The organism is Agrobacterium sp. K11 (genome assembly GCF_059429395.1).
The window spans coordinates 56,730-172,072 of sequence record NZ_JCAHRB010000008.1 but is presented as its reverse complement, the minus strand read 5'-3'; the positions used below and the strand labels follow the sequence as shown (position 1 = coordinate 172,072).

Annotated in this window: 99 protein-coding genes (1 of these 99 only partly in view); 39 read left to right on the top strand and 60 right to left on the bottom strand. The window is 58.5% G+C overall.

The genetic code is table 11. The features are described 5' to 3' along the window. Positions 1–62: 62 nt before the first annotated feature. Positions 63–941 carry a hypothetical protein gene (locus tag AC5SEO_RS15675; protein ID WP_112153120.1) on the top strand — a complete coding sequence of 293 codons (879 nt, stop codon included), beginning with the start codon at positions 63–65 and terminating at the stop codon, positions 939–941. Positions 942–949: 8 nt separating this feature from the next. Here AC5SEO_RS15675 and AC5SEO_RS15670 read toward each other — a convergent pair whose 3' ends face one another. Beyond that, complete coding sequence (locus AC5SEO_RS15670) at positions 950–1,987, bottom strand: LacI family DNA-binding transcriptional regulator (protein ID WP_060642868.1); 1,038 nt, start codon at positions 1,985–1,987, stop codon at positions 950–952. A gap of 139 nt (positions 1,988–2,126) precedes the next feature. Here AC5SEO_RS15670 and AC5SEO_RS15665 point away from each other — a divergent pair, with 139 nt between their 5' ends. The 6 genes from AC5SEO_RS15665 to AC5SEO_RS15640 all read left to right on the top strand — a co-directional run bounded on the left by AC5SEO_RS15665 (position 2,127) and on the right by AC5SEO_RS15640 (position 8,300). Then, complete coding sequence (locus AC5SEO_RS15665; RefSeq protein WP_060642867.1) at positions 2,127–3,161, top strand: Gfo/Idh/MocA family protein; 1,035 nt, start codon at positions 2,127–2,129, stop codon at positions 3,159–3,161. A gap of 12 nt (positions 3,162–3,173) precedes the next feature. Then, positions 3,174–4,076 carry a TIM barrel protein gene (locus tag AC5SEO_RS15660; protein ID WP_174069078.1) on the top strand — a complete coding sequence of 301 codons (903 nt, stop codon included), beginning with the start codon at positions 3,174–3,176 and terminating at the stop codon, positions 4,074–4,076. 68 nt (positions 4,077–4,144) lie between these two features. Continuing rightward, on the top strand, positions 4,145–5,377 hold the full coding sequence (locus tag AC5SEO_RS15655) for an ABC transporter substrate-binding protein (protein WP_025595104.1): 1,233 nt from the start codon (positions 4,145–4,147) through the stop codon (positions 5,375–5,377). A gap of 114 nt (positions 5,378–5,491) precedes the next feature. Continuing rightward, positions 5,492–6,394, top strand: coding sequence for a carbohydrate ABC transporter permease (locus AC5SEO_RS15650; protein WP_003518164.1), 903 nt, complete (start codon positions 5,492–5,494; stop codon positions 6,392–6,394). After that, the gene (locus tag AC5SEO_RS15645; RefSeq protein WP_003518166.1) at positions 6,391–7,218 is read left to right on the top strand and encodes a carbohydrate ABC transporter permease; all 828 of its coding nucleotides are present in this window, start codon (positions 6,391–6,393) and stop codon (positions 7,216–7,218) included. Before AC5SEO_RS15650 ends, AC5SEO_RS15645 begins: the two co-directional genes overlap by 4 nt. Further along, positions 7,215–8,300, top strand: a complete 1,086-nt coding sequence (locus AC5SEO_RS15640) for an ABC transporter ATP-binding protein (protein ID WP_025595105.1) — start codon at positions 7,215–7,217, stop codon at positions 8,298–8,300. Before AC5SEO_RS15645 ends, AC5SEO_RS15640 begins: the two co-directional genes overlap by 4 nt. A 70-nt stretch (positions 8,301–8,370) precedes the next feature. Here the strand turns inward: AC5SEO_RS15640 and AC5SEO_RS15635 are convergent, their stop codons facing one another. Then, positions 8,371–9,036 carry a transglutaminase-like cysteine peptidase gene (locus tag AC5SEO_RS15635; protein ID WP_013762255.1) on the bottom strand — a complete coding sequence of 222 codons (666 nt, stop codon included), beginning with the start codon at positions 9,034–9,036 and terminating at the stop codon, positions 8,371–8,373. A gap of 258 nt (positions 9,037–9,294) precedes the next feature. Between AC5SEO_RS15635 and AC5SEO_RS15630 the strand changes: the two genes are divergently transcribed. Together AC5SEO_RS15630 and AC5SEO_RS15625 are read left to right on the top strand one after the other, a co-directional pair. Continuing rightward, entirely contained in the window at positions 9,295–10,311 is a 1,017-nt protein-coding gene (locus AC5SEO_RS15630; protein ID WP_111828689.1) for a DUF1402 family protein, read from the top strand. Positions 10,312–10,612: 301 nt separating this feature from the next. Beyond that, positions 10,613–12,172 (top strand): TerC family protein, encoded by a 1,560-nt coding sequence (locus AC5SEO_RS15625; RefSeq protein ID WP_065658462.1) that lies wholly within the window; start codon positions 10,613–10,615, stop codon positions 12,170–12,172. Positions 12,173–12,285: 113 nt separating this feature from the next. Here the strand turns inward: AC5SEO_RS15625 and AC5SEO_RS15620 are convergent, their stop codons facing one another. The 7 genes from AC5SEO_RS15620 to AC5SEO_RS15590 all read right to left on the bottom strand — a co-directional run bounded on the left by AC5SEO_RS15620 (position 12,286) and on the right by AC5SEO_RS15590 (position 20,423). Beyond that, complete coding sequence (locus AC5SEO_RS15620; protein ID WP_013762253.1) at positions 12,286–12,912, bottom strand: dual specificity protein phosphatase family protein; 627 nt, start codon at positions 12,910–12,912, stop codon at positions 12,286–12,288. A gap of 49 nt (positions 12,913–12,961) precedes the next feature. Next, positions 12,962–13,879 (bottom strand): inositol monophosphatase family protein, encoded by a 918-nt coding sequence (locus AC5SEO_RS15615; RefSeq protein WP_029658839.1) that lies wholly within the window; start codon positions 13,877–13,879, stop codon positions 12,962–12,964. Positions 13,880–13,937: 58 nt separating this feature from the next. Beyond that, positions 13,938–15,026 (bottom strand): ABC transporter substrate-binding protein, encoded by a 1,089-nt coding sequence (locus AC5SEO_RS15610; protein ID WP_035202364.1) that lies wholly within the window; start codon positions 15,024–15,026, stop codon positions 13,938–13,940. Positions 15,027–15,099: 73 nt separating this feature from the next. Continuing rightward, entirely contained in the window at positions 15,100–16,200 is a 1,101-nt protein-coding gene (locus tag AC5SEO_RS15605) for an ABC transporter substrate-binding protein (protein ID WP_495363899.1), read from the bottom strand. A 64-nt stretch (positions 16,201–16,264) separates the two neighbouring features. Then, positions 16,265–17,392 (bottom strand): ABC transporter substrate-binding protein, encoded by a 1,128-nt coding sequence (locus AC5SEO_RS15600; RefSeq protein ID WP_025595111.1) that lies wholly within the window; start codon positions 17,390–17,392, stop codon positions 16,265–16,267. A 44-nt stretch (positions 17,393–17,436) separates the two neighbouring features. Beyond that, a complete protein-coding gene (locus tag AC5SEO_RS15595; RefSeq protein ID WP_003518184.1) occupies positions 17,437–18,570 on the bottom strand; it encodes an ABC transporter ATP-binding protein in 1,134 nt (377 codons plus the stop codon). Next, a complete protein-coding gene (locus AC5SEO_RS15590; RefSeq protein WP_003518186.1) occupies positions 18,570–20,423 on the bottom strand; it encodes an ABC transporter permease in 1,854 nt (617 codons plus the stop codon). Before AC5SEO_RS15590 ends, AC5SEO_RS15595 begins: the two co-directional genes overlap by 1 nt. A 517-nt stretch (positions 20,424–20,940) precedes the next feature. On the opposite strand from AC5SEO_RS15590, the gene AC5SEO_RS15585 reads away from it, so the two are divergent. After that, a complete protein-coding gene (locus AC5SEO_RS15585) occupies positions 20,941–21,927 on the top strand; it encodes a LacI family DNA-binding transcriptional regulator (RefSeq protein ID WP_003518188.1) in 987 nt (328 codons plus the stop codon). A gap of 48 nt (positions 21,928–21,975) precedes the next feature. Here the strand turns inward: AC5SEO_RS15585 and AC5SEO_RS15580 are convergent, their stop codons facing one another. From AC5SEO_RS15580 to AC5SEO_RS15565, 4 genes are all read right to left on the bottom strand, one after another. Next, on the bottom strand, positions 21,976–23,619 hold the full coding sequence (locus tag AC5SEO_RS15580; protein WP_035200110.1) for a Na/Pi cotransporter family protein: 1,644 nt from the start codon (positions 23,617–23,619) through the stop codon (positions 21,976–21,978). A 97-nt stretch (positions 23,620–23,716) separates the two neighbouring features. Then, on the bottom strand, positions 23,717–25,399 hold the full coding sequence (locus AC5SEO_RS15575; protein ID WP_112153122.1) for a metallophosphoesterase family protein: 1,683 nt from the start codon (positions 25,397–25,399) through the stop codon (positions 23,717–23,719). Beyond that, positions 25,393–26,001, bottom strand: a complete 609-nt coding sequence (locus AC5SEO_RS15570) for a dual specificity protein phosphatase family protein (protein ID WP_019566888.1) — start codon at positions 25,999–26,001, stop codon at positions 25,393–25,395. Before AC5SEO_RS15570 ends, AC5SEO_RS15575 begins: the two co-directional genes overlap by 7 nt. Before the next feature lie 53 nt (positions 26,002–26,054). Further along, the gene (locus AC5SEO_RS15565; RefSeq protein WP_019566887.1) at positions 26,055–26,894 is read right to left on the bottom strand and encodes an inositol monophosphatase family protein; all 840 of its coding nucleotides are present in this window, start codon (positions 26,892–26,894) and stop codon (positions 26,055–26,057) included. A gap of 215 nt (positions 26,895–27,109) precedes the next feature. Here AC5SEO_RS15565 and AC5SEO_RS15560 point away from each other — a divergent pair, with 215 nt between their 5' ends. Further along, entirely contained in the window at positions 27,110–27,406 is a 297-nt protein-coding gene (locus tag AC5SEO_RS15560; RefSeq protein ID WP_003518197.1) for a PRC-barrel domain-containing protein, read from the top strand. Between the two features lie 189 nt (positions 27,407–27,595). Then, on the top strand, positions 27,596–29,116 hold the full coding sequence (gene proP, locus AC5SEO_RS15555; RefSeq protein WP_025595114.1) for a glycine betaine/L-proline transporter ProP: 1,521 nt from the start codon (positions 27,596–27,598) through the stop codon (positions 29,114–29,116). A 64-nt stretch (positions 29,117–29,180) separates the two neighbouring features. Here proP and AC5SEO_RS15550 read toward each other — a convergent pair whose 3' ends face one another. The 9 genes from AC5SEO_RS15550 to AC5SEO_RS15510 all read right to left on the bottom strand — a co-directional run bounded on the left by AC5SEO_RS15550 (position 29,181) and on the right by AC5SEO_RS15510 (position 39,103). Next, complete coding sequence (locus AC5SEO_RS15550) at positions 29,181–29,906, bottom strand: SDR family oxidoreductase (protein WP_013762243.1); 726 nt, start codon at positions 29,904–29,906, stop codon at positions 29,181–29,183. A 55-nt stretch (positions 29,907–29,961) separates the two neighbouring features. Then, on the bottom strand, positions 29,962–31,572 hold the full coding sequence (locus tag AC5SEO_RS15545; protein WP_060642856.1) for an FGGY-family carbohydrate kinase: 1,611 nt from the start codon (positions 31,570–31,572) through the stop codon (positions 29,962–29,964). A gap of 25 nt (positions 31,573–31,597) precedes the next feature. Beyond that, positions 31,598–32,329 (bottom strand): SDR family oxidoreductase, encoded by a 732-nt coding sequence (locus AC5SEO_RS15540; RefSeq protein ID WP_013762241.1) that lies wholly within the window; start codon positions 32,327–32,329, stop codon positions 31,598–31,600. Between the two features lie 38 nt (positions 32,330–32,367). Further along, positions 32,368–33,345, bottom strand: coding sequence for an ABC transporter permease (locus tag AC5SEO_RS15535; RefSeq protein ID WP_003518202.1), 978 nt, complete (start codon positions 33,343–33,345; stop codon positions 32,368–32,370). Continuing rightward, positions 33,335–34,837: a sugar ABC transporter ATP-binding protein gene (locus AC5SEO_RS15530; RefSeq protein WP_112153125.1), complete on the bottom strand. Its 1,503-nt coding sequence runs from the start codon at positions 34,835–34,837 to the stop codon at positions 33,335–33,337. The genes AC5SEO_RS15535 and AC5SEO_RS15530 overlap by 11 nt, the downstream gene beginning before the upstream one ends. Before the next feature lie 71 nt (positions 34,838–34,908). Continuing rightward, positions 34,909–35,820: an ABC transporter substrate-binding protein gene (locus AC5SEO_RS15525; RefSeq protein WP_013762239.1), complete on the bottom strand. Its 912-nt coding sequence runs from the start codon at positions 35,818–35,820 to the stop codon at positions 34,909–34,911. A gap of 96 nt (positions 35,821–35,916) precedes the next feature. Beyond that, positions 35,917–36,801 (bottom strand): AraC family transcriptional regulator, encoded by an 885-nt coding sequence (locus tag AC5SEO_RS15520; protein ID WP_003518205.1) that lies wholly within the window; start codon positions 36,799–36,801, stop codon positions 35,917–35,919. 378 nt (positions 36,802–37,179) lie between these two features. Further along, positions 37,180–38,217 (bottom strand): NAD(P)-dependent alcohol dehydrogenase, encoded by a 1,038-nt coding sequence (locus AC5SEO_RS15515; protein WP_111800129.1) that lies wholly within the window; start codon positions 38,215–38,217, stop codon positions 37,180–37,182. A 295-nt stretch (positions 38,218–38,512) separates the two neighbouring features. Next, positions 38,513–39,103, bottom strand: coding sequence for a TetR/AcrR family transcriptional regulator (locus AC5SEO_RS15510; protein WP_003518207.1), 591 nt, complete (start codon positions 39,101–39,103; stop codon positions 38,513–38,515). A 121-nt stretch (positions 39,104–39,224) separates the two neighbouring features. Between AC5SEO_RS15510 and AC5SEO_RS15505 the strand changes: the two genes are divergently transcribed. Beyond that, entirely contained in the window at positions 39,225–40,451 is a 1,227-nt protein-coding gene (locus AC5SEO_RS15505) for an MFS transporter (protein ID WP_035200093.1), read from the top strand. A gap of 84 nt (positions 40,452–40,535) precedes the next feature. On the opposite strand, the gene AC5SEO_RS15500 is transcribed toward AC5SEO_RS15505, so the two are convergent. Genes AC5SEO_RS15500 through AC5SEO_RS15475 form a run of 6 tightly spaced genes read right to left on the bottom strand, consistent with a single transcriptional unit; the run spans position 40,536 to position 46,591 of the window. Next, positions 40,536–41,378 carry an amidohydrolase family protein gene (locus AC5SEO_RS15500; RefSeq protein ID WP_060642853.1) on the bottom strand — a complete coding sequence of 281 codons (843 nt, stop codon included), beginning with the start codon at positions 41,376–41,378 and terminating at the stop codon, positions 40,536–40,538. Between the two features lie 25 nt (positions 41,379–41,403). Beyond that, positions 41,404–42,393: an aldo/keto reductase gene (locus AC5SEO_RS15495; RefSeq protein ID WP_060642852.1), complete on the bottom strand. Its 990-nt coding sequence runs from the start codon at positions 42,391–42,393 to the stop codon at positions 41,404–41,406. Further along, positions 42,390–43,583 (bottom strand): mannonate dehydratase, encoded by a 1,194-nt coding sequence (uxuA, locus tag AC5SEO_RS15490; protein ID WP_060642851.1) that lies wholly within the window; start codon positions 43,581–43,583, stop codon positions 42,390–42,392. The genes AC5SEO_RS15495 and uxuA overlap by 4 nt, the downstream gene beginning before the upstream one ends. Before the next feature lie 3 nt (positions 43,584–43,586). Further along, positions 43,587–45,059 (bottom strand): mannitol dehydrogenase family protein, encoded by a 1,473-nt coding sequence (locus AC5SEO_RS15485; RefSeq protein WP_112391899.1) that lies wholly within the window; start codon positions 45,057–45,059, stop codon positions 43,587–43,589. A 19-nt stretch (positions 45,060–45,078) separates the two neighbouring features. Beyond that, positions 45,079–45,819 carry an SDR family NAD(P)-dependent oxidoreductase gene (locus AC5SEO_RS15480; protein ID WP_060642850.1) on the bottom strand — a complete coding sequence of 247 codons (741 nt, stop codon included), beginning with the start codon at positions 45,817–45,819 and terminating at the stop codon, positions 45,079–45,081. 22 nt (positions 45,820–45,841) lie between these two features. Continuing rightward, the gene (locus AC5SEO_RS15475) at positions 45,842–46,591 is read right to left on the bottom strand and encodes a GntR family transcriptional regulator (protein WP_019566872.1); all 750 of its coding nucleotides are present in this window, start codon (positions 46,589–46,591) and stop codon (positions 45,842–45,844) included. 151 nt (positions 46,592–46,742) lie between these two features. Here AC5SEO_RS15475 and AC5SEO_RS15470 point away from each other — a divergent pair, with 151 nt between their 5' ends. The 4 genes from AC5SEO_RS15470 (at position 46,743) to AC5SEO_RS15455 (ending at position 51,497) form a co-directional block, all read left to right on the top strand. Continuing rightward, positions 46,743–47,783: a sugar ABC transporter substrate-binding protein gene (locus AC5SEO_RS15470; RefSeq protein WP_173994317.1), complete on the top strand. Its 1,041-nt coding sequence runs from the start codon at positions 46,743–46,745 to the stop codon at positions 47,781–47,783. Between the two features lie 139 nt (positions 47,784–47,922). Next, positions 47,923–48,963, top strand: a complete 1,041-nt coding sequence (locus AC5SEO_RS15465) for an ABC transporter permease (RefSeq protein WP_060642848.1) — start codon at positions 47,923–47,925, stop codon at positions 48,961–48,963. 10 nt (positions 48,964–48,973) lie between these two features. After that, on the top strand, positions 48,974–49,951 hold the full coding sequence (locus AC5SEO_RS15460) for an ABC transporter permease (protein ID WP_112286193.1): 978 nt from the start codon (positions 48,974–48,976) through the stop codon (positions 49,949–49,951). A gap of 4 nt (positions 49,952–49,955) precedes the next feature. Continuing rightward, on the top strand, positions 49,956–51,497 hold the full coding sequence (locus AC5SEO_RS15455; RefSeq protein ID WP_038494827.1) for a sugar ABC transporter ATP-binding protein: 1,542 nt from the start codon (positions 49,956–49,958) through the stop codon (positions 51,495–51,497). A 55-nt stretch (positions 51,498–51,552) separates the two neighbouring features. Here the strand turns inward: AC5SEO_RS15455 and AC5SEO_RS15450 are convergent, their stop codons facing one another. Next, positions 51,553–52,539, bottom strand: coding sequence for a GlxA family transcriptional regulator (locus tag AC5SEO_RS15450; protein ID WP_495363893.1), 987 nt, complete (start codon positions 52,537–52,539; stop codon positions 51,553–51,555). Between the two features lie 140 nt (positions 52,540–52,679). Between AC5SEO_RS15450 and AC5SEO_RS15445 the strand changes: the two genes are divergently transcribed. The 6 genes from AC5SEO_RS15445 to AC5SEO_RS15420 all read left to right on the top strand — a co-directional run bounded on the left by AC5SEO_RS15445 (position 52,680) and on the right by AC5SEO_RS15420 (position 59,504). Continuing rightward, positions 52,680–53,930 carry a sarcosine oxidase subunit beta family protein gene (locus AC5SEO_RS15445; RefSeq protein ID WP_003518227.1) on the top strand — a complete coding sequence of 417 codons (1,251 nt, stop codon included), beginning with the start codon at positions 52,680–52,682 and terminating at the stop codon, positions 53,928–53,930. Positions 53,931–53,940: 10 nt separating this feature from the next. Beyond that, positions 53,941–54,231, top strand: a complete 291-nt coding sequence (locus AC5SEO_RS15440; RefSeq protein WP_003518230.1) for a sarcosine oxidase subunit delta — start codon at positions 53,941–53,943, stop codon at positions 54,229–54,231. Beyond that, entirely contained in the window at positions 54,228–57,152 is a 2,925-nt protein-coding gene (locus tag AC5SEO_RS15435; protein WP_174069076.1) for a sarcosine oxidase subunit alpha family protein, read from the top strand. Before AC5SEO_RS15440 ends, AC5SEO_RS15435 begins: the two co-directional genes overlap by 4 nt. Continuing rightward, positions 57,145–57,720 carry a sarcosine oxidase subunit gamma gene (locus AC5SEO_RS15430; protein ID WP_060642843.1) on the top strand — a complete coding sequence of 192 codons (576 nt, stop codon included), beginning with the start codon at positions 57,145–57,147 and terminating at the stop codon, positions 57,718–57,720. The genes AC5SEO_RS15435 and AC5SEO_RS15430 overlap by 8 nt, the downstream gene beginning before the upstream one ends. Before the next feature lie 236 nt (positions 57,721–57,956). After that, positions 57,957–58,781: a hypothetical protein gene (locus AC5SEO_RS15425; RefSeq protein ID WP_174069075.1), complete on the top strand. Its 825-nt coding sequence runs from the start codon at positions 57,957–57,959 to the stop codon at positions 58,779–58,781. Between the two features lie 204 nt (positions 58,782–58,985). After that, complete coding sequence (locus AC5SEO_RS15420) at positions 58,986–59,504, top strand: hypothetical protein (protein ID WP_013762224.1); 519 nt, start codon at positions 58,986–58,988, stop codon at positions 59,502–59,504. Positions 59,505–59,670: 166 nt separating this feature from the next. Here the strand turns inward: AC5SEO_RS15420 and nadE are convergent, their stop codons facing one another. The 9 genes from nadE to AC5SEO_RS15375 all read right to left on the bottom strand — a co-directional run bounded on the left by nadE (position 59,671) and on the right by AC5SEO_RS15375 (position 71,857). Next, positions 59,671–60,669, bottom strand: coding sequence for an NAD(+) synthase (nadE, locus tag AC5SEO_RS15415; RefSeq protein ID WP_076845334.1), 999 nt, complete (start codon positions 60,667–60,669; stop codon positions 59,671–59,673). Further along, positions 60,666–62,198 (bottom strand): class I adenylate-forming enzyme family protein, encoded by a 1,533-nt coding sequence (locus tag AC5SEO_RS15410; protein ID WP_174069073.1) that lies wholly within the window; start codon positions 62,196–62,198, stop codon positions 60,666–60,668. The genes nadE and AC5SEO_RS15410 overlap by 4 nt, the downstream gene beginning before the upstream one ends. A gap of 18 nt (positions 62,199–62,216) precedes the next feature. After that, positions 62,217–62,480, bottom strand: a complete 264-nt coding sequence (locus AC5SEO_RS15405; protein WP_003518245.1) for an acyl carrier protein — start codon at positions 62,478–62,480, stop codon at positions 62,217–62,219. Continuing rightward, a complete protein-coding gene (gene asnB, locus AC5SEO_RS15400; protein WP_174069072.1) occupies positions 62,477–64,429 on the bottom strand; it encodes an asparagine synthase (glutamine-hydrolyzing) in 1,953 nt (650 codons plus the stop codon). The genes AC5SEO_RS15405 and asnB overlap by 4 nt, the downstream gene beginning before the upstream one ends. Beyond that, on the bottom strand, positions 64,429–65,553 hold the full coding sequence (locus AC5SEO_RS15395; protein ID WP_174069070.1) for a hypothetical protein: 1,125 nt from the start codon (positions 65,551–65,553) through the stop codon (positions 64,429–64,431). Before AC5SEO_RS15395 ends, asnB begins: the two co-directional genes overlap by 1 nt. A gap of 245 nt (positions 65,554–65,798) precedes the next feature. Continuing rightward, entirely contained in the window at positions 65,799–68,588 is a 2,790-nt protein-coding gene (locus AC5SEO_RS15390) for a bifunctional aconitate hydratase 2/2-methylisocitrate dehydratase (protein ID WP_174069068.1), read from the bottom strand. Between the two features lie 339 nt (positions 68,589–68,927). After that, positions 68,928–69,485, bottom strand: coding sequence for a fasciclin domain-containing protein (locus AC5SEO_RS15385; protein WP_174069067.1), 558 nt, complete (start codon positions 69,483–69,485; stop codon positions 68,928–68,930). A 253-nt stretch (positions 69,486–69,738) separates the two neighbouring features. Next, the gene (locus AC5SEO_RS15380) at positions 69,739–70,995 is read right to left on the bottom strand and encodes a Zn-dependent hydrolase (protein WP_174069065.1); all 1,257 of its coding nucleotides are present in this window, start codon (positions 70,993–70,995) and stop codon (positions 69,739–69,741) included. A gap of 19 nt (positions 70,996–71,014) precedes the next feature. Beyond that, positions 71,015–71,857 (bottom strand): BtpA/SgcQ family protein, encoded by an 843-nt coding sequence (locus tag AC5SEO_RS15375; protein ID WP_174069064.1) that lies wholly within the window; start codon positions 71,855–71,857, stop codon positions 71,015–71,017. Between the two features lie 24 nt (positions 71,858–71,881). On the opposite strand from AC5SEO_RS15375, the gene AC5SEO_RS15370 reads away from it, so the two are divergent. Beyond that, a complete protein-coding gene (locus AC5SEO_RS15370) occupies positions 71,882–72,778 on the top strand; it encodes a ribokinase (RefSeq protein ID WP_013762216.1) in 897 nt (298 codons plus the stop codon). Between the two features lie 31 nt (positions 72,779–72,809). Here AC5SEO_RS15370 and AC5SEO_RS15365 read toward each other — a convergent pair whose 3' ends face one another. From AC5SEO_RS15365 to AC5SEO_RS15340, 6 genes are read right to left on the bottom strand one after another with little or no spacing between them, the layout of a single operon-like run. Further along, positions 72,810–73,580, bottom strand: coding sequence for a glutamine amidotransferase (locus AC5SEO_RS15365; RefSeq protein ID WP_026331026.1), 771 nt, complete (start codon positions 73,578–73,580; stop codon positions 72,810–72,812). 25 nt (positions 73,581–73,605) lie between these two features. Next, entirely contained in the window at positions 73,606–74,673 is a 1,068-nt protein-coding gene (locus tag AC5SEO_RS15360) for a phosphotriesterase family protein (protein WP_174069062.1), read from the bottom strand. 4 nt (positions 74,674–74,677) lie between these two features. After that, complete coding sequence (locus AC5SEO_RS15355) at positions 74,678–75,682, bottom strand: ABC transporter permease (RefSeq protein WP_003518264.1); 1,005 nt, start codon at positions 75,680–75,682, stop codon at positions 74,678–74,680. Next, entirely contained in the window at positions 75,679–76,488 is an 810-nt protein-coding gene (locus tag AC5SEO_RS15350; protein WP_013762213.1) for an ATP-binding cassette domain-containing protein, read from the bottom strand. Before AC5SEO_RS15350 ends, AC5SEO_RS15355 begins: the two co-directional genes overlap by 4 nt. After that, positions 76,485–77,438, bottom strand: a complete 954-nt coding sequence (locus tag AC5SEO_RS15345) for an ABC transporter substrate-binding protein (RefSeq protein ID WP_025595134.1) — start codon at positions 77,436–77,438, stop codon at positions 76,485–76,487. The genes AC5SEO_RS15350 and AC5SEO_RS15345 overlap by 4 nt, the downstream gene beginning before the upstream one ends. Positions 77,439–77,473: 35 nt before the next feature. Continuing rightward, positions 77,474–78,499, bottom strand: coding sequence for a LacI family DNA-binding transcriptional regulator (locus tag AC5SEO_RS15340; RefSeq protein WP_013762211.1), 1,026 nt, complete (start codon positions 78,497–78,499; stop codon positions 77,474–77,476). A gap of 528 nt (positions 78,500–79,027) precedes the next feature. On the opposite strand from AC5SEO_RS15340, the gene AC5SEO_RS15335 reads away from it, so the two are divergent. Further along, positions 79,028–79,315, top strand: a complete 288-nt coding sequence (locus AC5SEO_RS15335; RefSeq protein ID WP_013762209.1) for a hypothetical protein — start codon at positions 79,028–79,030, stop codon at positions 79,313–79,315. A gap of 111 nt (positions 79,316–79,426) precedes the next feature. On the opposite strand, the gene AC5SEO_RS15330 is transcribed toward AC5SEO_RS15335, so the two are convergent. The 11 genes from AC5SEO_RS15330 to AC5SEO_RS15280 form a co-directional block, all read right to left on the bottom strand. Next, the gene (locus AC5SEO_RS15330; protein ID WP_013762208.1) at positions 79,427–79,696 is read right to left on the bottom strand and encodes a DUF1488 family protein; all 270 of its coding nucleotides are present in this window, start codon (positions 79,694–79,696) and stop codon (positions 79,427–79,429) included. Further along, the gene (locus AC5SEO_RS15325; protein WP_025595135.1) at positions 79,693–79,986 is read right to left on the bottom strand and encodes a hypothetical protein; all 294 of its coding nucleotides are present in this window, start codon (positions 79,984–79,986) and stop codon (positions 79,693–79,695) included. Before AC5SEO_RS15325 ends, AC5SEO_RS15330 begins: the two co-directional genes overlap by 4 nt. A gap of 607 nt (positions 79,987–80,593) precedes the next feature. After that, a complete protein-coding gene (locus AC5SEO_RS15320) occupies positions 80,594–82,546 on the bottom strand; it encodes a putative bifunctional diguanylate cyclase/phosphodiesterase (protein WP_013762205.1) in 1,953 nt (650 codons plus the stop codon). 74 nt (positions 82,547–82,620) lie between these two features. Next, complete coding sequence (locus AC5SEO_RS15315; protein ID WP_025595136.1) at positions 82,621–84,318, bottom strand: acyltransferase; 1,698 nt, start codon at positions 84,316–84,318, stop codon at positions 82,621–82,623. Next, entirely contained in the window at positions 84,315–86,189 is a 1,875-nt protein-coding gene (locus AC5SEO_RS15310; RefSeq protein WP_025595137.1) for a DUF2264 domain-containing protein, read from the bottom strand. The genes AC5SEO_RS15315 and AC5SEO_RS15310 overlap by 4 nt, the downstream gene beginning before the upstream one ends. Before the next feature lie 69 nt (positions 86,190–86,258). Continuing rightward, on the bottom strand, positions 86,259–87,539 hold the full coding sequence (locus AC5SEO_RS15305; RefSeq protein ID WP_013762202.1) for an ABC transporter substrate-binding protein: 1,281 nt from the start codon (positions 87,537–87,539) through the stop codon (positions 86,259–86,261). Between the two features lie 47 nt (positions 87,540–87,586). After that, positions 87,587–88,291, bottom strand: coding sequence for a DUF624 domain-containing protein (locus AC5SEO_RS15300; protein ID WP_003518282.1), 705 nt, complete (start codon positions 88,289–88,291; stop codon positions 87,587–87,589). Positions 88,292–88,310: 19 nt separating this feature from the next. Next, positions 88,311–89,420, bottom strand: coding sequence for an ABC transporter ATP-binding protein (locus tag AC5SEO_RS15295; protein WP_013762201.1), 1,110 nt, complete (start codon positions 89,418–89,420; stop codon positions 88,311–88,313). A 13-nt stretch (positions 89,421–89,433) separates the two neighbouring features. Further along, positions 89,434–90,606, bottom strand: coding sequence for a glycoside hydrolase family 88 protein (locus tag AC5SEO_RS15290; protein ID WP_003518286.1), 1,173 nt, complete (start codon positions 90,604–90,606; stop codon positions 89,434–89,436). 4 nt (positions 90,607–90,610) lie between these two features. Beyond that, the gene (locus AC5SEO_RS15285; RefSeq protein WP_003518288.1) at positions 90,611–91,447 is read right to left on the bottom strand and encodes a carbohydrate ABC transporter permease; all 837 of its coding nucleotides are present in this window, start codon (positions 91,445–91,447) and stop codon (positions 90,611–90,613) included. Positions 91,448–91,450: 3 nt separating this feature from the next. Continuing rightward, positions 91,451–92,380 (bottom strand): carbohydrate ABC transporter permease, encoded by a 930-nt coding sequence (locus AC5SEO_RS15280; RefSeq protein WP_236759678.1) that lies wholly within the window; start codon positions 92,378–92,380, stop codon positions 91,451–91,453. Positions 92,381–92,626: 246 nt separating this feature from the next. Here AC5SEO_RS15280 and AC5SEO_RS15275 point away from each other — a divergent pair, with 246 nt between their 5' ends. After that, positions 92,627–94,414, top strand: a complete 1,788-nt coding sequence (locus AC5SEO_RS15275; protein ID WP_495363892.1) for a heparinase II/III domain-containing protein — start codon at positions 92,627–92,629, stop codon at positions 94,412–94,414. Between the two features lie 10 nt (positions 94,415–94,424). Then, entirely contained in the window at positions 94,425–95,222 is a 798-nt protein-coding gene (locus AC5SEO_RS15270; RefSeq protein ID WP_060642835.1) for a DUF7402 domain-containing protein, read from the top strand. Here AC5SEO_RS15270 and AC5SEO_RS15265 read toward each other — a convergent pair. Then, positions 95,219–95,971 (bottom strand): FadR/GntR family transcriptional regulator, encoded by a 753-nt coding sequence (locus tag AC5SEO_RS15265; RefSeq protein WP_025595140.1) that lies wholly within the window; start codon positions 95,969–95,971, stop codon positions 95,219–95,221. The two genes, AC5SEO_RS15270 and AC5SEO_RS15265, sit on opposite strands and share 4 nt — an antisense overlap. A 502-nt stretch (positions 95,972–96,473) precedes the next feature. On the opposite strand from AC5SEO_RS15265, the gene AC5SEO_RS15260 reads away from it, so the two are divergent. The 6 genes from AC5SEO_RS15260 (at position 96,474) to AC5SEO_RS15235 (ending at position 102,590) form a co-directional block, all read left to right on the top strand. Then, positions 96,474–97,307, top strand: coding sequence for a DUF3100 domain-containing protein (locus AC5SEO_RS15260; RefSeq protein ID WP_013762197.1), 834 nt, complete (start codon positions 96,474–96,476; stop codon positions 97,305–97,307). Further along, on the top strand, positions 97,304–97,822 hold the full coding sequence (locus AC5SEO_RS15255; RefSeq protein WP_003518302.1) for a hypothetical protein: 519 nt from the start codon (positions 97,304–97,306) through the stop codon (positions 97,820–97,822). Before AC5SEO_RS15260 ends, AC5SEO_RS15255 begins: the two co-directional genes overlap by 4 nt. Before the next feature lie 61 nt (positions 97,823–97,883). Continuing rightward, entirely contained in the window at positions 97,884–99,041 is a 1,158-nt protein-coding gene (locus tag AC5SEO_RS15250) for a M20 aminoacylase family protein (RefSeq protein ID WP_174069061.1), read from the top strand. A 62-nt stretch (positions 99,042–99,103) separates the two neighbouring features. Next, positions 99,104–100,015, top strand: coding sequence for a LysR family transcriptional regulator (locus AC5SEO_RS15245; protein WP_003518306.1), 912 nt, complete (start codon positions 99,104–99,106; stop codon positions 100,013–100,015). A 134-nt stretch (positions 100,016–100,149) separates the two neighbouring features. After that, positions 100,150–101,037 carry an NAD(P)-dependent oxidoreductase gene (locus AC5SEO_RS15240; protein ID WP_013762195.1) on the top strand — a complete coding sequence of 296 codons (888 nt, stop codon included), beginning with the start codon at positions 100,150–100,152 and terminating at the stop codon, positions 101,035–101,037. An 11-nt stretch (positions 101,038–101,048) separates the two neighbouring features. Next, entirely contained in the window at positions 101,049–102,590 is a 1,542-nt protein-coding gene (locus AC5SEO_RS15235) for an aldehyde dehydrogenase family protein (protein ID WP_003518309.1), read from the top strand. Between the two features lie 180 nt (positions 102,591–102,770). Here AC5SEO_RS15235 and AC5SEO_RS15230 read toward each other — a convergent pair whose 3' ends face one another. Both AC5SEO_RS15230 and AC5SEO_RS15225 read right to left on the bottom strand, forming a co-directional pair. After that, positions 102,771–103,469, bottom strand: coding sequence for a DUF2161 domain-containing phosphodiesterase (locus AC5SEO_RS15230; RefSeq protein ID WP_035200048.1), 699 nt, complete (start codon positions 103,467–103,469; stop codon positions 102,771–102,773). A 314-nt stretch (positions 103,470–103,783) separates the two neighbouring features. Beyond that, on the bottom strand, positions 103,784–105,727 hold the full coding sequence (locus AC5SEO_RS15225; RefSeq protein ID WP_025595143.1) for a methyl-accepting chemotaxis protein: 1,944 nt from the start codon (positions 105,725–105,727) through the stop codon (positions 103,784–103,786). A gap of 598 nt (positions 105,728–106,325) precedes the next feature. On the opposite strand from AC5SEO_RS15225, the gene AC5SEO_RS15220 reads away from it, so the two are divergent. The 4 genes from AC5SEO_RS15220 to AC5SEO_RS15205 are packed head-to-tail and all read left to right on the top strand — an operon-like array spanning position 106,326 to position 111,633. Beyond that, positions 106,326–107,921, top strand: coding sequence for a peptide ABC transporter substrate-binding protein (locus tag AC5SEO_RS15220; RefSeq protein WP_003518320.1), 1,596 nt, complete (start codon positions 106,326–106,328; stop codon positions 107,919–107,921). A gap of 53 nt (positions 107,922–107,974) precedes the next feature. Then, positions 107,975–108,898 (top strand): oligopeptide ABC transporter permease OppB, encoded by a 924-nt coding sequence (gene oppB, locus AC5SEO_RS15215; protein ID WP_174069060.1) that lies wholly within the window; start codon positions 107,975–107,977, stop codon positions 108,896–108,898. After that, positions 108,891–110,021 (top strand): ABC transporter permease, encoded by a 1,131-nt coding sequence (locus AC5SEO_RS15210; RefSeq protein ID WP_003518322.1) that lies wholly within the window; start codon positions 108,891–108,893, stop codon positions 110,019–110,021. The genes oppB and AC5SEO_RS15210 overlap by 8 nt, the downstream gene beginning before the upstream one ends. Position 110,022: 1 nt before the next feature. After that, positions 110,023–111,633, top strand: coding sequence for an ABC transporter ATP-binding protein (locus AC5SEO_RS15205; RefSeq protein ID WP_174069059.1), 1,611 nt, complete (start codon positions 110,023–110,025; stop codon positions 111,631–111,633). Between the two features lie 172 nt (positions 111,634–111,805). On the opposite strand, the gene AC5SEO_RS15200 is transcribed toward AC5SEO_RS15205, so the two are convergent. Beyond that, a complete protein-coding gene (locus tag AC5SEO_RS15200; RefSeq protein WP_174004130.1) occupies positions 111,806–112,642 on the bottom strand; it encodes a helix-turn-helix domain-containing protein in 837 nt (278 codons plus the stop codon). Between the two features lie 135 nt (positions 112,643–112,777). Here AC5SEO_RS15200 and AC5SEO_RS15195 point away from each other — a divergent pair, with 135 nt between their 5' ends. After that, positions 112,778–113,821, top strand: coding sequence for a fatty acid desaturase (locus AC5SEO_RS15195; protein ID WP_174069058.1), 1,044 nt, complete (start codon positions 112,778–112,780; stop codon positions 113,819–113,821). A gap of 20 nt (positions 113,822–113,841) precedes the next feature. After that, complete coding sequence (locus AC5SEO_RS15190; RefSeq protein ID WP_013762187.1) at positions 113,842–114,588, top strand: PhnD/SsuA/transferrin family substrate-binding protein; 747 nt, start codon at positions 113,842–113,844, stop codon at positions 114,586–114,588. A 23-nt stretch (positions 114,589–114,611) separates the two neighbouring features. Here AC5SEO_RS15190 and AC5SEO_RS15185 read toward each other — a convergent pair whose 3' ends face one another. Then, positions 114,612–115,343 carry the 3' portion of an HAL/PAL/TAL family ammonia-lyase gene (locus AC5SEO_RS15185; RefSeq protein ID WP_174069057.1) on the bottom strand. Its footprint extends 759 nt past the window's final position, so the window shows 732 of its 1,491 coding nt (coding positions 760–1,491); the start codon falls outside the window, past its right edge — the gene reads right to left on this strand; it ends in the stop codon at positions 114,612–114,614.

Here is a 115,343-nt window from a genome sequence, read left to right as displayed (position 1 = left end):
GACTTGCCCGTACCGGTATAAAAGTCCCCGATCCTGTTTAGGGGAGCCGTGGGGGGAATGGGATGAATTCAGAGCGTCGTGGCGTTCTCGCGCTTTTAGGTGGCCTTGTGCTGGGAAGACCGTCTGTCGGCAAGGCCGCGAGCAACGTTCCGGCAGTTGCCCAATCCCGCTCCGAATACAAACCCCGGCATGTCCTTTGTTTTCTTGGCCCGGAAAATGGTCTGGCAGCGCTGCGGCAGAGCGCTCGCGCCGCTATCGATAAATTTGCCGGCGATTTCAGTCTCGATGAGGATTATTCGCAGGATGAACCGGACGACAGGATGGAACGCTCCTTCAATGTCTGCTGGGATCGTGTCGAGCCGGACGCCTATCAGGAGAGTGACGAGGAGGCAGTCGCAGGCCACGGCTCGGTTCTTTATGTGCTTGGCCCGTCAATGGCCGCGGAAACAGCCGTGGCGACCTGCGGTAAAGCCCTGATGTTCGTGCACCACATGCTCGATAGTGGCGCAGTTGCCGTAAAGGGTGAAAGCGCCGGCGTTGCCCATGGCGTGCAGCGGTGGAAGGAACTCTTTGAGCAGTCGCGCCGTAACGCGGCCGCAAACGACGCCCTGGCATTCGCCAGAACCTGCCGTCTAGCCTTCGCGCGCCGGCCCATCGGCGGCGATGCCGACGGAATGGGGAGCGTCGGCTTTCATCTGGTCGGATTGCCTGACGTGGAGATACATTTCACCCGAAAAGACCAGCAGCAGCCCTCAACCAATAGCGAGCAGCTGAAGATCGCCGCGCTGATTGACGATATTGCCGATCAAATGACCCGCAACGGGGTTGAAGCGGCCGTGAAGGATCGTCGTGCCGACCTGTCCGATGACACGCGGTATGAGGAGGACGAATATAAATTCAATCCGTTCGGCGTTGCGACCATTCGAGACCACAAGCTTTGACGCCACGCCTATAATGATGCGGGGCCTGGGTCGCTCTCTCCGGCGACAAGCTGCATCGGCCAGACGCAGTAACGCGCCTGATTTGGGTAAAACGGCGCATAGGTCGGCATGGTAGACAGAAGCGTCTGCGCGACCATTACACCGAGATCGTGCAGGGACATGCGGAAACTGGTCAATCGCGGTTCGAGAAACTGGCCGCGTGGACCATCACGAAAACCGATGACCGCAAGATCCCGTCCCGGTTTCAGACCCACTTCCGCCAGACGGCGATAAAGGCCAAGGGCCATCAACTCATAGATCAGCACAAGCGCGGTTGGCCGGGGCCGCATCTGTAGCCACTCGCTGGCGGCGTGATATCCGCCCTGCTCGCTCGATTTCGCCCGGATGACCAGAGAGGGATCGTAAGCAATGCCGTTCTCCTCCAGTCCGCGCCGGTACCCGTCCATGAAAACATAACCGAGATTGACGTCGCTATCGGGTGCGGCAACCGCAATGGTGCGATGGCCGGCAGCGGCGAGCCGGTTGACGGCACTGCGCGCAACCTCCTCGAAATCGAGATCGATCCACGCATGATCGGCGCTGGAAGAGGTGCGGCCGAGCGTTACGAAAGGCAAGCGGGTCTGCTTTAAAAAATCGACACGCTTATCGACACGGCGGGTCGAGGAAATGATCATCGCATCCACCATGCGGCGCGCCACCATGCGCTTGAGATATTCGTCCGGGTCTTCCTCACCGGGACACGGCAGAACGATAAGATCGAGATTGTGAGCGGAAAACACGCTTTGCAAACCATCCGTCACTCCCATGAAGAAGTTGTCGGAGTTCTCCACCGTCTGCGCGTCGCTGCCGGTCATCAGGCCGATGACGTTAGTCGTCCCCTGCCTGAGGCTGCGGCCTGACTGGTTTGCGACATAGCCAAGTTTTTCCGCCGCCTCCAGAACACGCCGCCGCGTCTCCTCGTTAACGTCGGGCTTGCCGTTCAAGGCACGGGAAACGGTGCCTATCGATATCTCCAGATAATCGGCAAGCTGACGAATTCCTTTCATGCACTCCCCCTCCTGAGCCGGGTACCAAATATGGGTCCCCAATAACGGTATTGACATATCTAACATGATCATCCTAGTGTCGTAAACGTTTACGACGCTCTGCGCAAAGAGGAGTTTGCCCAGAGAGCGGGGAGAGAAGATGACATACAATGCCGTTTTATGCGGGTGCGGAGCTATGGCCAAAGGCTGGCTGCGCGCCATTCAATCGACGCCGGACATTCTCGGCGCGATCAAGATCGTCGGCTTTGTCGATCTGAACGAAGACACGGCACGCGCGCTTGCCGAAGAATTCTCCCTCACCGACGTCATCATCGGCGTCGATCTCCGCGATGTTCTCGCACGGACCAAAGCCGACATCCTGTTCGATGTCGTCATCCCGCAGGCACGGTATGCCGTGGTTGAAACCGGTCTTGCAGCCGGGTGCCATGTGCTCAGCGAAAAGCCGCTTGCGGCCTCGATGGAAGAAGCCGAAAAGCTGGTGGAACTGGCGGAAAAGGCCGGAAAAATTCATGCTGTGGTGCAAAACCGGCGCTTTATCTCCGGCATCCGAAGGCTGCGCCGGGCCGTGGAAGACGGCATTATCGGTGATTTGACGGCCATTCACTGCGACTTTTTCCTCGGACCCCATTTCGGCGGTTTCCGCGAGGAGATGAAGAACGTTCTTCTTCTCGACATGGCGATCCACACTTTCGATGCGGCGCGTTTCGTCGCCGATGAAAAGCCGCTCTCCGTGTTTTGCGTGGAGAAAAATCCGGCAGGCTCCTGGTACGCCCACGGGGCAAGCGCCAATGCCATATTCGAATTCTCCAACGATGTGGTCTTCACCTATCGCGGCTCCTGGTGCGCGGAAGGCGAAAGAACCAGCTGGGAAGCCCGCTGGCGGCTGATTGGCTCCAAGGGCATGATCCTCTGGGACGGCGAAGACAATTTCTCCGCATCCGTCGCCGGCGAAGAGCCGGGTCTTCTACGCGGATTCAAGACCGTAAACGTTTCCGACAGTATTTCCGAGAAGGATACGCACGGCCACGCCAGCGTCATACTCTCGTTTCTTCAATCCATCCGTACCGGCCAGATGCCGGAAACGGCCTCCTTCGACAACATCAACAGCCTGGCAATGGTGATCGGCGCGATTGAAAGCGCCCGCATCGGCCAGCGCGTTTCCATCGCAGCATAAGGACCGACAGACGTGAGCAATCCGGCAAAATCCATCCGCATCGGCACCATGGTCAGCGCCACCAAGGGACAGGCAGCTGAACGCATCGGGCAGATAGCCGATCTTGGTTTCGAAAGCTTCGAACCGTTCTTCTGGCAGACGACCAACGGCCAGGACCTTGCCGAGCTTGGCAAGCGTTCACTTGACGCGATCGGTGACCGCGACATCACCATCGGCACGCTCGGCATGTTCGGCAATCCGCTTGAGGAAACGGAAATCGACCTTCAGACCTTGCAGGGCTGGAAAGACTGCATCGACAATGCTCATCACTTCGGTGCCACCTGCGTTGCCGGTTTCACCGGCCGCCTGCGCGGAAAGCCGCTGCCCGAGAGCCTGCCCCGTTACAAGGAAATCTGGAGCGAGCTTGCCAGACGCGCAGCGGACAAGGGCGTGAAGATCGCCTTTGAAAATTGCGCCATGGACGGCAACTGGCAGACCGGCGACTGGAACATCGCCCATAATCCGGATGCGTGGGAACTGATGTTCAACGAAACGCCGGACGACAATATCGGCATCGAATGGGAACCCTGCCACCAGATGGTTTATCTCATCGATCCGCTACCGCAGATCCGCAAATGGGCGGACAAGATTTTCCACGTGCACGGCAAGGATGCGACCATTCGTTGGGATGTCATTCGTGAGCATGGGATTTTCGGCAAGGAAAAATTCGTCTTCATGCGCACGCCGGGCTTCGGCGACAGCAACTGGACGGACATTATTTCGGAACTGCGCCTGGCCGGCTGGTCCGGCTCGATCGACATCGAAGGCTGGCATGACCCCGTCTATCGCGACACGCTGGAAATGACGGGACAGGTACACGGCCTGAACTATCTGAAACATTGCCGGGGCGGCGATTTTGTCGTCGATCCCACCTGAGGAATGGAAGCCTTTGGGAGAAGGCTTCCAGTAATTGCAGAGACGATAACCAAGAGGAGGAGATTATTATGGGTATCGCGAAATGCATGATCGCCGGTGCGCTTGTTCTGGCAGGCGTATCCGCCGGTGCGATGGTGGCGCATGCGGAAGATGTCACCTTGACCCTGTGGTCGCTGGACAGGGACATCCAGCCGGCACCCAACCTCGTAAACGAGTTCAACAAGCTCAATAACGGCATCAAGATCGAATACCGGCAATTGCAGTTCGATGATGTGGTGAGCGAATCCATGCGCGCCTACTCGACCGGCAACGCGCCCGATATCATCGCCATCGACAACCCAAACCACGCCATGTTCGCCGCACGTGGCGCGTTTCTTGACGTGACGGATATGATTGCGAAGTCGGACGTCATCAAGACGGCAAACTATTTTCCGGGCCCGCTGAAATCCGTAACATGGGACGGCAAATATTTCGGCGTTCCGAAGGCGACGAATACGATCGCACTCTATTACAACAAGGACCTGTTCAAGGCAGCCGGTCTCGATGCGGCAAAACCGCCGCAGACCTGGGACGAGCTTGTGGAAGCTGCCCGCAAGCTGACCAACCCCGCCAAGAATGTTTACGGCATCAGCTTCAGCGCCAAGGCCAACGAGGAGGGCACCTTCCAGTTTCTGCCATGGGCGCAGATGGCCGGCGCCACCTACAAAAACATTAATACCGATGGCGCGGTGAAGGCGCTTGAAACATGGAAGACCCTTCTCAGTGAAAAGCTGGCCTCGCCGGATACGCTGACGCGCAGCCAGTGGGATTCCACCGCCACCTTCAACGCCGGCAACGCGGCCATGGCGATCTCCGGTCCTTGGGAAATCGACCGCATGCTCAAGGACGCCAAGTTCGACTGGGGCGTGACGCTACTGCCGGTTCCGACGCCGGACGCGCCGCGGTCTTCGGCCATGGGCGACTATAACTGGGCGATCTTCTCCAAGAGCAAACATCCCGCCGAAGCCTTCAAGGCCATCGAATTTTTCGCCTCGCAGGACAAGGACATGTTCAAGAACTTCGGGCAATTGCCGGCGCGTTCCGATATTCCCGTTCCGCCCACCGGCAACGCGCTGAAGGACGAAGCGCTCAAGACCTTTATCGAGCAACTCAAATATGCGCAGCCGCGTGGTCCATCGCCTGAATGGCCGAAGATTTCCAAGGCGATTCAGGACGCTATCCAGGGCGCCCTGTCGGGTCAGATGACGCCGAAGGCCGCGCTCGATCAGGCCGCTGAAAAGATAAAGCTGATCGAAGGCTGATCTGTCTGGGCGGGCGGCCGGGTTCACCCGGCCCCATCCAAGGGGTTCCTCCCGGTGGGGCTGCCTGCTGCTTAATGCAGCGGCGGCCCCGATCGGAGCTTGTGAGGATGTTTCATGAAAAAACTGTTTTCCAGCGTCAGCGACGGTCGTGGTTTCGACCTCATCCTTGTCGCTTTTCCTTTGGGCTTCCTGTTCGTCATGGCGGGGCTGCCGCTCATCTACAACATCGTCATGAGCTTTCAGGAAGTCGACATGTTCAGCCTGGGCACCTTCGTGCGCCCCTTCGTCGGCTTCAAGAATTATATCGACCTGTTCCGGCAACCGGAAACATTGCCGATCCTTTTCAACACCGTCACCTTTGTCGTCACCTCGATTGCCGGGCAATTTGCCATCGGCTTCGGTCTGGCGCTGTTCTTCTGGGTGAACTTTCCCGGCGCCACCTGGCTGCGCGGGCTGTTCCTCGTTTCCTGGGTCATGCCCGGCCTCGTCGTCGGCGCGATCTGGAACTGGATATTGTCAGGCGATTTCGGCGTGCTGAATTTCTTCCTGCGGGAAAGCGGCATGATCTCAGGCAATATCTTCTGGCGATCGGACGCGAATTTTTCGCTCTGGGCCGTGGTCATCGCCAATATCTGGCTCGGCACCTCGTTCAACATGATCCTTCTTTCTGTCGGCCTCGCCTCCATCCCCGGTGATCTCTACGAAGCGGCGGAGCTGGATGGCGCAAACGCCTGGCAGCGTTTTTACACCATCACCCTGCCGATGATGCGTTCCACCATCGGCGCGATCATCTCGCTCGGCCTGATCTTCACGCTTCAGCAGTTCGATCTTTTCGCCGCCATCACCGATGGCGGGCCCAACAACAGTTCCAACGTGGCGCAATATTGGGCCTGGGATCTTTCGTTCCGGCAATATGATTTCGGCAAGGGCGCGACGATCTCCGTCATCATGATCGTCTTCGTCATGCTGGCTTCCGTCGTTTATGTGCGCTCGACACGGCATGAGGTGCGCGGATGAGTATCACGACCCGCAACCGGTTGATGCTGGCAATCGCCATCGTGCTTGCCGTCATCTATCTCTTTCCGCTCTACTGGATGTATCTGACCTCGCTGAAAAGCGGCTCGGAGATGTTTGCGAACCCGCCGGGCTTCTGGCCGGCCGATCCGCAATGGCAGACCTATGCCTATGTCTGGGAAAGCCGCAATATGGGCCGTTATCTGTGGAATTCGGTTCTCATCGCTTCAAGTGCCGTGGCGCTCATCACCGTGCTTGGCGTTGGCTGCGCCTATGTGCTGGCGCGCTATCGCAACGTCTGGGTTGATATCGGCCTCTTCCTCATCCTCATGCTGCAGGTTCTGCCGGCGTCCCTGATGATTACGCCGATCTTCGTCGGCTTCTCGCAAGTGGGTCTGCTGGATTATCCCCGCCTGTCGGTCATTCTCGCCATTGCGGCGAAAAGCATGCCCTTCTTCGTGGTGCTGGTGCGCGCAACCTTCATGGCGGTGCCGCAGGAGCTGGAAGAGGCAGCGCTTGTGGACGGCAATTCCCGCGTCGGCGCCTTCTTCAACATCGTGCTGCCGCTTGCCAGAAACGGCATTCTCGTCAGCGCCATTCTCATTTTCATGCAGGCATTCGGGGAATTCGTCTATTCGAAATCGATGATCCAGGCGGCTGAATTGCAGCCTGCCAGTGTCGGCCTCAATTCCTTCATGGGCCCCAACACCAGCGAATGGAACAACATCATGGCCTATGCGACCATGTATGTGACGCCCATTCTTGCCCTGTTCATTCTCTTGCAGCGCCGCATCGTTTCCGGCCTGACATCGGGAGCGTTAAAATGACCCTTCAGATCGAACTTTCCGGCGTAAACAAATATTACGGTGCCTTTCACGCGCTGAAGAACATCCATCTTTCCATCAAGAAGGGCACCTTCGTCGCCCTCGTCGGCCCGTCCGGTTGCGGAAAGTCCACCTTGCTGCGTTCGCTGGCGGGGCTGGAAACCATATCGAGCGGCGACATGCGCATTGCAGGCACTTTGATGAACGGTGTGCCGCCGCGCAAGCGCGATGTGGCGATGGTGTTCCAGTCCTATGCGCTCTACCCGCACATGACGGTGGAGGAGAACCTGACCTATTCGTTGCGCATGCGCGGCGTGGCAAAATCAGAGGCCCGCAAGGCGGCAGAGGAGGTTGCAGCCACCACAGGCCTGTCAAAGCTGATGAAGCGCTATCCGCGCGAACTTTCCGGCGGGCAGCGCCAGCGTGTGGCGATGAGCCGCGCGATCATCCGCAACCCGCAGGCATTCCTGTTCGACGAACCGCTCTCCAATCTAGACGCGGCCCTGCGTGTGCACATGCGCAAGGAAATCCGAGCGTTGCACGACCGCCTGCACGCCACCTCGGTCTATGTCACCCATGACCAGATAGAGGCGATGACGATGGCGGATCACGTCGTCGTCATGCGCGACGGCGTGATCGAACAGCAGGGCACGCCACTGGAATTATACGACCGCCCGGTCAATCGTTTTGTCGCCGGCTTCATCGGTTCACCGGCAATGAATTTCATTCCGGCAACGGTCAGCCCGGACGGCGCGGCGCTTCAGCTGCGTTTCAGTGAAGGCGAGCCGCAGCAGTCCATCAAAAATCCGGCTCCCTTATCGCCCGGCAAGCGTGTCATCGTTGGTATCAGGCCGGAACACATCCGGCCGCGAACCGCAACCGGCGCGGCGCTGACGTTACCTGTTTCGGCCGTGGAAACCACAGGTTCGGCCACCTTCCTCACCCTTGGCACATCGACCGAAGTGGTCATCGCTATACAGGGACGCAGTGAGGTCAGGAGCGGCGAAGTCGTCGGCCTCGACATCAACCCGACCGACCTGCATTTGTTTGATGAAGAAACCGGAGCCGGCCTCGGAGGCCGGTGAAACGAACCATGGGGCATATCCGGACCGGACGGCCCTCCGGGGCTTTCCGATCCGCAACGAGGCGAAAGCTTCAACGCCCCATGATGATGTCGAGGATGTTGCGGCGCGCGGTTGCGGAGGTGGCGGTGGCCCGGCCAACCTCGCGGGCGGCGATGGCGGGCGAACCGGAGCCTTCAATATCCACCCACCGACCGGCATGCTCCGTGGATTGACGCTTGAGATAGGTATAGGGCGTTTCGTCCCAGCGAAAGATCTTCGATTTCATATTGTCGAGAATGAAATCTCCGCGGTCCGTTCTTACCGTGAGGATGGCATGGCCATCGCCTTTTTCGTCGCGGACGACGGTGATCAGCAGATCGGAAACCGGGAAACCGGCATCCACAAGCCGTTTCCGTTTCTCCAGCGTGAGGTCCTCGCAGTCTCCCGCGCCGTTATAGGGATACTCCCAATAATCCTCGTAACCCCACACTTCCATGTCGGAACGCTGGTCGATTTCGATATTGACTGCGCTGTTGATCGAAACAAGGGTAGCCCAGACATCAGGCGTAAGACTGAGCGGCGGCATTTCCCTGACCGGCTGACATTCATCCGTATGCCGCTTGCAGAAATCGTAATGCCCGATGGGCTGCGACGTGAACTTGCCAGTCTGCATCGAAGGAGACGCCTGTACCGGCGCAGCGAAACCCGCGACGGCCAGAATGAAACATGCTTGCAGCAATTTGATGAGATGGGTCATGTTCGTCTCCTGACGACATGACCTACCGGTGGCGATTTGAGTTCACATGAAACAAAATGCTCGACTTTTAACGAACCCGATAATTCCGCTTCCGATGGTCCCGACAAGGAGCGGCGTTGACTGGAATAACGCCGGGGTAGCCACGGCATCTGAACGGCCAGCAACGGTAAAGTGAGCAGCGGGAACTTGCCACGCCGGGGCGGCCTGCCTATGAAGAGGCCGTCACGCAATAGTAATCCACATATTAGAGAACGCTGCATGAGCCTGTTTGCGAAGACCACCCGCGCGGCCGCTGTCATTCTGGCACTGGCCTGCCTGCCCTCAAATGCCGCAGCGCAGCAGATGGTCGTCGTACCTCCCGGAAACCGCTCCGCCCAACAGCCGGAAATACCTCAGGCCTCGGCGATCAGGACCAGGGCGTTTTCCACGACCTATGAGGAAAAATTCCGCAAGACGGTCGATCTTCTAAACAGTGAACCCGGTCTACTTGGCAAGATCAGGAAGGCGGGAGCGGCCTATGGCATCGACCCGATCCATATCGTCGGCGCTATCGTTGGCGAACACACTTTCAACGTCACCGCCGTGGACCGCCTGCAGACATATTACGTCAAGGCCATTTCCTATGCGGAACTCGATATAAAATTCAGCTATCAGGGCGTTGCCCTGAAGACGTTTCTCGAGCGTCCGGAATTCCGCTCCTGCGCGGCGCTTGCCACGACATCCGAGCAATGGAGCTGCCGCGATATCGTTTGGGATGCAAGTTTCCGCGGCAAGGTCGTCGATGGCGTGAGCTATGAAGCGATTTCGTTCCAGCGGGCCTTCTTCCAGCCCTTCTATGCCGGACAGACCTTTGGTCTTGGCCAGATCAGCCCGTTGACGGCGCTGCAGGTTACCGATCTCGTAAACAGAACCAGTGGTCTGCCGAAACTCTCCGCCGACAGGCCGAAAGAGATCTACCGCGACGTCATGGATCCTGACCGGAGCATCATCTACATCGCCGCTATCCTTCGAGATTCCATCGATGCCTACAGGGAAAAAGGCTTCGACATTTCCGGCAATCCCGGCATCACCGCCACCCTCTACAACGTCGGCCAACCCCGGCGTCGCGCCGAACGCCTGCGGACGGCCGTGGATGCAGGCGCAAAGAACCTGCTGCCGGTTGAAAACTACTATGGATGGCTTATCAACGAGCGCCTCGACGTTCTGAGAGGCATCCTCGATGGCAAGGCCATCGACAAGCGAACCACCTCGGATATCGGCGAAAAAACGCGATAATGCCCTTGCAGGGAGGATTGCAAATCTGCCTCGCAAAGGATGATGCACGCAAAACGCTTCCCCGACCGCCCGGAATCTGCTACTGCCACGTGCACAAGAATTGACTGATAGTGGGATAATTCCGCGATATGCCTGACGAAGGCGACAGTACCGACGATAGTCGACACCGAACGAGGCTGGCTTGCGTAAAGCGAAGCCAGCCTCGTCCTTTCTTGTTTTCTTCAACGAAACGGGTTTCAACCTCGGATGTTCAGTCCGGGGCTTTTTGCGTTCGCGCCCGTTCCCATAAAGGCCCCTGACCATGGAATTCCTCGCAGATCCAAATATCTGGATCGGCCTCGTTACCCTTATCGTCCTCGAAGTCGTCCTCGGTATCGACAACCTCGTTTTCATCGCGATCCTCGCCGACAAGCTGCCGCCGCATCAACGCCACAAGGCGCGGATCGTCGGTCTGTCGCTGGCGCTTGTCATGCGCATTCTGCTGCTGTTTTCGATTTCATGGATCGTGACGTTGACGCGGCCGCTATTTCAGGTCGCGGACTTCTCCTTCTCCGGGCGCGACCTCATCCTCATTCTCGGTGGTGCGTTCCTGCTCGCCAAGGGAACGATGGAACTGCACGAACGGCTGGAGGGCGCGCATAAGCCAAAACAGGGCAAGGTCGTCCATGCCGTCTTCTGGCAGGTGATCGTGCAGATCGTCGTGCTTGATGCCGTGTTCTCGCTCGACAGCGTCATCACCGCCGTCGGCATGGTCAACAATCTCTGGGTGATGATTACCGCCGTCTGCGTGGCCATGGCCGTGATGATGGCAGCATCGAAGCCGCTGATGAGCTTCGTGTCGAAACACCCCACCGTGGTCATTCTCTGCCTCGGCTTCTTGTTGATGATCGGCTTCAGCCTGATCGTCGAAGGTTTCGGCTTCCACCTTCCCAAGGGTTACCTCTATGCCGCAATCGGCTTTTCCGTGCTCATCGAGGCGGCAAACCAGATTGGCAGGCGCAATCGCGAAAAACGCATCACCGCCGGTGATATGCGCGAGCGGACGTCCGATGCCATTCTGCGGCTTCTGGGCGGCCGTGTCGGCGAAGAACAGTCCCTTGGCGAGACAGCCGACGTCATCGCGGCACAGGCGGCACGAAGCGACCTGTTCAAATCCGAGGAAAAGGACATGATCCGCGGTGTCCTTACGCTTGCCGAGCGCCCCGTTGTATCAATCATGACGCCACGGACGGAAATCGACTGGCTCGATGTCGACGCCGACCACGATACGCTAAGGAACCGCCTGCTGGAACTCGACCATTCCCGCCTGATGCTCGCGCAGGGCAAGCTGGATTCGTTCCTCGGTGTCGCCGCAACAAGGGACTTGCTACGCGATCTTCTGCATGACGGCAAATTGAACCTAGAGCGCTCGCTGCGCCAACCCCTCGTCGTGCATGAAAGCGCCACCGCGTTGCAGGTCATGGAGCAGCTGCGCAAATCCCCGCTCCAGATGGCCGTCATCGTCGACGAATACGGCACGCTTCAGGGAATAACGACGCCTACCGACATTCTCGAGGCTATCGCCGGCGAATTTCCGGATGAGGGCGAGGAATCGCAGATTTCGGAACGGGCAGAGGACGGTTCCTGGCTGCTGGACGGCGCTGTCGACGTGAGACGGGTATCCTATCTGCTGGACATCGATCTGGTGGACGAGGACGATCGTTACTCCACCGTCGCCGGCTACATCCTCTGGCGCCTCAATCGCCTTCCCGAGATCGGCGAACGTGTTTCCGGCGACGGGTTCGAGTTCGAGATCGTTTCCTGCTCGGACAGAAACATCGAAAAGGTCCGGGTCTGGAACACCGCGCTTCCCGAGGCGTGAGCTGGAAAAATCCCGAACCCGTTTCGAAGTGGCAACGTGACGTGCAAGCCACGGCACGTCTCCACATTTGCATCACCAAGCAAGCGGCCGACCGGTGAAAGCCGTCCTCCGCTCTAGTGGGCGGCATCGATCGTGGTAATCCAGCCGGCGGCGCGGCGGGCTGCTTCCGCAAGCACCGGTTTCGGCGCCTTGTACCATTCGTTTTCAGGCAGCTCACGCTTCACGCGTACGAAGCTGATGGCATCGTCGAGCGTCGGGAATTCCACCGGCAACGTCATATGCAGAAAGAGCGCAACAACGGCGACGGAACGCGAGCGGCCGCCTCGGCAATTGATCAGCACGCTGCCGCGCTCGCGCCGGGGATAGGACGGCTTGTCGGGCAGTATCTGTTCGAGCGCCGCCCGCAGGATGTAATGGGCCGCAACCATCTGGGTATCGGGATTTCCATCGCCGTCGATCAGGCCGATCTTGTAATAACGTATTTCACCGGGTCCATAGACGCTGCCTTCATGATCGGAAACGATCTGCGGCTGCTCCACGAAGTTGAAGTCGAGATTGACGGCGCAATTGACGACGGTGGTGATGCCGTTTTCACGCAGAAGCTTCAGATCGCTGGCGCCTTCCTTACCTGAAATGAAGAGATCGACGCCATAAAGAGGATGCCGCTCATAGATGCGGCTGAGCTTCGGCAATTCGCCGGTTTCCTGTTCGCGAGATAGGGTCTTTTCCGGTTGCGGCATGTCTTGTCTCCATCGGCGCCGATGTGGCGGCCGTCATGTCCTTGCTTGTTCAGGCGTTTGCAGCCGTCTGGCTTGGCGAGATCGCTGCCCTGGCTATGCGGCTTGCGGATATGGATCGCGCCACCCGCTGCAATGTCTGGTAATTCGCCCCCTCGCCCGTAGCGATATAGCCGGGGCAGAGAAAATCGGCCGACCCCTCCGCCACCTTCCCCAAGGTCAGCGGCTCGTATGTTCCCCCGGCATTCTTGAGAATGAGGATGGCTGCTGCCACGTCCCAGGCGTTGACGCCGAAGCCCGCAGCAGCATCTGTCCAGCCAGCCGCCACATGCGCGATGCTGAGTGCAGCGCTGCCGGGCCGGCGCAGCGTCGAGAAGGTCTCGACAAGCGCACCGAAATTGGAAAGCGCCGCATCCCGCCCATCCAGCCGGAAATCGCGCGAGACCGGATAGCCCGTGATAAGCGTCGCCCGGGTTTCATCTGCAACGCTGCGGGAGCGCAGCCTTTCGCCATTGAGATAAGAAGCCTCGAGGTCGGCGGAAAACATCTGGTCAGCCACGGGGTCGTACACCACGCCGGCAACGGCTTCCCCACCGATGACGGCGGCAATCGATACGCACCAGAAGGCAAGGCCACGGGCAAAATTCGCCGTGCCGTCAATCGGATCGACATACCATTGCACCTCGCCGTTGCCGATCTGCCCACCCTCTTCGCCCATGATCGCCGAATTCGGCTCCCGTTCGAGAATGACGGCGCGGATCGCGGCTTCGGCGCGTTTGTCGTGAATGGTGACGATGTCGTGGAGATCGACCTTGTAATCCACCGCCATATCAGAGCGGAACGCCACCAGCAGCGGATCGCGCACGGCACGCGCCGCCGCTTCGGCGATTTTCATCAGCCGCACCGAGCGGGAAAGCGCCTCCTCATTTCCAGATTTGTTTTCAGTTGAAGAAGGGCTTTGCATCGGCATATCCAGTCTGTTTTTTCGCAAAGGAGGGACCGGCGCGGCAGGACCGCGCCAGCCTGGATTATTTCCTGTAGTTGACGCGCCAGACATCCTGCCATTCCTCGCGACGATCGAAATCGTTGAGGCCGGTGGCGGACTCGTAACCCATCAGCCTGTCGGCAACCTTCATCAGCCCCGACGGCTCGTCAGCCGGCATCTTTATGTCGATATTGGTCGGAAGCTTGCCGTCCTTCATCTGCGGTGCGATGCCCTCTTCCGTCAGTATGTAGTGGACGAAGAGTTTCGCCATGTTCGGACTTTTGGTCTTGGAGGCGATGAGCCCAAGCTTGATGTAGGTCCAGCCGACCCAGGGATCGAGACCAGTGCAGAGGCCGAGCTTGTAGCCCTTGTCGGCATTGTCGCGGAACTTGGCAGAGCTGAGCAGGCCGAAGAAGGGCTGCTTCTGGCCGGGTGCGCCGACGGCCTCTGCCACCGGGTCATCGCCATCGGTGGCAAGCGGGCCGTTCTGCGCCAGCGCCTTGATCCAGGCTGCGGCCGCATCCTCTTCGATATCCTTGCCAAAATGGGCCTTGTAGGCGGCCGCCACCTTCTGGTTGCCGTGGGCTTCGAGCTGGTTGAACCAGTCCGTATAGGTGCTCTTGCTCAAGGGATCGACCATGGCGACCTTGCCTTTCCATTTCGGCTCGGTCAGTTCCCAGATGTTGGTCACCGGGCATTTATCATAGGCTTCCGTATTGTAAGCCCAGACATTGGCGTTGGTGGAGATTGCCAGCGGGTTCTGGAACTGCGCCGGTATTTTCGCAACCATGTCGCCCGGCAGGTAATTCTCGACAAAACCCGCCGGCAGAAGCTGCGCGAGCGCCGATGGCGCATCGGTGATCAGCACCACGTCGCCCTGCACATTGCCGGACTGGCTTTCGCGGATGATCATTTCCAGCTGGCTGTTGGCGGAAACCTTCACGCCTGTCGCCTTTAACCCGTATTTGGCGCTGAACTTGTCGGCCATCTCCACGATCTTGCCGGTGCTGTCGTAGATATTGATCGGCTTCTCCTGCTTCGCCGCCGCCAAGATCGCATCGAGATCGAAGGTTTCTTCGGCTGCAGCCCCCATTGCGGATAAGCCTGCAACGGCGATGGCTATCGCCGTCATCGGTAAAAATCTGCTTCTTCTCATCATTCCCCTCCCAAGGAAAAGGCAAGGCAGGCTCGCGCCTGCCCTGCCGTTATTTTTTGTAGTTCACACGCCAGAAATCCTGCCAGCCTTCGCGCTTGTTGAGGTCGTCGGCTGCTGTTGCGGCATCAAAGGCCATCAACTCGTCGAGATGATCGGCTACCCGCGATGGTTCGTCCGCCGGCAGACCGATTTTCGTGTTGCCGGAGATTTTGCCATCGACCGTCTGCGGCGCGATGCCCTCTTCCGTCATCAGATAGTGAAGGAAGAGCTTTGCAGCATTCGGGCTTTTGGTCTGCCCGGCAATCAGGCCGAAGCCGGGATAGAGGAACCCGGAAAACGGTTTGACGCCACTGCAAAGACCGAGCTTCAGCCCCTTGGCCTCATTATCGCGGTATTTCGCCGCCGAGGTGATGACGAAAAAGGGATCGGTCTGCCCCGGAGCGCCCGCCGCATCGGCAACCGTGCTCGAGTCCGTCAGCAGGGGAGCGTTCTCGGCAAAGGCCTTCACCCAGGCAGCCGTCGCGCTTTTTTCGCCCGTTTCCAGCTTCTTGCCGTAAAGCTCCTCATAGGCCTTGGCGACATCGGCATCATGATGGGTTTCGATCTGGTTGAACCAGTCGGCATAAAGCGGCTTGTCGAAGAGATCGAGCATGGCAAGCTTGCCCTTCCAACGCGGCTCCGTCAGCTGCCAGATGTTGGTGACCGGGCATTTGTCGTATTTCTCGGTATTGTAGGTCCACACATGCGGATCCGAAACGACCACGAGCGGATCGCGCAGCTTTTGCGGAATATCGCTCTCCATATCCGGTGGCGACCAGCTGGTGGCAATGCCTTCCGGCAGAAGTTCCCCCATGGCGGAGGCGACATCCGTTGCGACGCTGACATCGCCGACGACATTGCCGGCGCGATGTTCGCGGATCATCAACTCGACCTGAGTTGCCTCGTTCACTTTCTTGCCGCTTGCCTGCACGCCATATTTGGCGGTGAAGGCCTGTGCGGTGTCGACGATCTTGCCGGTCACCGCATAAACGGTGATCGGTTTTTCCTTCTTCGCGGCGTCGATGAGCGCATCGAGATTAAAGGCGTCCTGCGCGTGGGCAGCACCGCCAAGCGCCAGCGAGAAGATGAGGGAAAGAGCTGAAGCCGCCATCCGCCGCCGCCGCTCGCCACCATATCGGTTCTTGGTCATGATATTCACTGTGTCGGTCCCCCCGTTATTTCTTGTAATTCACGCGCCAGAAGTCCTGCCAGGTTTCGCGCGCATCCCAGTCTTCCAGGCTGGTGGCCATGCTGTAGGGCAGAACGCGGTCGAGCACGGCGCCGATACCCGAAGGTTCGTCGGCGGGCAGTTTCACATCTTTGTTGGTGGACATCTTCCCGTCGATCGCCTGCGGCGCGATGCCTTCAGCAGTCATGACGTAGTGAATGAAGAGCTTTGCAGCATTGGGGCTATCCGTGCCCTTGGTGATCAGGCCGACACCTGGATAAAGCCAGCCGATCCACGGCTTCAGCTCCTTGCAGAGGCCGAGTTTCATGCCCTTGTCGGCATTATCGCGAAACTTCGCCGAGCTGATGAGGCCCATGAAGGGCTGCTTCTGGCCAGGCGTGCCAACGGCTTCCGCCGCCGCTGCATCGGCATCGGTCAGCAGCGGCGCGTTGGCGGCAAGTGCCTTGACCCAGGCCGCTGTCGCGCTTGACTCTGCGGTCTCGAGGTCCTTGCCGTAAAGCGCCTTATAGGCCGCCTTCACCTCCCCATCGCCATGCTTAGCCATCTGGTTGAACCAGTCGACATAGGATGCCTTGCCGAGCGGATCCTGCATCGCCACCTTGCCCTTCCACTTCGGGTCGGTCAGTTCCCAGATATTGGAAACGGGGCATTTGTCGAAAAGCTCGGTATTGTAGGCCCAGACATTGGCGCTGGTCACGACGGTCAGCGGATCCTGATATTCCGGCGGAATATTGCCAGCGAGATCCGGCGGCAACCAGCTTTCGACAAAGCCCATTGGAATAAGCTGTGCCATCGCCGCCGGGGCATCGCTGATGATCGAGACGTCACCCTGAATATTGTTGGCCCGCGCCTCGCGGATGACCATCTCCAGCTGCGCTGTTGCCTTTACCTTCGCACCCTCCGCGCCCACGCCATACTTCTTGGCGAAATTCTTCGCCATTTCCACGATCTTGCCGGTGCTGTCATAGACGGTGATCGGCTTTTCCTTTTTGGCAGCCTCGACCAGGGCGTTGAGGTCGAAAGGCTCCCCCGCCTTCGCCACGCCGCCAAACGTTGCCAGAATTGCCGTTGCACACAGGAGACGGCTAAGGCCGCCCGTCATTTTCCGCTTCATACTGCTCCTCCTTCAGCACGCGATTGTCAGTCTTTTCGTCGTTTTCAGTTGTAGCTACTGCTCCTCAGCACGGCGTCTGCTTCGGTAATCCGTTGCCCCTTGGCATCGAACACATGCAGGGCGTCGGGAGGCACGTGGAAAAACACTCGGTCGCCACTATCGACGCGCGGCAGGGCATGGGTGGTCAGGAACAGCGTGTGGTTCTCGCTCCTCAATTCGAGAATCCAGCTGCCGCCCGTCGGAAGCACGCCGGTCACCGTCATTTCACCGAAGAGGCTGCCCTGCGGTACATCCTCAGACCTTGCCGTGTAACCCATCGCCTCTGGCCGCATGCCGACCGAGGCGATGCCGCGCAACTGCGGATAACGTGTTGCGAAATAAGCCTCCGCATTGTCGGCGATATCAGACACGCCGGGCTGGCCGAAGGTCAGAATATTGATCGGCGGACTGCCGACGAATTCGGCGACGAAGCGGTTGGCCGGACGGTCGTAGATATCGTTCGGCGTACCCATCTGCTGGAGCGTGCCCTCGTTCATGACGGCGATTGTCGTTGCAAGTGTCATTGCCTCCCACTGGTCATGCGTCACGAAGACGATGGTGGTCTTGAACTCCTTGTGCAGCCGCTTAAGCTCGGCGCGCATTTCCAGCCGCAGCCGGGCATCGAGGTTGGACAGCGGCTCATCCAGAAGGAGCACGCCGGGATTGACGGCAAGCATGCGGGCCAGCGCCACACGCTGCTGCTGCCCACCGGAAAGCTGTGACGGATAACGGTCGCGGTACTTGGCAATGTCGAGCGCCTGCATGACGCGCTCGACGCGTGCCTCCCGCTCGGCTTTCGGCAGCTTGCGCAGGCGCAGGCCGAAATCGGTGTTGCGCTCGATGGTCAGATGTGGCCAGAGCGCGTAGCTCTGGAAGACGAGCCCCATTTCGCGCTTTTCCGGCGGCACGAATATGCCGTCATTGACGGAATCTATCACCCTGTCGCCGACACGGATTTCACCGCCGGAGAGGTTTTCAAGACCCGCGATCATGCGCAGCGTCGTGGTCTTGCCGCAGCCGGAAGGGCCAAGCAGGCACATGAATTCGCCGTCGCGGATTTCGAGATCGAGATCGGAAACCGCATTTGCGGAATTCACGCCGTAGTTCTTCTGCGCCCCGCGCAGGTTGATGGTAGGCATCAGCTTCCAAGTCCTTCTGCAAGATTTGTGCGGGTCAGCTTCTGGGCCAACAGGGTACCGAAATAGGCAATGCCAGCGATGATCAGCACCACGGCGTTTGCGGCCTGCGTATAGTGGTAGTCGACCAGCCGCAGCGAATAGGTGGTCAGAACATCCGTGCTCGGCACCGCGAGGATCACGAACAGGCTCAAGCCCTTGATGCCCGAGATGAAGGGCAGGAGAACCCCCGTCACCAGCGATCCCTTCTGGATCGGGATGACGATCGAGACCATGCGGCGGAACCAACCGGCACCGGCGATCTGTGCTGCCTCTTCCGGGTCCTTTCCAAGCTGTGTCATGGCCGAGATACCGGCGCGCGAGGCATAGGGCATCTGGTCGGCAATCAGTGCGAGGATAAGGATCGTCACCGTGCCGTAGAGCGCCGGCATCGGCCCGCGCGGAACCGCAAAGAGCGAGAGATAGGCGGCGGCAAAGGCGATGCCGGGCACGAGATAGGGCAGGAACGTGACCTGACGCAGATAGACCGACAGGGCGCGCACCGGCGTGCGGATGACGACATACCCGACCAGAAGGCCGAGGACGCCAGATGTGAGCGAGGCAAGACCAACGATCATCATCGTGTTCTTCGCGGCTGCCCATAGATCGGGGCTTAAAAGAACGCCGGTCTGCAAGGCCACCGTGTTGAGATTGCTGCCGATCCAGTAATCGAGCGTGAAATTGTCGAACGTGAATTTGGCCGGCATCTTCATGACGGTCGAGAGAGCGAGGGTGAGCAAAGGCAGACCAACGCTGAGAATGAAGACAGCGGCCGCAAAGCCCGTTGCCGGAAGACGCATTTTGCCGAGGCGGCTTTGCCGGTTCATCGACCCCTTCGAGCCGATCGTCACGAAACGGCGGGCTTCGCGAACCAGGCGGGCATCGATCATCAGCGTGATGATGCCGATGAGCATGATCGAGGCCGCAACGACACCGGCAACACCGGTCTGGCGCGAGGCGATGCTGCGGAACAGCGATGTCGAGAGGACTTCGAACTTCACGGGAAGCCCGAGAACATAGGGTACGCCGAATTCGCCGAGGCACTTTGCAAAGATCAGCACCATGGAAGAGAGCAGCGCCGGACGCATCAAGGGCAGGATGACCTGCAAAGCCACCTGATAACGATGGGCGCCGAGAATCCGGGCCGAATCTTCCAGCTGCGAGTCGAAGCGGCGCAGCGCCGAGCCGAACAGCAGGATAACGAAAGGTGTATAATGCAGGGCAAGGATGATGGTGATCGGGAAGCGCCCATAGGCCACCCAGTCCGGCGGTGTCAGGCCCATCGCCTCGAACCAGCCGGGTTGGCCGCCAACGGTGCGGTTCTTGAACAGCGTCGTCCAGGCGAGAGCGAAGGTCCATGCGGGCAGCATGTAGGGCACGATCAGCGCGGTCGCGAACCAGCGGCGACCGAACATGTCCGTGCGGCTGATAAGCCAGGCAAGCACCGTGCCGATAACAAGCGAAAGCGCAATCGCCCCCAAAGCGACGGTGAGCGTGTTGAAGAGCGGATGCCAGAAAAGATCCGTTGCGACGGGCGAGAAGAACGCCCTGTCGAGATAATAGAGCGTGAGGTCACCGACATCCTTGCCAAGACGCCGTTCGTGGCCGAACTGGACACGGACGGCATCCAGAACGATAGAGATGATCGGAACGACGATCAGATAGGTGAAAAGTAACGCCGTCAGCACGCCGATGAGCGTCGTCGGCTCCCTGAGCGCGACCTTGAGGCGATATCGCCAGGCCTGCCATGCCGAAGGCGCGGTCGCCGGGGGACGCCCCAGTGCCTCCGCCTTCGTTGATTCGCTTAAAAGAGCCATTATTCCTCCCCATATGGCCGCAACATTGCTCGGACACGCCGGCAAGCATCTGCCTGCGCGCAACCTGCGGAACAGGCGGCGCGTGCGTCGAACATAAGCAATGCGTCAATGCTTCAGCAGCGGGCACATCAGGCCCGCGAGCAACGATGATCCAGCTCCTCCCGGAAACATCGCCGGCAAGCAAAATGTGGAATAAATATTCCATATAGCGCTTAACCTTGGAATGCATGATCCATCCTAAACGGCATTTTGTCAACGAAAAAATGCACACGTGATCATTGATATATGCCGTTGTTTTTAAACAGTTTTATTGAACTTGTTTTGCAAATTTTCTTATCGACGCACAAGCAGTCATTTTTTCCCGCAGAATGAGAATGGAAAGGACGATATATTTGCCGGCTAAAGCGAGAACCGCCTTCGCTCAGCAAGAGGCCTCGCAGCTGAAATATTTCGATTGGAATAGTCGGCCCTTATGGCCTGTGATATCAGACATGAGGTTTTGCAACGGGGAAGTTGAATGGCGAGAGGGTTCGTGACGGCCGAAGAGGTGGCGAAAAAGGCTGGTGTCTCGCGCTCCGCCGTCTCGCGCACATTCACCCCCGGCGGCAGCGTATCGAAGGCCGTCCGGCGCAAGGTGCTGAAAGCCGCGCATGAGCTTGGCTACCGCGTCAACCGTCTGGCCCAGGGCCTCAATAATGACCGATCCAATCTCATCGGGGTGGTGGGTGCCAATCTCAGCTCGCCGTTTATTTCAAAACAGCTCGACCTCCTCAGCATCGGCCTTCTGCGTCGCGGCTTGCAATGCCTGCTGCTGAATGCGGCCGATGCACGCAAGGATATCGCGCCGCTGATCGAACTGCTTTTCGAGTTTCGCGCCCAGGCCATCGTCGTACTCTCCGGCGAGCCGCCAGCCTCTATCGTAGACGAATGCATTGCCAATGGCGTGCGCCTCATCCTCATCAACCAGCGCCTCGACCGGACCGATACGAACATGGTGCTGAGCGACGATTCCCACGGCGCCGATCTCGCCGCCATGCGGCTTGTGGCGGCTAAATGCCGGAAGGTCGCGGTCGTTTCCAGCGGCAGCCAGACACCGGCACAGCTGCGCCGCGCCGGCGCTTTCACCCAGCGCATGAGCATCGAGGGTATCGAGGTCGTTCCATGGTCGGGCGGTCCGACGAGTTATGACAGCGGCTATCAGGCAGGCTGCGAGTTGCTGACGGACAAGACAATAGACGGCGCCTTCTGCGTGACCGATCTGCTGGCACTCGGCTTCATGGATGCAGCAAGGCTAGAGATGGGCCGCCGAATTCCTGAAGACCTGTCGATTGTCGGTTTCGACGATATTCCGCAGGCGGGCTGGAAAAGCTATCAGCTGACGACCGTTGCCCAATCCTTTGACGCGCTGACCGAGAAGGTCCTGACCGCCCTCGACAGCGACGAGCCCGAGACCCGGCTTCAGGTCGTGCCCGTTGAGATGGTCGAGAGGATCACCGCGCGCTAGAAGAGCACTCCCGGGCAAAAACCACAGCGTCGTTTTACTGGCATGGCTTCAACCCGCCTGCTTGATCCGGCTTTCGATCAGGAGACCGCTTTCATCGAGGATCGGATGTGCGACGGCGGCGATATGGGCGTTGATGCGCTTCAGATCGCGCAACATGTCGAGATGCACTGAGCTTGTCTGGATGCTGTCGGTCAGGCCGTCGCGCAGGCGCTGGAGATGTCGCTCCGATGACTGTTTTTCCAGCCGTCGCACATCTTCCTTCACCTCCACCAGCCGACGGGCAAGGTCGGCATTGCGGGTGGCGAAAACGGATTGCGCCATGCGGATATTGTCGAGCGTGATGGAGAATAGACGTTCCAGCTCGCTTTTGCCATCATCGGAAAACCTGAGACCAAGATTGATCTTCTTGGCGATTTCCGGGCGGATGCCCTTCTCGATGATATCGCCGATATGTTCGAGATTGATGGCATATTCAACGATATCCATCGCACGTCGCTGATCCTTCTGGCACAAACCGTCCTGGCCCACCTTCGAGACATAGACCTTGATGGCATGCTGGATACTATCGACCCGGCCTTCCAGCGTACTGATATCATTGAGCTTGGAAAGATCGCTGTCGCGCATGGCGTCATTCGCCTGACGCAGCATGCGCTCGATCAGGTCACCAACCAGCATGACCTCGCGGCTTGCACCGGCAAGCGCCGCAACCGGTTGACCCAGATCATGACTGTCGAGATAGCTGCGGCGGCTTTCGACTCCCTCTTTTTCCGGCAGCAGCGCGGTCGTCATCCGCAGCAACAAAGGCGATAGCGGCCATGCGATCGCAGCAACAGCAAGATTGAAAAGGAGATGCGCATCGACCGCTAGATTGGCGTGCGAGAAAGGCGACATGTCGAGCAGTGCCGCGCCGTACCCGGCAAGAGGCAGGGCTGCGACACAGCCGGTGGTCCGGACGATGAGGTTGCCAAGCGCCACCCGGCGCGCCGCGACCGGCGCCTTCAACGTCGCCAGCACCGGCGGAACCGCGCCGCCAAGATTGGCGCCGAGTACCAGCACGATAACGAGGCTTGTTTCAATGCCGCCGCTTGCCGCAAGCGAGAGTATGAGGACGACGATGGCAAGGCTCGATGATGCCAGCACGGCCAGCACCGCGGAAAAGATCAACGCGACCGGCCAGGCATTGCCGAGCATGGAAATGAAGAGGTTAAGCGCCGGCGACTGCCGGATCGGATCCGTCGCCGCAGAAAGAAGATGCAGGGAAAGCAGCATCAGGCCGACACCGGCAAGGGCAGCACCCGCACCCTGCCTCTGCACCGACTTTCCACGCAATAGAATGACACCGGCAAGGATCAGCATCGGCGACAGCCAGCCAAGACCGAGTGCGACAATCCACGCGGTCGTCGCAGTACCCACATTCGCGCCGAGCAGCACGATTTGCGCCATCGCCGGTGCGATCAAGTCTTTTTCAACGAAGGAGGCAACCATCAGCGCCGTGGCTGTCGAACTCTGCAGGGCGATCGTCGCCACAAGACCGGCGATGAAGGAGCGAAACCCGCCCCGTGTACCGGCGGCAAGCCCGATGCGAAGCTTGGCGCCGAAGGCACGCGACATTCCGTCCTTGATCTGCCCAAGGCCGAAAAGCAGCAGCGCCACCGCGCCGAACAGATTGATGCTGACAACGACCGATTCCAATAGATCACCTCGCCTGTCCTGCTTGCCGCCACTCTTCCCCGAGGGGACGTTGATCTGCCCCGTTCACATCGCGGATTGCGTCGAAAAAACCTACGGATCACACCGCAACGGATTGGAGTTGCGGTGTGAGACGGAGCTCCAGATGCCGCAAACCGCCTTCGGCACGGTCGAGAAACAGCCCAAGGGCACCGAAGAAGATTTCGATAAAACTTTTAACCGAACCGTCGTGGTGATCGGGCTCACGGCCGAACCGCTCTGCCAGCATCCGGTAAAGGGAAAGCCGTTGAGGCGCGATATGGACAAGCGCCAGACCCGCGCTTTGACGCAGGCAATACCAGTCAGCAATAAGCTCGAACATCGGCAGATCGGAGGAAAGCCCGACATCATGCGAGGCAAGGCTTTTTTCACCAAGCAGGCCGATAACCTCGGATATGGTTTTATCCGCAATCGCCGACACGATCCCGGCTGGCCACTCCTTGGTGAAATAACGATGCCTGATAAGCGCGCGTTTGTGGCCAAGCAGGAAATCACCATAATTGCCGGCCGCAAATGCGCGGTCCTCATCCTCGCCCGCAAGTGCCATTTCCTGCGCATACCCCCGGCAAATGCGGCTGTTAATCGGCAGCGCGGCCATTTCCACCGTCTCAATGGAAATCTCGTGCTGCTGGGGATGGACGACCTTGAAGGCGGGTGGAAAGGCAACCAGAGACGGCACGGCGATATTGGTGAGCGAGGTTTCCCCTTCCCCACGCCGGGTTACGCCTTCCACATGCAGATGTCCGCTGAAATGGACTTGGAGCCCGGCCTCGACCAGCGCATCCTCAACCGCCTTGCGCGGCGTGCGACGCACCACGTTGGTTTCGCCGAACAGCGCACTTTCGGCACCGCTTGCGCCATCGAAGGGATCGAGCGCCGGATAGTGCGAAAAGCCGAGCAAAGTCTTGCCGAGCGCCTGCGCCCTTTCGCGCACATCGGCAATCCAGTCGATGATGAAGGGCTTGCAGCGCAAAAGCGCATTCCAGCCGCCAGAGGTACTGTCGGTGAAAGCCGCTTCCTCACCCGTATCGAAAGTGCCGTCAAGCGGTTCGAAAATATTGGCGTCGATCATGAGCAGCCAGAGGCCCGGCTCCGGCTCAACCAGATAAGATGCGTCCATCAGCCGGTAGATATTGGTGCCATCGGGGGAACGCACCTCGTAGAGACGATCTTCCGTCGCATCGGAAAGCCCGAACGGTGTTTCCCAATGCAGATAGTCCGGCTGGCGGAAATATCCGAAAGCCGCCATCGGGCCAAGGCCAACGGGGTAGCCTTCGCAATACATCCGGTCGCTGATCACCACCCGATCACCGGCCCGCCGCGCATCGCTTGAAACGGAAAGGCATTTGCCGTTCTCCGTCAGAAACTCCTTGGTATGATGCCGGCCACGCGGGCCGAAAATATCGTGATTTCCGGGCAGCGCATAAAAGGCGGTGCCATGGGTATCACGATGACGCTCCAGAATACCCTTCAGCGTTTCGGATGTCGCGCGCTGGCCGTCGTCGGTATAGTCGCCAAGCAGCACCACATGGCGAATGCCCCGCTGCCGCACTTCTTCGAGTGCAGCATGCAGCGCATCGGCGCTTTCGTTGAAAACACGGGTGGATTCGCGTGTATCCGACCAGCTACGCATGGTGATGCGTTCTCCATCGACCTCTATTCCGGGAAAACCGAAATCGGCCGCCGTGTCATGGAAATGGGCGTCGGCAATGACGGCGACGGAAGGAAGCGTGCGTTTCAGCATGGTTGGACAGTCTTTCTGCCTTCGACCATATCGATCCAGTCGGAAGCGCGGCGGGCAGCAGCATAAAGCATCGGTTTCGGTGTCTCGAACCATTCGTCCGGCCGCAATTCCCGCTTCGTGCGGATCACAGCCAGTGCATCGTCGAGGTTAGGGTAAAGATGCGGCTGCTGCTTGTGCAGGAAAAGCGCGACCAGCGATACCGAGCGGCTGCGGCCGCTGCGGCAATTGACGAGCACATTGCCGCCATCGGGGAACGGATAGGTTTCGCGTTTCGGCATGGTCTGCCGCAATGCGCCGTCGAGAATATAATAGGCCCCCAACATCATCGTGTCCGGACTGCCTTCGCCGTCGATAAGACCGAGCTTATAATAACGGATATCGCCATACCCCACCGCGCACCTGTCGCCATCTTCCGCCGACGCCTGCACGAGATTGATATCCAGATTGACGGCGCAGTTGACGACGGTGGTAATGCCGTGCCGGTGAAGGAGCCCAAGGTCGCTCGCACCATCGCTGCCGCCGATATAGAGCGCAACGTTACGCGGGCCGAGCCCTTCCGCAATCAGGCTGATCGCAGGCCGGGCATAAACGGGTCCATCCATCTCATTCCTCCACATGCACCAAGCACCCTTCACGGACAGGCGCTCGTCTAAACTCAGGCCGATACGGCCCGCTGCCGATCCGAAGGCTGCCGCTCTGCCAAAGGTATCTTCGATGCCCGGCTGACGCCGCTTGCAACACCGCTGGCTGCGGCCAGCACCGGCCCGCCATCTTCAAGACTACCGATCTCCAGGAAAGGGCAGACGTCGCCGCCAGCTTCGCTGACGAGTAGCAGTCCCGCAAGACAATCCCATGAATTCATATGCAATTCGAGATAGGCATCGGAGCGGCCATCGGCCACATAGGCAAGCGCCAGCGCACCGGAACCGGCGCGGCGCACATTGGTGCCCATATCGAGCAGGTTCTTGACGACATCAAGATAGGTGGCATTCGCGATACGGGTCGACCAGCCCATTTCGATCGAGGCCGCATCGAAACGTTCCGTCTGCGCAACCTGGATCGGCTGTCCGTTACGCGTTGCCCCCTCGCCGCGTCGGGCGAAATAAAGTTCATTCAGAGCCGGATTATAGATAGCGCCGATTTCGGTTTGCCCGTTTTCGACATAGGCGATGGAGATGCAGAAGTGCGGAATGCCGCGGGCGAAATTTGCGGTGCCGTCCACGGGATCAACGACCCAGACGCGATCACCGATCACACCGCCGCCCTCCTCGCCGAAAAAACTGTCCTTAGGAAAGCAGGCCGAGATCGCGCCGCGAATATGCGCTTCGGAGGCTGCATCCGTCACCGTCAGAAAGTCCTGCGGGCCCTTCATCGAGAAGCTGCGTGTCGCCTCGCCCTGAAAGCCTTTCAGCACCAGTTCCCCGGCGGAAAGAATAACGCTGCGGCACAGTTCGGCACGGGCTGCCAACGTATCCGGATAAGGCATCAGGTCCATGCGGAATAACCATCTCTCAAAAGATTGAACACGCGTTCATATTGCACACGTGTTCAATCTTTTCAAGCGTGATTTTGCGGCGGGCGGTCCGCTGGAGTTCATACCAGTCCCCTAAGCGTTCAGACAACCGGTTTAGCCCAAAATCCCCCAGACGCGATGGAACGGTTTTGCACTGCGGGAGTTTCCATATCGCAACCCAAGCAGGAGGAAGAAAAATGGATCACGCCAATCACGTACGCCTCGTTGAAACCGAACTGACCCCGTCGGTTCTGGAAGGTGCAACAGTTTATGGCGCAGATGACCACAAGGTCGGCAAGGTCGATCACGTCCATGGCGTCGGCGCGGCAAGCACCGCGATCATCGACGTCGGCGGCTTTCTCGGCATCGGCGCAAAGCCCGTCGCCGTACCGCTCAGCGATCTCGATTTCATGCGCGATGAAGACGGCGATGTCCACGCGATTACCTCGTGGACCAAGGATCAGCTCAAGGAAATGCCTGAGCACCACCACTAATCTTTAAAAAACGCCCGGCTACCAGCCGGGCGTTTTTTATTCTCCCGTCGGGCGACCCCGCCCATACTCCCTCCCCATAAGATGAGCTAAGGCCCGATTGTTCTGCCGACCGATGGAACGCTTAAGCGTATCGAGCATTTTCATGGCGCTCAAAAAATTCGGGCGCAATGCAGTTCAGGGGGACAGTGATTGAACAACCAGATACAGGCCACTCCGCTGAGCATCGACGACGTCACCGTCATCGATGACGAGAAGGTCAAAAAAGCAGTTACGGCAGCCGCTCTCGGTAACGCGATGGAGTGGTTCGACTTCGGCGTATACGGCTTCGTCGCCTATGCCGTCGGCAAGGTCTTCTTCCCTGACGCGTCACCCGCCGTTCAAACGGTGGCGGCGCTCGCAACCTTCTCCGTCCCCTTCCTCATCCGCCCTTTGGGGGGCGTATTTTTTGGCGCCATGGGCGACAAATTCGGGCGTCAAAAAGTCCTCTCCCTGACAATCATCATCATGGCCGCGAGCACCTTCTGTATCGGCCTCATCCCCGGTTATGCCACCATCGGCATATGGGCACCCATTCTGTTGCTGTTATGCAAGCTTGCCCAGGGGTTTTCCGTTGGCGGCGAATATACCGGTGCGGCCATTTTCGTGGCGGAATACGCGCCTGACCGGAAGCGCGGTTACCTTGGAAGCTGGCTCGACTTCGGCTCCATCGCCGGCTTTGTGCTTGGCGCGGGGCTCGTCGTGCTGCTCAGCACCGCGATGGGTGAAGCCAAGTTCCTCGACTGGGGCTGGCGCATTCCGTTCTTTCTGGCGGCACCCCTCGGGCTGATCGGGCTTTATCTGCGCCACGCGGCAGAAGAAACACCAGCCTTCACCGAACGCCTGCAGCGCTCCGAAGAAGAAGACCGGCAGTCGCTGAAAGAGCGCCCCATGGTTCCCATCGCCGAGATCGTGAGCCAACATTCCCGCTCGCTGGCAATATGCATAGGCATGGTCCTCGTGACCAACGTCACCTATTACATGCTGCTCACCTACATGCCGACATATCTGTCGAAGACGCTGAATTACAGCGAGGACCATGGCGTCCTCATCATCATCGCGGTTATGGTTGGCATGCTGTTCGTCCAGCCCGCCATCGGGCTTTTGAGCGACCGGATCGGACGCAGGCCGTTTCTGGCGGTTGGCAGCACGGCGATCCTGTTTCTTTCACTGCCGGCATTTCATCTCATCGCCAGCGGGCAGGTTGTTCAGATTTTCTTCGGCCTGCTCATCCTGGCGGTCGCACTTAACTGCCTGATCGGGATCATGGCATCCACCCTCCCGGCCCTTTTCCCGGCCCGCATCCGCTACAGCGCGCTGGCTATCGCGTTTAATATCTCGATCATCGTTGCCGGGCTCACGCCGACACTCACCGCATGGTTGGTGGAGGTAACGGAAAATATCTATATGCCGGCCTACTATCTCATGGTCGCGGCCATCTTTGGCATTGTGACGACATTTTTCCTCAAGGAAACCGCCAACCGGCCGCTTTATGGCGACACGCCGAATGCGTCTAGCCGAAAGGAAGCGAAGTCGCTTCTTGCAGAGCAATATCTGCACATCGAGAAAAGCGTCGAGGAGATAGACGACGAATTGCTCAAACTTGAAGAACAGAAGGAAATTCTTCAGGCAAAACGCAACCAGCTGGTTGGCAGACATCCGGATCTGACCTGAGCGGATATCCAGTCCTGGAACAGGATGCGCGGCGATGCATTTGCACCCGCGCATCCCTTAAACGTCAGACGGCGAGGAACCCGCCATCGATGGGCAACACCGCGCCGGAAATCATGCTGCTATCATCTGACAGAAGCAGTGCGATGCTCTGTGCCACGTCTTCGGCCTCGGCAAAGCGCTGCAGAGGATGGCGAACCATCATTGGTGTGCTCTTGGCCGGATCGTTCCATGCTTCGGCAGCCAGTTCAGTCAGCGTGATGGTCGGCGCCACGGCGTTGACACGGATGCCGTGCGGCCCGAGTTCCTTGGCAAGAACGCGGGTTGCGCCTTCAAGCCCCGCTTTCGAGGCCGCGTAGCAGAGATGATCCTGAAAACCGCGATGACCGGCAATTGACGTGATGTTGACGATTGCGCCGCCGCCACCCTTTGCGACACGGGCACGGGCGAATTCCTGGCAGGTGACGAGCGCGGCACGCAGATTGATGCCCAGTACAGCCTCATAACCTTCGTCGCTCATATCAAGCACGCTTTCGAGCACGTTGATGCCGGCGCTGTTGATGAGAAAATCGCATGGACCCGCCTCGACCATCGCGGCCCGCGTCGACGCCACATCTGCGAGATCGACACGGATCGAGCGTCCGCCGATTTCGCTTTTCAGGCTGTCGAGATCGGACTGGGTCCGGCTGATTGCCACGACCTCAGCACCGCGCGCGGCCATCAGGATAGCGCAGGCACGGCCGATGCCCTTGCCTGCGCCGGTGATGATGACGGATTTTCCGGAAAACTGCATGGAATCCTCTTTATTTTGCGGCCAAAACGGCCGGACGATGGAAGCGCGTGGCGCTTCAGGAATGGTTTGCGGAACGAATGGCGCGCGCCGCATTCTGCAGTGCCAGAAACGCGTCGTAGCGTGACTGGTGCACTTGGCTGAATGCAGCGTCCGGTGCCGAATATTTGGCAATACGCGACATGGCGGGCATTGCGGAAATCAGGTCGGGATAGGCCTTGGCAGCAACCGCACCGAGCATCGCCGATCCAAGAAGCACCGGCTCCTCGCATTCAGTGAGTTCAACCGGAAGCCCCGTCGCATCCGCCAGCAATTGTCTGGCAAGCGGATGAGCGCCCGCGCCGCCGCTGACACTGATCGTTTCCACGGGAGCGCCATGACGCGCCTGCGTCTCGATGATCTGGCGAAGCCCGTAACCGAGGCCGAGAAGCCCCGCTACGTAAAGCGCGACAAGCGAATCCACCCCCGTCTCGGTGCCGTAACCGGCAATGACGGCACGGGCATGAGGATCGGCGAAGGGCGCGCGGTTGCCGAGGAACTCCGGCACCACGTGAAAATTCTCGGCAATCTTCACGGCAGCGGAAGCAGACGTGGCCAAAGCCAGTGCACGGTCGGCAAGCCATGCAGGTAATGACTTGCCTTCTTTTTCGGAAAGCGCCTTTGCCTCTGAAAATGCCGGGTGCAATTGCACCAGATAATCAATGGCCGCACCGGCGGCGGATTGGCCGCCTTCATTGAGCCACGCGCCGGGAACCATGGCGGAATAATAGGGACCCCAAACACCCGGCACGAAAGCCGGCTCCGAGGTGGTTGTCATGGTACAGGAAGAAGTACCAAAGACGTAACCGAGGCACCGCGAAGCGTCGCCGCCCGCAGCCACCGTGCCGACACCCCCGGCATGCGCATCGATCAGACCGGCGGCAACGGCGGTTCCAGCAACCAGCCCCATGGCTGTTGCGGCTTCATCGGTCAAACCATTACCCAGCGCCGTGCCTGGATGAACGACGCTTTCACCGATACGGCGGAATCCCTGCTCCGCCAGATCGCCAAGCCCGATGCGGGTGAAATATTCCGCATCCCAACGTTCCTCATGGGCGAGATAAGTCCACTTGCAGGTAACCGTGCAGGCGGAACGATCGAGCGCGCCTGAGGCTTTCCAGGTCAGGAAGTCCGTCAGGTCGAAGAAGTGCTCGGCGCGCGCATAGATATCCGGCCTGTTTTCGCGAAGCCAGAGCAGCTTGGGCGTCTGCATTTCCGGGGAAATCCGACCGCCGACATATTTCAGAACGGCATGTTCGCCCGCATTGATCCGCTCCGCCTGTTCGACGGCGCGGTGATCCATCCAGACGATGATATCGCGCTCTGGATGATCCGGCGCGCCGACCGGAAGGGTCTCGTCCTCAGGCCCGCGCACCACGAGCGAGCAGGTGGCATCGAAACCGATGCCAACCACGGCTGCGGGATCTATGCCGGCGCGCGAGACACTTTCCCGCACGCTGTCGCAAACGGCTTTCCAAACCTCACCACTCGATTGTTCGGCTATGCCGCCGTCTTCGCGATGCATCGTGATCGGGCGCTTGGCGGTGGCGAGAAGCCTGCCCGCCACATCAAAGACACCGGCACGGGCAGAGCCGGTACCGACATCGACGCCAATCAGGTAGGAAGCCATTTGCGATACTCCTTGGGAGTGTAGTTTAAACGCGGTCGAAGTTGGTGGGCAGCACCAGCATGTCGCGGATGGTGACGGTGCGCTTGCGGGTCAGCATGTAAACAACCGCATCGGCCACTTCACTCGCGTCGATGAGGCTACCCGATTCCTTGGCCTTGCGAAGATTTTCTTCCGGCCAGTCTGCCAGAAGGGCCGAGACGACCGGGCCAGGAGAGACCTGCGCGACGCGCACACCATGCGGGATCATCTGGCGACGCATGCCCTGCACGAAGCTGGTGATCGCCCATTTCGAACCCGAATAGACCGGCTCCCAATAGGTCGGGAAATGTCCGGCGATCGAGCAAGTGACGATGATGTCGCCGGTCTTGCGCTCCGACATGTGCGGCACGACGGCCTGCACATTCTTCATCACGGCATTGACGTTGAGGTTCAACATCTTGTCGATGGCTTCCGGCGTGGTTTCGGTGAGATCGCCACCGATATAAGTGCCTGCGTTGCAGTAGAGAATATCGATGTGATCGACCTTCTCAAGGATTTCCGGGATCATGGCATTGCAGCTGTCTGCATCCAGAAGGTTCGTGACTTGCGCGATGGCGCGCTTGCCGAGTTTACCGACAAGTTCATTCAGGGCTTTCTCGTTCCAGTCGACCATGACGACGGTTGCACCGTTTTCCAGTAGCGCCTCGGTGGTGGCGAGGCCAATACCGGACGCGGCGCCGGTGATGACCGCGATCTTGCCTTGCAGCAATTCAGACATTTAATTCTCCTGCTTCTTTTAAGATATGACGTGTGGGCTCAACGCCAGTCGCGCCCGATATAAATGGCGAGCAGAATGATGCCGCCCTTGATGACATCCTGCAGATAAGGGTTGATACCCATGAGATTGAGGCCGTTATTCAGGATGCCGAGCAGCACCGCGCCGATAAGGGTACCAAGAATGAGCCCGCGTCCGCCGGCAATCGCCGTGCCGCCGAGAACCACGGCCGCAATGGCATCCAGCTCGAAACCGACACCCGCATTGGGCTGTCCGCTCATAAGCCGGCCGGTCAGAATGAGAGCTGCAAGCGCTGCCGTCACGCCTGAGATACCATAGACGGCAAGCTTGACGCGCCGGGTCTTGACGCCGGAGAGGCGCGCGGCCAACTCGTTGCCGCCGAGTGCATAGACGTGACGACCGAAAGCCGTACGCTGCAAAAGCACCCAGGCCACGGCGTAAATCACCACCATGATGATAACAGGCACCGGCACGACGCCAACGCGGCCGACGCCAAACCAGGAGATCCAGCTCGGAATGCCGCTGACGGGATAACCGCCGGAGTAGATGAGGCCGAGACCGCGCGCCATTCCCATGGTCGCAAGCGTGACGATGATGGCCGGCATCTTGCCCCAGGCGACAAGTGCTCCGTTGAAGATACCGATGCCAAGTCCGATGAACAGCCCGGCCGGCAAGGCGAGCGACGCAGGCAGGCCGGTATTCACCATCAGGCCGGCAGACAACGTGCCGACCAGCGCCATGACCGCGCCGACCGACAGGTCGATGCCGCCCGTGAGGATGACGAATGTCATGCCCACGGCCAGAATGCCCACGACTGAAACCTGTCGCAGCACGTTCATGATGTTGTTCACGCTGAAGAAATTGTCGCTCGCAAGACCCATCAGGATCGATACGACAATCAGGCCCGCCAGAGGCAGGGCGAGTGGCGAGCGCAGCATGCTGCCAAGGCCGAAACCGCTCGTCTTTTCGGCAATGCCGGTATTTGCATCAAGCGACATGTTCAACCCTCCCGGTGGTGGCGTTTGTCATTATTGTTTCTGAATTGATGTCTGCGCCCTCGACGGTGGCGACGATGCCCCCGGAGCGGAACACGCAGACGCGGTCCGACATGCCGATCACTTCCGGCAACTCCGAAGAGATCATGATGATAGAATAGCCCTTGGCTGCGAATTCGCGCATCAGCGTATAGATTTCCGCCTTCGCGCCGACATCGATGCCGCGCGTCGGTTCGTCGAAGATCAGGACGCGCATGTCATGGTTCAGCCAGCGGGCGATAACGATCTTCTGCTGGTTTCCACCGGACAGCGTGTCCACGCGGGCATAGGGTCCCTGTGCCTTGACCTGAACCTGCGCCATCGCCTTTTTCGTGTGCTCCAGCTCTTTTTTCAGGTCGATAAACCAGTGAGCCTTCTGGTACTTGCGATAGTTGTTGAGGGAGATGTTCTGCAGGATGGAGAAACTGGTGATCAGACCCTCTTCCTTGCGGCTTTCCGGCAGCAGGCCAATGCCGCGCATCAGTGCCTCATCCGGGCCGGAAAAGCGGGTCTCGACGCCATCGACCTTGATCTTGCGGCGCGAAGCGGAATGAGCGCCAAGCATGGCCAGCACCGTTTCCGTGCGCCCGGAACCGACAAGCCCGGCAAAACCGAGTATCTCACCCTGCCGCAGGGTAAAGCGCGAGACCGGCCCGCCTTTTTTCAGTTGAAGCTCTTCGACCTCAATCACGTTGCGCGCAGCTGTATCGATCTTCGGTTTGGGCGGAAAATTGGCCTCGATGCGCCGGCCGACCATCATCTCCACCAGACGGTCATTATCGACGTCAGAGGTGAGGCAGGAGCCGATGAGTTCGCCATCACGCAGGACGGTGATGCGGTCGCAGATCTCGAATATTTCCTCGAGATGATGGGAAATGAAGATGATAGCGACACCCTGACGCCGCAGCTCGCGCATGACCTTGAAGAGATGCTCGGTCTCGGACGGGGTAAGCGTCGCAGTCGGCTCATCGAGAACGAGAATACGGGCATCGAGTGAAAGCGCCTTGGCAATTTCCACGAATTGCTGCTGGGCAACGGAAAGGCGGTGCACCGGCACATCGAGCGGAACGTCCACGGCCAGACGGCTCATGATTTCGGCGGCACGTTTACGCATCGCGCGCTTGTTCAGCAGGCGCAGCGGTCCGCGGATTTCGCGTGCCAGAAACATGTTTTCGACCGCATCGAGATAGGGGATCAGGCTGAATTCCTGAAACACGATGCCGATACCGGCGGCAATCGCCTCATCGTAATTGGCGAAGCGGCGGTCCTTTCCGTCAATGCGGATCGTGCCCTCCGAGGGCTGCAAAATGCCGCACAGGATTTTCATCAATGTCGACTTGCCAGCGCCGTTCTCTCCCAGAAGCGCATGCACCTCGCCGGCGCGCGCCTGCAGGTCAACGCCGCGCAGGACCTCGATCTTGCCGAAGCTTTTTCTTATTCCATTCAGTTCCAGCATTTTACCCTCCTCGATGGTCGGGACATGTCCCGCCCCCACACGAGGCGGGGACGGGACCTGGGGAGGAATTCTTACCAGCTGAAGTCGCCGGCGTTCTTGCTGTCAACGACCATGACGTCGATCGGTACTTCCTTCGGAACGACGCGGGCGCCCCACTTCTGGGCAAGCGCCATGGCAAGGCCAACGCGCACCTGGTCACGCGGGAACTGCGCGGTCGTTTCGATGAAAGGGCCGCCGTCGGCAATTGCCTTCACCGCTTCGGGAGCACCATCAACCGAGGTCAGCTTGATGTCCTTGCCGGAGCCCTGGATCGCAGCGAGTGCACCCATTGCGCCGCCATCATTCACCGAGAAGATACCGGCGAGGTTCGGACGGGACTGGATCATGTTTTCAACGACGCCGAGCGCAACGGAGCGGTCCTGACGACCATTCTGCGTGTCGACAAGCTTGATATCGGCAAATTCTGCAAGCGCTGCCTTGCAGCCTTCGACGCGCTGCAGGATCGGCACGACCGGGATACCGTCGAGGATTGCGACTTCACCCTTGCCGCCGAGCGCATCACCGAGATGCTTGCAAGACTTGTAGCCTGCGTCACGGTTCTTCGAGCCGACGAAGGTGTCGACCGGGCCGTTTGCGTTGGCGTCGACAGCAACGACAATCACGCCGGCAGCTTTGGCAGCGTGCACGGCGGCTTCGATGCCGGCGCTGTCGGTCGGGTTCAGAAGCAGGATGTCGATCTTCTGCTGCAGCATGTCTTCCACGTCGGAAATCTGCTTTGCCACATCGTGGCCGGCGTCGGTGACGACAACATCAGCGCCGATGCTTGCCGCGGCTTCCTTCAGCGCTTCCTGCATGGACACGAAATAGGGGTTGTTCAGTTCCTGGAACGTCATGCCGATTTTCAGCTTGTCCTGTGCCAATGCCGGAGCGGCCATCATTGCAAGTGCGGCCGATGCCATCAGGAACTTGGATTTCATTCTCATAGTAACTTCCTCCCGTTTGGAAAATCTGGGCAATAAGAGCCCGTTTCCGGACAGTCCTCTGCCCGAATTGGTGAAAAATCCGCGATGTATCTTGGTTTAATCCGCCATGACCGCTGCCTTCTGGGCCGCGAATACCGTACGAAACCTCGATGGCGACATTCCCTTCAGCTTCAGGAAATGCCTGTTGAAATTCGAAAGGTTTGAAAAGCCCACGTCGTAGCAGACTTCCGCCACCTTCACGTCCTGATCCACCAGAAGCATCTGGCAGGCCAGATCGATGCGCAGCTGATTGCGATAGCGCACCAAAGTCGTTCCCGTATGTCGCTTGAAGGCACGGGAAAAGGCACTCTGGCTCTGGCCAACCATGTCGGCCAGATCGATTTCCTCGACCTGTTCGGTCAGGTGCTGGCGCAGATGCGACAAGGCGCGGTTGATGCCGCTATCGCCGATGCCCGTCAGGTCCAGCTCGTAGCTCAGGCTCGCCAGCACCTCGGGCGCCGGCGCATTGACCAGCAGATCGAGAATTTCCCAAAAAATCGCAAGACGCTTCAACCCCTGCGCCTCGATCAAACGCAGTATCAGCGGGCGAACGCGATCGCTGGTCTCATCGTCGAACAGAATGCCGCGGCGGCTGCGGTCCAGAAGGGCGCGAACTACCTCCATCTCGGACATGGAAGCGCAGGCATCCTCGATAAAAGCCTCCGGAAACTGGATGACGAGAGAGCGCGTGGGAACGATCTCGTCCGGCTCGATCTCGCTGATCCAGTTTTGGGGGAGATTTGGGCCAGTCATGATTAGCTGGCCCGGGCCGAAGCGACCGACGAAATCGCCGATGTAGAACGTGCCTGACGTCGCCACGACCAGATGAATTTCATATTCGGGATGGTAATGCCAGCGCACGGTGCGGAACGGATAGCCATGCCGCCAGGCGGCGAAGGATTCGCCCTTGCGGATATGTACCAGTTCCAGATCGGGCTGCATCGATGTTTCCTCCCATCGGTCACGTCCGCCGTATTCGCGGAGCAAAGCCATTCCTCTTTATGGCTCGTCCCAGGCGTTGATGGGGAGCATATGGCCTGCGGCACATTTACTTCCACATCATACCGGGGAAATTACCGATACTTTTTTGACTGTTTTTTGTCAGAAATTGAAGAGTGCCGTGCATCCGCCGACAACTAAGCCAGCGGTTGCGCCCATTTTTTCGCGCAGTTGCACGCCATACGCCCAGAAAATGCGCATCTTAAAGATCGATGTGATGATTTTTTAAAGCTCGACCCGCCGATCACCGGCAGGTCGAGCTTATACTTTTCCGAAGGGTTTTTGACGCCCCTGCATCGGCAGGCGGCTTGCCGGAAGGGATTATTGCGGCATCAGAATTTGCAGCTTCACGTCCGTTTCCCTTGCCTCCACCGCACGGTCAAAACCGGCAATGCTGTCTTCGAAGGGAATGGTCGCGGAGATCAGCGGCTTCAGATCGACCTTGCCGGACGCGATGAGAGCGACCGCACGGTCATACACATTGGCGTAGCGGAAAACCGTCTCTACCCGCAGCTCTTTTGCCTGCAAGCCGACGATATCGACCGGCACCGGATCGACCGGCATACCGACGAGGACGATGGCACCGCCGGGACGTGCGAGTTTCGCCATACCGAGCACGGCGGGTGCAGCGCCAGAGCATTCGAAAACGACATCGCAACCCCAGCCATCCGTCGCATCAGCCACGGCCTGCGCCAGGTCACGTTCGCGGATGTTGACGGTCTCGATGCCGTCATAAGCTGCGATGATATCCAGCTTCGGCTGGGCAAGATCGGCAACGATAACCTTTGCGCAACCGCCGGCTAGCGCCGCCAGCGCAACCATCATGCCGATCGGACCGGCGCCCGTCACGATGGCAACATCGCCGGGCTGAATACGCGCCCTGAGCGCTGCCTGCATCCCGATGGCGAAGGGTTCCACCATGGCGCCTTCGGCAAAGGAAACGTTGTCGGGCAACTTGTATGTAAAGGCGGCGGGATGAATGACTTCCGGTGTCAGGCAACCGTGAACGGGTGGCGTTGCCCAGAAGCTGACCGCCGGATCAACATTGTAAATGCCAAGTTTGGAGGCGCGCGAGGTCGGATCGGGAATGCCCGGCTCCATGCAGACGCGATCACCCGGCTTCAGATGCGCAACCTCGGCACCGGTCTCGATTACCGTGCCGGAAGCTTCATGGCCCAGCACCATCGGCGCATGCACAACGAAATGGCCGATTTTGCCATGGGTATAATAATGGACGTCCGAGCCGCAAATCCCGACGGTATGGGTACGGATGCGCACATCCTTGGGTCCGAGCTTGCCGGGAATGTCGAACTCCCTGAGCGAGAGCTTTCCTTTTTCTTCCAGCACCAGTGCTTTCATCTCATCCTCCGTAGTTTGCGAAAGGCCTTACAGCGAATTCAAACAGCGTGATGCGATGCAATTTCGACAAAAGTAAACAGAAATCAGCCGGATCGGCCGGTTTTTCTTCAAGGAGGAAAAACTGTATCGATGAGCCCGCAATTTCTTATCATCCCTGGCGCGTTAACGAGTCTACGGGGGAGAGAGACAGCACGATTCGCTCAGCGCGCTTCGGGGAATATCGCCGGCTCAAGGTTACCCACTCAGCCGGAACGAGATTGACCCTGATGTATACGCAGAACCGGCGACAAGCGGATCAGCGTGTGATCCTCAGCCCTTCCAGAAAGGTGCGGAAACTGTCGACGGCGCGTTTCGAGGTCGTTTCGGGGTCGTCGGAATTCGCGATCCACTGGGCTGCACTGCTGCTCGCCGCATTGATGAAACGCGCACAGGCCTCCGGATCAATGTCGACGATCGTCCCTTCTTGCTTCAGCGCATCGAGACTTCGCGCAACGGCCGAGATACAACCATTGGCATTTGGCCAACGTGAAGGGTCGCCGAGAACGGCCGGTCCATCACGGAACATGATCCGCTGGATTTCCGGCTCCAGAGCCATGAGAATGTAACCGACATTTTCCTCGACAAAACCCTCCCAACGCGTCGCGGCCCTAGACGAGATGTCACAGAGCCTTTTCGTCATCTCGGCGTCGATCTCACCCACAACCGCCAGCAGCAGGCCTTTCTTGTCGCCAAAATGGTGATAGAGCGCGCCGCGGGTCAGCCCTGCTTCGGCAGTGAAGTCGTCCATCGAAGCTTCGGCATAGCCGATGCTGCCAAATGCCTTGCGGCCAGCGACCAGAAGCTTCGCCCGCGTCTCGGCAATCATTTCACTGCGAGGTTTGCGCATTTTTTCTCCGAATTCTACATACGTCGCGTATACTAGTTGACATACGCGACGTATGCAATTATTTCATTTGCATACGCCACGTATGTTTGTGGTGGGTACTCCCTAAACAAGGTGCATCCCGATGTCTAATCCATATAGAGAAATTTTCCGGGCTCCGGGCGCCAAAGGCTTTTCCGCCGCAGGCTTCTTTGCCCGTCTTCCGATTGCGATGGCACCGATCGGCATCGTCGCCATGCTTTCCCAGACCCATGGTGAATATTGGCTTGCCGGTGCGGTCTCGGCAACCTTCGCGCTGACCAATGCCGCCGTTGCGCCGCAGATTTCCCGATTGGTGGACCGCAAGGGCCAGAGCAGCGTCCTTGTCCCGGCCACCATCATATCGGTCATCGCCTTTGCTATCCTGATTATCGCGACCAACCAGAGATGGCCTGCCTGGACGCTCTTTCTTTCGGCCTTCCTCGCCGCGGCCATGCCGAGTATTCCCGCGATGATGCGCGCCCGCTGGACGGAAATCTTCCGTGACCGGCCTGAGCTGAACACTGCTTTTGCATTTGAATCCGCCGCCGACGAACTTGTCTACATTGCCGGCGCCTCGCTCTCCGTCGGTCTCGCGGTCTCACTCTTTCCGGAAGCAGGTATGATGATCAGCACCGCCTCGCTGGCACTCGGTACCTTTGCCTTTCTGCTGCAACGATCGACCGAACCCAAGGTACGCGCGGTTGAAAGTGGCAGCAGGCAACATTCGGCTATCCGGCTGCGTTCGGTCCAGATCATCACGGTCGCCCTGATCTTCGTAGGCTCGACTTTCGCCACAGCCGAGGTAAGTGCTGTTGCCATCACCAAAGAACTCGGTCAACCGGAAGCTGCCAGCCTCGTCATCGGCGTTTATGCCATCGGTTCGTTTGTCGTCGGCCTGCTTCTGGGCGCGATCAACCCCAAAATGCCGCTGCAACGGCAATTGCTGATCGCCGTCAGCGTCCTTGCGCTCACCGCGCTGCCGCTCCTCTTTGCAAGCACGACAGTTTCCCTGCTTGCCTTCGCCGTATTCCTCAGCGGCGTTGCAATCTCTCCCATCTTCATCACTGCATTTGGCCTGATCGAGCGCCGTGTGCCGGAATCGATGCTGACGGAAGGCGTGACCTGGGTGATGACCGGCATCGGTATCGGCATGGCGCTCGGCGCCTTTATTTCCGGCTGGGTGATCGATAATTTCGGCCCGAGCAACGGCTTCTGGGTATCGATTGCCGCCACCCTGTCGACAGTCACCATTATCAGCCTCGGTCAGCGCAGCCTTTCTGGAGAGACCAACCGCTCTGCGACGACAACCGCAGCGCAGCCAGCCGAGTAAAGCACAGGCGTATGAAGCGCGCGCCGGCGCGCTTCTTGGCATATCCGGCCGACGCAATGCACAATCGGCATGAAAAGCTGCACGCTATGTCGCCAAATAAAACAGTCTGGCATTGCGGTGGCCGATCGATGCCTGCTCGTCGGGCGAGAGCGTTGAAAGAAGCTCACTCGTCATACCGATCCATTCCGGTAGACCCGAGCCGAGATCGACCACCGGCCAGTCGCCGCCCCAGACCATTCTCTCAGGTCCGAACAGGTTGATCACGGTTTCCACATAGGGTGTCACGCTTTCCAGCGTCGCGCATCCCGGTGCACAATAGGCGGTGATGCCGGAGAGTTTGACGAAGAGATTGGGCAGCGTCGCCAAGTCGGCCATACGCCCGCTCCACTCCCGAAAATCGTTTCCGGCAATGTCCGGCGTGCCGCAATGGTCGAGCATGAAGCGCACATCGGGGCAGGCCCCGACAAGTTCGGCGGCAATGGCAAGCTGGCGGGAATGAAAACACAGATCGACCGGCCATCCGGCCTTTCCAATCGTGCGCACGTTTCGTCGGTAATTTTCCTCGCGGCTGAGGTCGTCGGGCATAACGTGGAGAATGCGCCGGAAACCGACCACGTTGAGGTGGCGGCACTCCTCCAGCCAGGCTTCGAAACCATTATCCGTTTCCGGTCGGCAACTGGCGATCTGGCCGAACATCGGCAAGCCACCCTCGCCGATCATGCTGGCGATGAGGCGAGCCTCAGCCTGATAGTCGCCGTCATCCACCCCGCTTTCCATGAAGATCGTACCCACTACGCCACATCCCTCGACAAGCGCTGCGTAATCAGCCTGGGTGAAGCTTCCCGCAAGGCTGGGCTCCCCTCGTGTCCAGGCATAACCGAGCTTGCCTCGCAAGATCAGATGCTGGTGAGTATCGATCAGATCCATGGCATCCTCCTCCCTGTCGTTGCGGTCAATTTTCGAGGGCGAGCGCGTCGAAACCCGCCCAGGCGGCGTCCGGCACGGCCGTTTCGAAAATAGACAGGTTGCGCAAAAGGCTGTCCGGTTTTGCGGTGCCGATCAGGACACTTGCGACATCGGCATTTTGTAGCGGAAAATGCAGGGCAGCGGCCGCAAGTGCAACCCCGTGCCCGGCAGCGTGGACCTCCATGGCGCGCACCCGCTCCATGACATCTGCTGCTGCTTCACTATAGTTGAAAGTCGCACCCGGCCTTGCGCCCGTCGCAAGAATGCCAGAGTTGAAGACACCGCCGATGACGAGCGAGGTGCCGGTTTCCGCACAACGCCCCAGCAGCTTTGCTGCAGCCGACCGGTCGAGCAGCGTGTAACGACCCGCCAGAAGAATGCAGTCGATCTCGTCTATCTCCATGAGGTTCAGACAAGCCGGAACCTCATTCACGCCAAGACCAAACGCGCCGATCCGGCCTGTCGCCTTCAACTCGTGCAGGGCCTCGATGCCGCTTTCGGTGAATATCCTGAAATGATGGCGATAGGCCTCTTCCCCAAGCGTGGTCTCCTCCAGATCGTGGACATAGAGAATATCCACTGAACCGAGACCAAGCCGGGCGAGGCTTTGCTCATACGAGCGCATGATGCCATCATAGCTGTAGTCGTATTCCACCACGAAAGGCAGTGCATCGACAAAACCGTAATCCGGTGTCACGCCCGCTTCAGCCGGTTTCAGGATCCGCCCGACCTTGGTGGACAGCACGAATTCGTCGCGTGGTTTCCCCTGAAGAAAATCCCCGAGGCGGCGTTCGGAAAGGCCCTGCCCGTAATAGGGTGCGGTATCGAAATAGCGGATGCCGGCGTCCCAGGCGGCTTGCAGCGTCTCCATCGCATCTTCGCGGCTTACGCTGCGATAGAGATTACCGATACCGGCCGCGCCGAAGGAAAGTTCGCTCAGCGACAGCGCCGTGCGACCAAGTTTGCGGGTTTTCATGCGGTACCCTCCTCGCGGCGAAGCTGGCGCTCAATGGTGCGGATGACGCCGCGGAGTTCGCCGAGCCCCTTCATGCGGCCAATGTAGGAATATCCGGGATTGGTCTTTTTGGTGATGTCATCACCCAGCAGATGGCCGTGGTCAGGCCGCATTGGAATATTGGTGCGGTGGCCAGCCTTGGCGGCGGCCCGCTCCTCGCGCAACAATGCCTCGATGACTCCAATCATGTCCGTTCCGCCATCCAGATGATCGTCCTCAAAGAAGGAACCATCCGCTTCAACGGTCACGTTCCGAAGATGGGCGAAATTGATGCGAGACGCGAACTCCCGTGCCATCGCCACAAGATCATTGTCGCTACGGGCGCCGTATGAGCCGGTACAAAGGGTGATGCCATTGTTCGGGCTTTCAACGGCCGAGAGGATGGCGCGAATATCTGCAGGTGTCGAGACAACGCGCGGCAGGCCGAACAGGGAGAACGGTGGATCATCAGGGTGGATGCCGAGATGCACGCCCACCTCTTCCGCCACCGGCACGACCTCTCTCAGAAAGGCCAGAAGATTGCCCTGCATGGTCGCGCTGTCGATGCCATCGAACGAAGCAATCAGAGCGGCGATGGATTCGCGCGTCTGCACCAGGGCGCCGCCCGGCAGGCCGGCGATGATGTTACGCTCGAGAAGCGACTGGTCATCTTCGCTCATTTGCGCAAAACGCTTTTCGGCTCGCGCCACGAGCGCAGGATCGTAATTTTCAGCAGCACGAACACGCTTCAGGATGAAGACGTCATAGGCGACGAAATCCGCCATTTCGAAGCGCAGCGCCAATCCGGTATTGCGTGCCTGCCAGCGCAGGTTCGTGCGTGTCCAGTCCACCACCGGCATGAAATTGTAGCAGACGACGGGAACGCCCGCGTGACCGAGACGGGAGAGTGTATCTTTCCAGCGCGCAATCGCCTTCGGCGCATCGGCGTCGCCGCGCTTGATGGACTGTTCCATCGGAATGGATTCGCAGACACTCCATTCCAGGCCGGCCGCCTCGATCATCGCCTTGCGTTTGGCGATCTCTTCGGCCGGCCACGCCGTGCCGTCGGGGATCTGGTGCAGCGCCGTTACAACGCCGCTGGCGCCGGTCTGCCGCACATGCTGCAAGGTGATGGGGTCCGATTCACCGAACCAGCGCCAGGTTTCCTTCATATTCTACTCCTCCGAAAAATGCCGTTCGATGGCGCCGAGCGCGCCGTATTGGACGATGTCGCGATAGGCCGCCCGAAGCGCCGTTACGAATGCCTCATCCGCCTGCCATTCAGGCCCGAAGACGCGACGGAATGTTAAAAACCGCTCGATGACCGCGTCCTGCTCTTCGCCGTTGCCGGTGGGTGCACTCCATTCGGAAAATGCCGGATCGGCCATGACAATTGCCTCTCCCCGCTCGTTCAGCGCTGCGCAGGACCGTATCCACATGGCAACAGCAAAAAGAGCGGCCGTATTCGGCGCGCCTGCGGCACGTAGCTCCGCAAGCGGCGCGAGAATGCGTTGCGGCACTTTCTGTGAAGCGTCAGAGGCGATCTGGGCGGCGCGATGACGAAGGGCGGGGTTGGCGAAACGCTGGCGCAGACCGGCAACATAGTCCGGTCCGCTGACGGCCGGGCTCAATGTCGAACCAACCTCCCGCCAGTAACGGTCGACGTAACCGCGTACACGCGCATCGGCATAGATATCGGCGATCGTCTCAAGCCCGCTGCATTGGCCGATTGCGGCCATAGCGGTGTGAGCGCCGTTCAGCATCCTGAGCTTCATATGCTCATATGGCTCGACCTCATCAACGATTTCGGCACCTGACAGCTCGATGCCGGGGCGACCGTGCGGAAAGCGATCCTCGATTACCCAGCGAAAGTAGGGTTCCGCAATTACCGGCCAGGAATCCTCGCAGCCGAGACGCGCCGTCACGCGCTCGCGGTCGGCTGCGGTGGTGGCGGGCACGATGCGGTCCACCATGACGCAGGGGCAGGAGAGATTTTCCGCGATGAAGGCAGCGAGATCATTATCGGTGAGACCAGCCATCTCCACCAGAAGACGGTGCAGGATGCGACCGTTGGACGGAAGATTGTCGCAGGAGAGCAAAGTCAGCGGCACAGCCCAGGCGGCCCGCCGGCGTCTTGTCGCTTCCAGCAGAAAACCGAGCGCGGAGCGCGGCTTTTGCGGATGCGCCAGATCATGAACGACATCGGGATGGTCACGAAGAAGCATGCCCGCCGACAAATCGGCGAGGTAACCCTTTTCCGTGACCGTCAAAGTGACGATTCTGACCCGCGGATCAGTCATGGCTTGCAGCAGCCGCTCCGGATCTTCAGGAGCGACGATGGTCTCGAGGATTGAACCGACAATCCGCAGCGTTTCGTTTTCACCGTCACGCAGGCAGAATGTATAGAGATTGTCCTGCGGCGCGATGGCATCGCGAGTATCGGGGCTGCGCAGCGAGGCAGCGACAATGCCCCAGCCGGTTTCGCCACGCGCCAGGCAATCATCGATGAAGACGGCCTGATGGGCGCGGTGAAAAGCGCCAACGCCAAGATGCACGATGCCCGGTGTCACCGCTTTGCGATCATAGGCGGGCAAAAGGACGTCGTTTGGCAGATGCGGCAACGCAAGGGACGAGAGGCGTTCTGTCATGCTCATTTATCTCCGTATCTCAGCCGAATTGCAGGCCGCCATTCATGTCAACGACAGTGCCGGTCATGAAGCCGGACAGCGGCGAGGCGAGGAAACCTACGGTATGGGCCACCTCTTCCGGCTGGCAGAACCGCCCGACCGGAATGGCTGCAAGCTGGCGCTGGCGGTCTTCCTCTGACAGTTGCTCCATGATCATCGGCGAAACCACATAGGCCGGCGCGACTGCATTGGCGGTGACGCCGAAAGGGGCAAGTTCGCGAGCGGACGAGTAAGTGAGGCCCACCAGCGCCGATTTCGAGACCGAATAGGCCGTGCCCGCCGTCAGGCCACCGGACTTCCAGGCATAGGACGAGATGTTGATCAGCCGCCCCCAGCGGTTTTCCTTCATGGCGGGAACGACGGCCTGCGTCAGCAGCAGGGCAGCATCGAGATTGACGGCCATCAGCCTGTGCCAGTCATCAAGCGTGGTCGCTCCCAGCTTGTGCGGCGACAGCACACCGGCATTGTTGACGAGAATGTCTATGACCTCGAAACGGTTGGCGACATCTTTCATGACGGCCCGCAGCGCCGTCGCATCGCCGAGATCGACGGCGACGGGATCACAAGCACCGCCAAACCCCTCCGCAAGCGCCGCAACAGCTTCGATGTCGCGATCGAAGGCGATTACCCTCGACCCTTGCGCGACCAGCGCCGCAACCACGGCACGGCCGATGCCGCCACAAGCGCCTGTCACGAGCGCCGTCTTGTGTTTCAGTTCCATTCTGTCTCCTCCACGTCCACTATCAAATGGACAAATGCTTCCGCTCTTCTTCAGGCAACTGTTCGTAGATCACGAAAACCATATCCAGATGCGTCACCAGCGCCTTTTCCGCACCTTCGGCATCGCCACGGTCGAGAGCATCCACGACTGCCAGATGCTCTTCGATGACGGCGGGCAATCGTTCCGGCTTTGCCCAATAACGATGGAACCGCGACAGGGTCACCTTGGCGGCAAGGATCGCCTGCCAGACGCCTTCGCGACCGGAAAACGTGCCGAGCAGGCGATGAAACGCCTCGTCGGCATGGAAGAAGCCGGATGCGTCGTTGGCGGCAATCACTCTTTCCTGCTCGGCGATGACGTCGCGCATCGTACGGCTCATTTCTTTCGTCCACTTCGGCGCGACTTCGCGCAGCAAAGCCACTTCGAGTGAACGGCGGATAAAATGGCTGTCCTGAATTTCGCCAAGCCTGATCGGCGCAACAAAGCTGCCGAGTTGCGGATAGACGTCCACAAGACCCTCTTCCGACAGGCGCTGGATCGCGGCACGCACCGGGGTGCGCGACACCGAAAACTGACGGCAGATCGAGTTTTCACTGATCGGCGCACCGGGCGCTAGGCGGACCTCGACGATCGCCTGACGCAACGCCGCATGAACCTGATCGGCAACCGAGCCATAACGATTGACCACAAGCTCCACGCTTTCGATTCCGGAGCCGGGGGCCTCTTGATGAGAGCCGCGCCCAGTGAAACCGGCAGTGGTGTTTTTCGTCATGAACGCTCCCCTTCAAAAGGCAGTCGTGAAAATCTCGTTGCTACTTGGATACAAGTATACTAGTGTCCATGGTGCTTACGCAAGTCGGCTGTTGGGAGAAAGAGCGATTAAGGGAGGTTCCAGTCGCTTTTTTTAAGGAGCAGGCCGTTTCATGGAGGAGAAAAACATGACGTATTTCATGCGCAGCCTCGTCGCTGCCGCAATCATCGGCGCGGGAGCGTGCGGTGTCGCGCAGGCGGCGGACGCCAGCAAGATCGCCCTCGTTCCGGGCGGTCCGCACCCTTATTTCGCCGCCTGGGAACAGGCCGGCAAGGACGCGGCCAAGGACTTCGGCCTGGCTGGCGCCGACTATAAGGTGCCGCAAAAGTGGGAACTGGCACAGCAGAACCAGCTTCTCGAAAGCCTTCTGAGCCAGGGTTATAACGGCTTCCTGATTTTCCCCGGCGATCCCGTCGGCGCGGTCTCGACAGCAGAGGAACTGACCGGCAACGGCGCGAATGTGATTGCTGGCGCCGGATGCTTCAAGGACCCCTCGCCCGCCGCCTTCTGCCTTGGTACCGACACCGGTAATTCCGCTTATCTCGGCACCAAGGAGCTGATCAAGGCGATGGGAACGGGCAAAAAACGCATCGCCCATTTCACCGGCTTCCTTGTGGACCCCAACACCCAGCTTCGTATCGATGCCGTGAAAAAGGCAGCTGACGAAGCCGGCGCCGAGGTCGTTCAGGTCATCGCCGATATCGACGCACCGGAACCGGCGGAAGAAAAGATCAGCGCCTACCTGGCCGCCCACGCTTCCGAAGTGGACGGCATCGTGACCACAGCCTGGGTTCCTGCGGTCGTTGCCTCCAACGCACTGCGCAAGATCGGCGACAAGCGCATCCACATGGTCGGCATCGACCACGACGAAGTCGTGCTGAAAGCGATCAAGGACGGTTTCGTCGACGGCACGATGCTTCAGAACCCCTATGGCCAGGGTTATATCGGCGCGTTTGCACTGAGCAAACTTCAGTCCGGCTGCAAGGTGAAGGAAGATGCGCCGTTCAAATCCAATGCGCTGACGACCAAGTTCATCGATTCCGGCACCGCCTATGTCGATGCCGCCAAGGTGGACAACTACATCGATGCCATGCGCGCCGAGACCAAAAAGCTGCTCACCAACTTCGATACGACCTATCTGAGCTGCAACTAATCATGCCTTGAGCGATTGCCGGGCGGCAAACGACCGCGCCCGGCAATCTGCCCTGCCAGAAAATATTCTTTCAGGCGGCAGCGCAATGACCAGGCGACACGCGCAGGCGCTTCGGGCGAACCAATACCGGGACAGTTTCATGACCGTGAACGATACTTTGCTCACAAAGGGTTCGCAGGAGGGCGACAGACGAATGGGGTCCAGCCTTTCGCAAGGCCGCTTTTTTCTGACCAATGAATTCGGCCTCATTCTGCTGATCGTCGTCTTCGCCGTCATTTTCGGCGTCGCGGCCAGCGGCTTCCTTTCGCCTTTCAATCTGTTCACGCTTGGTCGCAGTGCCGCGATCAACATCATGATCGGCCTGTCGATGATGGCGGTGATCGTGACCGGCGGCCTTAATCTTGCCGTTGGAGCGATCGGCGTCTCGGCGGCCATGGCCTGTGGTTATCTGATCGAGGTGCTTGGCGTGCCGTGGCCGCTCGCCCTCATTGGCGGTCTCGCCACCGGCGCGGCGCTCGGTTTCGTCAATGGCTGGACCGTCATCCGCACGGGGCTGCACAGCTTCATCATCACGCTTGCCACCATGAGCATCTTCTTCGGCGTGATGATCTTCCTGACGCGCGCCGAGGCCTACCGTGGCCTACCGCCGATCTTCGCAGCCTTCGGAAAACTGAAGCTCGCGACCTATTTCTCGCCGCTGCTTCTCGTCACGCTCGCAACGGCGCTTGCCCTGTCCTTTCTCTACAGACGCACCGTTCTTGGCCGCGAAATGCTGGCGGCAGGCGCACGCCCGGAAGCGGCGGAACTTTCCGGCATTCGGGTCGACCGTATCTTCATTGCCTGTCACGTACTGTCGGGCCTGCTTGCGGCACTGGCTGCCCTGATGCTGGTGACGCGCACGGGCGCCGCCATTCCTTCCATGGCAGGCCAGCTTGGGCAGGACTGGCTTCTGCCAGCTTTTCTCGGCCCTGTTCTCGGTGGCACACTTTTGCAGGGCGGCAAAGTTTCGGTGCTCGGCACCTGTCTTGGCGCACTTTTGGTCACCATGCTCACCAGCGGCCTGCTGCTGCTTCAGCTCGGTGAATTCTGGGTCCAGACATTTCTCGGCCTGCTGCTGTTGCTAGCGGTTTTGATGGACAAGGCGCGGCGAAGCTATCTCGCCCGACGCAACCTGGCTTGAGGACTGGACGATGAAGACCGACAACACCCTTCTACGCCTTGCCAGAACCGACTGGTTCGGCCCCCTATTGGTCACGGTGCTGGCAATCGCGCTTATCCGCGGCTTCAGCCCCAACTTCCTCTCTTCCTTCAACATCCAGATTCTCCTTCTTGCAATCGCGGTCAACGCGCTCATCGCCTTTTCCCAGATGATCATCATTGCCATTGGCCAGATGAACCTGTCCGTGGGCGCAATCGGCGGACTGGCCGCAATCTCCTTTGCGGGACTGATGCAGGTCTGGGGGCTTCCGGCACCGGTGGCCGCCATTGCTGCGGTGCTGATCGGTGTTGTCTGCGGCATGCTCAACGGTCTGCTGATCGCCATCACCGGCATTTCCGCCTTCGTCATCACACTGGCGACGCTGTCGATCTACAAGGGTATCAACCTTGGCATCACCCGGGCGGAGCCGTTCTACGGCGTGCCGGAACAGGTGAAAGCCTTCGGCTCGGCACTGCTCGTCGGCCCGGTTCCGTGGCTCGCAGCACCCACCATCATCATCGCATTCGCGCTGTGGTTCATGCTGCGCCGCCAGCCGATAGGCCGCTTCATCCTTGCCATTGGCGGCAACAGCCATGCGGCAGAGCTTTCCGGCATTTCGATCCGCACGACAATGATCGTGGCGCACGGCATTTCCGGCCTTCTGGCGTCCGTCGCCGGCATTCTGCTCGTATCCCGCCTGCAGATCGGCCAGCCTTCCATTGGCGATGACTGGCTCATCCTGTCCTTTGCCGCACCCGTTATCGGCGGTGCCGTACTGGCTGGCGGGCATGTCAGCGTGGGGGCGACCCTGCTCGGCGTCGTCATCGTCGCCATCATCACGCAGGCACTCGTGCTGTTCTCCATCGATCCATTCCTCGTGCAGGTGGTGCTCGGCGCAATGATCCTCGCCGCCGTTGGCATCAACCGCCTGCGCGAAACGCATCTCGGCAAAAAGACAGGAAAGGCCTGACATCATGGACAAGCAACCTGTTTTTCAGGCGCGCAACATCGAAAAAGTGTTTCCCGGCGTTCGGGCGCTCAAGGGCGTCAATCTTTCGCTGGAGCCGGGATCGATCCACGCGTTGCTGGGTGAGAACGGCGCCGGCAAATCGACGTTGATCAAGGTCATTACCGGCGTCCACCATCAGAGCAGCGGCCAGATCCTTGTCGACGGGCAGGAAGTGCGCTTTGGCAACCCGCGCGAAGCCATTGCCCGCGGCATCGGTGTTGTCCATCAGGAACGCAACCTCATCCCGCGCTTCTCGATTGCCGAGAATATCCACATGGAAAAGCTTGGGGCGCACTATCTCAAACCCATCGACTACGCCGCGCTGAACCGCGATGCACGCCGCTGGCTGCAGGCTCTCAATCTGGAAGTCGATCCGGCGATGCCGGTATCCGAGCTTTCCGTCGCGCAAATGCAGCTCGTGGAAATTGCCAAGGCGCTTTCCCTGCAAAGCCGGGTTCTTTTGCTCGACGAACCCACGACATCGCTGACCCCGAGCGAAACGGACAACCTCTTCCGCATTCTGCGCCGCCTGCGCGATGATGGAGCAAGCCTTGTCTTCGTCAGCCACAAGCTGGAAGAGGTTCTGGATATCTGCGACCGGGTAACGGTTCTGCGAGATGGCGAAAACGCCTGCGAAAGCCGGTCTATGGAAGGTCTCGGACGCCAGGACCTGGTGCGCCTGATGATTGGCCGTGCCGAAGGCGGCGGTGGCTGGCGCAAACGCGCGGTCGAGCACAATCCGCTGGTGCTTGAACTCAAAGGTGTCTCTACCGCAATCGGCCATCGCGATGTCAGTCTTTCCGTGCGCAAGGGAGAAATCGTCGGCCTTTACGGGCTGGTGGGCGCTGGGCGCACCGAATTGGCAAAATCGATCATGGGTAAATTCGCCGTCACGGAAGGCGAAGTCCGGATCGAAGATCGCCCGGCCCGCATCCGATCCGTTGCCGAAGCCATCCACGAATACGGAGTCGGTTATGTCAGCGAGGACCGCAAGGGTGACGGCCTCATTCTCCAGCATTCCGTTCTTGCCAATGCGGGCGTTCCCATCTGGCGCAAGCTCTCAAACGCATTCGGCGTGCTTTCCGACAGCCGCATCCGTGCGGCGGTCACCCCTTTCCTGCAGAAACTTGAGGTGAAGACGCCGAGCCTGAGCCAGACCGTGGGTAATCTTTCCGGCGGCAACCAGCAGAAGATCAGCGTCGCCAAGTGGCTTGCGGCCGACGTGAAGCTGCTGATTGTAGACGAACCTTCTGTTGGCATCGACATCAAGACCAAGGCCTATCTGCACGATCTGCTGCGCGAGCTTGCAGACAGCGGCACCGCCATTCTCGTCATTACCAGTGACATGCCGGAGATGGTGGCACTGGCCGACCGCATTGTTGTCATGGACCGCTATCGGGTTAAAGGCGTGGTCGAAAACAATGGCGTCTATGCCGATATGAGCGAGGGTATCATGGGCTTGATCCATGATGCGGAGCGCGTAACGGCCCTTTCACGTCAGGCATGACGCACTGCCTTGCCGAAGTGTCATCGCAAAAACCGCACGCTGTTCCGGTAGGGCGTCAGGTACCATCGGACGGCTGCTCGAAATCTCTCACGGCACGACGCCTTCTGCTGGGCGGAACGGCGTATTTCTGGGTGTAGCAACGGGTGAAATGGGCAGCGGTCGAGAACCCCGTCAGCAAGGCCACGTCAACGATCGAAAGCGAGGTCTGCTGCAGCAGCTCATCCGCCTTTGCCAGCCGAAGACCACGGTAAAAAGACATCATGGATTGGTCGAAATGGCTGGAAAACAGACGGTGGAACTGGCGAATACTGCTGCCGCACAATTGGCCCAGCTGCTCCGGCGACAGGGGATCCGCAACATGGGTCGTCATGAGTTCAATGGCAGCTTCGAGTACCGGGTGGTGGACGTTGAAACGTTGGCCGGCGCGGCCCAACTGAGGCTCATCGGCCGTTCTCAAACGCGGATGTATGAACCATTCGCTGACATCGCGCGCGAAGGCAGAACCATGGTCTTTCGCAATAAAAGCCCCCATCATGTCAATGGCGGCAACGCCGCCCGCGCAAGTGTAGCGATCGCGATCGATGACGTAGAGCGCACGCTCGATCAGGAGATCGCTGGCATATTCACTAAGCGGATCGATGTGGGTCCAGTGAACGGTAAAACGTCTGCCCGTCATCAGACCGGATTTGGCAAGGATCGCCGCGCCGCCGGAAATGCCTCCGAGCTTGACACCCCGCTGGTTGAGCGTGCGCAGGTTGCGCACAAGTGCCGGATCTTCATAGAGCATGGGATTTCCGCCCGCGACGATGAAGACCAGATCCAGCTTCTCAGACAAAGCCCGCGAAACGGGCGCGGTATCGAAACCTCCGCCTGACGTGGATGCGCCAAACCCGCCATTCGCCGAGTAAAACCGGCAATGGTAGAGCGTTTTGCCGGCAAGGTGATTGGCCGCGCGCAGCGGCTCAACCGCCGCAGCCAACGACATCAGCGCATAACCCTCAATGAGTATGAACCCGATCGACATCGACCCTTCGGCGTGCATGACCTGCTCCACGACAATCCCTAGGGCAAGCTTAGCCGACTTGGCCAAAATGGACAATAATGCGTCCGTCATGGATAAAAAAATCGTGCGGTATCGCGCTATAAACTTGGACAACCGCCCTGTTTTCGAGGAACACAGATTTGCGCTATTCGGCTCTCCAGGTTTTCAAACAGGCCCTGACCGGCCACAAGGGCTGGCGCCCACTGTGGCGGAACCCCGATCCGCAACCTCATTACGATTTCATCATTGTTGGCGGTGGCGGTCATGGACTTGCAACGGCCTATTATCTAGCCAAGACCTTCTCCAAGTCGCGGATCGCCGTTCTGGAAAAAGGCTGGCTGGGATCAGGAAACATCGGGCGCAACACCACGATCATCCGCTCAAACTATCTGCTGCCCGGAAACGAGCCATTCTATGAGTTTTCGATGAAACTCTGGGAAGGGCTTGAACAGGAATTCAATTTCAATGCGATGGTAAGCCAGCGCGGCATTGTGAACCTGTTCCACACCGACGCGCAGCGCGACGCCTACCGCCGTCGCGGAAACGCCATGCTGCTGGCCGGTGCGGACGCGCAACTGCTGGCGCAAGACGATCTCCGCGCCATGATCCCGTTTCTCAATTTCGACAATGCACGCTTTCCGATCAAGGGTGGCCTTTACCAGCGCCGCGCTGGAACTGCCCGCCACGACGGCGTTGCCTGGGGTTACGCGCGCGGCGCTGATCTGGCAGGGGTCGATCTTATCCAGAACTGCGAAGTCCAGGGGTTTCGCATCGAGGATGGAACGATCAAGGGCGTGGAAACCAGCCGTGGCTACATCGGTGCCGGAAAGGTCGGCGTCGCCGTGGCGGGATCGACCGGCCGCGTCATGGCCATGGCGGGCATGCGTCTGCCGATTGAAAGCCATGTGCTGCAAGCCTTCGTTTCGGAAGGGCTGAAGCCGACCATACCGGGCGTCATAACCTTCGGAGCAGGCCATTTCTACGTCAGCCAGTCCGACAAGGGTGGCCTGGTCTTCGGTGGCGATATCGACGGCTATAACTCCTATGCCCAGCGCGGCAATCTGCCCGTCATCGAAGATGTCGCCGAGGGCGGCATGGCGCTGATGCCGATGATCGGCCGGGCGCGCCTGCTGCGCATATGGGGTGGCATCATGGACATGTCGATGGACGGTTCACCGATCATCGACCACACGCCTGTGAAGGGCCTCTATCTCAATGCCGGCTGGTGTTACGGCGGCTTCAAGGCGACGCCGGCCAGCGGCTATGCATTCGCGCATCTGCTGGCCACGGATACCCCGCATGATACGGCCAAGGCCTACAGGCTCGACCGGTTCGAAAAGGGCTATGTCATCGACGAAAAGGGCGCCGGCGCCCAACCGAACCTTCACTGAGGCTTGAACAATGCTGATCCCTCACCCACTGCTCGGGCCGCGCGACGCTCAGGAATTCACCTATCTCGGCGATGCCGCCCTGTTGCGTCGCCCGGACGGAATGGCCGAGAGCGCTGCGAAAGACTTCAACGATTATGTCTATCTGCGTGACAATCCCGCCGGCCTGCATCGGGAACTGTGGTTTCACGAACAGGGTGATCGCAGCTGGCTCGTGGTCACTCGAAACACCGTCACCCATGAAATCCTCGGAGCGGAACTCGCAAACGAGGTAGCGCTCCGTCAGAAGGCAGATGAAGCATGAGACTGAAGGACGGCTTGATCGACCGCAGCAAGGTGCTGCATTTCACCTTCGATGGAAAGAATTATCAGGGGCATCCCGGCGACACGCTCGCCTCGGCACTTCTGGCAAACGATGTCCGCCTGATGGGGCGCAGCTTCAAATATCATCGCCCCAGAGGCGTGATCTCTGCCGGCTCAGAAGAGCCGAATGCGCTGGTCGAATTGCGCACGGGATCGCGGATGGAGCCTAATACCCGCGCCACGACGGTCGAACTGTTCGACGGGCTGGAGGCGAAAAGCCAGAACCGCTGGCCGTCCCTGTCTTTCGATGCCCTTGCGATCAATGATCTGTTTGCCGATTTCCTGACCGCAGGCTTTTACTACAAGACGTTCATGTGGCCGAAGGCGTTCTGGGAAAAGCTCTATGAGCCCGCCATTCGCAAGGCTGCGGGACTTGGAAGCCTGTCGATGAAACCGGACCCCGACACTTACGACAAGGGGTTCCTTCACTGCGATCTGCTGGTCATCGGCGCCGGAGCGGCCGGTCTGGCTGCTGCCCTGACCGCGGCGCGTGCCGGTGCCAAGGTTATTCTGGCGGACGAGGACAATCGCCTCGGAGGTCGCCTGCTTGCAGAGAGCCACCTGCTCGACGGCGCACCTGCAACCGACTGGATCGGAACGCTCGAGGCGGAGTTTTCAACCCTGCCGAACCTGCGCGTCATGCGCCGCACCACGGTTTTCGGCTCATTCGACCATGGCATATTCGGTGCGGTCGAACGGGTTTCCGACCATCTTGTCGCACCAAAGGGCGTACGCCAGTCCCTCTGGCGCATCACTGCAAAGCGCACGGTGCTTGCCGCCGGGGCGACAGAGAGGCATATCCCGTTTAAAAATAACGACCGGCCGGGGATCATGCTTGCCGGTTCGCTGCGTGCCTATGCCAATCGCTGGGCAGTCAGTCCGGCAAGCAGGGTCGCAATCTTCACCAATAACGATGACGGCCATCGGACCGCTGTCGACCTGGCTGCGAAAGGTGTCGAGATCGCCGCAGTCATCGATCCGCGCCCGGATGCGCGGGCGCTTGCGGAATACCGTCTGATTGCGGGGGCGACAGTTACCGGCAGCAAAGGCAGGCTGGGGTTGGTTTCCATTGATGTCCGCAAGGATGGCTATGACGAAACCATCGATTGCGGTGCGCTTGGTATCTCCGGGGGCTGGAACCCCAATGTTCATCTTACATCGCACCAGCGCGGTCGCCCGTTATGGGATGACGGGCTACAGGCATTCCTGCCCGGCGACGTACCCTCGCATATGCTCGTTGCAGGGGCGGCGGCCGGCAAAGGCAGCACAGGGGCGGCGCTGATCTCCGGTGCATCCGCTGCCATAACGGCTCTGGAGCAAATGGGGATTGCCACATCCAGGCCAGCCCTGCCGGAGGCCGAGGATACGCAAATCGGCATCAAGCCCCTGTGGCATGTGCCGGGGAAAGGGCGCGCCTGGGTCGATTTTCAGAACGACGTCACGGTCAAGGATATCAAGCTCGCCCATCAGGAAAACATGCGGCCCATCGAGCATCTCAAGCGCTGGACCACGCTTGGTATGGCAACTGACCAGGGCAAGACATCGAATGCCACTGCTTTGGCAATCATGTCCGAACTGACGGGCAAATCGATACCGGATACGGGTACGACGATTTTTCGCCCTCCCTATACGCCGGTTTCGATGGCGGTACTCGGCGGCGGCGACACCGGCGCACATTTCCGTCCGCGCCGCCTGACACCCAGTCATGCCTGGGCTGAAGCGCATGGCGCCGTTTTCGTCGAAGTCGGTCAATGGATGCGTGCCCAATATTTCCCTCAAGCCGGGGAGACCCATTGGCGGCAATCCGTCGACCGCGAGGTTCTGGCCACCCGAAAGGGCGTCGGCATCTGCGATGTGACGACGCTTGGCAAGGTGGATGTTCAGGGCGCCGATGCGGCTGAATTTCTCGACCGTCTCTACTGCAATGCAATGAAGAGCCTCAAGGTCGGCATGGTCCGTTACGGCCTGATGCTGCGGGAAGACGGCCACGCCTATGATGACGGCACCTGTGCCCGTCTGCGTGAGGATCATTATATCGTCACCACGACCACGGCCCAGGCCGGCCCGGTCTATCGTCACATGGAGTTCGCCCGCCAATGCCTGTGGCCGGAATTGGATGTGCAATTGATCTCGGCAACGGATGCCTGGGCACAGCTCGCAGTCGCCGGTCCGAACGCCCGCCGCCTTATCGAACGCATTGTCGATGGTTTCGACCTTTCCAACGCAGCCTTTCCCTTCATGGCCTGCGCCGAACTGACGGTTTGCGGGGGATTGCGAGCACGGCTGTTCCGGATCTCGTTTTCAGGGGAACTTGCTTACGAGATTGCAGTCCCCGCCCGCTACGGTAATGCCCTGATGTCCCGGCTGATGGAAATCGGTGCGGATCTTGGAGCCACCGCCTACGGGACGGAAGCGCTTGGTGTCATGCGTATCGAAAAAGGCCATGCTGCCGGAAACGAGTTGAACGGCCAGACGACAGCGCAGATGCTGGGCATGGGCAGGATGGTTTCGACCAAGAAAGACGCGATTGGCACCGTCATGACTCGCCGCGAAGGGCTTGTCGGCGAAAGCCGGGTGCTCGTCGGCCTGCAGCCGCTTGCGGCAACGGACCCTGTGGTGTCAGGTTCACATCTGTTTACCCGCGGCGCCAGCCAGAATACCGAGACCGATCAAGGCTGGATCACATCCGCCTGCTATTCGCCCAACCTCGGTTTCAGCATCGGTCTTGGTTTCCTTGCCGATGGTGCAAACCGTATCGGAGAGATCATCGTCGCGGCCAACCCCTTGCAGGGACAGTCGGTCGAATTGCGTGTGGTCTCGCCCCATTTCATCGACCCTGAGGGAGAGAGACTCCGTGCCTGATTTGAAGCCGACAACCGCACTCGGCGCGCAGACTTCGCGGCGCGCCCGCCATGGCACGCTGCGACTTGAGGAAAATTCGGGGCTTGCCCTCGCATCGCTCAGCCTGCGCCGCAACGTCAAAGAACCGGTGCCCTTTGACCTCACCTTGCAGGGTCCCGGAAAATGGGTCCAGCAAGGCCCGGTTTCAGCTTTTTGGACGGGGCCGGGCCAATGGCTGATTGAGGCCGCAGACCGGGCCGAAACGGATTTCGCCGCAGAACTCGCGAGCCTTTGCCCTTCCTGTTCCGTGACGGAACAGACCGATGGCTTCGTCGCCTTCGAAATCGAGAGCGACGCAGGCGAGGCGCCGATTGTCGCGCTCATGCAGAAGCTGGTGAACCTCGATCCCTCGGTATTCGGGCAAGGGACCGCCACGCGCACAGGCATGGAACATATGAGCGTTTTCGTCATCCGGCGCGCGCCGGACCGCCTTGCCATCCTCGGCATGCGCTCCGCTGCGGAAACACTGTGGCATGTGATCGAGACTGCGATCCGTCGTCAGGCGGAACTTCTTGGCGCTGCCGCATAAAGCGGGACTGCAAAGCCACCAGACCGTTTTTTGCCAATCGTCGACCTGTACGGGCGAACTGTGTCGTGTTGACATGGGCACATCGGGATCATCTCGAACGGTTACCGTTCTGAGCCATCAGTGAATAATCGCTCTGACGACGGCGCAAATCATATTGTCGCAAAAATCGACTAGATGGGCTATCGCCGCCTGTGAAAACGGCCGGACTAGTGCAGCGGAAATATGAGGTTATCGTAGTGACAAGCGACAATGTTCAATATTTTTCGGCAACACTCTATTTTGACGATTTGCCCACCCTGTCGGCTGAGGCGCTGATCGAAGCCTGGGGCCTTGAAGGGTACGAATGTGAGCAACTGGAGAGCGAAGGCGTCTTTGACGGCTTTCGCGGCGGAACCCGCGTCTTCGTTGGCATTCCCGAGGCGGTGGGAACGCTGGCAATTCCTGCTCACTATCCTGCGGTAGCGCGGGTCGAAGTCGACTGGACGAACACGTTCTGCATCAATGCAAAAGCTGCGCATGATGACCTGTGCCGTGCGACCCATCAGGCGAAATTCAAACTGATGATCGTGGCGGATGACGACGACCCCACAGTGGCACATAACGAGATCGCCATGACCCTGCTCGGCATTCACCAGCTTGCACCGATGCGCGCCGTTGTGTTGCATTATCTCGACCTCATCGTCGGCCGCACCGATCTCGACGACTGTCTGAGCTACGCCAACAGTCACCTGGATCAGCCGCAACAGACAGCAACAATGCTTGCCTATGGCGCCTTCGTGATCCGGGAGAACGGCGCGACCAGAGCCTGGACTACGGGTCTCGAGCATTTCGGCCAAACGAATTTGCTCTTCGACACGTCGTCGGATAACCCGACGGAGGCTCTTCTTGCCGTATTTGGGCTTGGACATCTCGCCGTCCACGGAAAACGCTTCAAGGCGGGCGAAGCCGTAACCTCATTCGACCTTCTTGCCCGGTTTGAATCCGCCGAGATGGGCGGGCAGCCCATGCTGCGGATTGTCAAACACGAAGCCGGCCAACCGGTATTGAATCGGCCGGGCTAGCAACAACAGAGCATTTTCATTCCCGCTATGGAAATGCCGTCTTCCGCCCCGCTTTCCTTGCGGTCGGATGACGAGTTTTGTTCTGGCGAGCTGGGGAAAACGCTTCGCGTATATCGACAGGGCGTGAATTATGGTGCTCCAAGGAATGGCAAAGCCTGACGCAATATCTTCAAACGGACGACAGGCAAATTCCAAGGGACGCCAATGTTTGCATTCACACCTTTCCTTCGCGGCACCGTCGTAATGTCCGTAGCCATTACTGCGCTTCATGCCGGTAGCGCTTTGGCTGCCGAAATCGATCCCGCATTCTATGATGCGGCCCTGTGCAATCCGCCCTATTCGATGACATCGGCGACCGAAATTTATGATGCCGCCGAAAAACTTGCAAAGGCCGACACATCGTCTTTGGGTGCGGCTATCTATAAGCTTCCGAACCAGATCGGCCGCGATGGGTTTGAGAGTGACGAAGTCTTCTTCGCCAATGGTGCAGTCGGTGTTTTGATCAAGGGCCAGCGTGCCGATGCTCTGGCAGCGAAATATGATTTGAAACCGGAAACTTCAGACCTGATGGGTACATCGAGCAAGGGTTATGCCCGGCAGCTTCCGCAGGACCAGCAGCCGCCTGAAGGTCTGGCTGGACCGGGAAAAGTCTCCATTGTGGCGCGCGAAGGTGCGGCACTTGGCGACAAGACCCTGTTGGCGTGCGAATTCGCAGCGGACTGAATGGTGGCGAAGCACTGCCAATCCTAACGCCTTGACTAACAAATGTAATTGCCGCCCGCATATCACTTTCACAGCTCTTCTGCTGGCGGGCGCGGCTACATATTCATATCGAGGTTTGTTTCATACGCCGGCCTGATCGCCCAGGCCGGCGCCGCTTGGAACAATCTCAGGATTTCGCCTGAGCGCCCTCATGGAAATGGATAGGGGCGTGGTGCAGATAGTGCGCAACCTTTCGCTTGGCGGCGATATCGGTCCAGACGAACCGGACATTGTCCTCCGTCAACCCGGTCGCCGTAGCGATCTCGGTTGCAGGCATGCTGTGTTCCAGACCGTAGAGGCAGATATCCATCTTGTCGTAAGGAAGCGCGAAATAGAACTCTTCCTGCGTCTGCGGCATGGAATAGGTGTCCGTTGTCGGCGGGCGGGAGCGGATTTCCTGCGGGACGCCGAGATGGGCCGCGAGTTGATAGACCTGTGATTTGTAAAGATGGGCGATCGGCTTGATGTCGGCAGCCCCGTCGCCGTTCTTGACGAAGAAGCCCTGGTCGTACTCCAGCCGGTTCGGGGTTCCGAGCACCGCGAAGTTCAGGCGGTCGGCGTGATAATATTCGAACTGCTTGCGCGTGCGCTGCTTCATATTCGTCGCCGCAACGATGCCGAGATAGGCTTTTGCGGAGAGACGAACCTTGCGCGTTTCGCCCGATGGCGAACGGACGACCAGCGAGGAAATATTATAGGCGCCGGTGCTCATAGCGTTGTCGAAGACGATCTTGGAGGCCCAGCCCGGCCCGTATTCAGGCACAACCTCGCGGATGAAGCCATCGCGCCTTTCATAACAACCCATGGCGGCAAGCGAAGGGCCGATATCTTCCAGCACGCAGTCCATACCCAGCTTCGTCGCCAAAGCCTGCCCCAAGCGCAGGCTTTCCGGGTCGGAATCGTTTTCCGGCATGAACAGGCCAATAACATTTGCTGCCCCGAGCGCGTGAACGGCAAGTGCGGCGCAGACGCTGGAATCGATACCGCCGGAAATGCCGAGCACCAGCCCACGCTTGCGCAGGTTGAAACGAAGCGACTGGCGGATTTTTTCGGCGATACGCTCTACCTCCGCCGCCGCATCAAGTTCAAGCGGCGAGAAAGGCAGGCTCTTTGCATTGTTCGTCATCGATTGTTCTCCGTATCTTGAGCAGCGAGGCGGCGACTGACCTTGCCGGTATCCGTCGTCGGCAGGAAATCGCGAAATTCAACCAGTGTTGGCACCATGTGGGTTTCGAGGTGCAGAGCGCAGTAGCGCATGACGTCTTTTGCGGTGATCGCCTCGTCGGATGCGATCACGATCGCCTTCACCGCCTGACCGAAAACCTCATGCGCAACGCCGACGACCAATGCGTCCGAGACGCCCGGCATGGCTTGCAGAACGGCCTCGACCGCCTGCGGCGCAACCTTTTCGCCACGCGACTTGATGATATCGTCCTTGCGGGCAACGAAGGTGAGATAACCCTCGGCATCGCAGGTAAACAGGTCGCCGGTGTGAAGACGCGTCCGGCCCGTTGCGGCATCAACGCGCAGCGCGCGCGCTGTGGCAGCCTCGTTGCGCCAATAACCGCGCATGACGTGCGGCCCGCTGACCACGAGTTCTCCGACCTCTCCGGGCAACAGGCTGTCTCCGTCCTCGTTCACCACCGCGATGGCAGTGCCCGGAATGGCGATGCCGACAGAACCGCGTTTCCTGTCGAGGTCTTCCGGCGGCAGAAAGCCGATACGGGTACACTCCGTCTGGCCATACATGCAAAACAGGTGCACATGCGGCAGAAAAGTCCGCAGCCAGTCGCTATGGGTGGGCGAAAGGGGTGCAGCGGCGGCGGTGACGTAGCGCAGGCTTTCAAACAGCGCCGGCGACAGATCGCGCGTCTGCATCATGATGGACAGCATGGTCGGCACCAGCGCGAAGCCCGTGATCCGCTCGTCGCGGATACGCTCGAAAATCAGATGCGGATAGGCGAAGGATTTCTCGATCACCAGCGTGCCGCCGACGAAAACGCTGGAAAGCAGCTGGTTCAGACCATATCCGAACGAAAGCGGCAATACTCCGAGCAGAATATCTTCCGGCCTATTGCCGAGATACGAGGTAATCGAACGGACGGCCGCATCCATGTTATCATGCGCCAGCATCACGCCCTTTGGCTCTCCGGTGGAGCCAGATGTATAGATGATTACTGCCAGATCGGTATCGAGCAGGTTTTGCGGCAGCGCGCCTATCGGTTCCTCGAGCATCGCGTCAAAATCGACACCATCGGCCGTTGGGTTCGGCGCGCCGGAAACGATGCGCAACAACGGAGAAGAACCGGCCGCATCCGAAACGACCTTTTCCAGCCGGGCCTCGGCAACCACCGCAAAGGGCGTACAACTGTCCAGAATTTGCGAAAGGCGTGCGGCCTTGGACGATGGGTTGATGGGGCAGGCAACAGCGCCCGCCATCCAGCAACCGAAAACCGCAACCGCCATGCGCCAGCCATTGTCCAGCACAAGGACGACACGGTCTCCCGGGCTTGCGCCTCGCGCTATCAGATCAGTGGCGAAAGCCTCGCTCATCGTCTTGAGTTCGCCGTAACTCAGGCGCGTCTCACCGGCCACCAGCGCCGTCTTGCCGGCATGGCGCTCCGCACTTCGATGCAGGTAGTGGTCGATACGCAATTGGCGCTTCCCGAAATTTCAGGCGGTCTGCTTGCGACCGATGAAGGCGGCGATGTTGTCGATCGTATCGAGATTGGCCGGTACGATATCGCCGTCGGCAACGCGGACTCCGTAGCGTTCCTCGATGAAGCTCACCAATTCGAGAATTCCCGTGGAATCGACCATGTCATTGTCGATCAACGAAAGATCATCGCCAAACGGCCGGCTTTCGTCACCGAACAGAAAGTTTTCGATGATGAAACCGCGAATTTCGGCTTTCATGCCGGTGCTTTCATTGGTCATTTGGAGCTTCCTTCGATTTTTTGCGATGACATTGTGGAATTCTGGGTCGTGGCAGCGTGCAGAAGCTGGGTCGAGAGTATGCCGACGAAGGCGGCGTTGTCGCGAAAGCCGGTCGCCTGTTTTTGCCGCACCTTTGTCGTCAGCTTTTCCACCGCCTGGGCATTGAACAGGCCGGTGGTCCTGACTTGACCGGTGGAAAGTACGGTTTCGAGATAGTCGGCATCCGCGAAGGCTTCTGCGTCGGGCGCGCGATAGGGCTGCTTGGGTCGGTTTAAGATTGCATCGGGCACCAACTCGGCTGCAGCCTGTTTGAGGATATATTTTTCCTTCAGACCGCGCAGTTTCGCCTCGGGATGGAGCGCTGCGGCAAAGTCCACCACACGGGGATCGAGGAACGGAAACCGGCCTTCCACTCCATTTGCCATCATGACCCGGTCTCCCTGACTGGACAGAATATAGCCGGGCAAGAGAAATGCTGTCTCGAGGTACTGCGCCTGATGAAGCGGATGCCAGCGGCGGAAATCCTCCGGCAACTGCGCGGCAAGATCGGCCGCAGCGTCGTAGTCGCCAAGCTGCGCTTTCAATTCCGCTGAAAAGAAGATTTTCGCCGCCGCCGTTGAGCGCAAGCGCGGCCGATGGGAAAACAGCGGTTCGTCGGTGGCTTCTGCGCCGAAGGAGAAGAAGCGTGCCAGATAATCCGGCGTCTGCTGTTTCAGCCCCGGAAGGTAGGGATAAAGCCGCTGGAACAGTTTCGGCCGGCGAGCCGATTGCGGCTGGCGGCTGCAAAAGCGCCGTACCCGCGCTTCGCGGAAAATATCGTAGCCAGCGAACAGCTCATCAGCACCTTCACCGGTCAGCACCACCTTCATGCCCCGTTTGCGCACATGCCGGGAAAGCAGGTAAAGCGGCACCGGCGCTGTGCGAAGAATGGGCGTCTGCACGTGCTCCATGACCTCAGGCATGTATTGCGCTATGTCCGCAGTTGAGCACTCCGTGGTTTCGGATGCGACGCCAAGATGCCGGCTCATTGTTTTCTGCCAGATACTTTCGTCGTGCTCCGCACTTTCGAAGGCCAGCGAAAATGTGCGCAGGCCTCGGCTAACGCTTTGCGCAGCCAGGGCAGAAACGAGGGAGGAATCGAGCCCGCCGGACAGATAGGAGCCGACAGGCACATCGGCGCGAAGCCTGATCCGCGTTGCGTCGGCCAGAAGCGCCGTCAGCTCTTCCACCTGCGCGCCAAGGCTTGCCGGCGGTGCTGCGTCCTTGCCGTCAGGATAGGAAAGCTGCCACCAGCGCCGTACCGTGGACGCGCCATCGCGCAGGATCATCAGATGACCGGGCGGCAATTCGTGAATGCCGCGAAAGGCGGTGCGCGGCGGCAACGGGAACCAGAAGGTGAATATCTGATCCAGCGCTACCGGATCGATCTCGGCCGTCATTCCCGGCAACGCCAGAAGCGCCCCGATCTCGGATGCGAAATAAAACGTACCTTCATGCCACGTATAATAAAGCGGCCGGACACCCATCCGGTCACGCGCAAGCACCAGCGTGTCGTTGCGGGCGTCGTGCAGGGCGAAGGCAAAATCGCCGTTGAATTCGTTGAGGCAATCCAGCCCCTTGTCGCGATAGTCATGCAGGATGACTTCGGTGTCGGAGTGGGTGCGGAAATGGTGGCCGCGTGCGGACAGCGTTTCGCGCAGTTCGACGTGATTGAAGATTTCACCGTTGAAGGAAATGGCAAGATCGTCTTCGACGGTGCGCATCGGCTGCGCGCCATCTGCAATGCCCACAATCGCCAGCCGTGCGTGGGCAAGGCCGACATCGCCGCGCAGCAGGGCTCCATGCGCATCTGGACCACGATGCTTAAGACGCGACGCCATCAGCGCAAGGCGCTCGTTTGCGCGCTCGGCCGGCATGTCGTGTCGATAAAATCCGGCAATTCCGCACATTACTCGACCGCCTGACCAAAGCTGTCACCGATGAGGCGCGTCCAGCTTTCACCGCAAAAGCCGTTGAAAAATGCCGTTCCATCCGTCGCTGCCTTGAGGAGGTCCGCATTGCGCGAATGCACGATGGTGGATGACGCATGCAGAAACGTGCATTTCTTGCCGAGCATCGCCCGCAGCAGTGCCGGCTGGGTGCGGCCCCTGATGGCCGCGAGACCACGATCATAGGCATTGCGGATCAGCCGGTCGATCACGATCTGCTCCTGCCCGGGCACGGCCATGATCTGCAGCGTCCGGCCGATGCCCGTTGGATTGCCGTGGTAAAGAAAAAGCCCCACCGCCCTGCCGCCGCGGGCCCTCACAATCCGCTGGACTGGTTCGCCGTGCAGACGTTTGCGTTTGGCGTGTTGGAGCATGTTCAACAGGCTTTCCTCGGTCCAAACGGGATGGAGCGGAAAGTGGCCGACGAGTTCGCGTGCCAGACGCGCGAATTCGGTATCGCTCGCTTCGTCGTCGGTAAAGCTGTCCACCTTGTCCGGATGGGATGCGTAATAGGATAATGCTCGCCCATGGCCACGCGCCGAAATGGTGCGGTCGATGATCTTGCTGAACGGCGTCAGCGCGCGGAAAGTGCTGGAGAAACGATCAGCGGCTATTTCCAGCCCGAATGAAGCCGGGCGTAAAATCCGCAGCCAATCGAGACTGTAGGAGGCGAGCAGCTGGCCGCGCATCGTCTTCCACATATCGGCGGAAACGTCGTTGATCGTCTCCCCGAATGTCAGCTCCTGAGGTCCACCCAAAACTTCGCGCAGCAAACGCGCTCCGGCAAAAGGATCGGTCTCACGGTCTTCAGCGACAAAGGAAGAGCAGACAGCGGCCTGTATGTTCCGGCCATTAAGTTCCATTGCCACGGGCAACACACCCAGAAATCCAGACACGCGGCCATCGTCGCGCACATAGACCTTGGAGTGAATATCCGGATGTATGTTTGAATTTTCGAGAAAGACGGTGCGCAAATATGAGGTCAGATCATCTGTCGCGGCCCCATCCTTCTTCCGCAAAAAACGGTGAAACATGTCAGCCACGGACACGAGATCGTCCGCAATAAATGAGCGTATTTCAGACATACTCGCCGCTTCTTGCCGGATAGATATTTAATCGAAAGTAATTATCATTCCTATTCTGCCGCAGGCGTATTAATCAGAAGTTATGTGCCGGCGTTTTTTCGCGTGATTGTGGCGTTTTGCAAAGAATTTGACGGGTAATTTCAACCCTAGAGCGCGTCCGGTTTCAACTGAATTCGGTGGACGCGCTCTATATCTTTGGTTTCAAACGTTTTTCCGGACGTAAAAGTCCTACGCCCGGAAATACTTTAGTATTGGACAGACAGGGAATCGATTGGCGCAGCTTTCGGCGGTGCGAACTTGGTCAGATCGATACCTACCACGGCGGCCTTGTATTCCTCAGCGCTCGGTGTGCGGCCAAGGATTGCCGACAGTACCACGACAGGGGTCGAGGCCAGCAGCGATTCACCCTTCTTCTCCGCAGTGTCCTCAACAACGCGGCCCTGGAAGAGACGGGTCGAGGTTGCCAGAACAGTATCACCCTTCTCCGCCTTCTCCTGGTTGCCCATGCAAAGGTTGCAGCCCGGGCGCTCCAGATAGAGGATGTTCTCGTATTCCGTCCGGTTGGCAGTCTTCGGCTTGAGATCATCGAACTCGAAGCCGGAATACTTCTGCAGGATTTCCCAATCCCCTTCCGCCTTCAGCTCGTCGATGATGTTATAGGTCGGTGCCGCGACCACGAGCGGCGCCTTGAACTCGACCTTGCCTTCGGCCTTCTCGATGTTCTTCAGCATCTGGGCGACGATCTTTATGTCGCCCTTATGCACCATGCACGAACCGACGAAGCCCAGATCGACCTTCTTGGTGCCGCCGTAATAGGACACCGGACGGATCGTGTCATGGGTGTAGCGCCGGGACACATCGGTGTTGTTGACGTCGGGGTCGGCGATCATCGGTTCGTCGATCACGTCCAGATCCACGACGACTTCAGCGAAATATTTCGCATTGTCGTCAGGGGCCAGAGCGGGCTTTTCGCCCGAGCGGATTTCGGCAATACGCTGATCTGCCTTGGCGATCAGGCCCTTCAGTGTCTGGGCGGCATTATCCATGCCCTTGTCGATCATGATCTGGATACGCGACTTGGCGATTTCCAGCGACTCGATCAGCGTCTTGTCTTCAGAGATACAGATCGACGCCTTGGCCTTCATCTCGGCCGTCCAGTCGGTAAAGGTGAAGGCCTGGTCAGCGAGCAGCGTGCCGATATGGACTTCAATGATGCGGCCCTGGAAAACGTTGTCGCCATGCTGCTTCAGCATCTGCGCCTGCGTCGCATGGACAACATCGCGGAAGTCCATATGCGGCTGCATCTTGCCCTTGAAGGTGACCTTGACGGATTGCGGAATCGGCATGGTCGCCTCGCCCGTCGCCAGTGCCAGCGCCACAGTGCCCGAGTCGGCACCGAAGGCCACGCCCTTGGACATGCGGGTGTGGCTGTCGCCGCCGATGATGATCGCCCAGTCGTCCACGGTGATGTCGTTCAGCACCTTGTGGATCACGTCCGTCATCGAATGATAGACGCCCTTGGGGTCGCGGGCAGTGATGACGCCGAAGTTGTTCATGAAGGACATGAGCTTCGGAATGTTCGCCTGCGCCTTCTTGTCCCAGACGGAGGCCGTGTGGCAACCCGACTGGTACGCACCATCCACCAGCGGCGAAATGACGGTTGCCGCCATCGCCTCAAGTTCCTGCGCGGTCATCAGGCCGGTCGTGTCCTGCGAGCCGACAATGTTGACCTTCACGCGCACGTCGGAGCCGGCATGCAGCACCTTGCCGGGCGTGACGCCAACGGCATTGCGGTTGAAGATTTTCTCGACGGCCGTGAGGCCCTGGCCTTCGATGGAAATTTCCTTGTTGGGCGCAAAGACCGGGGTGGCTTCGACGCCAAGCGTTTCCGCCGCAAACGTCTGGAGCTTCTTGCCGAAGACGATGGCATAGGAGCTGCCTGCCTTCATGAATTCCATCTTCTGCGGCGTGAAGGAGGATGAGAGATCGACCAGTTCCGCGCCGTTCTCGTCACGAAGCTTGTAGCTCTTGGCGTCGATCTTCAAAACGGTGCCGGTCTCAACCGAATATTTCTGCTCCAGAACCGGATTGCCGTCATTGTTGAGGATAGGCTTGCCGTCTTCGCCGAGTTTCTTCACCCAGTTCTTCAGGTTGATGCCGATGCCGCCCGTCACATCGACAGTGGTGGCGAAGATCGGCGAAATGCCGTTGGTGCCGGCAACGATCGGGGCGAAGTTGACGAAGGGCACATAGGGGCTGGCCTGCTTGCCGGTCCACAGCGCCACGTTGTTGACGCCCGACATGCGCGACGAGCCGACGCCCATCGTGCCCTTTTCGGCGATCATCATCACCCGCTTGTCGGGATGCTGCTTCTGTAGCGCGACGATTTCCGCCTGCGCTTCCGGCGTGATCATACACTGGCCGTGCAGCTGCCGGTCGGAGCGCGAATGCGCCTGGTTGCCAGGCGACAGAAGATCGGTCGAAATATCGCCTTCGGCGGCGATGAAGGTCACGACCTTGATCTCATCCTCGACATCGGGAAGCTTGGTAAAGAACTCAGCCTTGGCATAGCTCTCAAGAACGCCCTTCGCGACGGTATTGCCCGCCTTGAACGCATCACGCAGCCGGAACATGTCGGCGTCATAGAGGAACACCTGCGTCTTCAGCACTTCGCCTGCCTGCTGGGCAAGCCCGGCATCATCGCCAAGGGCGATGTCGAGCAGCGCTTCGATGGAGGGGCCACCCTTCATATGCGACAGCAGTTCAAGGGCGAAAGTGGGCGTGATCTCCGGGACGACAGTTTCGCCCAGAATGATCTGCTTCAGAAAGGCCGCCTTGACGCCGGCAGCGCTCGTGGTGCCTGGCAAGGTGTTGTAAATGAAGAATTTGAGGGCATCCGCGCGATATTCGCTACCGGTATCCCTGATCAAGGCAATGATTTCGCCGGTTAATCCGCCATCGTCGATCGGCTTGGGAGCGAGCCCTTGAGTTTTTCTGCTTTCGATCTCAGCCAGGTAATCCAAGTAAAGGTTCATCGCAATCCCAACGTCATGAGGTGTATGGCGCCGAAACGCAGCGCCACGAAACACTATTGTTAATCGGCCCAGGGTCCTATCGATTTCGAGTACGTCAACCAGGGCCGGAAGGCAAGATAGCGCACTCTGTTTCTGTTTTCGATAACGGGACAGGAGAACATGCGGGCAGGCATGCCGTCTGCCGTCGTGCCCCCAGGGATGCGCCCGGCATTCCTCCCCGCGGCCTGCCGTACGCGATACCGGCAAACCATAGACTCACCGATAAAAGCAACGTCGAGCACAAAAAAAATCCGGCCACCGAGGAGGTGGCCGGATCAGGCATGCAGAAGATAAGAGCAATCACATCTTCGGAAGCAGAACCTTGTCGATGACATGAATGACGCCGTTCGACTGCTTGACGTCGGCGATCGTCACATGCGCAACACCACCCGCTTCGTCGGTCAGGGTAATCTTGCCCATGCTTTCCTTCGCCTTGAGGATGCAGCCGCCGACCGTCTTCACATTATGGGTGCCGTTGTCATCCTTGATCATCTTCTCGATGGCGCTGGACATGGCATCGGCCGCCACGACATGACAGGTCAGGATCTTGGTCAGCTGCGCCTTGTTTTCCGGCTTCAGCAGAGTTTCGACTGTACCCTTCGGCAATTTGGCAAAGGCCTCATTGGTCGGAGCAAAGACCGTGAACGGTCCCTTGCCCTGAAGGGTTTCTACGAGACCGGCAGCCTTGACGGCGGCGACCAGCGTGGTGTGATCCTTCGAGTTGACGGCATTCTCGATGATGTTCTTGTTTTCGTACATTGCAGCACCGCCGACCTTTGGATTTTCAGCAAAGGCACCCGAAGCAAGAGTCGAGATTGCCGTCGCAAGGGCGAGCGTACGGATTGCGGACTTGAACATTGAATATTCCTCTTCCCTAATCGCCTCGGCGCGGAAGCGCGCCTCTGAAGGCCTGTCGTTCCTGTCTCGGGGAACAGCACAAGTGACGAGAGCGACAGGAGGAAAGTTTCAAGCAAAAAGCAGTTTCATACGATCACTTGCTACAGCGCTGATTCATCTCGGCTTTTTCTCAACCGAATTACACTCGCGATCGGCCAGCGCGCAGTGATCTGCAAACGGAGCAACCCTAACAAGGGGCCCGCAAACATTCGATTTACAACGCTCCCGTCGGCGCTAGCAGCTGGAGAAGCGAAGCCAAGAGCATGTTGCCACCCGCAATACTATGCTCCTGCTCCACATATTCAGCCTCATTGTGACTGAGACCATCCCGGCAGGGTACGAAAATCATGGCCGATGGCGCGACGCGGTTCATAAAAAGCGCATCGTGGAATGCGCCGGAGAGCATTCTCTTTGTTGCAAAGTCCCGCTCTTGTGCGGCCTGATCCAATACGGCAAGTAATTCATCCGGAAAACTTGCCGGCGGCATGTCGAAAATCTGGGAAATAGTCGCCGAGCAGCCTGTGTCCGCCGCTGCCTGCTTGATAGCCATGCGGATTGTCTGCTCCATGACGCCGATTGTTGTCAGCGAAGGGTGTCTAAAATCGATCGTGAAGCGCACCGTTGCCGGGATCGCGTTCACCGCGCCGGGTTCAAGGGCCATTCGGCCAATCGTGAAACGCGCGGCCGGATCGGCTGGCATGATGTCGCGATAGAGTTCAGCAAGCGCGTTGGCCGTGGCTTGCATGGGGTCGTGCCGATATTGCAGCGCCGTTGTTCCAGCGTGGGCGGTCTGCCCTTCGATAATCACCTCCAGCCAGCGCGTTCCCTGTATGCCGGTGACGATGCCGATCGGTAAGCCCTCTTTTTCCAATGAAGGGCCTTGCTCGATATGGACCTCGAGATAAGCGAAAACCGGCGTGCCCAGAGGCCGCATCGCGGCAACCGGGAGACTTTCCAGCGTGGCGGAGAGTTCATCTGCGAAAAGCGCACCGTCAGTCGCGCACATGGTCTCCCAGGCGCTTGGAATTGAACCGGCGGCAAAAGCCATGGAGCCCATGCAGCCCGGCGCGAAGCGGCAGCCCTCTTCATTCGTGAACGACACGACCTCCACCGGCCGCTCGGTTTCCACCCCGCAATCTTCGAGTGTTTCCAGAACCTCAAAAGCTGCGAGCGTGCCGAGCGCACCGTCAAAACGACCGCCTGCAGGCTGACTGTCGAGATGACTTCCGATAAGCAGCGGCGACAGATCCGGGTTGCGCCCCTCGCGGCGAATGAACAGATTGGCAATCGGGTCCTGAAAGACCTTGAAGCCCCGCTGCAGCGCCAACTCCGTCAGCAATTGCCGCGCCTGCCGGTCGAGGCCGGTCAAGGCCTGGCGGTTGACGCCACCCTTTGCCGTCGCGCCTATTTGCGCAAACCGGTCGAGTCGATCGATAAGTCGCTGCCCGTTGATCGAAAGAGTTTGCGTCATCATCATTTCCCGTTTGCCCTCAACCCGAAAGCCCTGGCTGCGCCGCCTCAACAAACGATCGCACACGGGCAGGCTCGACAGGGTTCCACCAGACACCGCCCTGTTTTAGCGACGAAGCGACGATGACACCGCTGGTGCGCTTCAGGATTTCAACGATATTGGCTTCCCCAACGCCAGAACCGACCAGAAGCGGAAGATGTGTGGCCTGCCCGATCTCTTCGATTTCCGCCATCGTTGCGCTGTTGCCGGTTCGCTGACCAGTAGCGATCACCGCATCCGCATCAAAGAAGGCAAGGTCGCGGGTCAGCTCATCGATGCTACGATCACCCGTGATCGCATGCGCGCCGTGCTTGACGTGGCTGTCGGCGAAAACCTTTATGTGCTCGGCCCTGAGCAGGGATCGATAACGCATCGCTTCCGCCGCACGCCCTTCCATGAAACCCTCGTTGGCGACATAGGCATTGGCCCACTGGTTGACGCGGATGAATTTCGCCCCGCCTGCCATGGCAATGGCGAAAGCCGGGATCGGCGCATTGGCAAGCACGTTGATACCGAGCGGAACGCCAGTCGCCCGCGCGACCCGGTCAGTCACCACGCTCATGAAGGCAGCTGTCTCATGACCGATATCGTCCGGCTTGGAAAAGGGAATATCGCCATGGTTTTCAACGAGAAGACCATGCATACCGCCTTCGATCAAAGCCTCGGCATCGCGCATGCAGACGTCGTAGATGGCATCCATGGCCGCGCCACGATACCTTGGTGCTCCGGGAAACGGCGGGCAATGCACCATGCCGATCAAGGCCTTGTCACGACCAAAGATTTCTTGGATGGCGTTCGCCCTATTGTCGGATATGATCTGCATGCCTTGTCCTCTCGAAAGTTTTTCATGCGTGCCTTCGTCATCGGCAATATCGCGCTCGACGAAACCTATTCCGTTTCCGCCCTGCCGGAAGCCGGGGCTTCGATTTTCGGCCGGCAGGCCTTCCGCGATCTTGGCGGAAAAGGCTGCAATCAAGCCATTGTCATGGCCCGATGCGGGCTCGATACCACATTGACTGCTGCTGTAGGTACAGATGACAGGTCTGCGACCATCCGCGCCCGCCTTGCAACCGAACCTCTGACCGCCGACCTCATTGGCATGGATGGGCAGACCAGCGATCTCTCCATCATCTTCAACACGCCCGATGGTGAAAACAGCATCGTCACGACCACTGCCTGCGCACAATCCCTGACCCCGGAAGACGTGGCCGGAACCCTTGGTACAGCCAGCCCCGGCGACCTTCTCGTCGTGCAAGGCAATCTGGGTGAAACAACCACCCGTCTCGCACTGTCGCAGGCAAAGGCAACGGGAATGATCACCGCATTCAATCCGTCACCTCTCCAACCCTGGTTTGAAAGTCTCTGGCCGCTCACGGACATCGCTTTCCTCAACCGCGGCGAAGCGGCCGCCCTGACCGGGGATACCGGCTCGACAGCGATAAAATTGCTCATTTCAGCCGGTGTCCGCCAGGTCATCCTCACCCTTGGCGGCGAGGGTTCGATGCTCGGCACGACAAACCAATGCCTGACCGTGCCCGCCGAAAAAACTGGCGTTGTCGACACGACGGGTGCTGGCGATTGCTTCATGGCCGTCACGCTGGCCTCCGCCGCGTTGAGAAACGTCAGTGTGGATGAACGGGCGTTGAGGCATGGCGCAAAGGCATCTGCGCTGACCGTCAGTCGTCGGGGCACGCTTTCAGCCTTTCCCGATATCCTTGAGCTCGCGGATATTTTGTCCAACTGACGATCCTCTCCACCGATACCTGCCGCAGCGCTCAGCGAGCTTCTGTCAGCCAGCCCAGAATGTTTTTCCACAAACGGCCGTAGCCCTGCCATTCGCAGAAGGCGGGAGAGAGCCAGTGCGGACCAATGTCGGATGTCCACGCCGCTGTCCGACCCTTTCCAAAAACGCCGGTGACCAGAAGCGGATGACCGCCCTGCTCCGCAGGCAGGCGGGCGACCACGTCCACATCCGCACGCTCGCGCACCTCTACCTCATTGACACCGAGGAGAAGCGGCCATTCGCCGGAAAGACCTGCAACGGTAGGATGATCCGGCATCAGAATGTCGGCCGTCGATCCTTCCGGAATTTCAACGCGATCATCCCATGGCAGGCAGGTCACGGGAAGCGTATCTTCCACGGGGGTGCGACGCCACCGGGCCTTGCCATCGATACCCTGGAACGAGAAATATCCGCCAACCATCAGCAGACCGCCACCCTTTTCGACCCATGCCTTGAGAAGCTTCAGACGGTTTGGAACGGTTTTCGAGTGCAGCCAAACCGCAGGCGGCAAAAGCAGCGAGTTGGCACCGATGTCAGAGAGGATGATCGCGTCATACGCATCCAGCCCCGCCATATCGAAGGGAAGTTTCTCGACAGCATCATGAGCCGTCAGGTAGGTCAGCTCGTATTCACTACCTTCGAGCGCCTTTACCAGAGGTTCCGCGCCCAAGTGAAAGGTGACGCTGCCGAACTGGTCGAAGCCCTTGTAGTGAGTGGCGGAGCTGACCCAGCTTTCGCCCACGAGAAGTATTTTTTTTGTCATTTTTCGTTCCATTTCTATGGGTTCGTCACGGTTTCGCCTGGAAGACCGAGCGCGGGTTATCCCGCATGAGGATTTGCAAGGTGAGGTCATCCAGACCATGCCGCTTCAATCGCGGCAGGAAATGCTTGAGGATATAGGCGTAACCATTGCCGCCATACCGCGTCAGCATCATCTTCAGGAAAACATCGTGGGAAAGCAGGATGCGGTCCAGATATCCGCGCTCCACCAGCTGGACGATGGCTTTGGCCGCTTCGTCGTCACTCGGGCATTGGACCTGCTGATCGGCATAGAAGAAATCCATGCCGATCATGTCGTATTCGATGAAGGCACCGCGGCCGGCAAGTTCTCCCTGATAGCCAAGGTCATCATGCGACGGGTTCATGTGACACAGAACGGTGTGACTGACATCCGCGCCTTCCTGCTCGACTACATCGAGAACCCTGTGACCCAGCCTTAACCAGCCCGGAAGATGCACCATGAGGGGCAAACCTGTACGGGCCTGCGCCCTCGCCGCACCCCGCAGCGATTTTTGCTCCTCGGGGGTGAAGTCCGAGGACACACCGATCTCTCCGATCAGACCGATTTTCACGCCGGTTCCGTCGACGCCCTGAAGCGCCTCGTGAACGATTTCATTGGCGATGTCGTCGATGCTGAGCGCTGCCACTTTCTCAGGATGGGAGGAGGCCAGATAATAACCCGCCCCCATCACGATGTTGAGCCCGGTCGCCTCGGATATCCGCCTGAGGGCAAGCGGATTTCTGCCGATACCCTGGCAGGTCGGCTCCACCACTGTATGGCCGCCCTGAGCGGCGAATTCATGCAGTTCTTTAATCGCAAGCGGCTCATCATCCAGCGTGATGTTGTGCTTGTTGACGAAGGGATCCTGGCGAAGTTCGCCGAGGATTTCCTGGCAGACCAAGCCCTCTGCCAGATATTGCCGCTCCGGCGTTTTCGGTGCGTGCCACCAGCAGCGGCAATCGTTGAGAATATGCTCGTGCATCAGCGTCACGCCGAGCTTTTCCACCGGGACGGGGCCGGCAACCGTCATGAAATTGCCGGAGCGAATATGGCCTTTCGAGAGTTCATCCACCATGGCCTCAACCCTTTTTTCTGGAACCCAAGCGGAAGTTGGTGGTGAAGATGCGTGTGTTGAGCCAGATAGCGGCAAGAATGATCGCGCCCGTGACGATCTGTGTGAAAAAGGGCGAAATATGCATCAGGATCAGCCCGTTGCCGATCACGGCAATGGTCATGGTGCCAAGCACGGAGCCGAGAATGGTTCCGCGTCCGCCCATCAAAGATGTGCCGCCAAGCACAACCGCTGCCACGACCTGCAGCTCAAAGCCGACAGCAGCATTGGAGGAACCCGAGCCAAGGCGTGACGCGATCAGCAGCCCAGCGATTGCGGATGCCACGCCTGCGACCAGATAGACCGATGCAAGGATCCATTTTGCCGGCATACCCACACGACGGGCAGCCTCCAGATTGGAGCCTACCGCCACGACCCGGCGTCCGTAGCGGGTGGACGAAATGACCACATAGGCCACGACAGTGATGAGGATACCGATCAGCGCCGGCACCGGGAAACCGAACAGGTCTCCGCGACCGAGAAAAAAGAAGCCGGGCGCATCCGGAATCGGCACCGAATACCCTTGGGTGATATAGAGTGCGACCCCTCGAAGGATGGACAAGCCTGCGAGCGTAACGATGAAGGCCGGAATGCCCTGATAGGCAATGAACCAGCCCTGCAAGAGACCAAGCACGGCTCCGAGCATGAGCATGGCGACCAGCACCAGAGGCCACGGATAGCCCGCCGCCATGAGGATGGCACCGACGGCGTTGATCAGCGCAACCATGGAGCCGACCGACAGGTCGATGCCGCCGGTGATGATGACAAGCGTCATGGCGACGGAAACGATGAGGATGGGAGCGGCCTGACGCACGACGTTCAGCAGGTTGCCTGCCGTCAGGAACGTATCCGTGCTTACGGCAAAGAACAGCATGCAGGCGATGAAAAAGGCCGTTATGGACAAGACCTGCGCGTTTTCGGCGATGAAATCGGCGACGGGTGAGCCCTTGGCGCGTTCAGTGTAGACGGTCAATGGCGACCTCCCACGATCAGTTTGACGAGGTCTTCGAGGCTGGTTTCGTTGATCTGCCGTTCGGCGACCTTCGTTCCCTCGTACATGACGGCGATGCGATCACACACGCGGAACAGATCCTGAAGACGATGAGTGATGAGGATGACGGACACGCCCTTGGCCTTGACCCGGTTGATCAACGCCAGAACGGCCTCCACCTCTGCTACGGCAAGCGCCGAAGTGGGTTCGTCCATGATCAGGACCTTGGGATTGAAGGACGCCGCACGGGCGATTGCGATTGCCTGCCGCTGTCCGCCGGAGAGTTTTTCCACCTTGGCCGTCAACCTTGGAATACGGATTTCCAGCGCGTCGAGCATCTTGCGGGCCTCGGCCAACATCGTCTGCCGGTCGAGGAACGGACCCTTGGTGATCTCGCGCCCAAGAAACAGGTTGCCGATCACGTCTATATGGTCACAGAGGCTCAAATCCTGAAAGACCATCTCGATATTGCGATTGCGCGCATCGGCGGGACCGGAGAAACGGACCTCTTCCCCTTCGAGCGTAATGGATCCTTCATCGGGAATGTAGGTTCCGGAAATAACCTTCGTCAGCGTCGATTTTCCAGCCGCGTTGTCACCGACAAGGCCCAGGCATTCACCGGGATAGATGTCGAGATCGACGCCGCGCAGCGCCTGATGTGAACCGAAGGTTTTTACGATACCGCGAAGCGAGACGCGCGGTTCTTGCGCCGCACCGGAGAGATGCTGGGGGAGAATATCTCCCCCAGCGCCGGTGACAGCGGTTGGGTGCTGTCCGCCGGCGATCATTTGAAGACCGCCCGGTAGGGCTCGACATTGGCCTTGGTGACGATGGTCACGGGCACGGCAATCGTCTTTTCGACACTGCCACCATCAGAAACAGTCTTCAGCGCCTTGACGGCCGCAGCACCCATGGCCGCCGGGTCCTGCTGAATGACACCCGCGACATAACCAGCGTCGATGCCAGCGATCGCCTGCTTGGTCAGATCCCAGCCGAAGACCTTGATGTCCTTCTGCTTGCTCTGGCTTTCGACGGCAGCGACGGCGCCGAGAAGGGCCGGTTCACCCGTTGCGTAGATTGCGGTCATATCCGGATTGCCGGTTATGAGGTTTTCCGCTGCGGAAAGAGCCGTATCCTGCACGTTCTGTCCGTCAACGACGCCAGCCGCCGTGATGCCGGGCTGATCCTTGAGCGTGTCCTCAAAGCCCTTCTGGCGGATATTCTGTATGAATGAGTTGAGGGCCCCGACGACGCCGATCTTGGCCTTGCCGCCCATGTCTGACTTCACATAGTCGACGAAGAACTTGCCCATGTCGGCACCAGCCTTGGCATTGTCGACGCCAATCTGTGCCTTCTGAGGCCCTTCCGGCAATATTGCGTCGATAGCGACCACTGGGATGTTCGCTTCGGCGGCCTGCTTTACCGCAGGCATGATGCCGTTGACATCAATGGCAACGACCGCGATCCCATCGACCTTCTGCTGGATATAGGTCTCGATGGCGCTGTTTTGCGCTGCCGGATCGTTATTGGCATTGAAGATGACGAGCTTGACGCCCGCTTCCTTCGCCGCCTTTTCCGCACCCTTGTTCATGTCGTTGAAAAAGATGGCCTGCTGGTTGATCTGCACCAGGGCTATCGTCTTTTCCGCGGCACCGGCAATGCCGGCGGAAAGCGTCGCCCCGGCCAGAAAGGTGGCGGCAAGGGCTGCGGAGAAATATCTGCGTTTGATTATTGTCATTTGCGTTCTTCCTCTGTTGGTTTTGTCCGTCGCAATTATTGTTTCGACGGCGGCGCAACGGAGCTCCGCACGACGATTTCTACGGGAAGCAGCTCTTCCGGATGGGCCGGAGTTTCCTGTTCCCAATTGGTTTCGGCGAGCAACGACAGGGCGCGCTGGCCAATGGCCCTGACCGGCTGGCGAATGGCGGTAAGCGGCGGATCGAACAGATGCAGCGGGCCGACATCGTCGAAGCCGATCATCGATACGTCCTGCGGAATGCGCACACCCTGCGCCCGCAAGACTTCAATCATCCCGATGGCGATTTCGTCGGAGCTCGCGAAAATTGCCGTGGCGGGACGGCCTTCGGAAAGAAAACGCAAGGCCGCCTCGCGACCGAACTCCGCGGTATAGTCGCCGCAATAGCGCATGATCGACGGCTCGGAGCCGCAATGTGTCCGCAACGCTGCCTCCAACCCAAGGAAACGCCGCTGCGTGCTGAGCATCTCTGCCGGGCCGCCGACATAAAGTACGCGTTCGTGGCCATATCCGGCAAGGTGTTCACCAGCCAAGCGGCCGCCCTGTTCATTGTCACAGAACAGCTTCGGCACGGATGCCCCACTGACGTCTTCATCGACCACAACGACTTTGCCGGTGGCGCTGATAAGCTCGGCAAGCTCGTCCGTATCGGGGTGGTTGGTAACGAAGACCAGCCCGTCGACATGGTTGCGGGCAAGAAGCCGCAGATAGGACAGTTCGCGTCCCGGCCGGTTCAACGTTGCGAAAAGCGATACGGCAAGACCGCGCCTGTCTGCCTCCTCTTCCACTGCTGCAACCAGCATGCCGAAGAACGGGTTGCCGATATCGGGAACGACGAGACCGATCGTATCGGAGCGCCCACGGCTCAGACGCCGGGCATGCGGGTTAGGAACATAGTTGAGCTGGCGAATGGCGTCTTCGATGCGGGCCTTCGTGTCCGCAGGCAATTCCAGTGAGCCGTTGAGCAGCCGCGACACCGTAGCGACGGAAACACCCGCCGTGCGGGCAACATCCTTCAGACTGGTCGCGCGATTTGGCGCCATCATTCTTCCCGTTCCTGTTCCCGTGGGCCTTTGGCCTCTTGATAGAGCTTGTAAAGCGATTTACTAAACCGGTTTACAAGGAAATCCAAAACTTGCCCCCTGTCAAGATCATTTGGTGAGGCATTCGAATTTTGGCATATCGGAGACTTTTGCGGCCTTCCGACGGAGAAGGGCAATCGCGAGACGAGTGACGGCGCTCCTCGCCTTCACATAGAGGTGTCTTCGATCAGCACCTCGGATTATCAGGATTGTTTCATTGCTAAACGAATGAAACGGGTCCACTGTGTTTGTTCCAGCAGCTATAGTACGGGCGCTGCTGTTTAAGGGTTGAATACCCTGGCCCCGACAAAGGAGGACGCCATGTCTTCCATATTCCACCAACCGACAAAACAGAATCTCGCAACGCTGGCTGGCTACGTCTTGTCTGCGGCAAGTGTGGCGTTGATCGTTTACATCCTGATCGGCGCATAGTTGCGATAACCGGCTGTAACTGTGCGGGTTTTAACGCAACCGAAAGCGGTGTTGGACATGATCGAAAGAACCACAGAGACCGAAATCACATTCACGCATCCGTTCCGTCTGGAGGCCCTTTCGGAACCCTTGGGAGCGGGCACTTATCGCCTGGTCATAGACGAGGAATTGATAGAGGGCCTCAGCTTCACGGCGTATCGCCGCGTGGGAACCCATCTAGAGATTCCCGCGGTCGCTGTCGCCATGAACCGCCGCCAGTTCCTTCAGGTGTCACCAACTGAAATCGATGATGCATTGGCTCGCGACGTCGCAACCGTAGCCGCCGGCCCGCGCGCCATTCCATGATCCCGCAATGGTCGCGCATTTCCTAAAGTGCGTAGCAGTTTTACGCCCGGAAAATGCGTAAAAACAAATAGCTAGAGCACGTCAGACAATTTTGTTTAAACAGGATGTGCTCTAGCCGAAGTCGGAAGTCGTCAGGACGTTCAAATTGCGCCGGTACTTGGCATACACCTTCTTGGCAGCCTCGTAGATCGGCGTGCGCATTGCGTCAAAAGACGAAAGGCATTGGGCTTCCGACATGCCTGTTGCATGCACGCCGCCCTTAGCGAGTGCAGCGGCTTCGACAAAAAACCGGATTTCGAACATGCCGTCATGGCCGAAAAACCGCACAGCTTTACGCACATCGTCAAAACTGCGGGCCGAGTTGGGGAAAGCCAGTGTCATGCTTCACACCTGCTGCGTTCTTCCCTTCGCAAAACGTTACGACGATTGAGTGAAAGCATGCCATCGGTTGCTTCCGATATGCTGAGTTCAGTCAGCCTGCGGCCACCCACCCGTACCGGCACACCGGTGAATACATGATATATGGTCCAGGTTTGGTCCCTCTCGATCCTTCTTCCATATTGGGAGTCAACCGTATCGGCGACGGAAGTCCCGCCTTCGTTCTCCCAAACTTCGATCCTGAGCGCCTGGCGTCTTTGGTCGTTATAACTATTCATGGTCTTGCCTTTCATCCGAGGCTTCAGCGCGGCTTTGATCCGCGTGGAGCCGGTTTTATTCTACATTGCGACTGCTGCGTTCCTGTCTCTCGGTCGAAAGTCCCTATCGATCGGAGTGGTGCTTGAGCCAGACATCCCTAAGGACTAAATGCGGTGTCGTGTCCGGGTGGTACCAAGAAAATCCAGGAGCGAAACGACCAGATGCCATGAAATGGCACTCGAGAAATGCAGATGGTCTGCGTTGTGCAACTGGTGGCAGCGTAATCGCCCGTCAACCAGCATGCTCGTGCCGCAATAGGTGACATCTCGGTGATTACCGCAAAGAAATACGGCACCGTCAGCGCAAACATTCACTAAAGGACAACGAAGAAGAGGCGGTGCCTCTCTGACACCGGGGAGCCGTGCTGCCAGCACAACGAAGCCTATACTGCGCCTGGATTGCGCGGAAAACAAGGCGGACGCTAAAAACCTGCCGGGCAGAAAAAGCAAACATGTCTATTCAAAGCAGACATTTCTACGCCATGATAGAAGTAGCCGAGCCCTGTTTCCTGTCCTTCCCCGGATCAACATCAGCAGGCAGGCATCGCAGCCGGAAAATCGGGGCCGAAAAACCCAGGCCACTTCAGGCTGACAGGATCATGTGCTTTTTTGCCTGTCCGGAAAGAAACTCACGGACATCCTGTTCTCGTAGTGGTGCCGCATAGATATAACCCTGCACCAGCGTAGCACCGAGACCTTCAAGGGCCGCGAGTTCCTCCAGTGTTTCGACCCCTTCCACCACGCATTCCAACCCCATGTCGCGGCTGAGCGTGAGCAGCGATTTAACGATTTTGTAGCTGGCTGGCTTTTCGTGCAGATCCGTGACGAAGCTGCGGTCAATCTTGATCTTGGTGAGGGGGAGAGCGTGCAGCCGTGTCAGGCTGGAATAACCGGTGCCGAAATCGTCCAGCGAAATGCCGCAACCGAGCCGCCGCAGCATTTCGACCGACTGCCTGACCTGTTCGAAATCATGCGCAAAGGCCGTTTCGGTAATTTCAAGGTCAATACGTGTTGCGTCGAAGCCGCTGTTTTCGATGATGCCGATCAATGACAGCACGCCTTCGCAGGAATTGAGGTCATGGGCCGAGAGGTTGAAGGACAGTCTAAGGGATGGCTCCCATACCGATGCGGAAGCGAGAGCGGTTCGAAGAAGAGGCCGCGTCAGCGAGCTGACGATACCGGCCCGCTCGGCAATGGCGAAGAACTGGGCAGGCGGGACATGCCCAAGGACCGGGCTGTGCCAGCGCGCCAGTGCTTCAAAGCCCGCAGCTCTTCCATCGCGTATGTCGACGATCGGTTGGAACACGACTGAAAGCTCGTTTTCTATCTCTTTCTGCTTGAGCAGATGTTCGATACGAGCTTCGATATTGATCTGCTTTTCGTGCTCCGCATCGAAGAGGACGGCATCGCCGCGCCGGGTTTTCTTGGCGTGATACAACGCATAGTCCGCACGGTCGAAAAGTTGCTCAAGCGTCAGAGCAAGGCACGGAAATACGGCGATGCCCATGGAAGCAGCGACATGCACAGTCCCCTCGGGAAGATGATAGGCCTCCCTCAACCGTTCCGAGATCACGTTCGCATTTGCAACGAGTTGTGCATCGTCAGGTATGATGGGGGCAACGATCGCAAATTCGTCTCCGCCAAGTCTAAATGCCCTGCTGGTCGTCAGAGTATCTGTGAGACGTTTGCTGACGCTGACGAGCAACCTGTCGCCCACGGAATGGCCGTAAAGGTCGTTAACCGGCTTGAACCCATCGAGATCGATAACGCCCAGCGCCAGCCGCGTTCCCGCCACCCTTGCTTTCTCGATCTCGGCTTCCAGATGGGCGAAAAAGGCGCGGCGGTTAGGCAGTTCCGTCAGGCTGTCAATATTGGCAAGCAGCAGGTTCTCATTGTTCAGCGCTTCCGTGCGCTGCTGCGAAACAATCATGCGCTCGAAATTGCGGTAGTTGGTCAACAGGATGGACATCATGCCCGCACAGACCAACAGAACATTGATGGCAATGGCGATGAATGTCGGTTGCTGTGAGGCCAAAAAAAAGATGACGAAGGCGCCGTTGACGATGGCCGTGACCATGAACGCCGCCGAACGCACATACATCAGACAGAAGATGCAGGATATGACGGTAATCGCCATGTAGAAGGCGACGTGGGATTGCGTATAGGCGTCCCCATACGGCACCAGCAGAAAAGACCAGAGCGTAAATACCACGGCAATGCCGGCCGCCAGGCGATTTGTGCGCTGAAGCGCTGCATGAGCCACCTTCGGCGCGGGATCGATACCGCGGGTCCTCCACCAGAACGCGATCCTGACGGTGCAGCCGAGTGTAAAAAAAGCCGGAATTCCAATGGTGAGCCAAAACGGCGCCAGTTGCAGATGTGTAGTCGCCAGCGCCCATGTACTTGAAATCAGTATGAAATACATCATCGGCATCTGCCGGGTGAAGGCGCGATATTGCGCTTTCACCAAGTCCGGATTGTCGGACCGGACAGACATAAAATCAAGCAATTTCTGTTTGGCGTTTGTTATGTTCATTTGCACGACTCATCGAGTACAGAGTCGGTTGTTTAGCAAGTCCGTCTTACATCATCGGAAATACACAAGGTAAATCAAGAGGAAATGAAATCAACTCCAAGATGTGCATTCATATTTGTACATAATCTGCGGCAGCCGCCGAGGATTTCCACTGGTTCAAAGCGATGAATGCCTCTCGGTTGGAATGGCAGAAGCTGTTGTTCACCGAGGAGCCTCGCCGAAAGCCAGAGAACAGACATCCACATTTCTGTGCCCTGTAGTCCGGCAGGATGCCCTTCCGCGAAGGCAAATCCGCTGCCTTTCTGCCAGCGCCCCCTATTGCGTCTCAGAACTTCACGGGCGATCTCTTTTGCCTCGTCCCGCCTGTGATCCGTCTGTTCCAGGCAGAGAAGCAGGGGATGGACCGTATCGAGCAGGTTGCAGGCGTTAAACTCCGTACCCTGAAAACCGCCATAGGCGCGATAATTGGCGATGACCGAGTCGACTGCCGCTTCCGGATAGGGAACGGGCAGGCCGAACTGGGCGTAAGAGCCGCGGGTGAGGCGGTAAAAGCCGTTGACCGGTTGCAGCAGGCCCTGCTCGGTCGTCGCGTCACCCCAGAGACCGGTAGTTCTGTCCGCATTCACCATCAGCCAGCCAAATAGTACGGCGAGATTGTCGCCGGATACGAAGTAGCGCCGGTTGAAATAAAGCGCGGTGGAGATGGCGTCGATAGTAGCGCCGCAATGCCATGCCCGGTTTTGCCAGGGGAGTTCTTCCAGAAGAAGAATGAGGGCGTCGGCACGCATCTCCTCCACGAAAGCAATCTGCTGTTTCGGGCCGGCGCCAAGACATTCGAGCGCATATCCGACAGCCAGAATATTGTAGAGGACCGTTGGGTCCTGTTGCGGCGGCGATGAAGGGCGGCGGTTGGCAGAGAAAAACAGTCCTGTTTGGGTATCCTGCATAGCATGAAGGCCAGCCACGGTTCTTTCGACGTCGAAGGCGGTCTCTTGCTGCCCGAAGGCTGCGGCGATCTCGATAGCATCACACAGATGCCTGGCGTTTTCGACCTCATGTCCGGATGCATCGGCTGAACGATAGGAGCCCCCCTCATCATAGGAGCGAATGGCGGCAAGCCAGTCGCCGGCAATTTCCTCGCCGAGTTCTCGCAACAGGCGATCGGTTTCAGGCACCTTGGGCGTATCTGCCTTTTCCCCGCGATATTTCAGAACCCGGGCGGGAACACCACCGGCAACAGCCAAGGCGGGAACGTCTTTCGCCACCACCGCGCCCGCGGCAATAATCGCTCCGCGCCCTATCTTCACGCCGTCCAGCACGACTGCGTTGGCGCCGATCCAGACATCGTCGCCGATATCTATGCCGAGCGAGGTCAACGGCTGGCGATAGATGGGGGTGTCGGTATCGTCAAAACCGTGATTGAAGCCGACGATGCTGACATGCGAGGCGATGCGCGCACCATTACCGATCTTCACCCTGCCGGAAAGGCAGGCATAGGGGTTGATCGAGACGTTTTCTCCAAGTTCGATATCACCGCGCACGATTGCGTAACCGGCAATCCAGGACTGCGCGCCCATCACCAGCCTGTCCGTATGCAACTCGGCTTTTGCGGCGATGTAGACGCCCTGCCCGAAACTGGCATTGGCCGAGCGCTCAAGACCGCGCAACAGCGCCTGATGGTCGGGACGGTCGATATCTTCCTGTTTTCGTTCCCAGGTCAGGATATTCAGCCGATCCAGCCGTTGGAAAACAGTCTGGGTTTCGTCTGTCATAATGGCAAGCCTGCACGGCTTTCATCGAGTGCAAAGGCGGAAACGCGACGTCCCTCAAGCCTGAACATCTCTTCCAGCGCGGTGAGATCGGGAGCATCCGGTAAGGTCACCAATGCCGCTTCTGCCGCCTTGCCGGCGGGTAGCGCCATGCAGGCCGTAACAAGCAGCGTTTCGCCTGATGGAACGGTGCCACGCAATTGCGGCACGAGGGTTCTGGCGTGGATGAGATTGGTGTTGGCAATGGCCTGATGGCACAGTCCTTCACGACGAGCCCCGAGCGAAAGATCGACAATGACGCTTGTGTCGCTTTGGCCGTAGCATACAGCGCGGCATTCTCCCGCTTCTGTTCGGTCACGGTTGAAATCGGCGCGCTCTATGGCAAATCCGCCTTCCGATGTTTGCAGCGCGCGTGGGGTCCGGATGCGGTGCAGCCTAATATGCCACGGATTATGCGGCACGAGCCAGGTCTCTATCTCCACACCCGCCCATGGCCTCCAGCGGGAATAGAGGCAGTCTCCGGCAATCAATGCCTCTTCCATCGTCTCGCGCGTACGGAAGTGTACACCATCGTCGGAAAGACCGAGCATGCCGTCAAAAGCTGCGGCGGCAAAATGCCGGTCATCCGCCTCGACATTGAAGGCATAACGGGTGGAATAGACGAATTTCGAATATTTTTCCTGCGCGCCGCGCATCCTGTCGTGCTGCTGCCCCGAGGATAGAACAACGACGTTGCCGGGCGTATGGAAAGCAACCATGCCCGGTTCCGGCAATGAAACGGGTTCGGCGAATTCTTCTGATCTGGTCTCTTCCGCCGTCCAGAAGGGATGATCGGCGGGCAGCGCCAGCGGCAGGAAGAATTTGAGCGCCCAGTAGGGCGAGCAGGGAGAATTGTAGCTCTCGCTCATTAAAAGGTTCGGATAGCCGTATCCCACGGAAAGTACGCCATCGCGATCCGCGATCGGCCGCTTCGACCACCAGCGGATATGCCGCATGTAATAACCTTTGATCTCTGGCCATGGCAGCGCCTGCAAGCCGGAAAAGGCGAGTGCACCCCAGAAACCACCCGCCGCAAACCGGTATGTCTGGCTGCGCCCGAAGGCGAGCGAGGCCCCGTCCGGCCCGAACCAATGGCGCATGTCGCGGGCGAAAACTCTCGAGCGTTCGATGAGCCGTTTTTTTCTCGCCTCATCGTCTTTCGCAAGCACGGTATAGATCAGCCCATAAAAATGCATGGCGAAGGGAATATAGTGGTCGACACGCCGTACCGGCCCGTCACGATACCAGCCATTGCCGATATCAAATGCCTCTATTTCGTCGAGATATGCATGGGTCTTGGCCGTGTCGAATTCGACACCCACCCGCTCCAGCCCGAGATCGATCAGAACGCGGAAAAACTTCCAGTTATTATCGACGAATTCCCGCTCGCGCGCCGCCAGAAGGTAGACCGTGACGGTCTTTCTATCCGTTTCCGCAAGCGGCTCCCAGATGTGTTCGGGAACCATGGCGAGTGCAAAGCCTATTGCCGCCAGCTCCACCAATCGTTGGTGCCGGTCTGCGGTGTCACCCCAATATTCGGGGTGGGCCGGGTTGGTGCCATTGGCCAATCCGCGCCGGTAGAGATCCCAGTGCGGAAAGTCATAGCCGCCGGCGGCAAGGGGTACGATGCCCCATAACGGTCGGGCAAAGCCTTCCAGTTCGGCAGCCGGGTAATCAAATATCGCGCCTGTCGCGCCCAACTGCACGCGCGCGCCGCCCGCCGAAAAACAGGCAAGCAGCGGATTGAAGAGATCAATCACAGCCTTTGCGAGATCGTCCCTGCTTGAAAGCGGATTGTGAAAGAGCGGATTGGCTGCGGCGGTTTCATGGGGCACGGTGACGAATGTCCGGAATTCTTGGGTCAGGAAAAAGGCCGCAGGCTTTCCGCCTGCGGCCCATGGCAATTATTTGATGGCCTTGACGCCGTCATTCATGTCCTTGATGCCGTCATCGATTGAAATATTGTCGGTCATCAGTGCGTCATGGACACGGTTCAGAACGACTTCGATCTTGGCTGCATTCGGGTTGACCGCCATTTCCAGATAGGCCTTGCCCGCCTGCAACGCGTCCTTGCTGCCCTGATCCTGCGGGAAGCCCGGCAGCGATGCGATCTTCTCAGCCACATCGTCGGTTCGGAGTGCAGGGAAAGTGCCGGTGGAGGCAATGATGGCCGCTCCCTCAGGCCCGGTCACGAACTGAATGAAATCCAGCGCCGCTTCCTTATGGCCGGAATTAGTGTTGACCGACAGTCCGGCAATCTGCGCGGCCGTCGCACCTGCCGCCACGCCATCGGGATGGGGGAATTTCACGATACCCCAGTTGGCGCTTTTCGACTCGCCCGATTTCACCTTGGCGATCTGGGTTCCGACGAACCAGGTGCCCATCGGCAGCATGCCGATCGTTCCGTTGAAGAACAGCGCGGAGTAATGGGTATTGGATGTCTTCAGCGAGGCGTAGGACGGTATCGCGCCGGTCTTTTGCAGGGCAAGCGCACGCTCATACCAGGGTTTCAGGAACTCATAGTTTCCATCAACCATCGTGTGTTTTCCATCCTGAATGCCGGGCAGTTGCACCGTCGAACGCCAAGTGTGCAACAGAGCGCCGTAAATGCGGTTCGCGCCCATGCCGCCCTTCAGCTTGCCGGCTGTTTCATCGAACTGCGCCCAGGTCATGTCATTGGTTGGATAAGGCACGCCTGCCTTGTCGAAAATATCCTTGTTGTAATAGACCACCCAGAAATCGGAGCGGAACGGCAGGGCGTATACCTTGCCGTCAATGGTCAGTTCCTCGATCAGGCCGCCATAGGGTGCCGTCTCGATCTTCTGATCCTTGATGAAGTCGCTGAGATCGGTGATGTTGCCGGCGCGGACCAGATTGGCGTATCCGGGAACGTCCTTGATGGTAACGACGTCAATGTCCTTCGAGCCGCCAGTCAACTGCGTGGATATCATCTGCGTATAGTCCTGCGAGCCGAGGTCCACCACCTCGAACGTGACATTCGGATGCTTCTGCTTATAGGCCTCCATCAAGGGCTTGAAGTAAGCGCCCTTATCCAGATCCCATAGGGCCCATTTCAAGGTGACGGGGGCATCGCCCGCGGCGAATGCTGTTCCTCCCATACCCATGGCAATGCCGAGACCGGCGGTTGCCAGAGCAAATGCACGTCTGGTTGTTTTAAACTCCATAGCCCGTTTCTCCTTCCCTGACTGATGTCGTTTGATTTTGGTATGTCTTAAACGCCGCTCCCCGCCCGTTCTGATATCCGCAGGCGCGTTTGCGCGGCGACGTTTCTCGCCGCGAAACACAGGGCGAACATGCCGAGCGAAAAATTGATGGTTGCCGGCATAAACACGGACACCGGATAGAAGAGGATATGCGCGATCCAGAGCGCCGCGACGAAGCTGAGCGCCGCCAGCATCGGCCATGGTCTGGTGAGCGCCAGAAACGCCGCACGCCGCAGGGTCTGTAAAAGCGGCAAATCCTCCTTCGCCAGGACAACGGTGGCATAGGCGCAGAGAAGGGTGAGGAACAGTGTGACTGCGAGGCTGATCGCAAAAGGCACACTGTAGGCGAGTTGCGACCGGGCAGCATCGGCATAGCTGACAGTTGCGTAACCACCGCCACCGACCACCAGCGCTGCGAGAAGCACAAGCGCGGTGCCGCGCAGGGCGAATGTCCGCAAGGCTTCAAGGAAATCGCGCAGCAGATAGGTATTTTCGTCGTTCGAGAAAGAAACGCAGACGCGGCCCATGGCCAACATTGCTGCGGGCATCGTTACGACCGGCAGGCTGGCGATGATAAAGAGGAGGTTTAGCTTCACCATCTCCCACCATTCGCGTCTGATAATATCGAGGAACAGGGCGAGACCGGTAGGCGGCGGGGCGTTCTTGTCGATCCCGGCTCCTTCCTTCGTCCATAATCCTTCCAGCCATTGCATCGCTTTTCTCCCGGCCCGTTCAATAAAGGATCGATCGCTCGGTGGCGGGATCAAAGAGCTGCGCATTCGTCAGATCGGCCACCAGCTCAACGGGATCGCCGATCTTCGCCCGGAAGCGCGGTGAAACACGTGCGACGAGGTTTTGACCGCCCGAGATGAGATTGAGATGCACTTCCGATCCCATCGGCTCCGCCAATTCCACTGTCGCCTTGAAGGGAGAGACATTGGCGGCATCGATATCCGCCGGAGCAAATTCGTGGAAATTTTCAGGGCGAATGCCCAGAACGAGCTGTTTTCCTTCGTAGGGAAGTACACGCCCAGGATCGATACCTGCCGGCAGCGGCAATGGGTTGCCGTCGAATATGGCGATAAAGCCGTCGCCCTGGCGGTGCAGCGTCACCGGAAGCATGTTCATCTGCGGTGCGCCGATGAAACCTGCAACGAACATGTTAATCGGCCGGTCATATAGATTTTGGGGCGTATCCACCTGCTGGATATGGCCATCCTTCATCACCACGATGCGATCCGCCATGGTCATGGCCTCAACCTGATCGTGGGTCACATAAATGAAGGTGGCGTCCAGCCGCTTGTGAAGCTTGGAAATTTCCGACCGCATGGTGCCGCGCAGCTTGGCATCCAGATTGGAAAGCGGCTCATCGAGAAGAAAAACTTCCGGATTGCGCACCATCGCCCGGCCGAGCGCGACACGCTGGCGCTGGCCACCGGATAGCGCCTTGGGTTTGCGGTTCAGCAGGTGGGTGATGTCTAGAATTTTCGCCGCGTCCTTCACCTTCGTATCGATGAGGTCGCGCGGCGCTTTTCTAAGCTCGAGACCGAAGGCCATGTTCTTGTAGACGGTCATGTGCGGATAAAGCGCATAGTTCTGGAACACCATGGCGATGTCGCGGTCCTTGGAGGGCACATCGTTCATCACGTCTTCGCCGATGCGCAATTCGCCGCCGGAAATTTCCTCCAGCCCGGCAATCATCCGCAGGGTGGTGGATTTGCCGCATCCGGAAGGGCCAACCAGAATGATGAATTCCTTGTCGGCAATATCCAGATCGATATCGTGAACGACCTTGAGCGCGCCGTAGCTTTTATTGAGTTTTTTCAGGGAAATGCTTGCCATCTGTTCCTCGCGCTCACCAATAGGAAGACCAGTTGCGCGAAAGCCGGATCAGCGCTTCCAGATAATAATAATCACCCCAGGAGACGCACTCATCGACCCCTTCGCCCCGGCAGGTATTGTGGGCGGTTTTCTTGGAATAGGTGCCGTGCAGAAGCTGGCCGTTGGAGATCGCCGGGTCGCGGACCGAATAGTTGTCCATCAGGCTCTTCACCATGCGTCTCGCCAGCTCGCGATACTCCTTGGCCTTTTCCCGCGTTTCCAGCTCCGCCATTTCCAGCAGACCGCAGGCGACGATGGCCGCTGCCGAACTGTCGCGCGGCTCGTCATCGCCATCCGCAAAGACCAGGTCCCAATAGGGCACGAGATCATCAGGCAGGCGCTTCAGATAGAAGGCAAGAAGCCGCTCGAACGTTTCGCGATAGGCGGGAAGTCGCTCGTAGCGGTACGAAATGGCCATGCCGGCAATGCCCCAGGCCTGTCCGCGCGCCCAGTAGCTCTCGTCGCTGTAGCCTTGCTTCGTCACGCCGCGCACCGGTGCGCCGGTCTCGGGGTCCATATAGAATGTATGATAGGTGGAATCGTCCGGCCGCACAGAGTGAGCGAGCGTGGTGCGGGCATGGGCAAGGGCGACGGTGCGATAATCTTCCCGGCCCGTTTCCCGGCTTGCCCAATAAAGCAGCGGCAGGTTCAGCAGGCAGTCGATGATGTAACGAAATTCGTTGGGATTATCCCGGCGACCCCAGGCCTGAATGAATTGACCAATCGGCTGGAACCGCTCCATCAGCTGATCGGCGGCCATCAGCGCCGCTCGTCTGCCATCCTCGTCACCCACCAGTTTCCATGCGGCGATGCAGGAGGGCGAATAGAGGAAACCCATATCATGATGGTCGGTCTCTATGCGGTTTTCGATCCGATGAAGAAAGCTCTGCACCTGAATTTGCGCCGCGTGCTGAAAGGTCCTGTCGCCGGTATGTTCGAAGGCGAGCCACATCTGTCCCGGCCAGAAACCGGCGGTCCATTGATCGTTGGCGACTGCGGGGTAAAAATTCTTCACGCTCGAGTGGTTCTGCGCCGCGTAGGTGAACTGCGGCAGATTGCGCCGGACCTGTGCGACGGCGGCTACGAGCGCGGCGTCGATTTCCGCAGCGGTGATCGGGTTCGGAACGGTCGTGGTCAAGTCGAACATGAAATCAACCCTTGAGGCCAGTGGAAGCGACGCCTTCGACGAAGAAGCGCTGCAATGCTAGGAAAACGATGAGAACCGGGATAAGCGCCACAACCGAGGCGGCCATGATCAACCCGTATTCCGCCGAATATTGCGAAATGAACATGCGCAGGCCGATCTGGATGGTCTTCAGCTCGGTCTTGGTGAGATAGATCATCGGCCCGAGGAAGTCGTTCCACGTCGTGACGAAGGTGAAGATCGTCAATGTGGAGAGCGCCGGCTTCGAGAGCGGCAGCATGATCTTTGCCCAGATCTGGTATTCGTTCATGCCATCGATACGGGCCGCTTCGCAAAGCTCGTTCGGAACCGACATGTAGAACTGCCGCATCAGGAAAACGCCGAAGGCGGTGAAGGCCTGCAGGAAAATCAGCGCGAGATGGGTGTTGTTGAGCCCGAATTCGCGCATCAGCAGAAACTGCGGCACCATATAGACCTGCCAGGGCATGGCGATGGTGGCGATATAGCCTAGAAACAGCGTGTTCTTGTAGGGAAAGTGCAGCTTGGCGAAGGCATAGGCGGCAAAGCTGGATGTCAGCAATTGCAGCAGCGTGACGATGATTGTCAGCTTCGATGTATTGTAGATGAACAGCGCCAGTGGGATTTTCGTCCAGATATCGACATAGTTCTCCCAGCGCGGCTGAGAAGGGATCCATTCGATCGGGAAGGCGAAGACATCGCGGCTGAGCTTCAGCGACGCCGACAGCATCCATGCGAACGGCAGGAGCATGACGATGGTGACGATAATCACCGTGAAATAGATGCCGATCGTGGTGGCGGGGATTTTCCGGCCCATGATACGCATGGCTCAATCCTCCCGCTGCCGTTTGAACTGGACGATAGTGACGATGAGAACGAGGAAGAACAGGACGAGGGCGATCATGCTGGAGTAACCGAGGTCCCAAGAAATGAAGGCTTCGTTGTAGATGTGATAGACCAGAACCAGCGTCGAGGTTCCCGGTCCGCCCTGCGTGATCATGTAGACCTGATCGAAAACCTTGAAGGACTGGATCGTCAGCATGACGGTGACGAAAAAAGTCGTCGGTGCGAGCTGCGGCAGGGTGACGTGGATGAATTTCTGCCAGGAATTGGCGCCATCAAGACCGGCCGCTTCATAAAGCTCGGAATTGATGCCCTGTAGCCCGGCGAGATAGATGACCATGTAGTAGCCCATGCTCTTCCACACGCCAAAGAGGATGACGGTAACCATTGCCCAATGCCGGTCCGCCGCCCATCCCGGCATATCGGCGGGATCGAGACCGAGCGTATAGAGCAACATGTTGACCGGACCCATCTCCGGATTGAAAATCATGTTCCAGACGACGGCCACGGCAACCAGTGACGCCACATAGGGAAAGAACATCGCCGTGCGGAAGAAGTTGCGACCTAAGATTTTCTGGTTGAGCAGTATCGCGAGCCCCAGGGCGCAGGCAAGCGTGGCCGGCACCGATGCGACAGTGTAAATGACCGTGTTCCATAAGGCCGCGATGAAGGCCTTGTCCTCGAACAGCCGCCAGAAATTATCCAGGCCTGCAAAACGCATTGGATTGGAGCCGTCCCAATGCATGAAGGCGAGCACGAAGGCAAAAAGGATCGGTCCGAGCGTGAAAATCGCGAAACCGAGAAAATTGGGCGCAATAAAAGAATAGGCCACCAGCGCATTCTCGATCCGGCGTCGCCGCCTGGAGACGATGCGGACTTTTTTCCTGCGATACGGGGCCGCCTGCTTGTCGGACATGGTCGCGGTTGCGATTGCCACAGCCTACCTCCCATTGCTGCCGTTTCACCGCATCTCAGGTGTCGGCTGCTGCGTTTTCCATAACGGCGCGGGATCCTCACCCTGCCGCCTCCCGCGCTCTGGATAACACAATATCGATATTGGTCAAACAACTTTACATTAAGTCAGACAAATTTTCTAGTTTTTCAAAAATACGTATGATAGGAGCCAATCATCGGATTGCGGAACGCGCGGGAGGTTCAGGGCGTGTTTGTCGAAATGATGCGGCTTATGCCCGATCGGTTCGCCGATTTCGGGGCAGAACTCACAGCGAAAAAAATTCACTCCTCAGCGTCGGCTGCGGTTCGCGGCAGCCTTATCGAGGCGGCGGTGCAGGCTCTTGGCGAGTCCTGGTCCACCATTCTGGCGGGCGACTACCGGGAATATAGCGGGAGTGGCAATCGTGATCGTTTCGAGTGGCTTTATTTTTCCCGCCGGCTGAAGCTGAACGCACTGGTTCTTGGTGAATGCGCGGAGGGGCAAGGCCGTTTTCTCGATGCCACCATCGATGGCCTGTGGCTGATATGCGAGGAAAGCGGCTGGCAATTGCCCGCTCATAATTCCCATATTCGCGGCGGCCCGCGTGACCCTCTGCCTGACCCGGAAAACCCAGTGATTGACCTGTTCGCTGCGGAAACGGGTGCCAATCTGGCGTTGTGCCTGCATCTGCTTGGACCGGAGCTGGAGCGGGCAAATACGAATCTCGTTTCGAGAATTCACGCAGAGATAGACCGGCGTATAACGACACCATATCTGAACAGACATTTCTGGTGGATGGGGAACGGCGCAGAACGGATGAACAATTGGACGGCCTGGATCACCCAGAATGTCCTGCTCTCGACGCTGCTCTTGCCGACAGACCAGCCGACGCGACGTTCGGTGGTTGAAAAGGCACTTGAGAGTCTCGACGCGTTTCAGAAGGATTATGCCGAAGACGGGGCCTGCGAAGAGGGCGTTCTTTATTACGGCCATGCAGCACTTTGCATGTTCGGGGCGATGACTATTGTCGAAAGCTGCGCGCCCGGCTCGATTGCCCCGCTCTTCAATGCGCCGAAGCTGCGAAACATGGCCGAATTCGTCCTCAATATGCATGTGGCAGAAGACCGTTTTTTCAACTTCGCCGATGCGCCGGCGAAGGTCGAGACATCAGGGGTGCGGGAATATCTCTTGGGCAAAGCCGTTTCCTCGACCCCGCTTCAGGCCTTCGCTGCCGCCTGCTGGAACCGCTCACCGGACCGGCTTATGTCGAAGGAATGGAACCTTTGGTATCGCGTTCAGGCGGTTCTCACCACACCGGAATTGTCAGCGCTTACGCCCGTGGCACCCACAAAGACCGACATAGTTTATTCAGGCATCGGACTGGTGATTGCCCGTGACAGTGTTTTCGATCTTGCCGTCAAGGCAGGCAATAACGGCGAAAGCCATAACCATAACGATGTCGGCAGTTTCACGCTTTACAAACACGGCCGGCCATTCATCATCGATGTGGGGGTGGAAGCCTACACCGCCAAAACCTTTTCCCCGCAGCGCTATGACATCTGGACGATGCAATCGGCCTTTCACAACCTGCCGACCTTCGGCGGCGTCATGCAATCCGCCGGACCTGAGTTTGCAGCACGCGATTTTGTGGCCGAATTCTCGGAGGGAAAGGCGGAATTTTCCTTTGATATAGCCGGTGCATATCCAGCCGCAGCAACTGTCGCGCATTATCGTCGCCGTGTCCGGTTGCTGCGCGGCAGCCATGTGGAAATCATCGATGACCATCGGGGCGAAATTGACGCGGTCCTGTCGCTGATGGTTGCAGAAAAACCGCAAATCACACCGGGTGGCTTTAATTTTGCAGACCTAGGAAAGGTGGACTGCGACGGCGAGGGCGACCCGGCCATTGAGACGATATCGATCGACGATACCCGCCTTCGCCAGTCCTGGCCGCCGGTGATCTATCGCATTCTCATCCCTGTTAAAGCCAACCGTCTTTGCCTGAAAATCACTTAAGGAAGTGCCGATGAAGCTTACACTCAAGGTCGTTAATGCGGCTGGCGCGATTTTGGCGCAGACCGGTGCGGAAGACGAGGTTTTTCTCGTCTACAGGGCCGAGTATTGCGAGGGTGATCGGCTTGTCGTCGAGGTTTCACAGCCCGGACACATCTGGCTTGCCCTGGATGCCGGAATGCCGGCGACACTGGTTTTTTTACGAACGACAGAATTCGTCCTGCCCGTTCCTTCCGCCTCAAGGCGAAAATCCTATCCGCCGCAGGCGTTCAGCGGCGCCATTCACCGGATCGCGGCGCGCCGTGCGCTCGCCGGGGATGTTGGGGTCCGTAGAAACCTGGCCTTGAACCCGTTTGATGAACATGAAAACACCGCCCTGTTTCCACACGTCTATGCGAGTACCGAGACGCGCGGAGAGGCCGCCTTTGCGGCACGCAATGTGATTGATGGTGAAAAAGCCAGCGCAGGTCACGGTTTTTGGCCCTATACCAGCTGGGGCATCAATCGCGATCCTGACGCTTCATTGACGCTTGTTTTTGGCCGTGCGGTGATGATCGACCAACTGACATTCTATCTGCGGGCGGATTTCCCCCACGATGCATGGTGGAAACAAGCGAGTGTCACCTTTTCCGACGGTGAGTGCGTAAGCTTCGCCTTGCAAAAAACCGGAGCCGCCCAGACTTTTTCAGTCTCGCCGCGCCAGGTGGAATGGATTCGTCTGCACGATCTTAAAAAAGCGGATGACCCATCGCCATTTCCCGCACTGACGCAAATCGAGGTCTGGGGCGCCGATCTTCCGGAAAGTCTTTAGCTGTGCGCGATGCCCCGCAGGTCGCGCATCATGTCACGGTAGCGGTTCTGGCTGCCGCGTAGATGCGCCTGCATCGCCAGTTTGGCATCCTGTTCATTTCTGTCCGATATGGCGATGACGATCGCCTCATGTTCCTTGTGGATCAGCCGTCTGTAGGCCGTCTGGTCGTTTTCCGCGGCTTCGGAAACCACGCGGGATTGCGGGATGACGGCCTGGCCGTGCAACTCGAGAAATTGTGTGAAGAGCGGATTGTTGGTCGCGGTCGCCACGGCGATGTGAAGAGCCAGATCCGCCTCGCGAATGGAGCGGTTCTGCTCAATACATTCGAGAAGCCGGGCGTGACAGTCGAAAATCGCCTCTTCCTGCGATGGTGAACGGCGAAGAGCGGCAAGGCCTGCCGCCTCGATTTCAAGCGGCGTTCTGATTTCCAACACTTCAAGGTCGGAAGACAGTCGGGCGCGATCGACGCCGGGAGCGGACGAGACTTCCTTTCCGCGCTTCAGCACGAAGATGCCAGCCCCCTGGCGAACCTCCACCAGCCCGTCGCATCGCAACGCCGTAACCGCCTCACGCACGACAGTGCGGCTGACACCGTGCGCCTCCGTCATTTCGATCTCGCTGGGCAGGCGGTCGCCGGGTCCATATTGGCCGGACGCAATAGCGTTTCTAAGGCTCAAGCTGACCTTGGTCACCAGAGACCCGGAAGACTTGCTGCGCTGTTTTTGTTGTTCTGGCACGTCGGTCACCATGCATGGAAAATAGAGAATGATAAATATGTATGATGAATTTCATTCAAACTCAATGATCATACCAATTATACCAGTTTTTGCACAAATGCCTCATATCGTTCAAAATTGGCGATGAGCAGCTTGATAATCGAACGTGTTACCGGATCGCGTGCATTTCCCATCATCGGCAACAGGGAAATCCGCCAGAAATTCGCCGCGTCGTAGGCTCGGCATGGTCTCCTTACCGCTGAGTAAACGGAGGCTTCCTGGCGTCTTCGTCCGGCACGTATGTATTGCACGCGGCAGGCCTGTTGCATTTTTCACGTGTTTCCCGAGCCTGGCTGTCTATCGGACCCGAGAAATACTGTTCCAAAATTCTCTCACGGACTGCCCGTCTGTTGCCGCACGCGCAACGCATTGTTCCCGCTTCCGGGACTACAAAGTGTCATAGCTCACTTCATATTCGTCGATGGTGCACATAAAGAAAAACAATCGGTGCGCGACCGACCAGAGGAAGAAAAATATGAGCAGAGCCCCAACATCAGCAGGAAGCTGGTGGCTTCACGGTATCGTCCTGGCCATCGTCATCATTGCGGAAATAATCGGCATCCGAAAAGTTCCGATCGGCATAGGAACCGTCGTGTTCCTGCCGATCCTGTATGCGTTTGCCATCGGCATCGCGCTTAACCCGCATATTCTAAAGAAGACGGCAAAGCTCATTCCGCCGAGCGCCGTGAAACTTTCCGGCACTATGATCACCATCGCGATCATGCCGTTCATTGCGAAGTTCGGAACAACAGTTGGGCCTCAGATCGAGAAAATCATCGAGGCAGGCCCGGCGCTTGTCTTGCAGGAAATAGGCAATCTCGGAACGATCCTGATCGCTTTCCCGGTCGCCGTGTTTCTCCTGCGTATGGGCCGTGAGGCGATCGGAGCCACCTACTCGATCGACCGCGAACCGAACATCGCATTGATTGCCGATCGCTACGGCCTGAACAGCCCCGAGGGAGCTGGCGCAATGGGCGTCTATGCCACCGGGACGCTGATCGGTACATTCGTCTTCGCAATCATGCCTCCTCTGATCCATGCGCTTGGATGGTTCGATTATCGCGCACTGGCAATGTCCTGTGGCGTCGGCTCGGGCAGCATGCTGGCAGCCTGCACGGGTAGCCTTGCTACCGTCATGCCGGAAAACAAGGACATCATTCTGGCTCTGGCAGCGGCGAGCAACATCCTCACCTATGCGACCGGTCTTTATGTCGGCCTGTTCGTGGCACTTCCGTTGACAGAGTGGCTTTATAAGAAATCACGGCCTCACGACCCCGCCAACAAGGTTCAGACAGGAGCGAAGATATGAGCATGAACTCAACCCACACTGCGTCCGCTGAACACACATTGCCATCCGAGGGTGAAGACGAACGCAAAATCAACGTCGTCCGATACTCCGGACTTCTGTTGGTCGCGTCTCTCATCGGCCTCGTTTCGAACTGGGTAGGCACCGGCACAGACCCGCTCACCGCCTTGCCGGGCATGAGTATATTGTACCTCGTTTCGGTCGGTGGTCTTCTGTTTGCCCGTTTCATGCCGTTCTACTTGCCGGGCGTGGCATGGACGTCGCTGCTTGCGATCCTCGTGACAATTCCGGGCATTCCCGGTTCGGCATGGGTGATTTCGCAGGTAGAGGCTCTTAACTTCCTCGCTCTTGCGACGCCCGCACTGGCTTATGGCGGCCTCGCCCTCACCAAGGGCGAATTCGACATCGCACGAAAATCGGGATGGAAGATCGTCATCATCGCCGTCTGCGTGATGTTCGGCACATATATTGGCTCGGTCTTTATCGCAGACATTGCGCTTCGGATCGGTGGGCAATAATACCGGAACCAGATGCGGCCGTCCTGCAAAGACGGCTGCATCCTTCAGGAGCAAGACCTAGATGCAGCAATTCTTTCCAAGCACGGAAATCGATGAAGCCGTTCAATGGCGGCACTATCTCCACCAAAACCCTGAATTGGGATTTCAGGAGCAGGAAACGTCAGCTTTCATCGCGGCACGCCTTTCCGAATGGGGTTACTCAGTTCGCACGGGTTACGGTAAGACCGGAGTGGTCGGAACGCTCAGCCGCGGGACGTCTTCAAAGGTGATTGGCATCCGCGCAGACATCGATGCACTTCCGATCCTGGAGCAAACAGGGCTTGCCTATGCCTCCCGCACACCCGGCAAGATGCATGCCTGCGGCCACGACGGTCACGTGTCGATGGCGCTTGCCGCCGCCCGCGCCTGCAGCCGGTTGAACTTCGACGGCACGGTGCATTTCATTTTCCAACCCGCAGAAGAAAACGAGGGCGGAGGCCGGGCGATGGTCGAGGACGGCCTGTTCCGCGATTTCCCCATGGACGCAATCTACGGTCTGCACAACTGGCCGGCGCTGGAGCTTGGCAAATGCGTTGCCAGGGACGACCAGATGATGGCGGCGTTTGGAACATTCGAGATCACGATAACCGGCCGTGGCGCTCACGGAGCCATGCCCCATGAAGGTGCTGACCCGATCGTGGCCGCATCTCAAATCGTCTCCGGACTTCAAACCATTGCCAGCCGCAACGTCTCCCCTCTGGAATCCGCCGTCATTTCGGTGACACAGATACACGGAGGTGACGCCTGGAACGTCATCCCGGAGAATGTCGTCATCCGCGGCACCACGCGCTGGTTCGAGGAGGATGTCGGCGCAAAGATAGAGAAACGCATTCACGCCTTGGCAACCTCTATTGCAACCGGATTCGACTGCACTGCGACAGTCGATCATCTCTGCCGATATCCGGCGACGATAAACGATCCAGGATGCGCCGCAATCATCAGGGATATTGCCTCCACCATGCCGGGGATCGAGGTAGTCGACGCCATGCCGAGCATGGCTGCTGAAGACTTTTCCTTCATGCTCCGCGAAAAGGCAGGATGTTATTTCTGGCTTGGCGCGCAAAAGGCCGGTAAAAATCCAGGGCTCCACTCAGCCTATTTCGACTTCAACGACGCGCTTCTCCCCTTGGGGGTTCAGATGTGGATATCCCTCGTCGACAACCAGCTGAAGGCAGCGTAAGGGCGTTGCTTCAAAAGCAACGCGCATTGACCTGATAATCGTTCCGGCACAGGATGGCTTTGATGGAGACCATGGATGCCAAAGCACTGCGGATGTTTATGGCCGTCGTTCGCTTCGGCTCGATCCGCAGTGCGGCCGAACATCTCAATGTCGCCCCTTCAGTCGTCAGCCGCCAGATCGCCGATACAGAGAAGAAGATCGGTCTTCCGCTTTTCGACAGAACAAGCCGGGGCGTTGGACTGACCGAGGCCGGGGAACTGGTGTTTGAACATGGCAAACGTATCCTCGAAGACAATGGTCTGCTTTCGGAACAACTCGACCAGCTGAGAGGCGTGCAACGGGGACGCATCCGGCTTTGTTGTGGTGAGGGTTTTCTAGGGGACCTCATCGAACACGGGCTAAAGCCCTTCGTCACCGTCTATCCGGCGATCCGTTACGACGTCCAGTTGGGAAGTACCGAAGGCGTTCTCGATAGTGTCGCCAACGGCGATACGGATATTGGCATTGCCTACAATCCGGTCATCGATATTCGTGTCCGGTCCCTCGCCATTTCCCGGCAACCGCTTTGTCTTGTCGCCCCACTCGGACATCGGCTGTTGAGCAACCCGCGGGTGGCGCTCGAAGACTGCCTGGCTGACACGCAATACGCCTTGCTCAGCAAAGGACACGGCGTCACCCAGCTTGTCAGCCGTGTCGCGGCCAATTGTGGTGCAGCGGTTACACCGCTGATCGAGACGCCGTCCATCGATGCTCTGCGCCGCTTCGTGGCCGCCGGCCTTGGCGTGACCTTCCTCCCCAGATTCGCCGTGTCAACCGAACTTATGAGGTCGGCGTTCGGCGTCGTCGAACTGAGCGATCCGCTTCTGTCCGAGGCCAGCGCCCACCTGATGGTCAAAGCACGGCGCCGGCTGCCCAGGTCGGTGGACAGTCTCGCAGGATATCTCGCCGCCGAAATGACGGCGTTCAAAGCCTGATGCGCGTTGCTGAACCCGCAACGCTCTGTACCCGGACACCTCACTATCGAGTGTCCCCTTTTGATGAGAACGTCCCACCTGAATGATCGTCAGCCGATGCCACGCGGCGGCGCAGATAAAGGGAGTTCGATCAAATGTCGGATGCAAAGCAGACAATTGTTGGAATAATTGGCCTTGGAAGCATGGGCCTTGGCATGGCTCAAACGCTGGCTGGCAAGGGTTTCCGGACATTGGGTTTCGATCTGTCGGAAGAGAGGAAAGAGCTGGCGCAGCAGTCCGGCGTCGTTGCCGTAGACACCATCGCGCATGCCTTTGAAGAGAGCACTTTCCTGGTCTTCTCGCTGCCAACGGCCAAGGACGTTGCCAGCGTGGTCAACGACCAGATCGAAATCCTGAAAAGCCGGAGCGCTCAGCGGGTGATCATCATCGACACCTCGACGTCGGAACCAGACGTGAGCCGCGAGCTTGCCGCAAAGCTTGCCTTGCTTGGTCACGGCTTTCTGGATGCACCGGTCAGCGGCGGCCCCGCCGGTGCTGCCTCTGGCAAGTTGACGATGATGATTGGTGGCACTGACGAAGACGTCGCTCTTGCAAGGCCCGCCATCGAAGCCATGTCGGCCAAAGCCCTGCATGTGGGGCCTAGCGGCGCGGGCAATGTCGCCAAGCTGGTGAACAACCTTCTTGCCGCAGCACACATGGTAACGACCAGTGAGGGTCTGAAGCTTGCTCTCGCCGCAGGGATCGATCCCGAAGCAGCGCTACGTGTTCTCAACGCAGCGTCGGGTCGATCTATGATCAGCGAAGTGCATTTCCCAACGTGGATCATGTCGGACAAGTTCGACAGCGGTTTCTCGATGGGACTGATGCGAAAGGACGTTCGGCTTGCGCATGAGCTTGCAGCAAGGACCGGTGCAGACCTGCCTATGGCAGAGATCGTTGCAAAACTTTGGTCCGGCTCCAGCGACCTGAAAGATTCCGACGACTTTACCCGCATGGGCGCTTTCCAGCCCGCTTCAAACTAAGGACGAGCATTATGGGCAACGTAGATATCATCCGCGATCCGGGTCCGCGCATTCGCGAAATCCTCAAGGCCTTCATCGGCACCGAAGAGATCGGCAGTTTCGTTAATGGTGAGATTGTCTTCGGTTCGGGCGAAGAGCTCACCCTTACCGATCCCTCCAGCGGCAAATCCTTCGCGACATACAAAGACGCCGACAGTTCGGTGGTGGACAGCGCAATGGATGCCGCCGCCAGAGCGCAACGCGCATGGATGCAACTCACCGCCTCCGGCCGCGGACGGGTCATGAACGAGATCGCACGCACGATCCGCGAACATTCGGCCGACATCGCTGAAATCGAAAGCCGCTCGGCTGGCCGTCCGATCCGCGATATCCGTGGCGAAGTCGTCAAAGTCGCAGAGATGTTCGAATATTACGCCGGATGGTGCGACAAGCTGCATGGCGACGTCATTCCCGTTCCGACTTCCCATCTCAACTACACACGCCAGGAACCGATCGGCGTGGTTGTACAGATCACGCCGTGGAACGCACCGCTGAACACCGGCGGATGGCAGATCGCGCCCGCCATCTGTGCTGGCAACGCGGTCGTCATCAAGCCCTCCGAACTGACGCCGCTCAGCACCATCATTCTGGGTCTTCTCTGCGAGCAGGGTGGAGCGCCCCGCGGCCTGGTGAACGTCATCGCGGGCCAGGGCGTGACCGCCGGGCAAGCAGCCGTGGCCCACGCCAAGACGGGTCTTGTCGTGTTCGTCGGATCGGCGCATGCGGGATCTCTGATTGCAGCGGCGGCAGCCAAAAATGTGGTCCCCTGTATTCTTGAACTTGGCGGCAAATCTGCCAACGTCGTTTTCGACGACGCCGATATCGACCGCGCAATCCTCGGCGCCCAATCGGCGATCTTTGGCGGCGCGGGACAAAGTTGTGTTGCCGGTTCAAGACTGCTGATTCATCGTTCTGTTCATCAGCAGTTCATCGAGCGCTATGCGGCGGCAACGGCGAAAATTCCTGTCGGCGACCCCTATCTCGACACAACCCAGATCGGTCCGATCAACAATCTACGCCAGTGGAACAAGATCAGCGAGATGGTCCAGCAGGGCATCAGCGAAGGCGCGCATCTGGCTACAGGCGGACGCAAGCCAGAGCACCTCGAGGAGACAGGCGGCTTTTATTTTGCGCCAACCATCCTCGATAATGTCGCTTCGGATGCGACGATCTCGAAAGAAGAGGTTTTCGGCCCGGTCGTCGGCGTTACGCCATTCGATACGGAGGAGGAGGCAATCTCGCTCGCCAATGACAATCCTTACGGACTTGCCGGAGCTGTCTGGACGCAAAACGTCGCACGGGCACACCGGGTCGCCTCGCAGGTCCGGGCGGGAACATTCTGGATCAACGGCTACAAGACCATCAGCGTGATGTCGCCTTTTGGTGGTTTCGGCAAAAGCGGTTACGGCCGTTCCAGCGGCAGGGACGCGCTTCTCGCTTATACCCAGACAAAAAGCATCTGGGTCGAAACCGCCGCGGAACCGGTCATCACCTTCGGTTATTTCTCGGGCTGATCAAGGCAGGACCGGGCAACAGTCCGGTCCTCATCTCGCTGGAGGCCGTGGCGCTATTGCTCCTCGGGAGGGGCGACGGCACAGGCTATTCATCGCGGTTGCCATCGGTATTGGCGTAGGTTGCGCAGCGGGTTGGGACGCGATCAACGTCCCATAGAGATCGAGCCGAATTTCAAAAGATCAAGGGGCCTTCGGCGGCTCTCCATCAACGACGGTCTTTGCCGTCATCTCCTGCTGCGGCCATCGGCGCAGTGCCTCCCGTCCGGTATCGGTCAAGCCGTAGACGCCTCTATCCAGACGGTCAAACCAGCCATAGACGTTTGCAAGCAAAATCTTCCCGGCATCCGGTATGCTGGATCTGACTTGACGCACGCGCAGCGGCCCCGATGTCAACGCCAAAGCGCAGCCGAGTGCCTGCTGCCGGTACGCGGTCATGATTGGTGCGCGGGTGCTTCCACCCACCGCCGGATCTCCGCGTCGCCTCTCGTGTTCACGTATCAATCGCGAACGCCGTTTCGGGTTGGTTCGCGGCATCGGTGATATGGAACTGACAATAACGCTGACGTCCCCAACATCGGAAATGCCGAGCATGCCGATCCCGAGCCTGCGGCAGAGGTCGCGATAACGTTTATCAGCCTCGCGGCCCTTGCCCTTGGCTGAGACCCGTGCCGCAATCCAGACCTCGTCTGCGATAGCCGCGCGATCAACCGCCTGCAAAATAAGCTCCAGATTGAAGCTCAGTTTTAGCTCGCAGATGACGACAACAGGCGGATCGGCGTCGCTCAATCCGACGAGGTCACAACTGCCAACCTCACCTTTGACAGTGTAACCCGCTTGCTCAAGGAAAGATTTGACGGGCAGATAAAGTGAAGTTTCCATGTACCCGCAGATTAAAGTGACGATCCAGGCGCTAGATATATCGATCCGCCTGCGTAGAACAACCATTATAACCACCCATGCGGTTGCAAGTTGTCGGTGGTGCGGGCAGTCGCCAATAATCCCTAAGACGATCAATTGACACTTTTCCCCAAAAGTGGACGACTTTTTGGTGGAAAAATACGATCAAAAATCGTCGAGGATTCGATTTGCGATCGGCAAGGCACCGGCAATCAGAGTCCAATCACCGGTGCAAGTGTTTACGAAAAAGCCTTCAATCTCTCATCTGACCTCAGGCGCGAAAGACCTCGCATTTCTCAAAACTCTTCCCAATTGTCTGGCGATGTGCTCAGGGCGGCATTGCCGGAGAACGCAGCTTTAATCTTTCCGCCGAGTGCACGCGCAGGAGAAACAGCAGGCCTGTCGGCGGACGAGGCTGCGCGAACCGGTGCGGAGATGTCGCTGTAACCACCTTCTGACAATTTGAACCGAGCGAGCAGTTGGTTGAGCGACGAAGCCTCGCGTGCAAGCCCGTGGCTTGCCGCCGTGCTTTCTTCCACCATGGCAGCGTTCTTCTGGGTGTCCTGGTCCATCTGGTTCACAGCCGTATTGATCTGCTGGAGACCAGAGGATTGCTCCTGTGCCGATTCCGCGATCGCCATCACGTGACGGTTGATTTCCTGTACTTCCGTGACGATGAGTTCGAGTGCTTTGCCCGTTTCGCCAACCAGTTGCACACCCTGCTGAACCTGACTGTTCGATGTCGTAATGAGATTCTTGATCTCCTTGGCGGCACCTGCGGAACGCTGTGCCAGTTCGCGAACCTCTTGGGCAACAACCGCAAATCCCTTGCCCGCCTCACCGGCACGGGCAGCTTCCACGCCTGCATTCAGCGCCAGAAGGTTGGTCTGGAAAGCAATCTCGTCGATCACGCCGATAATGTTGGAAATCTCATCAGCGGATGCAGCAATTTGCTCCATAGCCGTGACAGCTTTCTGCACCACTTCTCCCGACTGTTCCGCGCCAACTTTTGCACGACTGACAAAGTGGCCCGCTTCTTGCGCCCGTTTGGTCGAGTCTTTCACCGTCGTGGTGATCTCTTCCAGTGCAGCAGCAGTCTCCTCGACGGCCGCTGCCTGCTGTTCCGTACGCTTGGCCAGATCGTCAGCTGCGGCCCTGATCTCGTTCGCGCCGGAGTCGATGCCGCGCGCGTTCTGCGCCACCTGGTTCAGAGTCGATTGCAGCTGTTCCGCTGCCCTGTTGAAGTCGCCGCGAATACCGTCAAGGCTGGACACGAACGGCTGAGCGATCCGGTAAGTAACGTCGCCCTGAGCGATCTTCGAAAGGGCAGCAGCAAGGTTGTCGACGGCGAATTGCACGTCGGCAGCTTCTTTCGCCTTCTGTTTCTCGCGCTCTATCCGGTCCTGCTCTGAAGATGACCGATGGTTTTCCGTTTCATTCTCAAGCCGGAGGCGCTCGATGGCGTTCTCGCGAAATGCCTGAACAGCAGCGGCCATCTGGCCGACTTCATCCTTGCGGTCCATACCTTCGATTTCGCTGGCTGTATCGCCTGCCGCCAACGACCCCATCCGCTCGCGAAGCCGCGCAATCGGAGTGGTAATGCCACGCGAAGAAATAAGCAGGCCGAGCGCGATCAATGCCAGGGAAACAAGTGCTATGCTGACCAGAGCTGTCCAGATTGTCGTGTTGGTGCTGGCCGTGAGGCGCTCTCTCCCATCGTTCATCACCTGGATCAGTTGCTCGTTCCCCGCGCTGATTTTCGGTGAGACTTCAGTTATTTTTCGAAGGACGTTAAGCGCCATCTGCTGAGCTTCAGCATTTTTTCCCGCCTGCATGAGAGCGATGACCTGATTGCCGATTTCCTCAACCTCGGCAACGCCCTTGAGGATATCACGAGCGGCATCCGTCCGGGCCGGCACCAGCTGCATGATTTTATTCTGCCGTTCTTCCAGTTGCTTCCGGTCGGCCTTGAATGTTTTGACAGCGGCCTCGAAATCACTGCTGGTCGAGTCATTGAGGCTGGCGCGAAGCATCTGCATGCCGAGTGCATTGAGATTGCCGCTGGTTCGGGCGTTCAGCACCGCAGCAAGCGCCTCATTGGCGATGAAATCACTGTAGACATTGTCGGTATTTTTATATTGCAAGCTGACGTAGCTGATTCCGGAAAGCGACATCAAACTCATCACCGATATGACGAATAAGACCTTTGTTTTTATTTTGGTATTCTTCAGGAAAGACATGAATAGCCTCAGGGCAAGCGCTCCTCCAGCTGTCCGCGCAGGAAGCCAGGGAAACAAACAATGGAACATCGCGGGTAGCTGTGCCCCTCCTCATAGGGCGACAAGCGGATATCCGCTCCGGGCCGCCAAAGGCTGGGCGCGTTGGATCCACTCGTTCTACCAGCCCCGCCGATGAAACTTTGGAACCTGCGTATTTTAGATTTCACAAAATTACTAAATGAAGTGTTACCCGGCATATGCAAACGATGACATGTGTGATGCCGTAAACTTACTCGGGCTTTGATTTTCGACGGGCTGCGCGCTTTCGCGAGCCGGACTCGAAAGAGAAGATTATCCTCACCGTTTCAGCACCTGCTTGATGCTGGCGGCATCGGTATTTTCACGAGGATATCGATGGGGCCGACGGCTTGCCGCATCGATTTAACCGTCCCGGAGGTCGCGTCACGCGAGGCAATGTCCAGCGTGCGGGCCATGGCTTTGCCCTTATTCTTTTCGATCAGCAGTCACGGTGTATGCATAAACTCACAATTTATTGTGGTTGCCCTTCGGAGCAATTTGGCCTTGTTTGTAGACTCACACTCTTCACGGGAGGGAAATTATGTCGATAAAAACAACAACTCGCGCCACGCTGCTGGTAGGATCGCTTCTGATTGGCGCAAGTTCCGCACTTGCAGAAACAGTTCTTCACCGCGGCAATTCCGGGGAGCCTCAGACGCTCGATCAGGCACAGACCTCGATCAATATCGAAGCCTTTATCCTCAAAGACCTTTATGAAGGTCTCACCATTTACGATGCTGCCGGCAAGATCGTTCCCGGTACGGCGGAAAGCTGGACGCTGTCTGAGGATGGTACCGTCTACACGTTCAAACTGCGTGCAGATGCGAAGTGGTCGGATGGCACTCCGGTAACGGCTGGAGATTTTGTTTTCTCCTATCAGCGCGTCGAAGACCCGAAGACCGCAGCAAAATATGCGAATATTCTTTATCCGATCAAGAACGCCGAGAAGATAAACAAGGGCGAAACTTCGGTTGACCAGCTTGGCGTCAAGGCCGTGGATGACAAGACCCTTGAGATCACACTCGAGCGCTCAACACCGTTCTTCCTTGAACTCCTTGCCCACCAGACAGCTCTGCCGATCTCGAAGGCAAGCTTTGACAAGAACGGAACCAACTTCGTAAAGCCGGGCGTCATGGTCTCGAACGGTGCTTACAAGCTTGAAGCGCATGTTCCCAATGACAGCTTGACGGTGGTCAAGAACACCAACTTCTGGGACGCATCGAACACCAAGATCGACAAGGTCATCTTCTACCCGATCGACGACCAGGCCGCATCCGTTCGTCGTTTCGAAGCCAAGGAAATGGACCTCGCCTACAACTTTTCCGCGGACCAGATCGACCGTCTGCGCAAGGCCTATGGCGAACAGGTTCACGTTTCGCCGACGCTTGCGACCTATTACTATACCTTCGACACGCGTGAAGCGCCGTATAACGATGTCCGCGTCCGTCAAGCCCTGTCCATGGCAGTCGACCGCGATTTTCTCGCCAAGGAAATCTACAGCGGTTCGCAGGTTCCCGCCTACTCCATGGTTCCTCCGGGCATGGACTCCTACGGTGAGCCTGCGAAAGCAGAGTTTGCGACGCTGTCGCAACTCGATCGTGAAGACGAAGCCGTCAAACTCATGAAGGAAGCCGGTTACGGCGAGGGCGGCAAGCCGCTTTCCGTCGAAATTCGCTACAACACCAACCCGAACCATGAGCGCGTTGCCACCGCTATTGCGGACATGTGGAAAAATACCTTTGGCGCGAAAGTGTCACTGGTGAACCTCGACGTCGCCTCGCATTACGGCTACCTGCAGGAAGGCGGCAAGTACAACGTTGCGCGTGCAGGCTGGGTTGCCGACTATGCGGATGCGGAAAACTTCCTCGCCCTTTCGGTATCCTCCAACAAGACCTTCAACTACTCGAAGTTCAATAATGCCGAATATGATGCGCTGATGCAGAAGTCATATGACGAAAAGGATCCTGCTGCTCGCTCCAAACTGTTGCACGAGGCAGAAACCATCCTCATGAAGGAACAGCCGGTTGCTCCGCTTCTCACACAGGCGGACCTGTGGCTGGTTTCCAATCGCGTGAAGGGTTGGGAAGACAATGCTGCTAACGAACACCTCAGCCGCTTCCTGAGCGTTTCCGAATAAGCAGTGCTGGCACGGTGGCCGAAACCACCGTGCCATGTCGGAGCCTGAAAATCATGATTTCATTTATCCTGCGCCGTTTGGCGAGCGCCGTGCCGACATTGTTCATCGTCGTCACGATTTCGTTTTTCCTGATGCGTTTCGCACCGGGCGGTCCGTTCAACCTCGAGCGGCCCCTGCCCCCGCAAACCATGGAAAACCTGATGAGAACCTATCATCTGGATGAACCATTGTGGCGCCAGTATCTCATCTATCTCGGCAACGCCGCCACCGGCGATTTCGGTCCGAGCTACATCTACAAGGACAACACCGTCGCCCAGTTGATCGGCAAAGGCCTGCCCTATTCGCTGGAGCTCGGTTGCTATGCTCTTTTGCTGGCGTTGGTCGGCGGCATTCTTGCCGGCACCTTTGCCGCACTCAGACAGAATAGCACCTTCGATTTCTCCATCATGTCCATCTCGACCATCGGCATCACCGTGCCGAACTTCGTCGTCGCACCTGTCCTCACGCTTATCTTCGCCGTCTTGCTGGGGCTTCTGCCCGCAGGTAGCTGGGGTGATGGGTCGCTACGCTATCTAATTCTTCCGATGATCGCGCTCGGCTTGCCGCAGCTTGCGGTCATCGCGCGTCTGACGCGCGGTGCAATGATCGAGGCTCTGCGCATGGACCATATCCGCACCGCCAGAGCCTATGGCCTCCCGGCTCGCAGCGTCGTGGTGGTTCACGCCATGCGCGCGGCGATGCTGCCGGTCGTTTCATATCTTGCGCCTTGCGCCGCAGCGCTGCTGACGGGCTCGGCGGTCATCGAGACGATCTTCACCATTCCCGGTGTCGGCCGCTACTTCGTTCTTGGCGCCATCAATCGTGACTACACGCTGGTCATGGGAACGGTCGTTCTCATCGCCATTTTCGTCATCCTGTTCAATCTCGTGGTCGATATTCTCTACGGCCTGCTCGATCCGAGGGTCAGACATGACTGATATCTCCGGCAATATCGCCCCTCAGCCATCGGTGAAAAGCCGAAGCCTGTTCCAGCTTGCAGCCCTGCGTTTCAGACGAAACAAGGCCGCCATGGCTGGCTCCATCATGCTTGTGCTGATCACACTTTTCTCGTTTATCGGCCCGCATTTCCTTTCACACACCTATGATCAGGTGTTTTCGTCCTACGTCTCCGTCGCGCCAAGCCTCGAGCCGCGCCCGGACGTGAACAACCTCCAGAGCGTCATGGAAGGTGTGGCAGGCCGTGCGCGCGTCGAACTGAAGGAGTTTGCCGTCGAAGGGCAGACCTTCACGGCAACGGTTACCTCCAGCAGCCCGATTGACCCGCGCACGACACGTTATTTCGACCGCGCCAACGAATTCGAAAACACGAAAGTCGTTGCTACGGAAGATGATGGTCGAACGCTGAAGTTGGAAGGCGATGTCAATCGCGAATACTTCTTCTTCGGTACAGATTCAAACGGTCGCGACATGCTGGCTCGCGTAATGCTGGGCGGCCAGATCTCCATTGCCGTCGGCGTTCTCGCCAGCCTCGTTTCGCTCGGCATCGGCGTGCTTTACGGCGCTACGGCGGGTTACATCGGCGGGCGCGTCGACAATGTAATGATGCGTTTCGTCGAGATCCTCTATTCGCTGCCCTTCGTCTTCCTGGTCGTGGTTCTCGTGGTTTTCTTCGGGCGTAGCTTCATCCTGATCTTCCTTGTCATTGGCGCAGTGGAGTGGCTGGATATGGCGCGTATCGTGCGTGGCCAGACGCTTGCCTTGAAACGGCGGGAATTTGTGGCAGCAGCTCAGGCCTTGGGTTTGAGCGACTGGCAGATCATCCGCCGTCACATCATCCCCAACACCATCGGTCCCGTGGTCGTGTTCGTGACGGTCGTTGTCCCGAAAGTCATACTTCTTGAAAGCTTCCTCTCCTTTCTCGGCCTTGGCGTTCAGGCGCCACTCACGAGCTGGGGTGCGCTCATTTCCGAAGGCGCCAACAATATTCAGTCGGCCCCGTGGCTGCTGATATTCCCGGCAATCTTCTTCGTGCTGACGCTTTTTTCGCTGAACTTCGTAGGCGACGGATTGCGTGATGCACTCGATCCCAAGGATCGTTGACATGAATACGACATCTGAAAACATTCTCACCGTCCGCAATCTCAAGGTCGATTTTGCCACGCCAGACGGCACGGTCAACGCCGTCAAAGGTGTCGATCTCCACGTAAAGCAGGGTGAAACGCTCGCTGTCGTCGGGGAATCCGGCTCCGGCAAAAGCCAGACCATGATGGGCATCATGGGCCTCTTGGCTTCCAACGGCGTCATTCAAGGCTCGGCGCAATATCGTGGACGCGAGTTGGTAGGCTTGCCGGTCAACGAGCTGAACAAGATCCGTGGCGCGAAAATCACCATGATTTTCCAGGAGCCGATGACTTCGCTCGATCCGCTTTACAGGATCGGCGCGCAGATCGCCGAGCCAATCGTCCATCACCGGGGCGGCAGCAAGAAGGACGCGAGGGCACGCGTTCTCGAACTTCTGAAACTTGTCGGTATTCCGGACCCGGAGCGGCGCATCGACAGCTACCCGCATGAGCTTTCCGGCGGCCAGCGCCAACGCGTCATGATCGCCATGGCGCTGGCAAACGAGCCGGATATTCTGATCGCGGATGAGCCAACCACCGCGCTCGACGTGACAATCCAGGCGCAGATCCTCGATCTTCTGAAGTCGTTGCAGCAGCGCTTCGGTATGGCCGTGGTGCTGATAACGCACGATCTCGGTGTCGTCAGGCATTTTGCCGATCGTGTTGCGGTTATGCGCCGAGGCGAGATCGTTGAAACCGGTCCGACGGAAGAGATCTTCGAGCGCCCGCAGGCGGACTATACGAGGATGCTTCTCGATGCCGAACCCAGCGGCCACAAGCCGCCGGTCGGCAAAGAAGCGCCGGTCGTTCTCTCTGGCCAGAACGTCACGATCGATTATGTTATCCCGGGCGGCTTCCTGTCGAAGTCACGGGCTTTCAGGGCCGTGGACAGCGTTAATGTCAGCCTTCATCAAGGGCAGACCATCGGCATCGTCGGTGAATCCGGATCAGGCAAATCCACGCTCGGTCGCGCGCTTCTGCGCCTTGTCACTGCAGAGGGCCGCATTTTCTTCGGCAAGACGGAAATCACCGGACTTGGCCGAACGGCAATGAGGCCATTGCGGCGGCAGCTGCAGCTTGTGTTCCAGGATCCGTATGGATCTCTTTCGCCAAGGCAGACTGTTGGGGAGATCATCACTGAGGGTCTCTTTGTGCACGACCCACAGCTCAGCCGCGCGCAGCGCGACGAGCGAGCGATAGAAGCGCTGAAAGAAGTCGGCCTCGATCCCGCCGCCCGCAACCGCTACCCGCACGAGTTTTCAGGCGGGCAACGTCAGCGTATCGCAATTGCCCGCGCGATCATCCCCAAGCCAGATGTCGTCATTCTCGATGAACCTACATCGGCGCTGGACCGATCCATTCAAGGCCAAGTTATCGATCTCTTGCGTAATTTGCAGAAAACGCACAACCTTTCCTACATCTTCATCAGCCACGACCTCTCTGTCATCAAAGCCATTTCGGATTATGTCATCGTGATGAGAAACGGGAAGATTGTCGAAGAGGGAGAAACGGACGCGATATTCGAGCGGCCGGCGGCTGAATATACCAAAACACTGATCAAATCCGCGTTTTCGGCCGAAGTAACATCATAGATTACAGCCCGGCACTGCCGGGCTTTTTCTGGCGCCGTTACAAAAGATCCGGTTTGTGGAGGAGGTCGTTATTTCGCGGCCATGGCGGCCTTCCTCTCCTGTTCAATCCCAACCATATCGCCACGTAGCAAACCGGTTCGATGATGTGCGAAAGCTGGTACCCGTCACAGGACTAAGCGACTTCCAAATTCATAACGAAATCCGCGGTTTCATGGGCATGAATGCGGGTAAAACGTATCAGCTCGTCGAAGTGACGTTGCATCTTACGGATGGCTTCAGCGTTGTTGAGCACAAGATACATGGCGCCGACGAAAAGTGCTGCCCGTTGCGAACCGAAGATCGTATAGGGCACGGAAAAGCGTTCTTTTTCATTGAACAGAAACAGCCGGAATGATGGGTATAGCTCGCTGATAAGTCCCGACATATGTTTGAGTTGTTCGGCACGTGTCTCGCGGTCCAAACCGCTCCACATACCGCGCCCCTGCGCAAAAGCTTCCAGCGTTTCGAGCGGCATGCAAACTTCCATGTCGGTACCAGGCTGGCGATTATAATCTAGTCGAAACGCCGTTTCACTGGCCTGCGCCATCACACTCTGATGCGCGCCCATGGCCTCGAAAGCGATGATCTCGGGTGTGCGAAGCAGATCGGGAATGCGTGCCGGAACATAACGGATTTTGGTGCCTGCAGCTTCCGCGTGCCACTTCATCAACAGCGTATCCGTATAATCAGCACCGCCCTCCTCGATCTCGAAACTTGGCCGCAATTCCCCCATCAACCCCTGATCATGGGAAAGACCGAGTAGCCAGTCGAGCGAGACGGAATGTCGCTCGGCGATATTCAGCAGCGTCTCCACACGCGGAAGCCGCGCCGAATCACCGGAAAGCAATTGCGAAAGTGCTGATCGATCAATGCCAATGGCGGCGGCAAAAGACGCCTGGCTGTCTTCTGACCTGTTCACCAGCTGGATCAGGCGGGCACGAAACAATTCTGCGAGCGTGCGTTTGTCCACAATTCACCCGTTTGTTTATAATTATCATCATAATGCTTAAACTGTTATCAAAATCAACAGTTGGTCACCATAAACCCGTTGTGGCTGACTGAGACTGGTGCGACCCTGCGATGACAGGGGCATCAAGAGTATGAAATGACAGACATATTGGCAAAGAAGACGGCGCGGCTGACTGGCGTGCGCCGCAGAAGAAAGCGTGACCGAATTGAATGGCCAACCGTCTCGCTGTTGGCGGTCTGTTACGGTCTCTGGATTTTCGCGGGATATTTTCTGTATCCGATGTTTCCAATCGTTTCTCTGGTGCTCATGGGCATTGCAGTCGCCCTGCACTCCTCGCTCCAGCACGAGGTTCTGCATGGACACCCCACGCGCAATGCACGACTGAACGAAGCTTTGGTCTTTCTGCCGCTCGGGATTTTCTACCCCTATCGCAGTTACAAGCGCACGCATCTGCAACACCATGCAGACGAGCGTCTGACCGACCCATTCGACGATCCGGAAAGCTATTACCGGGCCATGGGCGACTGGCAAAAGATGCCGTCGTTCCTCAAGGTCCTGCTGGGATGGAACAATACGTTCATCGGGCGTCTGGTCATCGGCCCTCCGCTGATGGTTGTTGGTTTCACGATATCCGAATGGCGCAAGATCGCGCAAGGTGATCGGCGGGTGATCTATGCCTGGACCTTGCATCTGGCCGGACTTGTTCCGACACTGCTGGTCATATCCCTGATTTTCGGCGTTCCAATCTGGCTGTATGTTAGTGTGGCGGCCTATCTGGGCATATCCATCATCGCCATTCGCTCCTATTGCGAACATCAATGGTCCGAACAGCCGGATGGGAGAACGATCATTGTTGAAAACTCCATCCTGGCTCCACTGTTTCTCTATAACAACCTGCATTTCGTGCATCACAAAATGCCGACAGCGGCCTGGTATAAATTGCCCTCCCTCTACAGCGAGAGGCGCGCGGAGTGGCAGAAGATGAATGACGGATATGTGTTTAGCAATTATTTCGAGGTGTTCCGCGCTTTCGCCTTCAAGGCCAAGGAACCGGTAGCGCATCCTGTCTTGAGACGGGACGAGCAAGTTTTAATCGCGTCACCCGTCGTGCCTGCCGCTCTGATTTTTTGTGACCATGCGATGCAGGAACAAGACGTGAGACTGGAAATTCCGTCGTGACATGGATCGCGGCACTGCCAATGTATGACTGGCCCGAACTGCGCAATGAGACGGACAGGCTGTGGGCCGATATGCGCAACCGTTTTTTAGCAGAGGGTATCGACGCTCCCAAAGGCCTCACCAGACACAACGGCGATATGCCGGCGGTTCCGGGAGGTATTCGTGGAAAGGACGGCGCCATCATTGCCGCAGACCCTGCCACGCTCGATCCCGATGCATTGGATCTTGCGGTGCTCTGGCGGCATCCGGCTCTGCTGATCTCCGGCACCTGCTGGGGGCCAATGGAGTTTGGCCTGCAGGATCATGTGCAGGTGATTGGACAGAGCGATTATAATGGCATCAAGGGTGGTGCAGGCGAGTTCTATTCCAGCGCCATCATTGCCCGCATAGCCGACGGTGGAGAGGGTGCAGAACCTTCGAAAACCGGTGAGGCCGCTTTGCCGAAAGGATTTCTTAGCGGGAAAATACTGGCATTCAACGAGCACAAGTCATTATCCGGCTATCTCAGCTTGAAACGCGATCTGGAAGCAGAAGGCGCGGGCCTCGATCTGTTTGAAAATTGTCTCGAAACCGGTGCGCACCGCGCTTCCGTCATCGCAGTGGCCGAGGGCCGGGCGGACATTGCCGCGATTGACTGCAAATCCTGGATGCTTGCGCAACAGCATGAACCGGCCGCCCGGAGCCTTCACGTTATCGGCTGGACTGCACGGCGCAAAGGCCTGCCCTTCATCCGCGCCAAGGGTATCGACCTGCCTTTCACCATGTAAGGCACGAGCCTCACGGCCTTCAATCACATATCCGGTGGCGAGAAATCACGCAGGAGCAGCCTTGCCTTTTCCATGTCCGCAGACAGAGGCCGGTCATCCGAATAGGGCTGGAGGTGCTCGCGAAGCAGATTGTAGACCACATTTGTTCCGGCTGCCCGCCCGGCAACATTTTCCAGGAAATCATGGGCCTGCACCCCGGCCATCCATTCGATGGCCAGAATATATTCGGCATTGTCGAGAACCGCGAGCAGCTTGTTGGCGGCAGCCGTGGGATGAGAGAGGAAATCCTCCTGTAATCCCGATGTCAGCCCTCCATCTGTGGAGGCAGGCGCGGAAAGACGTCTGCTATCGCCGACAAGGGCTGCGGCCGTATATTGCGCGATCATGAAACCTGAATGGCTTCCGGCATCGGTCGCCAGAAATGGCGGCAGACCACTCACCAGAGGATTGACCAGCCTGTCGATACGGCGCTCGCTCATGGACGCAATCTGTGCAATGGCGATGGCGAGACTGTCTGCCGCCTGCCCCAATGCCGGGGCAACGGCATGGGCCTCCGACGAGACGATGGGCTGCTCGGGCGTGCCAAGGATCGCGGGATTGTCGGTGACGGAGGCGAGCTCTCGGTCAACGATGGAGGCGCAGGCATCGAAGATGTCGCGTGCAGCACCATGCGCATGCGGCACGGCACGCAGGCTTAGCGCGTCCTGTGTCCGCCTGCCATGAGCGGCGGCAACCAGCCCACTGCCTTCAAGCCG

Excerpts from the sequence above, each read along its gene's own strand:
- AC5SEO_RS15675 (WP_112153120.1), top strand. The coding sequence starts at position 63 with ATGAATTCAGAGCGTCGTGGCGTTCTCGCGCTTTTAGGTGGCCTTGTG.
- AC5SEO_RS15670 (WP_060642868.1), bottom strand. The coding sequence starts at position 1,987 with ATGAAAGGAATTCGTCAGCTTGCCGATTATCTGGAGATATCGATAGGC.
- AC5SEO_RS15665 (WP_060642867.1), top strand. The coding sequence starts at position 2,127 with ATGACATACAATGCCGTTTTATGCGGGTGCGGAGCTATGGCCAAAGGC.
- AC5SEO_RS15655 (WP_025595104.1), top strand. The coding sequence starts at position 4,145 with ATGGGTATCGCGAAATGCATGATCGCCGGTGCGCTTGTTCTGGCAGGC.
- AC5SEO_RS15650 (WP_003518164.1), top strand. The coding sequence starts at position 5,492 with ATGAAAAAACTGTTTTCCAGCGTCAGCGACGGTCGTGGTTTCGACCTC.
- AC5SEO_RS15645 (WP_003518166.1), top strand. The coding sequence starts at position 6,391 with ATGAGTATCACGACCCGCAACCGGTTGATGCTGGCAATCGCCATCGTG.
- AC5SEO_RS15640 (WP_025595105.1), top strand. The coding sequence starts at position 7,215 with ATGACCCTTCAGATCGAACTTTCCGGCGTAAACAAATATTACGGTGCC.
- AC5SEO_RS15635 (WP_013762255.1), bottom strand. The coding sequence starts at position 9,036 with ATGACCCATCTCATCAAATTGCTGCAAGCATGTTTCATTCTGGCCGTC.
- AC5SEO_RS15630 (WP_111828689.1), top strand. The coding sequence starts at position 9,295 with ATGAGCCTGTTTGCGAAGACCACCCGCGCGGCCGCTGTCATTCTGGCA.
- AC5SEO_RS15625 (WP_065658462.1), top strand. The coding sequence starts at position 10,613 with ATGGAATTCCTCGCAGATCCAAATATCTGGATCGGCCTCGTTACCCTT.
- AC5SEO_RS15620 (WP_013762253.1), bottom strand. The coding sequence starts at position 12,912 with ATGCCGCAACCGGAAAAGACCCTATCTCGCGAACAGGAAACCGGCGAA.
- AC5SEO_RS15615 (WP_029658839.1), bottom strand. The coding sequence starts at position 13,879 with ATGCCGATGCAAAGCCCTTCTTCAACTGAAAACAAATCTGGAAATGAG.
- AC5SEO_RS15610 (WP_035202364.1), bottom strand. The coding sequence starts at position 15,026 with ATGACGGCGATAGCCATCGCCGTTGCAGGCTTATCCGCAATGGGGGCT.
- AC5SEO_RS15605 (WP_495363899.1), bottom strand. The coding sequence starts at position 16,200 with ATGGCGGCTTCAGCTCTTTCCCTCATCTTCTCGCTGGCGCTTGGCGGT.
- AC5SEO_RS15600 (WP_025595111.1), bottom strand. The coding sequence starts at position 17,392 with ATGAAGCGGAAAATGACGGGCGGCCTTAGCCGTCTCCTGTGTGCAACG.
- AC5SEO_RS15595 (WP_003518184.1), bottom strand. The coding sequence starts at position 18,570 with ATGCCTACCATCAACCTGCGCGGGGCGCAGAAGAACTACGGCGTGAAT.
- AC5SEO_RS15590 (WP_003518186.1), bottom strand. The coding sequence starts at position 20,423 with ATGGCTCTTTTAAGCGAATCAACGAAGGCGGAGGCACTGGGGCGTCCC.
- AC5SEO_RS15585 (WP_003518188.1), top strand. The coding sequence starts at position 20,941 with ATGGCGAGAGGGTTCGTGACGGCCGAAGAGGTGGCGAAAAAGGCTGGT.
- AC5SEO_RS15575 (WP_112153122.1), bottom strand. The coding sequence starts at position 25,399 with ATGCTGAAACGCACGCTTCCTTCCGTCGCCGTCATTGCCGACGCCCAT.
- AC5SEO_RS15570 (WP_019566888.1), bottom strand. The coding sequence starts at position 26,001 with ATGGATGGACCCGTTTATGCCCGGCCTGCGATCAGCCTGATTGCGGAA.
- AC5SEO_RS15565 (WP_019566887.1), bottom strand. The coding sequence starts at position 26,894 with ATGGACCTGATGCCTTATCCGGATACGTTGGCAGCCCGTGCCGAACTG.
- AC5SEO_RS15560 (WP_003518197.1), top strand. The coding sequence starts at position 27,110 with ATGGATCACGCCAATCACGTACGCCTCGTTGAAACCGAACTGACCCCG.
- AC5SEO_RS15550 (WP_013762243.1), bottom strand. The coding sequence starts at position 29,906 with ATGCAGTTTTCCGGAAAATCCGTCATCATCACCGGCGCAGGCAAGGGC.
- AC5SEO_RS15545 (WP_060642856.1), bottom strand. The coding sequence starts at position 31,572 with ATGGCTTCCTACCTGATTGGCGTCGATGTCGGTACCGGCTCTGCCCGT.
- AC5SEO_RS15540 (WP_013762241.1), bottom strand. The coding sequence starts at position 32,329 with ATGTCTGAATTGCTGCAAGGCAAGATCGCGGTCATCACCGGCGCCGCG.
- AC5SEO_RS15535 (WP_003518202.1), bottom strand. The coding sequence starts at position 33,345 with ATGTCGCTTGATGCAAATACCGGCATTGCCGAAAAGACGAGCGGTTTC.
- AC5SEO_RS15530 (WP_112153125.1), bottom strand. The coding sequence starts at position 34,837 with ATGCTGGAACTGAATGGAATAAGAAAAAGCTTCGGCAAGATCGAGGTC.
- AC5SEO_RS15525 (WP_013762239.1), bottom strand. The coding sequence starts at position 35,820 with ATGAGAATGAAATCCAAGTTCCTGATGGCATCGGCCGCACTTGCAATG.
- AC5SEO_RS15520 (WP_003518205.1), bottom strand. The coding sequence starts at position 36,801 with ATGCAGCCCGATCTGGAACTGGTACATATCCGCAAGGGCGAATCCTTC.
- AC5SEO_RS15515 (WP_111800129.1), bottom strand. The coding sequence starts at position 38,217 with ATGAAAGCACTGGTGCTGGAAGAAAAAGGAAAGCTCTCGCTCAGGGAG.
- AC5SEO_RS15510 (WP_003518207.1), bottom strand. The coding sequence starts at position 39,103 with ATGCGCAAACCTCGCAGTGAAATGATTGCCGAGACGCGGGCGAAGCTT.
- AC5SEO_RS15505 (WP_035200093.1), top strand. The coding sequence starts at position 39,225 with ATGTCTAATCCATATAGAGAAATTTTCCGGGCTCCGGGCGCCAAAGGC.
- AC5SEO_RS15500 (WP_060642853.1), bottom strand. The coding sequence starts at position 41,378 with ATGGATCTGATCGATACTCACCAGCATCTGATCTTGCGAGGCAAGCTC.
- AC5SEO_RS15495 (WP_060642852.1), bottom strand. The coding sequence starts at position 42,393 with ATGAAAACCCGCAAACTTGGTCGCACGGCGCTGTCGCTGAGCGAACTT.
- uxuA (WP_060642851.1), bottom strand. The coding sequence starts at position 43,583 with ATGAAGGAAACCTGGCGCTGGTTCGGTGAATCGGACCCCATCACCTTG.
- AC5SEO_RS15485 (WP_112391899.1), bottom strand. The coding sequence starts at position 45,059 with ATGACAGAACGCCTCTCGTCCCTTGCGTTGCCGCATCTGCCAAACGAC.
- AC5SEO_RS15480 (WP_060642850.1), bottom strand. The coding sequence starts at position 45,819 with ATGGAACTGAAACACAAGACGGCGCTCGTGACAGGCGCTTGTGGCGGC.
- AC5SEO_RS15475 (WP_019566872.1), bottom strand. The coding sequence starts at position 46,591 with ATGACGAAAAACACCACTGCCGGTTTCACTGGGCGCGGCTCTCATCAA.
- AC5SEO_RS15470 (WP_173994317.1), top strand. The coding sequence starts at position 46,743 with ATGGAGGAGAAAAACATGACGTATTTCATGCGCAGCCTCGTCGCTGCC.
- AC5SEO_RS15465 (WP_060642848.1), top strand. The coding sequence starts at position 47,923 with ATGACCGTGAACGATACTTTGCTCACAAAGGGTTCGCAGGAGGGCGAC.
- AC5SEO_RS15460 (WP_112286193.1), top strand. The coding sequence starts at position 48,974 with ATGAAGACCGACAACACCCTTCTACGCCTTGCCAGAACCGACTGGTTC.
- AC5SEO_RS15455 (WP_038494827.1), top strand. The coding sequence starts at position 49,956 with ATGGACAAGCAACCTGTTTTTCAGGCGCGCAACATCGAAAAAGTGTTT.
- AC5SEO_RS15450 (WP_495363893.1), bottom strand. The coding sequence starts at position 52,539 with ATGCACGCCGAAGGGTCGATGTCGATCGGGTTCATACTCATTGAGGGT.
- AC5SEO_RS15440 (WP_003518230.1), top strand. The coding sequence starts at position 53,941 with ATGCTGATCCCTCACCCACTGCTCGGGCCGCGCGACGCTCAGGAATTC.
- AC5SEO_RS15435 (WP_174069076.1), top strand. The coding sequence starts at position 54,228 with ATGAGACTGAAGGACGGCTTGATCGACCGCAGCAAGGTGCTGCATTTC.
- AC5SEO_RS15420 (WP_013762224.1), top strand. The coding sequence starts at position 58,986 with ATGTTTGCATTCACACCTTTCCTTCGCGGCACCGTCGTAATGTCCGTA.
- nadE (WP_076845334.1), bottom strand. The coding sequence starts at position 60,669 with ATGACGAACAATGCAAAGAGCCTGCCTTTCTCGCCGCTTGAACTTGAT.
- AC5SEO_RS15405 (WP_003518245.1), bottom strand. The coding sequence starts at position 62,480 with ATGACCAATGAAAGCACCGGCATGAAAGCCGAAATTCGCGGTTTCATC.
- asnB (WP_174069072.1), bottom strand. The coding sequence starts at position 64,429 with ATGTGCGGAATTGCCGGATTTTATCGACACGACATGCCGGCCGAGCGC.
- AC5SEO_RS15395 (WP_174069070.1), bottom strand. The coding sequence starts at position 65,553 with ATGTCTGAAATACGCTCATTTATTGCGGACGATCTCGTGTCCGTGGCT.
- AC5SEO_RS15390 (WP_174069068.1), bottom strand. The coding sequence starts at position 68,588 with ATGAACCTTTACTTGGATTACCTGGCTGAGATCGAAAGCAGAAAAACT.
- AC5SEO_RS15385 (WP_174069067.1), bottom strand. The coding sequence starts at position 69,485 with ATGTTCAAGTCCGCAATCCGTACGCTCGCCCTTGCGACGGCAATCTCG.
- AC5SEO_RS15380 (WP_174069065.1), bottom strand. The coding sequence starts at position 70,995 with ATGACGCAAACTCTTTCGATCAACGGGCAGCGACTTATCGATCGACTC.
- AC5SEO_RS15375 (WP_174069064.1), bottom strand. The coding sequence starts at position 71,857 with ATGCAGATCATATCCGACAATAGGGCGAACGCCATCCAAGAAATCTTT.
- AC5SEO_RS15370 (WP_013762216.1), top strand. The coding sequence starts at position 71,882 with ATGCGTGCCTTCGTCATCGGCAATATCGCGCTCGACGAAACCTATTCC.
- AC5SEO_RS15365 (WP_026331026.1), bottom strand. The coding sequence starts at position 73,580 with ATGACAAAAAAAATACTTCTCGTGGGCGAAAGCTGGGTCAGCTCCGCC.
- AC5SEO_RS15360 (WP_174069062.1), bottom strand. The coding sequence starts at position 74,673 with ATGGTGGATGAACTCTCGAAAGGCCATATTCGCTCCGGCAATTTCATG.
- AC5SEO_RS15350 (WP_013762213.1), bottom strand. The coding sequence starts at position 76,488 with ATGATCGCCGGCGGACAGCACCCAACCGCTGTCACCGGCGCTGGGGGA.
- AC5SEO_RS15345 (WP_025595134.1), bottom strand. The coding sequence starts at position 77,438 with ATGACAATAATCAAACGCAGATATTTCTCCGCAGCCCTTGCCGCCACC.
- AC5SEO_RS15340 (WP_013762211.1), bottom strand. The coding sequence starts at position 78,499 with ATGGCGCCAAATCGCGCGACCAGTCTGAAGGATGTTGCCCGCACGGCG.
- AC5SEO_RS15335 (WP_013762209.1), top strand. The coding sequence starts at position 79,028 with ATGATCGAAAGAACCACAGAGACCGAAATCACATTCACGCATCCGTTC.
- AC5SEO_RS15330 (WP_013762208.1), bottom strand. The coding sequence starts at position 79,696 with ATGACACTGGCTTTCCCCAACTCGGCCCGCAGTTTTGACGATGTGCGT.
- AC5SEO_RS15325 (WP_025595135.1), bottom strand. The coding sequence starts at position 79,986 with ATGAAAGGCAAGACCATGAATAGTTATAACGACCAAAGACGCCAGGCG.
- AC5SEO_RS15320 (WP_013762205.1), bottom strand. The coding sequence starts at position 82,546 with ATGAACATAACAAACGCCAAACAGAAATTGCTTGATTTTATGTCTGTC.
- AC5SEO_RS15315 (WP_025595136.1), bottom strand. The coding sequence starts at position 84,318 with ATGACAGACGAAACCCAGACTGTTTTCCAACGGCTGGATCGGCTGAAT.
- AC5SEO_RS15305 (WP_013762202.1), bottom strand. The coding sequence starts at position 87,539 with ATGGAGTTTAAAACAACCAGACGTGCATTTGCTCTGGCAACCGCCGGT.
- AC5SEO_RS15300 (WP_003518282.1), bottom strand. The coding sequence starts at position 88,291 with ATGCAATGGCTGGAAGGATTATGGACGAAGGAAGGAGCCGGGATCGAC.
- AC5SEO_RS15295 (WP_013762201.1), bottom strand. The coding sequence starts at position 89,420 with ATGGCAAGCATTTCCCTGAAAAAACTCAATAAAAGCTACGGCGCGCTC.
- AC5SEO_RS15290 (WP_003518286.1), bottom strand. The coding sequence starts at position 90,606 with ATGTTCGACTTGACCACGACCGTTCCGAACCCGATCACCGCTGCGGAA.
- AC5SEO_RS15285 (WP_003518288.1), bottom strand. The coding sequence starts at position 91,447 with ATGCGTATCATGGGCCGGAAAATCCCCGCCACCACGATCGGCATCTAT.
- AC5SEO_RS15280 (WP_236759678.1), bottom strand. The coding sequence starts at position 92,380 with ATGTCCGACAAGCAGGCGGCCCCGTATCGCAGGAAAAAAGTCCGCATC.
- AC5SEO_RS15270 (WP_060642835.1), top strand. The coding sequence starts at position 94,425 with ATGAAGCTTACACTCAAGGTCGTTAATGCGGCTGGCGCGATTTTGGCG.
- AC5SEO_RS15265 (WP_025595140.1), bottom strand. The coding sequence starts at position 95,971 with ATGGTGACCGACGTGCCAGAACAACAAAAACAGCGCAGCAAGTCTTCC.
- AC5SEO_RS15260 (WP_013762197.1), top strand. The coding sequence starts at position 96,474 with ATGAGCAGAGCCCCAACATCAGCAGGAAGCTGGTGGCTTCACGGTATC.
- AC5SEO_RS15255 (WP_003518302.1), top strand. The coding sequence starts at position 97,304 with ATGAGCATGAACTCAACCCACACTGCGTCCGCTGAACACACATTGCCA.
- AC5SEO_RS15250 (WP_174069061.1), top strand. The coding sequence starts at position 97,884 with ATGCAGCAATTCTTTCCAAGCACGGAAATCGATGAAGCCGTTCAATGG.
- AC5SEO_RS15245 (WP_003518306.1), top strand. The coding sequence starts at position 99,104 with ATGGAGACCATGGATGCCAAAGCACTGCGGATGTTTATGGCCGTCGTT.
- AC5SEO_RS15240 (WP_013762195.1), top strand. The coding sequence starts at position 100,150 with ATGTCGGATGCAAAGCAGACAATTGTTGGAATAATTGGCCTTGGAAGC.
- AC5SEO_RS15235 (WP_003518309.1), top strand. The coding sequence starts at position 101,049 with ATGGGCAACGTAGATATCATCCGCGATCCGGGTCCGCGCATTCGCGAA.
- AC5SEO_RS15230 (WP_035200048.1), bottom strand. The coding sequence starts at position 103,469 with ATGGAAACTTCACTTTATCTGCCCGTCAAATCTTTCCTTGAGCAAGCG.
- AC5SEO_RS15225 (WP_025595143.1), bottom strand. The coding sequence starts at position 105,727 with ATGTCTTTCCTGAAGAATACCAAAATAAAAACAAAGGTCTTATTCGTC.
- AC5SEO_RS15220 (WP_003518320.1), top strand. The coding sequence starts at position 106,326 with ATGTCGATAAAAACAACAACTCGCGCCACGCTGCTGGTAGGATCGCTT.
- oppB (WP_174069060.1), top strand. The coding sequence starts at position 107,975 with ATGATTTCATTTATCCTGCGCCGTTTGGCGAGCGCCGTGCCGACATTG.
- AC5SEO_RS15210 (WP_003518322.1), top strand. The coding sequence starts at position 108,891 with ATGACTGATATCTCCGGCAATATCGCCCCTCAGCCATCGGTGAAAAGC.
- AC5SEO_RS15205 (WP_174069059.1), top strand. The coding sequence starts at position 110,023 with ATGAATACGACATCTGAAAACATTCTCACCGTCCGCAATCTCAAGGTC.
- AC5SEO_RS15195 (WP_174069058.1), top strand. The coding sequence starts at position 112,778 with ATGACAGACATATTGGCAAAGAAGACGGCGCGGCTGACTGGCGTGCGC.
- AC5SEO_RS15190 (WP_013762187.1), top strand. The coding sequence starts at position 113,842 with ATGTATGACTGGCCCGAACTGCGCAATGAGACGGACAGGCTGTGGGCC.